Here is a 115,343-nt window from a genome sequence, read left to right on the forward strand (position 1 = left end):
AATGAAGTGCAGTACCTTTTTCTTTTACGCTTTTAATTGCACTTTGGAACGTTTCGTTCTTATCGAACTCACCTTCACGAATTGCAACGTTAACACGTGTTAAGCTTTGATATACAATGCGGCCAGCACCGATATTTAAGTGACCAACCTCAGAGTTACCCATTTGACCTTCTGGAAGACCTACTGCCTCGCCACAAGCTGTAAGCGTTGTGTGAGGGAATTTGTTCCAGTAACCATCAAAATTAGGTTTCTTAGCTTGTGCTACAGCATTCCCGTAAGTTTCTTCACGAAGTCCGAAACCGTCAAGAATGATTAAAGCTGTTGGCTTTCTCATTTTACCGCCCCCAGAAGACCTAAGAACGAAGCTGGCTCTAAGCTAGCACCGCCAACTAAAGCGCCGTCGATGTCAGATTGTGCCATATACTCTTTAATGTTTTCTGGTTTTACGCTACCGCCGTATTGGATACGAACAGCTTCTGCAGCTTCTGGAGAAACAGCTTCTGCAACAACTTTACGGATGTGCGCACATACTTCGTTTGCATCTGCAGAAGAAGAAGATTTACCTGTACCGATAGCCCAGATTGGCTCATAAGCGATAACAGTTGCTTTAACTTGCTCTTCTGTTAAACCTGCAAGTGCTTTTGTCACTTGACCTGCTACTAGATCAAATGTTTTTCCGCTTTCGCGCTCTTCTAAAGTCTCACCACAACATACGATTGGTGTTAAACCATGTTCAAATGCTGCGATAGTCTTTTTGTTTACTGACTCATCTGTTTCAGCAAACATTTCACGACGCTCAGAGTGGCCAAGTACTACATAGCCAACTTTTAAGTCGCTAAGTGCTACTGGGCTAATTTCGCCAGTGAATGCACCATTTTTTTCGAAGTGCATGTTTTGTGCACCTACTTGTAAGTCAGTTCCTTCAGTTGCTGCTACAAGGCGCTCTAAGAATAGAGCTGGAGAGCAAACTACTGCATCAACAGCTGAAGCTGCTGGGATTTGACCTTTAACTTCCTCTACGAAGCTAACTGCTTCTGATAGAGTTTTATTCATTTTCCAGTTACCTGCGATAATTGGTTTACGCATGCTTTGCACCGTCCTTTTTCTTTGGCTGCTACTTATTTGTCGTTAAGACAAACTACACCTGGAAGCTCTTTACCTTCCATGAATTCTAATGACGCACCGCCGCCAGTAGAAATGTGGCTCATTTTATCAGCCATACCGAATTTTTCAACAGCTGCTGCAGAGTCACCACCGCCGATAACAGAGTATGTATCTTCTGCATCTGCTAATGCTTGTCCTACTGCTTTTGTACCTTCTGCGAATGGAGTCATTTCGAATACACCCATTGGTCCATTCCATACAACAAGCTTAGAATTTTTAATTACATCTGCATAAATTTCACGTGTTTTAGGACCGATGTCCACGCCTTCCCAGTTAGAAGGGATAGAGTCGATACCAACGATTTTAGTTGTTGCAGTTTCAGAGAATTCCTCAGTGATTACAACATCAACTGGCATGTAGAAGTTTACGCCTTTTTCTTTTGCAAGTTGCATAAATTCTTTAGCTAGTTCGATCTTGTCGTCTTCACATAGAGATAGACCAATTTCATGACCTAAAGCTTTAACGAATGTGTAAGCAAGTCCACCACCGATGATTAAGTTATCTACTTTGTCTAATAGATGACGAATTACACCGATTTTATCTTTTACTTTCGCACCACCGATAATAGCTGTAAATGGACGTTCTGGGTTAGAAAGTGCTTTACCAAGTACATCTAACTCTTTTTCCATTAATAGACCAGATACTGCTGGTAGGTAGTCTGCGATACCTGCTGTAGAAGCGTGAGCACGGTGAGCTGCACCGAATGCATCGTTTACGAAGATGTCAGCAAGTGCTGCAAATTCTTTCGCAAGTTCTGCATCGTTCTTTTCTTCGCCCGCATAGAAACGTACGTTTTCAAGAACTAATACGTCGCCTTCGTTCATTGCTGCAACCATTTCTTGTGCAACTGGTCCGAATGCTTCGTCCGCTTTTTTAACGTCTTTACCAAGAAGCTCACCTAAACGTGCTGCTACTGGAGTTAAACGCATTTCTTCTACTACTTGACCTTTTGGACGGCCTAAGTGACTTGCTAAAATAACTTTCGCACCTTGCTCTACTAAATATTGAATTGTAGGAAGAGCTGCACGGATACGAGTTTCATCTGTAATTTTGCCTTCTTTCATAGGTACGTTGAAATCAACGCGGCAAAATACACGCTTACCTTTTAAATCTACGTCACGAATTGATTTTTTGTTCATTGGATTTCCCTCCGACTACTAGTTAGGATTGACAAAACCCACTCAAAAGCTTAACACATTTGCTTTTAAAACGAAAGAAGAGAGAGAGGGAACAAACCCTCTCCCTCGTTTTGTCATTGATAACTTATATAATTAAGAATTAAAGACCTTTTGAAGTCATGTAAGCTGCTAGGTCTACTACGCGGTTAGAGTAACCAGTTTCGTTATCGTACCAAGAAAGTACTTTAACCATGTTACCTTCCATTACCATTGTAGATAATGCATCGATTGTAGAAGAAGCTGTACATCCGTTATAGTCGATAGATACTAATGGCTCTTCGCTGTATCCAAGGATACCTTTTAATTCGCCTTCAGCTGCTGCTTTGAATGCTGCATTTACTTCTTCAACTGTTACTTCTTTGTCAAGTTCAACAACTAGGTCAACTAGAGAAACGTTAGCAGTTGGAACACGTACAGCGCCACCGTTTAATTTACCTTTAAGTTCTGGTAATACTAATGCTACAGCTTTAGCTGCACCAGTAGATGTTGGGATCATGTTTTCAGCTGCTGCACGAGCACGACGTAAATCTTTGTGTGGTAAGTCTAAGATTTGTTGGTCGTTAGTGTAAGAGTGAATTGTTGTCATCATTCCGCGTTTTACGCCGAATTTTTCGTTTAATACTTTAGCGAATGGAGCTAGACAGTTTGTAGTACAAGAAGCGTTAGATACTACGTTGTGGTTAGCTGCATCGTATTGTTCGTGGTTAACACCCATAACTACAGTGATATCTTCGTCAGAAGCTGGAGCTGAGATGATAACTTTCTTAACTGATCCACCTAAGTGTTTCTCAGCGTCTGATTTTTTAGTGAAACGGCCAGTAGATTCTACTACTACTTCTACTCCGTAGTCGCTCCATGGTAATTGAGCTGGGTCACGCTCAGCGATAACTTTAATTTCTTTACCGTTAACAACGATGCTGTTTTCGTTAGCAGATACTTCTGCATTTAAAGTTCCGTGAACTGTGTCATATTTTAAAAGGTGAGCTAATGTTTTAGCATCTGTTAAGTCGTTGATTGCTACTACTTCTACCTCAGAGTTGTTAAGAGCTGCGCGGAATACGTTACGTCCGATACGTCCAAATCCATTAATACCAATTTTAGTCATTTGAATTTCCTCCTTGGGGGATTATATTAAAGGGTAAAACCCTTTGTTAACTGTTTTGCTGCACCTTCATCTGTAATTAGAATTGAAGTGTGCCCTTGTTTAATTACAGCCTGTATTGCTTTTGCCTTTGAAGAACCTCCAGCGACTGCAACAACGTGAGATACATTTTGTAAATCCTCTAGTTGCATACCAACTGTTCTTACTTTATGAACAACATTTCCTTCTTCATTAAAGTAGTAACCGAAAGCTTCGCCAACTGCTTCGCTTGCCTGAATCTTTAACCAATCTGCTTCTGAAGTACTTCTGCGACGTGCCATTGTTAACGCATCACCTATTCCATGAATGACGATATTGGAAGATCGAATCAACTCAAGAACTTCTTTCACGGAAGGCTCTGTCACAATAGACGCATATGCTTCGCTACTAACATGGTCTGGAACATACAATAAGCGATAATTACTCATCGTATTTTGTGCCATCTTGGCACAAATGGTATTGGCTTCTAATTCGACGCCTTCTCCAATTCCACCACGTGCTGGGACAAATAGCATATGTAAATCTTTGCAATCAAGTTGCATCATGTCCGCAGCAGCAGCTAGCGTAGTTCCTCCAGCCACAGCAACGATATTATTCGCTGTCAGACGGTCTTTTATACAAGTCACACAAGCACGGCCCATCTCCAGTTTGACCCAAGGTGATTCATCACTATCACCAGGGACAACGAAAACTTCATCCAAGTCTAATGTTTCCTTAAGTTGCTTTTCTAAAACCTTTAACCCGGAAATTTCTTTCATAAAGTCTTCCAAAGCAAGAACTAAAGCTGTTCCTTCTTCTGTCAAAGTCATTCCAGAAGAAGCGACGTGAACTAAGTTTTGTTCTTTCAAAACTTGAACTTCACTTCGCAATACTCGTTCTGTCATACCGAGACTTGCTGATAAGTTTCTTCTTCCAATCGGCTGCATGAGCCTAATGTATTGAAGAATTTGCATTCTCGTTTGCATAACAGGTAGCAGATCAGGTAATAATTTTTTTGTGTTCTGAATCCATGAGCGCATATCTTTTCTCCTCACTACATCGGTTCATTTTTCCTTCGTGGTCACTTTACGTCCCGTAGTGACATTTTGTGTCCCACATAGGTTAAAAAAATAATCCCTGCTACGTGTATTATTGTAACAGGAGATAGAAACTTATTCAACTCTTAACTGCATTCTTTATATAGTTTATTATGACACCTTTGTGAATGTTACCATATTCTACTTGTTTTCCGTCCATTTCTACAACCGGAATCATTAAGTGATATTTTTCTAAAAGGTCATTATCTTCATATATATCTATTTCCTCGATTTGAAAAGAATATTCACATTGTACTTCCTGTAAAACTTGTTTCGCCTTCACGCAAAGGCCACAATCTTTTTTAGTATACAGTACAACTTTCATCTTCTTCACCTATCCGATCGTTTTTCGTAATGACGAAGCTGGGATATGCATTTGTTCTCTATACTTCGCCACTGTTCTTCGAGAAATAACAATTTCATGCTCTTCTTCTAATAATTTTGAAATCTTTTGATCTGAAAGTGGCTTTTTCTTATCCTCTGCCCCAATTAGCGTTTGAATAAATTGTTTTACACGTTTTGTAGAAACTGCTTCATCTTCAGTCGTCGAAACGGCATTGCTAAAGAACGATTTCATCTCAAATAAACCGTGTGGTGTTTGAACATATTTATTTCGCGTCGCACGACTAATTGTCGATTCATGCACACTTAACTCTTCCGCTACCTCTTTTAAAGCGAGAGGTCTTAAATACTCTGGACCTTTCCAGAAGAAATCACGTTGTTTTTCCATAATAATAGTCATTACTTGCAGCAGCGTCTGTTTTCTCTGCTTCAAACTGCGCATAATCCACTGCACATGCTGATACTTTTCTGATATGTAAGATGCTACTTCACTTTCACTATTATTAAGAAGCGCACTATATTCAGAATGAATTTCAATTCTCGGCATATTTCTCTCATTCATTTGTAAAACGAGGCGATCGCCATCTTTTTTCACCGCCATATCAGGCACAATATAAAGTGGTTTATCTGAAGAAAACGCAAGACCTGGTTTTGGTTGTAATGACGTTATACAATTTACCGCACTCTGTAATTCCTCATTACTACATTTCAACACTTGAACGAGCTTTCGCCAATCTTTCTTCACAAAATAAGCGAAATGATCTTCTACAACCTCTTCTGCTAATCCATTCTGTCTTTGTAAGCGCTTCAATTGCAAGGTTAAACATTCCTGAATATTACGCGCCCCTACCCCTGCTGGTTCCAGTGATTGGACAAGCTCTACAGAGCGGTCGACTACATGAATATGCGCAGAAAGGAGCTCTGCTAACTCTTCATTCGTTTCTTGTAAATATCCATTTCCATCCATGTTCATAATAATGAAAGAAGCTACTTTTCGCTCTTCTTCATCTATTTTATAATACTGTATTTGATTTAATAAATGTTGCTGAATCGTTGTAGAATCCACACTGTAGATCTCCATCTGATTCTCGACTTGTTTGCTGGTACTTTTACTGTTGTTAGAGCTCTTTTTCTTCTCCCTCTCAAAACCACCTAACTCAATAAGGGGATTCTCTAACGATTGCTCATACAAAAACTCCGATAATTCTTGTACATTATACTGGAGCATTGTAATCGCTTGCCTTAACTCTTGTGTCATTGCCAAACGTAAGCTTTGTTCTTGTAAAAGACTTGCCTTCAAACTAATCTCCCCCTTGTTTCTATTGTACAATAAGTTTGGTAAAAGGAGAATCCTCACGCAGACACCCATTCCAAAATATTATTAATTTATATGTATTAATGAGATTTACAACTTACAACCTAAATTTGAATAATATTGAAAGAAAATAATAAACTCAATTATTTGTTACCACATACTAATAGTAACCCTTAATTTTATATATAACAACATTAAATTTATCTCTGTTCAATTCCAAAATAAAAAGAGCAGTTTAGGTATAGTGACACTTCACTATGCCTAACTACTCTTTTACGATACTTAATTAAGAAAGAAACCTCTTATTTAAAGCTAAGGAACTTTGATTCCTAATTACATAGGAATCATAGAGATAATCGTTCGATTCACTAGACGCTCCTTGAATTCCTCTCATCTCTTCCACAGACAACTCAACTATTTTTTTCACGCTTCTCTCGTTATTACTATCCATCATTTTTTGTTTTCTTTTCGAAAAAAATCCCATAATTTATTCCCCCCTGCAATTAATTATTTTTTAACAATTGAATGAATTTAAGGCTCTTACCACTTCTTAATACACCTTTCGGATAGACCTTCGCTGCAAACATAGCAATTAAGCTGATGCTAGCCAGTAATACAACCATAGATGTAATAATTTCTAAACTCCCAACGGATCCATTAATAATCCTAACTACCATACTAATTGGGGCTGTAAACGGAACATATGATGTCACCCTTGATACTAGCCCTTCAGGGTTATCAAGTACTACTAATAACTCCACCACTAAGCTTCCCATCAATATAAGAGTAATCGGCATCGTTGTTCCGGATAATTCTTCTGGCCTGCTTACCATAGAACCAAACACTGCGAAAAGTGCCGCATAAACGAAGTAACCGAGAACAAAATATAACAAGAAATATGCAGCATGCTCACCTGTAATCATATTTACATCAATATTCACTCCAAAAAACGAATCCGATACCTTAAAAATTCCAGATTTAATATATAGCGCCATACTAAGGAAGAAAATAAATAACTGTGTCAAACTAGCAAGACCGACTCCTAATATCTTCCCAAAGACCATGTGAACAGGCGACACCTTCGTTACCATCACTTCCATAACACGCGACGCCTTCTCTGACGCTACCGCTGTAGCAATCGCATTTCCATACGAAGTAATTGCTAAGTACATAATCGCCACTAATAAATACACCAGTAAGAATGAGCTTGTTTCTTCGTTATTTAAGTTTTGTTTTTTCGCTTGCACGTTCATCGTCAGTGATTTCACAGCCTCTTCTGATAACTGTTGTTTAACTACCGCACTTTGAAAATACTGATTTTGTACAAATACCTGTGCACTTTGAATCAACTTAGGATTATCCAGCTTCATAAAGTAATCTAATACTGGTTCAGCACCCACGCCCTCTTTTAATATAAAGAGCGCTTCGATTTTCTTATCTAACAATTCTTGCTTATATTGATTTAATTTTGTTTTATCTCCTAAAGACCAATCCCATTCCGGAAGAGCTTTACTAAGATTAGATTGATCCACCGTAACATTAGGTGCTTCAGAAATAAATACAACCTTTGCTTTTTCTTTCTCTCCAGAAAACTTTTGTACTAAAGTTGGAAAAGAGAATAAGAATATCCCTCCTCCTATTAATAACAATGTCATCCCAATAAATATTTTCGTCCTCACACGATCCCAGTACGTTTGCCCTAAAACAATCCAGAAATTCCTCATTACTTATGCACCCGCCTTTTCAACAAAGATTTGATGTAAAGAAGGTTCTTTAATAGAAACGTCTCGGATATATTGTTTAGTTTTAATATCTTCAAGCAGCGAAAATGCATCCTCTCCATCATTAACTTTAATCATGAACGTACGATTAACTTTTTCAAAATTGAAATTTTTCTTCTTAAGAATTGGTTCAATATCCCCTTCCGTTTGCAACGTCATATATTTGTATTGATAACTTTTCTTAATATCTGACAAGGCACCCGATAATACAATTTGACCGTTTTTCATAATACAAATTTCCTCACAGAACGTTTCTACACTGTCCATTTGATGACTACAAAAGATAATCGTTTTTCTTTGCGCGATTAACTCAAGTACAACATTTTTTAACATCTCTGCATTTACAGGATCCAATCCACTAAATGGCTCATCTAGTATGATGAATTCCGGATTATGCAATATCGCTGAAATCAATTGGATTTTTTGTTGATTTCCCTTTGACAATTCCTCTGTTTTCTTCTTTAAATGTGGTGTCATTTCTAATTTTTCTAGCCACTGTAACGCATGCCTTTTTGCAAGATTTGCTGGCATTCCTTCTAACTTGCCGAAATACACTAATTGCTCCACTACATTCATTTTCGGGTATAATCCACGCTCTTCTGGTAAATAGCCGATAGACAAGTCTTTCTTTGAAAAAGGGCGATTATTCCATAGAATTTGGCCGCTATCCGGTTTGATTAAATCTAAGATCATACGAATTGTTGTCGTCTTACCAGCACCATTCCGGCCCAGCATCCCTAAAATTCCACCTTCTTCTACACGTATATTTAAATCATCAACAGCTTTATATTCACCAAATGTTTTATTTAAACCTTGAATTTCAAATGCCATCCATAACAGCTCCTTTTAGCTTTTTACGAAATAAATAACCGCCATTCCTAATACCATCCCGCCTACCATCAACAAAAACTTTTTCATAACTATTTCCTCCTTCATTGACTTGTTAAGTTGTATCTTTATCATAGACTTCTTTCTGATGCTATTGTCCGCAATCCGTACTGTATTTACCGTAAAAAAAGCGAACCACTCTTATGTGGTTCACCGCAATTTCAACAGATGAAGTTGATTGTATGAAAACTTCTTAAATGTTATTATAAAAATATTCAGAAATTAAACGATATACCTACAAAGAGAGGTGTCCAAACCGTTGCAGATACAACGTAACTTCGTTTTCATTTTATGTGTAACTATCCTGTATTTTTGTTTACAAGGCTATATCTTATATAAAATAAACCAACCATATAGTGGCGTTCTTATTTCTAAAACAGACTCAGCTACATACACAATAGCAAAAATTAAATCCTCCGGTTGGGCTTTTCATACGGACTTAAAAGAAGGCGATATAATCTATTCGATAAATAAAGAAAAGCCTCATTTAGGAATACTTCCTGGATATCAAAACCAATCACTAAATGCATCTGAAATACAAGTTAAAAAAGGCGATATCATCCAAACTTATAAAGGAACACAACATTTTATTGATTCTCGTGACAAAATTATTTCTATATACTTTCCCTTCCTACTCGTTTTTATTTGTTTAGGGTTATCTATTTTTCTTTATACAAAGAAGCCTTTGAGCCGGGAAACATTCTTTTTGATTACGTTTCTATTCATGACTTCCTCAAGTCTTCTAATCGCAGTTGAATCTGGTAAAGGTGATTTTATCGCCCTCATTATTTTAAGTATTGTATTTCAAGGTACACCTATGTCTCTCATTTTATTATTGAATGAGTTATTCAAGAAAAAGCAACTATACGTCATTTCTATGAGATTTCTAAAAATCGATATTGCAATTGGCATTATTTTACTATCACTCTCTATTTTAACGATGTTCATTCCATTTCCCGTAGTTAATACCGATGGATTAGAACTAATTTACCTTTCAATAAATATTATCTTTTGCATATATTTTTTAATCCGTGCCTATATCAAATATCACAATACAGTACATAAACCATTTTTAAAATTAATGCTCACGATTCATTCCATTGCCTTCTTTCCGTTCGTTACACTCTATGCCCTTCCAGATGCAATATTCAGTACACCGATTCTCTCAGCAGATATTGGAGCTATGTTCCTAATCGCTCTTCCAATCGGTTATTTTTATTTAGTAGCGACGAAGCAGATTTTTGATGTAGATTTTGTATTTGATCGTTTACGGTATTACGCATTTCTGTCATTAATCCCAACTCTATTAATTGCAATCATTACGAGCTGGAGCATTTATTACAAAGACAATTTTCTCTCTCGACTGCTGCAAAGTTTTATTATTATTTTTCCGTTAAATATTCTATTTCTCATATTAAAAGAAAGATTAGATTTTACATTTCGTAATCACCTCTTTCGGACTAAAACAAACTTATACGTAAATATTGAACAGTTTACCGCACAGCTATCATCTATTATGAAAACAGAAGAGTTAGAGAAAAAATTCACTAATGAAATCGTTTCGATGTTGAAACCTTCTTTTATTCAATTTGTTCAATATGATATGAAAGAAAACACATATACACGATGCAACGGATATGGACAAACGAAAGATTTCACACTTTCTAAAAAGAAAAAATGGAGTATGGCAGCATTACTAATTAATGATTTATTAGAGGATGATGGATGCATCGGTATTTACTTATACTCTACTAAACATATAAAACACTACATCTGGATTGGAACAAAAGTGAATAATATTAAATATAATACGCATGAAAAATCATGGTTCATCACTGTCACGACATACGTCCGTCTTATTTACGAAAACTTGTATACCATTAATGAAATTATTCATTCTCTAGAGCAGGAGAGTTTAGAATCCAAAACAAATTCTGCAAGCTTATCACGCCTACTCTTTCAAATTTCTGAACAAGAAAGGCGCCGACTTGCTTCAGATTTACACGACTCTGCATTACAAGATCAAATTGTATGGTACCGCAAACTAGACTCTTTACTAAAAAACAAATCCGTTCCACTAGAATTAAAAAATGAACTAAAAAAAATCCACTTCGGTATGCACGATGTAATACAACAAATTCGCGACACATGTAATGAATTGCGTCCATCACTTTTATCAGATGCTGGTTTAATTGGTGCATTAAGAGAATTGCTAGCCCAAACACAATTACGTGTGCAGTTTCAAATTCAATTTGATCATGAATCAATTCAAGAACATCATTACGATTTTGACAAAATTTTATCTTTATATCGCATCATTCAAGAACTACTAACAAACGCAGATAAACATTCCGAGGCAACCATCGTATCGATTTTTTTATGGGAAGAGAATAACTGTATTTTCCTAGACTACCGAGACAACGGCAAAGGTTTTAATATAGACACTCCCCACTCTCCTAAGCAGCATATGGGGCTTTCCGGTATAAAAGGAAGGCTTCAATCAATTGGTGGAGAAATACATATAGTATCCGAAGCAAAAAAAGGACTTCAAATAAACATTACAGTTCCGAGGTGGTAAATAATGATTCGAGTATTAATTGTAGATGATCATCAAATTGTAGGCGAAGGAACAAAGAGCATGATTGAATTAGAAGAAGATATGCAAGCAGAATATATTTTAAATGAACAGGAAGCACTTATAAAAAGTGATGCTACACCTTTTGACGTATACCTCTTGGATATGAATATGCCCAATTGCAGTGGTATTGAACTCGCCCAGAAAATATTACATATTCAAACAGATGCAAAAATCATTTTATATACAGGTTTTGAATACGTATCCCAATTCAATTTATTAATAAACTCTGGTATCAGCGGCATTATTAGTAAATCAGCTTCTCAGCAAGAGCTATTAATGGCAATTCGTGCAGCTGTAAACGGATATACTTTACTTCCTATTTCGTTATTACGTCAACTACGTACAGACGATATAACGACTCAACAACTTGAAAATAAAACCGCTCTTCTTACACAAAAAGAATTAGAAATCTTAGAATCCGTCTCTAAAGGAAGTAGCAATAAACAAATTGCTGATGAACTGTACATGAGTTCAAGAGCTGTAGAATACAACCTAACAAAAATCTTCAAAAAATTAAAAGTAGGATCACGCTCCGAAGCTTTAACAGAAGCAATGAGACAAGGCATTTTGAAAGTACACATATAAAATGAGACTTCCATCAGTTTGTTTTGTTTAACCCTCAAATAATGAGATAAACAAAAAAGTCCTAACCTACAAAACGTAAGTTAGGACTTTTTGACGCGCCCAGAGGGATTCGAACCCCCGGCAGACGTGGTACCGGAAACCACCGCTCTATCCGACTGAGCTATGGGCGCATGATTATAGAAAACACTTCATTTTCTTCTCATAATAATAGCAATAAAATCCATCTAAATCAATAAAAATATCCCCGTAATACCTTATGCATCTTAGCTAAAGGCATATAAAATCTATTTCACCCCTAAATTTTCCAATCATAAATTCACCCCAACTCACAAATTATAATCTTTGAATTGATATTCCAAAGGGGGCTTCATTCAATGACTGTAATTACGAAACTAAAGCAAACTGTTTCTGGATTAAAAAGTGCACAAGCTAGCTTAGAGGGATTCGCTCTTGATACGGATAACCAACAAGCGAAGCAACTTTTCCAAACAGCTGCGCAGCAAACACAAACGATTATCGATTCTTTAAACCCACGCGTTGAAGAAGTCCAACAAGAAGAACCACAATACTCACAGCAATAACGAATCAGTCTTGCTGTGAAATAGAAAAAGGATGATATGCAGTCATCCTTTTTCTATCACATTACATATTGCAATAGAAATGGAATGATAATTATGCGAAAACTCGGCCTCATAACCGCATTATTTGCACTTCTATTTAGCTCTTTTACCGGATGTGATAATAGTCCTTTAGATAAAAAAGTGAAAGAAGAAGCAAAACGAACGGAGAAAGAAAAAGGTCCAAAGTTAACAAAGACGAGTACGGAATCCTTTAATCAATCTATATCACAAGGAGCGAAAAAAAGAGCTCTCGCTATGGATGAAATTATAAAAAGCACAGCAGTGAATTCAAATTTAGATCTCTACATAGCAATTACACCTGAGCATCACGAAAGGTTTGGATTAAAACCTCTTCGTAAAAAGCTTCAAAAGCAGCTAAGTGATGAGCACCCTACTTTCGATGTTCGTGTCAGTACAGATAAAAAAATCTTTATGTTACTCGAAAAACTCGAAAGAAAAATTAAGGAAAAAGAAGTATCTAAAGATGAAATTAATAAACAATTAAAATTCATTGGTAAAAAAATGGAGTCTAACACTTAACGCTTTTTAAAAGAAAAGGAAGGATTGCAATGGCTAGTAAAGATAAAAACTTAACCCCTGTACAACAGGAGTATAAAAAATTCGAACAAGAACGCGAACCGAAACGACCTGTCTTAAAAAATTGTATAAAAGCCTTTTTCGTCGGTGGTTTTATTTGCTTCATCGGACAACTCATTTCTACTTTTTATATCACATATTTTGATTTCACTGAACGCTCAGCAGGCAATCCAACAGTCGCAACTCTCATTTTCATCTCCATGTTACTAACTGGATTTGGTATATACGATCGTTTTGGACAGTTTGCCGGAGCAGGTACAGCTGTACCTGTTACTGGATTTGGTAACTCTGTTATTGCCGCATGTATTGAGCATCGAACGGAAGGATTTGTCCTTGGCGTTGGCGGCAATATGTTTAAACTAGCTGGTTCTGTTATTTTATTTGGTGTATTTTCCGCTTTCGTCATCGCACTTATTAAAACTATTCTCGTTCAATGGGGAGGGCTATAAATGTTACAAGGACACCGAACGTGGGTATTTGAAAACAAACCAGTCATTATCTCAACAGGGGTTGTCGGTGGACCATTTGAAGCAAAGGGGAACATCCCAGAAGACTTCGATATCCTTCATGAAGATTTATGGCTTGGACAAGATTCCTATGAAAAAGCACATAAAATTTTATTCGAAGAAGCTTGTAGCCGCGCTACTGAAAAAGCAGAACTTCGTAAAGACGATATTCAATTCGTACTCGCAGGAGATTTAATTAATCAAATCACTCCAACAAGCTTTGCTTGCCGCACACTTGGCACTCCTTATCTCGGACTATTCGGGGCTTGCTCTACTTCTATGGAAGGTTTAGCACTTGGGGCAAGTATCGTAAATGCAAAAGGTGCAAAATATTTATTAACTGGAGCTTCAAGCCATAATACTGCTGTAGAAAAACAATTCCGCTACCCTACCGAATACGGCGGACAAAAGCCGCCTACTGCACAGTGGACAGTAACCGGAGCAGGAGCCGCTATTTTAAGCGATACTGGACACGGTCCAAGAGTAACCTCTGCAACAATCGGACGAGTGATTGATATGGGATTAACAGATCCGTTTAATATGGGAGGCGCAATGGCTCCAGCTGCAGTTGATACAATTGAAGCCCATTTACGTGAACGCCAAATTGATGCCTCTTACTACGATTTAATCGTAACAGGCGATCTCGGACATGTAGGACGCGAAATTGCTTATGACTTACTACATAAACACGGAACGAAAGTAACGAGCGAACAATTTCAAGATTGCGGAATTATCATTTACAGAGAAGGACAACCTGTCATAGCTGGTGCTAGCGGGCCTGGATGTTCCGCAACAGTCGTGTATGGTCATTTATTAAACCGAATGAAAAGAGGAGAGTTCAAAAAAATACTTGTCGTTGCGACAGGCGCTTTACTATCTCCACTTACATTCCAACAAGAAGAAACAATTCCATGTATCGCTCATGCCGTTTCGATTGAATTTGGAGGTGCAACGCAATGATTTTTTTCTGGGCTTTCGTCATTGGCGGACTCATATGTGTAATCGGCCAACTTATGTTTGATGTCGGCAAACTAACACCCGCTCATACAATGGCAACACTCGTTGTTGCTGGAGCTATATTAGATGGATTTAATTTGTATGAGCCATTAATTGATTTCGCTGGAGCCGGGGCAACTGTACCTATTACAAGCTTTGGTAATGCCCTCGTTCATGGCGCAATGGAAGAAGCTGCAAAACATGGCATCGTTGGCGTTATTACCGGCATGTTTAAAGTAACGAGCGCCGGTGTATCAGCAGCTATTATTTTCGGCTTCATTGGAGCATTATTATTCAAACCGAAAGGATAAGAGGTGTTTATATGACTGTTATCGCTAGCGTAAAAACTTGCCTTGCTAGTGTAAGAGGCGCTCAAGCAAGTTTAAGCTCCCTTTCATTAAATTCACAAGACGAAGAATCAAAACGCGTATTTCATGAATGTATGTTAGAAATGGACAGCGTCATCGCTGATTTAAAGGATAGAATTTCAGTATTAGAACGTGAAGAACCTCAATATAAAGGGTTTTAAGTAGACTGGAGGAAACGACTATGTCTCACCTGCCGGAATGGACACTTGTCATTCTTCGCTCTGTATTCATATTAATTATTTTATTCGCTATTACGAAATGGTTAGGGAAAAGACAAATCTCTCAGCTTTCCTTTTTTGAATACATAGCCGGAATGACGATTGGTGACATCGCTGCCCAAGTATCTACAGGGCTCGATTCAAAATTTTTTCACGGTGTCTTTGCAATACTCATTTTCGCTGTGGTACCTTTTTTAACAGGAATCCTCTCTTTAAAGAACAAAACAGCTCGGGACTTCTTTGAAGGAAAATCTACCGTATTAATAAAAGACGGAAAGATACTCGAAGATAATTTAAAGAAAGAAAAATATACGAGTGACGAATTACTGGAACTTCTCCGTGGAAAAAGTGCGTTCAGCGTAGCTGAAGTCGAATTTGCTGTCTTAGAACCGAGCGGAGAATTAAATGTACTATTAAAGAAAGATTCTCAGCCACTTACAGCAAAAGACATCGGTTTAAAAGTACCAAACGAGAAAGAACCACAAACTGTTATTATGGATGGAAATGTACTAGATGAACCTCTTTCAGCAAGCGGACATAACCGCGCTTGGCTACATTCAGAATTAGAAAAAATCGGTGTTGTTATTGAAAATGTCTTCCTCGGTCAAGTGGATTCATACGGACAACTTACTATCGACATTTACAATGACAAACTCCAAATGCCTTCTCCTCAAAACAAACCTTTATTATTAGCATCTTTAAAAAAATGTCATGCTGATCTTGAACTATTTTCCCTAGAAACAAAGTCGAAGTCAGCAAGCGAAATGTATAGTAAAAACGCGAAACAAATCGAAAAGATTTTAAATAAAGTAACCTATCTTTTAAAAGACTAATTATCGAAAGAACGCTTCAGTTAAAAGGCGTTCTTTTCTTTTTTCTCCAGTTTTCGTAACGTTTAAATTTATGTAATTCGGTTATGATGTTGAAGATACATAAGCAGGGAATTTCGAAAACATAGCGAATATTTCATGGTACAACTACATATTTTTTTGATTTAAAGTGGTTTCGTTTGACCTTTATTGACCATAATTGTATTATAAGACTAAGAAAGCTTTATAAGGAGGAAATAACAGATGAATTTAATTCCTACAGTAATTGAACAAACAAATCGTGGAGAACGCGCTTACGATATTTACTCTCGACTATTAAAAGACCGCATCATTATGCTTGGTAGTGCAATTGATGACAACGTAGCTAACTCAATCGTTTCCCAGCTTTTATTCTTGGAATCTCAAGATCCAGAAAAAGATATTCACATCTACATCAACAGCCCTGGTGGTTCTATCACAGCGGGTATGGCAATCTATGATACAATGCAGTTTATTAAACCACAAGTATCAACAATCTGTATCGGTATGGCTGCATCTATGGGTGCATTCTTACTTGCAGCAGGTGAAAAAGGAAAACGTTATGCACTTCCAAACAGTGAAGTAATGATTCACCAACCACTTGGTGGAGCACAAGGTCAAGCGACTGAAATCGAAATCGCTGCAAAACGTATCCTATTCTTACGTGAAAAACTAAACCAAATTCTTGCTGACCGCACTGGTCAACCACTTGAAGTACTACAACGCGACACAGACCGCGACAACTTCATGACAGCAGAAAAAGCTTTAGAATACGGTTTAATCGATAAGATCTTTACAAATCGTTAATAACTAAAAGCGAAAGCGGCTCGTTTAGAATCGCAGGGCGATGGAGCACCTGATTCCGAGGCGCTTTTTGCCTCGAATGAAGGGGCGAAGCGACCGGAGATTCTAGCCGCTGGAGCTGGATACATAAAAAAAGCGCCCTATTACAGGGTGCTTTTTTATTATCATGCACCTCCTTCTGGATACCCACCCTGGTATTCACCTAAATATATCAACGATTTTTCAATTATATCGAACAAAACTTAAATTATATCAACGATTTTTTTAATATATCAACGGTTCGACACAACATATCGATTTACCGACAATCTCCGACAAGGACAAACCAGCTAAATACCCCTCCCCGCTAATCCGCACAAACAACAAAACAAAAAGCTATCGCATATACGCGATAGCTTCTTATTGTACATATGCAGCTAATGCTTCTAAAGCCTCTTCTGCATCTGAACCTTCTGTTGTAATTGTTATCATGCTTCCAGTTCCAATTGCTAAGCTCATAATCCCCATTATGCTCTTTGCATTTACTGTCTTTCCATCTTTCTCGATGAAGATATCTGCATGAAAGCGATTTGCCTCTTGTACAAACAACGCAGCCGGACGTGCTTGTAAACCGTTTTTTAATGAAACCTGAACTCGTTTTTGAACCACAGCTTCATTTCCCCTTTAACCTCTTATTTTTTTACTAACGTTTCCCCCGCGCGTAATTTCTCTGCGATTTCATCGATTTTACGCAAACGATGATTAATACCCGACTTACTAATCTTCCCCCCGGATACCATCTCACCTAACTCTTTCAATGTTACATCTTGATAATCTCTTCGTAATTGTGCAATCTCTTGTAATTTATCCGGCAAAATATCAAGACCAACTGTCTCATCAATATAACGAATATTTTCAATCTGTCTTAGTGCTGCACCAATTGTTTTATTTAAATTAGCTGTTTCGCAGTTCACTAAACGATTTACAGAATTACGCATATCACGTACGATTCGAATATCTTCAAATCTTAAAAGTGCATTATGAGCACCTATAATATTTAAAAACTCTGTAATTTTTTCTGCTTCTTTCAAATACGTAATGTACCCTTTTCTTCTTTCCAACGTCTTACTATTTAAATCAAATCCGTTCATCAGTTCACATATAGCATCATTATGTTCCTTATATAACGAAAAGATTTCTAAATGATAAGATGATGTTTCTGGGTTATTTACTGAACCACCTGCTAAAAATGCGCCACGTAAGTACGATCGTTTACAACATTTCTTCTCAATCAATTCTTGTGATATATTTCGAATAAATGAAAAGTCATCTCGAACGATATGAAGATCAGCTAATATTTCGCGAGACTTCTCAACAAGCCGCACAATATATACATTATTTTTCTTCAAGCGCATTTTTTTACGGACAAGCAATTCTACCGTCACGTCATATCCTTTTTTCAAAAGCGTATAAATCCTTCTTGCAATTGCCGCATTTTCCGTTTGAATATCGATAGATAGACGACGGTTTGAAAAAGAAAGCGACCCGTTCATTCGAAGTAACGCTGATAATTCTGCTTTCTCACAGCATTCCTTCATCTCAAGATTCGTCAACTCTTTCTTTGTTTCTGATGCAAATGACACAGTCAACACCTCCTTATACGATTATTATGGAACAAAATTCTTGTCCTATATGAATGAGGAGCGCTACCTCAAACGAGGCAACGCATATTTATAACAATGAATATAAAATGGACGCTAACTTTAACGTATCATGCCTTACAACATGATCATCATACTTCGCTAATCCCTCTTGAATAACATCAATATTATTTTCAACAAAACGTTCTTCATCCACTACAACTGGTGTAGACATTTCTTCCTCATATGACTTGCGTAATTCACAAGGAATCTCACGGTTATTTACAATTGCAGTATTGATAAATGGTTGCCCTAAATGATCGTGTAACGCCTGCACATGATCAAAAGCAGTATATCCCATCGTTTCACCCGCTTGTGTCATAACGTTACATACATATACCTTCTTCGCCTTTGCAGCAAGAACAGCGTCTCCAATTTTGTTAACAACTAAATTGGGCAATATACTCGTATACAAACTTCCAGGACCGAAAACAAGTAAATCAGCTCGTTTAATCTCAGCCAACGTTTCATGCAATGGCTCTACATCTTCTGGAGTTAAAAAGACACGATTAATCTTCTTTCCGTAATAAGGAATCTTTGATTCACCTGTTACAATTTCCCCATCTTCAAGTTCCGCATGAAGTACCGCACTTTGATTCGCTGCTGGTAATACACGTCCTCTGACATTTAATACTTTACTTGTTTCTGTAATTGCATGGAAAAAGTCTCCTGTAATCGAGGTCATACCTGCCAACAATAGATTTCCTAACGCATGACCTTTCAGTCCGTCTCCTGTTGTGAAACGGTGCTGAAATAAAGCTTCCACCAGTGGCTCTACATCCGATAACGCAACAAGTACGTTACGGATGTCACCTGGAGGTGGAATTTCTAGCTCATCACGTAATCTACCCGAACTGCCACCATCATCAGCAATTGTAACAACTGCTGTAATATCAACAGGATATTGCTTTAATCCCCTTAATAAAACAGAGAGTCCAGTTCCGCCTCCCATGATGACAATTTTAGGCTTTCTCTCTTTTTTCATCCCTTAATGGCCCTTTCTCTTCTCCACATCACGATGAGATACATGAACACTATACTCTGGTTTCAAATGTTTCCCAAGGTATTCTGTAAGCGTAACAGAACGATGCTGTCCACCTGTACATCCAATTGCAATTACAAGTTGACTTTTGCCTTCTCTTTTATAATGAGGCAGCATGAAAGTAATCAGATCCGTCAACTTCTCTAAAAACTTATGTGTCTCATTAAATTTCAGTACATACGAAGAAACTTCTTCATCTAGTCCTGTTAATGGCTTCATATGTGGAATGTAATATGGATTTGGTAAAAAACGAACATCAAATACTAAATCTGCATCAATTGGAATACCGTACTTAAATCCAAATGACATAACATTTACACGAAATGCTTGCTCAGTTTCTGTTGAGAACAAGTGAACAATTTTTTCACGTAATTCTTTCGGTTTTAAATCCGATGTATCAAGCACAATATTCGCTCGTGCCTTCATATCTGTTAATAAATTACGCTCTGCTTCGATTCCCTTTAACGGCAAACCAGTTGGTGCAAGTGGATGCGAACGTCTCGTTTCTTTATAACGAGTTACAAGCGTACTATCTTTCGCATCTAAAAATAAAATATGAGGAATAATCCATGTACGTTCTGATAAATCATCAAGTGCTCCCCATAAATGTTCAAAAAACTCGCGGCCACGTAAATCAATACCAAGTGCCACTTTATTCATTTTCCCTTTTGAATCCGCCATAAGCTCAATAAACTTCGGCAATAACATCGGTGGTAAATTATCCACACAAAAATATCCTAAATCTTCAAAACTTTGTAAAGCTACTGTTTTTCCGGCTCCAGACATCCCTGTAATAATTACCATTTTTATATCATTATTCTCTGTCATTGTATCCTCTCCTTGACGGTTTAACTCGGATCTAATCGATATGAAAGCAACTCAAAATCTGGGGTATATACAAATGTACCGTAGATTATGCCATTTCCTTTAATTAAATAATCAATAATGTGATAATCTCCTGGCGCCATTGCTAAATCATCAATTTTATCAAATGTATGCCAACCAATGATGCCTTCTTCGCTCTCTAGTTTGTTTTCTCCTGCAAAATCTGTCGCTAAAAAGGAGAACATCATCCATTCAGAAACAACTTTATCACCTTCTTGGATGACAAAGGTGAAGACCCCCTTTAACGCTGGGTTTTTCAAATAAATACCTGTTTCTTCACGATACTCGCGAACAACGGAATCTCTTACAGTCTCACCACGCTCCATTTTCCCGCCTGGTGCAACCCACCAATTTCGGCGAGGTTTTTGGAGTAAGAGTACTTCATTATCTCTAATTAACACACAGTTTGTCACTCTTTGCATGTTTCTTCACCTCAGCTACTTGCAGTAAAATTTCTCACTGCATACTTCTTTCATTATACTATCAAAAACAGTTTGCTACAACGAAGGAGCCAGTCCTCTTTCGCTAAGCATATGCTACTCAGCAATTTTAAAAAAGCTTTCTATAACAAGCAATGTAAATGCTTATACTTTGAATGAATAGCATGAAAAATCCCCTTAACGATTTTTATCGCCAAGGGGATTAAAGCCCTTATTTCTTACCGAAATAAGTAACAATCGCAAATCCTAAAATAAAGGTAATGATTGAACTTATAATTGAAAATCCACCAGTCGGAATCCCAGGGAATACAATTACAATCGAACCGATTACAAGTCCAATAATTGCCGCAAATGTCATACTTTTATAACGATCTAATAAAAAACTAATGCCTTTACTACTTACAACAAATCCAACCATAACACCAGCACCGATAACCACGATTAAAGGTAAGTTAAGTGTAGTTAAAGCGTTAATTGCTGTTGGATACACACCAATAATTAATAAAATAAACGATCCACTAATTCCAGGAAGCAGCATGGCCATACTAGCCATCCATCCTGCGAAAAATAAACCAATTGCATTTAAAATTGTTAACGTCGTAATTGGATCTGCTGCCTTATCTGGTTTAAAGAAAGCTGTAATCGCAACAAGAATTGCTGCAACTATTAATAAAACGATGTGCTTACCTTTAAACGACGACTTTGCATCAGCTTCCCTCATTAACATCGGTAATATACTAATAATTAAACCGAGGAAGAAAAATTGAGTCGGTTCATAATGATTTGCAAGTAAATATTTAATAACGTGACTTAACGTTAAAAATGCCGCTGCCACACCAGCTGCAAGTGGAATTAAAAATCCTAAATGTTTTTTCCATTCACGACTAAAGAATCCACTAATTGCCGCAAGCAATTGTTCATAAATCCCTAACACAACAGCGATTGTACCGCCGCTCACACCAGGAATTAAATCACTAACGCCCATACAAAATCCACGATATATATTACGCCATTCCATACTGAATAAATTCCTCATTTCTTATAGTGATTTTTTCCGTAAAGTCCAGTATATCAATAAGAAAGCTTATAATCCTTATATTTTTTGACAAAACTTTGACATTTTCACACAAAAAAAGAAGAAAGCTCCTGTCGGTAGCTTTCTTCTCACAAGGTATATTATCCCTTATTTTTCTGATACAGTTTTTAATTCCTCTAATAATTCTTCTACGTAATGTTGTGCACTTTGCGCTGCAATACTACCGTCACCTGTTGCAGTTACAATTTGACGAAGCATTTTTTCACGAACATCACCAGCTGCGAAAATACCAGGAATTTTCGTTTCCATACGCTCGTTCGTTTCAAGGTAACCATTTTCATTTGTAATACCTAGTTCAACAAATGGTTTTGATAAAGGTAACATACCGATGTATACGAATACGCCGTCAGTTTTGACTTCTTTCTCTTCTCCACTATTTACGTCCACAAGTGTTACACTTCCTACTTTACCACTTGCTTCGTTGATTTCTTTTATCGTGTGGTTCCAAATGAAATCTACTTTTTCGTTTTGGAAAGCACGGTCTTGTAAAATTTTCTGTGCACGAAGCGTGTCACGACGGTGAACGATCGTTACTTTTGATGCGAAGCGCGTTAAGAACACACCCTCTTCAACAGCAGAATCTCCGCCGCCAATTACGATAAGTTCTTTTCCTTTAAAGAATGCTCCGTCACATACTGCACAATATGATACACCGCGGCCGCCAAGTTCTGTTTCACCCGGTACACCAATTTTTTTATACTCTGCACCGCTTGCAACGATAATTGCACGTGCTTTATATTCTTTTTTACCAGCAATAATTGTTTTGTATTCCTTACCATCGATGACTTCTTTCACATCACCGTATGCATATTCAGCACCAAATTTCTTCGCATGCTCGAACATTTTATTTGATAAATCTGGTCCTAAAATAGACTCATAACCTGGGTAGTTTTCTACATCTTCCGTGTTTGCCATTTGGCCACCTGGAATACCACGCTCAAGCATTAATGTGCTTAAATTTGCACGAGATGTATATACTGCAGCTGTCATACCAGCTGGTCCTGCACCAATAATAACGACATCATAAATTTTTTCTTCTGACACACTATTCACTCCTATCCATTCCTACACAATTAAGTTACCCTCATTATACTGTTAGCATCATTTTTTTCCCAATGATTTGCTTATCTTATGTGTGCGTACGCTTAACAGCTTGCACATACTTTCGGACAGTCGCTACAGATACATTATATACATCTCCAAGCTCCGACTGTGTCATTTTATTTCCTTGTTCGCCGCGTACAATGTATTCAATCGCAGCTGACCAGCCGTACACATTTGTAAATATGTCTCCAGATGTATATAAACGTATGAACGTACAAAACCAAAAGTGTAAACACTCTTCAATTAATTCATCATCTTTTTTCGTATAATTGTATAATGCATCCGCGATTCTCGCGCACTGCTCGAATTGCTGTAAATCAGCTGGAATACTCTTATGACTATTAAGTAAAAAGAAGTACTTTGCAAGTTGTGATACGATGGGAACACCGTTCTTCGCTTGCGTTATATCAAAGAAGAATCCCACCTTCTCCGGCGTTGACAATTCATTCATTAAATATAAAGCTAGCATTTGTTCTTCTAGCGTCGCACTTTGCTGAAATGATTTTCGTAATTCTTCAAATAACACGTTTTGTCCTTCATCTGCTAAATTCAGCACATTCCACGGTTCTTTTCCCTTTTTATCAGGATGCAATTCCACGACATATTGCCACATTTTTTCAGCTAGTTGCTGATCTTTCACCATATAAGCAGAATATGCAAACCAATAATAAAAACTAACGTCTCCCTCATATCCTTGACGCTTTAATAGTTTGAACCATTTATATGCATGCTCGAAATAACCAATTGTTGCAAGTGTAGTTCCCAGTTTCAAACGATGTTCAAATGAAATTGGATATACTGAAACTAGCTGTCCCGCTAATGCTTCTACTTGTTTATGCTCTCCAATTGAATATAGAAAAATAAGTGTATTACAAAGCGCATGTATATTACCAGGATTTTTCTCTAAAATCATTTCTGTTAACTTCAGCGCTTTGTCTACATTACCCGATTGAAAATGTGCAATGGCTAAATTATTATAACCTGACCAAAATTCCGGATAATCTTTCGTAACAATTTCTAATGTAGCAATTGCTTCTTCTAATTGTCCATTACGAATATAACGATTCGCTTCTTCCTGCATAACAATTAAATCATCTTCATCTTCAATCTCTTCCGCACCCATTGCTTCTTCTTCCATAATCTCTAGAAGTTCTAATGTATCTTCTACGAATTCCTTCTCTTTTGCAACTTCTAAATAGCGATCCGCATATTTCTTCGCCTGTTGAAATAACCCCATATATGCATAATTATTTGCAATAAAATAATAGCACTGTTCAAGTTCAGGATTAGATCTAACTAACTTTAAGAAGGTTTGATTCGACTCTTGATATTCACCAGCCTCAGATAATACTGTTGCTAATTGACATAAAATAAACGGCTCCTTCTCACTTTGTGCCGCTCTTCGAAAATATTTAATTGCATCTTGCAATTTTTGTCCTTTGTAAGCTCTCATCCCTTTTTTATAAAAGAAGTCCGCTAATTGATTAAAAGAGATAACTTGTCCGTTCTCCTTATATATCCTTTGATTTTTCCCCATATATCCTCCAGTTTTTTGTTTTCTTCGTTCACACATTCTTCTATCTATAAGTATAAACGATTCCGTAAAAAACAAAACAGTATATTATACTCAATTATTTCCTTTTTATTCATAAAAAAAGAGGAGAAATGTTACATTTTCACCATGAACCTTCTCTGGCGGTCATTTGCTCTTTCGTATAAATAATACGCATTGGATTTCCACCTACGAAAGCACCGCTCGGTACATCTCTATGAACAAGTGTGCCAGCTGAGACAGTCGCACCGTCTCCAATTTTCACACCTGGTAATATTGTTACATTCGCTCCAATCATCACTTCATTTCCAATGACGATTTCCCCAAGTCGATATTCACGAATTAAATATTCATGTGCTAAAAGCGTTGTGTTATAGCCAATAATCGAATTCTCTCCCACAGTTATCTTTTCTGGGAACATAATATCCGGCATTACCATAAGCGCAAATGATGTTTTCTTTCCTACTTTCATCCGTAAAAAAGTGCGGTACAACCAATTCTTCACAGATAAAAATGGCGTGTAACGTGCAATTTGGATAATAATAAAGTTTTTCATTACCTTCCAAAAAGACACTGTTTTATACACATTCCATAATGAATTTTCTCCTGAAACAGGATAGCGCGTTGTCCGTCGCACTTAGCTCGCTCCTCTACTAACTTACTTGGACCTTTATGAACGGTTCATATTAGACAAAATCGGTAGCAAATCACTCATTTTATCTAGCATAAAGTCCGGCTTGTAAGCCTCTAAATACGCTCTACCTTTCAACGTCCATGAAACCGCAGCTGTTTTCGTCCCCGCATTTTGACCACCGACAATATCATGATGATTATCCCCAACCATCAATGCTTCTTCTGGTTTTGCATCTAATAATTCAAGCGCTTTTTGAAGTGGCTCTGGATGTGGTTTCACATGCTCTACATCATCAATTGTCACGACAACATCAAAAAATTCATCAAGCTTTGACAACTGTAATCCCATCTCAACGGTTTGTCTCGCTTTCGTTGTAACAATACCAACTTTATAACCTTGCTTCTTCAACTCTCGAACTGTTTCATATACAGTTTCATATTCTTCTACTAATTCATCATGATGATCATGGTTAAATTCGCGATAACTTGTAATCATCTCTTCAACCTTACTTTCATCAATTTTACTGAAAGTATCATGCAAAGATGGACCGATAAATGGCAACACATCTTCACGCTTATATTGATTTGGATAATATGTATTTAAAGTATGTAAAAAAGAAGAAATAATAAGTTCGTTTGTATTAATTAAAGTTCCATCTAAATCAAATAAAACTGTATTTATTCTCATCGCCTTAGTCCTTTCGCCTTCCTGAATATGAAAGAAGCAGCATCTTATAATAAGATGCTACTTGTCTCTAATTTTCTAAATATCTTTTATCAGCTTGCCCCATTTTTCGTCTCACAATAATGAAAATAATAGAAATAACAACAAGTCCAATTGACATTACTTGTGCAATACGAAGTGGTCCTAGCATTAAACTATCTGTACGTAAGCCTTCTACGAAGAAGCGTCCTACTGAATACCAAATTAAATATGTGAAGAATAATTCCCCGCGACGTAAATTCACTTTTCTTAATGCAAGTAGTAAAATTACGCCTGCAAAATTCCATAATGATTCATATAAAAACGTCGGATGATAGTACACACCCTCAATATACATTTGATTAATAATAAAATCCGGTAAATGAAGACCTTCTAAAAACTGTCTCGTTACTTCATCACCATGCGCCTCTTGGTTCATAAAGTTTCCCCATCGGCCAATTGCTTGTCCTAGTAAAATACTTGGTGCAGCAATATCAGCCAACTTCCAGAAAGAAAGTCCGCGTCGTTTCGCAAAAAGAACGCCTGTAATAACAGCCCCGATTAAACCACCATGAATCGCCAAACCACCTTGACGAATATTAATAATTTGACTCGGATTTTGTGCGTAATATTCCCATTCAAAAATAACATAGTACATTCTCGCAAAAAGAATAGCGATCGGTACTGCAATTAATACAAGGTCAACAAATGTATCTTTTGGAATACCTAGCCTTTCTCCCTCGCGAGTTGCCAGCCAAAGACCTAATAGCACACCTGTACCGATAATAATCCCGTACCAATACACAGGAAATGGCCCAAGTTGGATAGCTACACGGTCAAGCTGTGGTACAGAAGCTAACAGCATATGTATATGACCTCCCTCTCCAAAGTTTACTCCTGATTTCCTAACTCAATTGCACTCATTAATCGTTCAGAGAACTGCTGTGCTGCATTGACTCCCATACGTTTTAAACGGAAGTTCATCGCTGCTACTTCAATAATAACAGCCAAGTTTCGACCAGGACGAACTGGAAGTGTAATCTTCGTAAGCTCTGTATCAATAATTTTCATCTTCTCTTCATCAAGACCTAAGCGATCGTAATTTTTCTTTTGATCCCAAATTTCAAGATTAATAACAAGTGTAATACGCTTATAATTTCGTACTGCCCCTGCACCGAATAACGTCATAACGTTAATAATACCTAGACCACGAATTTCTAATAAATGCTCGATTAAATCTGGTGAGCTTCCGACTAACATGTCTTCATCTTCTTGACGAATTTCTACACTATCATCCGCAACAAGACGGTGACCACGCTTTACAAGCTCAAGAGCTGTCTCACTTTTACCAACACCACTTTGACCTGTAATTAAAACACCAACACCGTAAATATCTACTAACACACCATGAACAGCAGTTGTTGGTGCTAACTTACCTTCTAAATAGTTTGTTAAACGACTTGATAATCTAGTTGTCGTTTGAGAAGAACGTAATAAAGGCATACCTGATTCACGTGATGCTTGTAATAACTCATCTGGTACATCTTGATTACGAGTTACAATAATACATGGCGTCTCCTCAGTACAAAGCGCTTTCATTCTCTCTTGTTTTTGCTCTGACGTTAACGTGTCAAAGAACGTAAGCTCCGTCTTTCCAAGAAGCTGCACACGATCTGCTGGATAATATGTAAAAAATCCTGCCATTTCAATTCCAGGTCGTGATAAATCACTTGTATCAATCGGACGATGAATGCCTTCTTCACCACTGATTAACTCCAATTGAAATTGTTCAATTAAATCTTTTGTCCTTACTTTCGGCATATGTATAAACCTCCACTCCGCTGCGGGTTCAGTCTCGTTTGATGTAAAATTCCATTCTATCGGATATTGTACCATTTTTTTCTGGAAACAAGAAATACGGTTTCTAATAAATAGAAAAAAACATTTCATACGAATAATGAAATGTTTTTCTTTTTGTCACTTTCTCTTTTTTTCATATAGAGGTTCAACAATTGCCTTTTCAATTATCATATTAAAAATTGAAATACAAATTGCCGCAACAATCGCTACACCAAATCCTGATATATTAAAAGCATCTCCTAATAATGAATCTGCTATTTTTAACGTAATCGCATTAATAACAATTAAGAAGAAGCCGAAAGTTACAACAGTAATTGGTAGCGTAATTAAAATTAAAAATGGCTTTACGAACACATTTAAAACCGCCAATATAATACTCGCAATAATTGCAGTTTGTATATTTGCTACGTAAAATGCATCTGGTGCAATCCCTTTTAAAAGTCCCGATACAGCGATTAACACAACGCTATTTACAAGAAGTGATACAATCCATCTCATTTCGTCACACATCCTTTTAAACATATATATTTCATCATACGCTAATAGATAATAAACGCAAGTATGATACAAACACTTATATCAACTTATTCTATCTTTCATGCTTGTATACCTACTAACATGCTTACCAGTTTTTCCTCGTAAAATAAAAACCGAGCGTCATTTCCACTCGGTTTTCATCAATAAACTTATTGCGATAACTCTACTTCTTTTATTTTCTCTTTCATTCTTGCTTTATCACGATTTAAAATCTCTTTTAAATACTTACCTGTGTATGAGCGTTCTTCTTTCACTACTTGCTCTGGCGTTCCGGAAGCAACGATTTGTCCACCTTTATCTCCGCCCTCTGGTCCAAGGTCAACGATATAATCCGCTGTTTTAATTACATCTAAATTATGTTCAATTACAAGTACCGTCTCACCGCTCTCAACAAGACGTTGCAGCACTTCTAGAAGACGTGCAATATCATGCGCATGCAAACCAGTCGTTGGCTCATCTAAAATGTATAACGTACGACCTGTAGAACGACGGTGTAATTCAGAAGCTAATTTCACACGCTGTGCTTCCCCACCAGATAATGTTGTTGCTGGTTGACCTAATTTCATATAACCAAGCCCAACATCTACAAGCGTTTGAAGTTTACGCTTAATTTTAGGAATATTGGCGAAGAATTCTACTCCATCTTCAATTGTCATCCCTAACACTTCAGAAATATTCTTATCTTTATATTTCACTTCTAACGTTTCACGATTATATCGTTTACCATGACAAACTTCACACGGAACATACACATCTGGTAGGAAATGCATTTCGATTTTAATAATTCCATCACCACGGCACGCTTCACAACGGCCACCTTTTACGTTAAAGCTGAAACGTCCTTTTTGATATCCGCGCACTTTCGCTTCATTCGTTTGTGCAAACACATCACGAATATCATCGAATACACCTGTGTACGTCGCTGGATTAGAACGTGGTGTACGACCAATTGGTGATTGATCAATATCAATTACCTTATCTAAATGTTCAAGACCTTTAATCTCTTTATGAGTACCTGGCTTCGCTTTCGCTTTATATAACTTTTGAGCTAACGATTTATATAATACTTCATTAATCATCGTACTTTTACCAGAACCAGATACCCCTGTTACCGCTACAAACGTACCGAGTGGGAATGACATTTTCGCATTCTTTAAGTTATTCTCTTTTGCGCCGACAATCTCTACTTTACGTCCATCACCTTTACGTCTTTCAAGTGGAACTGGAATAAACTCTTTACCACTTAAATACTTCCCTGTTAATGAATTCTCATCTTGCATAACTTCAGCCGGCGTCCCCGCTGAAACGACCTGTCCACCGTGAATACCTGCACCAGGCCCTATATCAAGTAAATAGTCAGCAGCCATCATCGTATCTTCATCATGTTCAACAACGATTAACGTATTACCTAAATCGCGCATTTCTTGCAATGTACGAATAAGACGATCGTTATCACGCTGGTGTAAACCAATTGAAGGCTCATCAAGAATATAAAGTACGCCAGTTAGACGAGAACCAATTTGCGTCGCTAAACGAATACGCTGCGCCTCACCACCTGATAAAGTTCCTGCAGCACGACTTAACGTTAAATAATCTAAACCAACGTTCACTAAGAATCCAACGCGCTCCTGAATTTCTCTTAAAATTAAATGAGCTATTTTTTGTTGCTTCTCCGTTAGCTCTACATTCGAGAAGAATTCTTGTACTTCTTGAACTGAATACTTCGTTACGTCAGCAATCGTTTTATTGCCAACAAATACAGCTAAACTCTCAGGCTTTAAGCGTCCACCTTTACACTTTGGACAAGCTTGTTCTGCCATATACTTTTCCATTTGCTCACGAATGTAATCGGAACTCGTTTCACGATAACGACGTTCAATGTTTGGAATAACACCTTCAAATAAAATCTCATTTTCCTTTACTTGACCAAATTCATTTACATAGCGGAAATAAACCTTCTCTTCCCCGCTTCCGTACAACACTTTATCAAATAAATCTTTCGGTATATCTTTCACAGGAATATCCATATCAACGCCGTAGTGATTACATACAGATTGTAAAAGTTGTGGATAGTATTGTGAACTTGTCGGTTCCCAAGGTGCAATCGCATGTTCATTTAATGATAAATCCCAGTTCGGGATAACAAGCTCTAAATCTACCTCTAGCTTTGAACCAAGTCCATCACAAGAAGGACATGCTCCGAACGGACTATTGAATGAGAACATACGCGGCTCTAATTCTCCAATTGAAAAACCACAATGCGGACAAGCGTGATGTTCACTAAACAGAAGTTCCTCTTCTCCCATAACATCGATTAACACTCGTCCCCCGCCAAGCTTTAATGCACTTTCAAGTGAATCAGCAAGACGGCTTGCGATCCCTTCTTTTACAACAATACGGTCAATTACAACTTCAATGGAATGCTTCTTGTTTTTATCTAACGCAATATCTTCAGATACATCAAGCATTTCACCGTCAACGCGAACACGAACATAACCTTGCTTCTTAATATCTTCAAGTACTTTTACATGCGCACCTTTTCGCCCAGAAACGATAGGCGCTAACACTTGTAATTTCGTACGTTCAGGATATTCAAGAACACGGTCTACCATCTGCTCTACTGTTTGTGACGTAATTTCAATGCCATGATTCGGACAAATTGGCGTACCAATTCGTGCAAATAATAAACGTAAGTAATCATAAATCTCCGTTACCGTTCCGACAGTTGAACGTGGATTACGACTCGTCGTTTTTTGATCGATTGAAATTGCTGGTGACAATCCTTCAATCGTGTCCACATCTGGCTTATCCATTTGTCCTAAAAACTGGCGCGCATACGCAGATAATGATTCTACGTATCTGCGCTGCCCTTCTGCATAAATCGTATCAAATGCTAATGATGATTTCCCCGAACCAGACAATCCCGTTACAACGACAAGCTGATTTCTCGGAATGGTTACATCAATATTTTTTAAGTTATGTGCTCTAGCACCTTTTACAACGATAAAATCCTTGCTCTTACTCACTTTTTTCACCCTTCCGCTTTTAATTCTAATAGTAAATCTCTTAGTTCAGCTGCACGCTCGAAGTCTAACGCTTTTGCTGCTTCTTTCATCTCTGCTTCCATCTTCGCAATTGTCTTTTCGCGCTCTTTTTTCGTCATTTTCTTAGCAGGAGTTGCTTCGTATGTTTCTGTCTCTTCAGCAGCTGTCGTTGCACGGATAACATCACGAACGCCTTTTTGAATCGTTTTCGGCGTAATACCATGCTCTTCATTGTAAGCTTCTTGTATACTACGACGACGCTTCGTTTCTTCAATCGCAATTCCCATAGATTTCGTTATACGATCTGCATACATAATAACGCGGCCGTTTTCATTACGCGCGGCACGACCGATTGTTTGAATTAATGAACGTTCTGAACGCAAGAACCCTTCCTTATCAGCATCTAAAATAGCTACAAGTGATACTTCCGGAATATCTAATCCTTCTCGCAATAAGTTAATGCCGACAAGTACATCAAATTTACCGAGGCGAAGATCGCGGATAATTTCAATACGTTCTAACGTTTTAATTTCAGAGTGAAGATAGTTAACTTTAATTCCTACATCTTTTAAGTAATCCGTTAAATCCTCTGACATTTTCTTCGTTAAAGTCGTAATTAATACACGTTCATTTTTTGCAATACGATCTTGAATCTCTCCTAATAAATCGTCAATTTGCCCTTCAATTGGTCGTATATCAATTGGTGGATCTAAAAGCCCTGTTGGACGAATAATTTGTTCTATTACTTCTGGCGACTGCTCTAACTCATACGGTCCTGGCGTTGCTGAAACATAAATAACTTGATTCGTTTTCTCTTCAAACTCATCGAATGTGAGCGGTCTATTATCTAAAGCTGACGGCAGACGGAATCCATGATCCACAAGCACTTGCTTACGCGCTTGGTCCCCGTTATACATCGCTCTTACTTGTGGTACTGATACGTGCGATTCATCCATAACGATTAAGAAATCTTTCGGGAAATAGTCTAATAGCGTATACGGCGTTGCCCCCGCTGGACGAAGTGTTAAATGACGGGAGTAGTTTTCAATACCTGAACAAAATCCCATCTCGCGCATCATTTCTAAATCATAACGTGTACGCTGTTCTATACGCTGCGCTTCTAACAACTTGCCGTTATCATTTAATTCCTTTAAACGCTCTTCTAATTCTTTTTCGATATTTTCAATAGCGACCTTCATCTTTTCTTCACGTGTAACGAAGTGAGATGCTGGGAAGATTGCTACATGATCACGTTCTGCTAATACTTCACCTGTTAACGCATTTACTTCACGAATACGATCGATTTCATCACCGAAAAATTCGATTCGAATACAATGCTCATCAAGTGATGCCGGGAAGATTTCAACTACATCTCCTCGCACACGGAATGTACCACGCTTGAAATCAATATCATTACGTCCATACTGTACATCAACAAGTTCACGAAGCAATTGATTACGGTCTTTTTCCATACCAACTCGAAGCGAAACAACTAGCTCGCGGTATTCTTCTGGAGAACCTAAGCCATATATACAAGAAACACTCGCAACAATAATTACATCGTCCCGTTCAAATAATGCAGACGTTGCCGAGTGACGCAATTTATCAATTTCATCATTAATCTGCGCATCTTTTTCAATAAACGTATCTGTTTGTGGTACATACGCTTCTGGCTGATAATAATCGTAGTAACTAACAAAATATTCAACTGCATTATTCGGGAAAAAGTCTTTCAACTCACTATATAACTGCCCTGCTAACGTTTTATTATGAGCCATAACAAGTGTTGGCTTTTGCACTTCTTTAATGACATTTGAAATCGTAAATGTCTTACCCGTTCCTGTTGCTCCAAGCAACACTTGCTTTTTCTTTCCACTATTAATTCCCTCTACAAGCTTCTCTATAGCTACCGGCTGATCACCTTGCGGGGAATACGCTGAGACAATTTCAAATTGACGTTCCAAGAAAATCCGACCTCCTCATAAAAATCTGTATTATTATTTTACCACGAATACCTATAAAAAACCTAAAAAAACGAACAGATATTCGGTAAAGTTTTCGACAATATACACATAGAAAAAGGAAGGAGTAAATACTTCCTTCCTCTACTAACTCTATTTTTTTGATACATATAATAAGTCATATCCATTGCGTCCATCTTCATTCGTACAATCTGTTAACCGATAAGTACTTTCTGATTCGCGCTGCTCTTTAACAATACTTTTACAACTATCTTTATGTAATCCTTTATGGTCACCAGCAAACTTGTCTTGTCTACTATCTAACACATAAAGGATATCTTTCCCACTATGCTCTAACGTTTGAAAAACCGGGTCACCTTCATCGGTATACTGTACAATTCTTATTTTATCAACTTTCCCTTGATCAACGTTCATAACGAACTGTTCGAATTTATCTAGATTGGAAGTTCCTGCTCCCTTTACAATGACATCATTCTTCTTATCAATTGTAGTGCTAGATGGTGAACATGCTACTAAACTAAAGAGAAATAGACATATACAGCTGATTCTTTTTTCTATTGTCATCCTCTCCTATAAAAATTATTTGTATACCAGAAAAGCTACTGTCAACTATGAAAGTAGCTTTTCTTTTCCTTTCTCCTTCTTCGGAAAAATCACATATGAAAATGAAATTGCTGTATCAACTAAAAATACAATCGCCCACACTTGGCTCACGCGACTTGCAGCTTTATTTAAAACGATTCCCGATTCTAACCAATTACCCCATTGTTCAAATGGAATAAATCCATACGCGAAGAAAAAGAAAATGTGCACACCAACGAATAAAACAAGATGTAATACCCAATTTTTTATTTCCTGCTTTGCATAGGCCATGCCTGTTAATTCTACCTGTTCTTCAATAATAGGCGCCGGTTCATTACGCCATTTCGCAACTGATTTTTGTGCAAATATATCAAGCTTCTTCAAATCCTTTTTCCCGTAGAAAACTGCATACAATAAAATAATTACAGTAATAATTTGAAAGTTAGAGAACTTTCCTGTTTGATAATAGTCCACTATTCCTAAAGTTAAAATAAACACTTCATTTACGAGGAGTACAATTCCCATAATAAAACTCGCCTTTTTCAAACGGAATCCGTAGCGAAGTAAAAAGAAACCGATAGCTGATAACCAAAATACAATTTCTGCCCCAATTAAAAAATACCAACGATATTCTGCGAGTATGCTCATTTATCCTTCTCCCTTTCATCATAAATACGAAAAGCCTCATCCATATACACTAAAAGTTCTTCTTCAATTGGATACATGCTCATTTTCTGTGAATCTTCCTTCGATTTTCTAACTTCCCATAACTTATCTAAAAACGCTTCGTCACCATTAGCCATTTCTAAACACTTCTGCATTAATCTCTTCATTGCCCCTTGTACCTCATCACTAGCAGCTTCTTTACCGTCTTTCATAAAAGTGCGTAATTGCTTTAATAAATCTACCCATTCTAAAACATTCGGATCTTCCTTACTCATGTTTGGTAAATTATGAAGCAATTTTTGTTCTTCCTTTGAAAATACTTCATTTTGAAATATTTCACGTATACGAGGAGACTGCTTCGAAAGCTGAATCAGTTCAAACATAACTTTCCAATCGAGTTCTCCCTCCACATCTACCGAATAAACAACTGCTTGTAAAACACTCTCCATTCGATTAAATTTCTTTTGTTCTTCCTGTACAAACCGAAGTTGTTTTTCAAGCGAATTTTTTAAATCCAGCTCACCTTTTACTAACATATTCGCAGTTTCTTTTAATGAAAATCCCATTTCTTTTAAAAATAAAATTTGTTGCAAACGAATAACGTCATTTTCACTATATAACCGATGTCCACCCTCTGTTTTTCCGCTCGGCTTTAATAAATCTATTTGATCATAATAACGTAGTGTACGTACTGTAACCCCTGTTTCTCTCGTCAATTCTTGTATTGAAATCACTACCATCACCTCTTCCCTTTCATTATAAAAGATGACGTTACGTAACTTTCAAGCTTTTTGTAAAAAAATACAAAAAGCTGTTTATACAAAATGTATAAACAGCTTTTATGGAAATAACCCCTTTTGTATGGCGCGCCCACAAAATAAAATAAGTGCTCCAACAACAACACTCGTTGCCGTTTTATGATAATGGGCTAATAATAATAAATAATACGATAAACCTACAGTACCAATCATAATACAAATACTCGGCACTGGATTACGAGAAAAGTTTTGCATTCCCCAAAGAAGCGAAAATATAGCTGTAGCGACACATAACACCGGTAATCCCATCCCAGTTCCCCTTTTTCTATCTATTATTCCTTGTTGCTAACACACTCGTTGATGCGATACTAATTAATACACCAAAAATAGCAATATATAATAGCTCAGTTACATGTACTGCTTGCCTATCTAAATACTTATTTACACAAAGATACATAATAAACAAGAAAACGAAGCTTGTAATACAAATCATAAAATATAACTTCATCTTGTTCACAACTCGCTCATCAATTGATGGTACTCCCTCTTCTTTCAAACGCTTCTGCTCTTTATATTCCGAAATTCCATATAAAATGACTAGCGCTACATTCGATATAAAAATAGTTCCCCACGAAATACTTAAAATCATTAAACTCGTATTTAAAAGAATTCCTGCTACAAGCAAACTCCCTACGAATCTCATGACCTCTCTCTTACTCATACATGATTAGCCTCTTTTCGATTTCTATATTTCCACTTCGGCCAATAGTTCACAAGAAAATACACCCACTGCCCTAGTACAAATAAAACAAACGGCATACCAGCATTTCCATCAACAATTAAATTATATAAACTCCATATCGCTAAACTAATCGTAAAAAATAACCCTACATATTTAAACGCTTTATCTGACTGAAATCTCTCAAACTCATCCTGCATTTTTTATTCCCCCTATCGCTATGCTCGTTTTCCTACCATTTCTCTCCCCTTACTCCAGCGTAAAGATTTCCTCCACCTTCACTCCAAAATATTTGGCAATTTTTAAAGATAACTCTAGACTTGGATTGTAATGATGATTTTCAATCGCCACTATCGTCTGCCGCGTCACCTGCATCGCCTTTGCCATTTCAACTTGTGTTATATGATTTTGCTTTCTTAACTCTTTTATTTTATTTTTCACACCCATAGGATCCACCTTCAAAAGTAAAGATATCTTTACTTAAATTATAAATATTTTCCAGTTATAAGTAAAGATATCTTTACAAATTTTAGAAAAATGTTTCATTGAACATCTACTCTAACAAAGTACAAGAGTAATTCAATTTATATCAGCGATTTTCTAAATATATCAGCGCAACTTGAAATATATCGGCGATTTCCCAAATATATCAGCGCAACTCCATTTATATCGGCGATTTTCCAAATATATCGACATCCGTAGCGCTACTATAATCATAAGAAAAAGCTGTCCCCAAACACCTTCGGGAACAGCTTTCTCCTCTACTACATAAATCCTAACGCATATACAAGAACGTATCCAAGAACCGATAAGCAAACCGAGCCAATCAGCCCCGCCACAAATGCTTTACTTCCTAATTTACGGAACGTTTTAAACTCTACATTTAAACCGAGCCCTGCCATCGCCATTGCGATAAGCATGTAAGCAAGAACAACAATGTATCCCGCAACAACTTCTGGAATAATCCCGAGCGAATGCACTGCACTCATCGCTAAGAACCCGAAAATGAACCATGGTATTGGAAGTTCGCGCCACGATTTCTTTTCTTTGCTACCTTCACTCTTACCAAACCATAGACCAATTAAAATCGCTACTGGCACAAGCATTGCTACGCGCGTTAACTTCACAATAACTGCGATGTCTACAGCAGTACTTCCTCCTGGCGCCGCAGCTGCGATGACATGAGCGATTTCATGAAGCGTCGCACCTGAGAATACACCATAACCGTACGGAGATAAACCAAGCACTGGATATAATAACGTATAAATAAGCGTAAATATGGTACCTAAAATCGCGATGATTGCTGCCCCAACTGCTGTTTCATCGTCCTTCGCTTTGACTTGCGGTGCAATTGCCACGACCGCGGCTGCGCCGCAAATTGCCGTACCGCATGCTGTTAAAATCCCAAGTTTCTTTTCTACTTTAAATACTTTCGTTAGTCCGTATACAACAAAAATAGTAAATGTAATAACAACCGCCGCGATGACCAATACTTTCGGTCCCGCCTTCGCAATATCAACAAGATTTAATCGCATTCCAAGTAAGATGATCCCAAAGCGCAGCAACTTCTTACTCGCAAAGTTCGTTCCTGCTATCGCATCGTGAGGAACTCCAATTGCAGCGCGCCAAACCATCCCAATTAGAATAGCAATTACTAATTGTCCCATAATATTTAAAAATGGAAGCTCTGCTAAATATTTCGCGGCAATTGCGATTAATAATGTAATCCCAATTCCTTGCGAAAATCCAAAACGCTTCTTCTTTTGTATAACAAGTGTTTGTTCCATTTTGAACCACTCCAATAATCGTATTGGAACATGCATGTTCTTTCTACTTACATTATAAGAAAGTTTCTATAATAAGTTTAATACCAATACCAAATCTCTATCATCAGAAATACTTATGATAAGATGATAGAAAAAGAAAGGAGCCCATTATATGAACGTAGACATTTTAAAAATTTTTGTTACTGTCGTTGAACAGAAACACTTCTCCCGTGCAGCAGAATTATTAAACCTTTCACAGCCTGGAGTAAGTATGCATATACGCAACTTAGAAAACGAATTTGACACTACACTTATTCAACGCTCCCCGAAGCACGTCCAAGTTACGGAAGCTGGAAACATATTATATATACATGCAAAGCAAATGCTCTCTCTTTACGAAGATGCTAAACAAGAAATTAATGAACTACATAACGTTGTAACAGGAACACTTCGCATTGGTGCTAGTTTTACAATTGGCGAATACTTACTTCCAAAAATACTGGCTAACTATGCGAATGAAAATCCACACGTCGAAGTTCATACTTTCATCTCAAATACAGAAGACGTTTTGCAAAGCCTTCGCTCTAATCAAATTGATATCGGCCTAGTGGAAGGACAAGTCGTATACGCCGACGTAGATGTTGAAACATTTATGCAAGATGAAATGAAGCTCGTCGTCCCGCCAAATCATCCATTACTCCGCACAAATGAAATAAATGAAAGTACACTCCAAGATCAAGTATGGGTATTAAGAGAAAGTGGTTCTGGTACACGCGCTTATAGTGACCGCTTTATTCATCAACACCATTTAAAAATGAAACGATTCTTTACATTCAGTAGTATCCAAAGCGTAAAGGAAGCTGTTAGTGCCGGGCTTGGCATCGCTATCCTTTCTGATTGGACTGTACGGAAAGAGCTATTAGCAAAAGAACTATTCCACGTCGAAGTTCCAAATGAACAACTAATCCGTCCGTTTTCCATCGTACGCGGTAAATATTTCATTCCATCTAAAGCCATTCAAGTGTTCTTAAATCATGTAGATTCTTTTGCGAAAAAACAGAGTTGACCCTCACATTAGTGTGAAGGTTTACAATACATGTAGAAGGAGTGAAACGCATTGCGAATTGGAGAATTATCAAAAAAAACTGGCGTTAGTGAAAGATCACTAAGACATTACGAAGAAAAGGGCTTACTCCCTTCTAAGCGCCTTGCAAATGGTTACCGTGATTTTGATGAAAGTGCCATCGAAAAAGTGGAGCTTATTCAAATGTACTTACAAATTGGCTTAAATTTAGAAGAGACGGCAAGGATGCTGCGCTGCCTTGAAATTGAACCGCACCTGTACGACAATCCGTGTAGCAGTATCCTTACGCTTTACGAAGATAAACTCAATGAAGTAACAAAGCAAATCACATTACTTTCCAACATCCAAGCGAATTTGCAAAAACACGTTTCACTCCTAAAACAAGCAAAAGAAAAGGAATGATTACATGTTTGTTATACATGGCAGTTCAAGACAAAACGGAAATACAGAAGCTTTAACACATATGATGATAGAGGACATTGAAACAGAACAAATTTATTTGCGTGATCATACCGTCTATCCTATTACAGACCAACGTCATGATGCAGAAGGATTCCAATCCGTAAATGATGACTATGAGCAGTTAACCAAACGCATGCTAGAGCACGACACGATTATCTTTGCTACACCATTATATTGGTACGGAATGAGTGGACATATGAAAAACTTTGTTGATCGCTGGTCACAAAGCTTGCGCGATACATCTCTTCATTTCAAAGAAAAAATGAAAGGCAAAAAAATGTATGTTGTCATCGTTGGCGGGGATAATCCAAAGCTAAAAGCATTACCGCTTATTGCTCAATTCCAATATATCTTTGATTTTGTTGGTTCTTCATTTGAAGGTTATGTTATTGGAGATGCGAATGGACTGGATGAAATTAAAAACGATGCTGAGGCGCTAGCTAAGGCACAAGTTTATAATAACGAATTCAAAAATCACAAGCTGAAATAAGTTTGACAAACTATTTAGACTTAGCGACGCAAGAAGAATTAGAAATCATGTTACAAGAATACCCTGGTACAATACTTTTCATTAGCCATGATCGTGCCTTTATTCGCTCTGTTGCAGACCATATTCTACAAGTAGACGAGAGTGAACCAAGGGTATTCCACGGTAATTACGAACAATACACAAAAAGAACAACGGGGGATTCTGTAAACGTTACTGAACAAGAACTATTACGATTACAAACAAAACTAACAGAAATCATTGGCCGAGTTTCCATACAAAATCATCACGATGACATCACATCTCTCAACCAAGAATACGAAACATTATTAGCTCAAATCCGGAAATGTAAGGAAGCGCTCTAATGTCTTCCCTATATATCGACAAGGCCTTCCGCATTTCCCAAGAAATATTGAAACTTCGACATAGAATATAAAAAGCCGTGCATTAGCACGGCTTTTTACTTTAAATACGAACAGCAGTCCCGCTCACTGCAACCATTAGCATCCCTTCGCGAACTACTTCATAATCCACGTCGATACCGACAATTGCATTTGCATTTTTTTGTCTTGCGAAAGTTTTCATCTCTTCCATTGCGATGTCACGCGCTTCTTTTAATTTACTTTCATAAGCGCCAGCACGACCGCCGACAACGTCACGGACAGAGGCAAAAAGGTCACGAACGATATTCGCGCCCATAATCGCTTCTCCATTGACGATATCGATATACTCAATAATTTCTTTTCCTTGAATTGTAGACGTTGTTGTTACAATCATACTTTATAGCCTCCCATATGAGATTTTTACCTACTTATGGTGCACTAATTCTGTACAAATTATATTTACGAACTAAACTGAGCTTCGTATAACCTACTGTATCCTCCACCTTGCTCAATTAATTCATTATGTGAACCTTGTTCTGCAATACCATCTTTATTTACAACGACGATGCGATCTGCATTTTTAATCGTTGCAAGTCTGTGAGCGATAACTAATGTTGTACGGCCAACAGATAGCTCCGCAAGCGATTTTTGAATCGCAAGTTCTGTCTCTGTATCTAATGCAGAAGTTGCTTCATCCAATATTAAAATTGGAGGGTTTTTCAAGAACATACGAGCAATAGCTAGACGCTGCTTTTGTCCACCTGAAAGTTTCACGCCGCGCTCACCGATAACAGTATCTAAACCGTCCGGCTGTGAGTAAATTAAATCTTCTAATTGCGCACGTTTTACTGCCTGCCAAATTTCAGCTTCTGATGCTTTTAAATTTCCGTAAGCGATATTTTCACGAATTGTTCCTGAAAATAAGAACACGTCTTGCTGCACAATTCCAATTTGCTTACGAAGTGAAGATAATGTCATATCTTTCGTATCAATTCCATCAATTTGAATCGATCCAGATGATTGCTCATAAAAACGTGGTAATAGGCTACATAACGTCGTTTTCCCAGCTCCTGATGGTCCAACGAACGCAACTGTTTCACCTGCATGTATTTTCAAACTAATGTCATTTAAAATCGGTTCTTTGTTTTCATATCCAAACGTAATGTTGTTATATTGAATATCACCGTGTACATGCTTCACTTCCATTGCATCTTTAGAATCTACAATGTCAGGCTCTGTTTCAAGAAGCTCTACATATCTTTTAAAACCGGCGATTCCTTTCGGATAGCTTTCGATTACCGCGTTAATTTTTTCAATTGGGCGGAAGAAAATATTCGTTAATAGAACGAATCCGATAAATCCACCGTACGTTAATTCTCCTTGCAGAACAAACCATGTACCGCATATTAAGACGAAGAGCGTTACGAGACGCATGAGCATATAACTAATCGATGAATTTAAAGCCATAATTTTATACGCCATTAATTTCGTTGTACGGAAACGAGCGTTGTTCACAGCGAATTGCTCTTTCTCAAACTTTTCATTTCCGAATGCTTGTACAACACGAATGCCCCCTACATTGTTCTCAATGCATGCATTAAAATCAGCAACATCTGAGAATAAACGTCTAAATGTACCTGTCATTTTTTTATTGAAGTACAGCGCTAACCATAATAGGAATGGAATGACGAAGAACGTTAATAACGCTAACTTCCAGTTGATCATCATCATAAATGAGAATGCCCCAACTAAAGTCATTACGGCGATAAATAAATCTTCTGGTCCATGGTGAGCAATTTCCCCAATTTCCATTAAATCGTTTGTAAGGCGTGAAATTAAATGACCTGTTTTATTATTATCAAAAAATCTGAATGATAGCTTTTGAATATGATCAAATAATTTCTGCCTCATATCTGTTTCAATGTTAACACCAAGCATATGTCCCCAATATGTAACGACATATTGTAAGCCTGCGTTTAACATATAAACTGCGAGTAAACCGAAACAAGCCCATAAAATAAGCGTCCAGTTTTGCCCTGGCAATAACTTATCAATAAATTGATTTACGATAAGCGGGAAGCCGAGTTCTAATAATCCTGCGACAACCGCACAAGAAAAGTCGAGTATAAATAAACCTTTATACGGTTTATAGTACGAGAAAAATTTACGCAGCATATTTTACCTCCATTTTCCAAAATTAAAAAGACTCTCTAAATGATAACCATTATCAAATAATTATTCAAGTTATCCGTCTATGAAACTACAAAAATGAACAAATCTGAAAAAGCCTAACTCCCCATTTATACCAATGAGAAATTAGGCTTTTTTCTATATGTTACGTATCTTATTAAAACAAAGGTGCTCTACTAGTAGAGATGCCCTTCTATTTCCCCACAAATACACTCTTTAAATAATTTGAAACTTGTAATCGTGCTTGGAGACCTTTATCCATAATGCCCGCCATCCAGAAGAAACCATGGACCATCCCTTCGTAGCACTTATATTCTACAGGAATCCCAGCTGCCTCTAAACGTTTTGCGTATGCAGCGCCATCATCTCGTAGTGGATCATATTCCGCTGTAATAATAAGCGCTGGTGGCAAATTCTCTAACTCATTATTCACTGAAGGGGATGCAAAGACATTGTACCTATCAATTTCGTCACGTAAATACATTTGTGTTGCCCAAAAAACTCCTTCAGTTGTAAGTAAATAACCTTCAGCATTGTCTCGATATGATTGTGCTTTGAAAGTTAAAGTAAGATCAACTACAGGATAAACTAATACTTGAGCCACCAATGAAAGATTGTTGAATTTTTGAGCCATAATAACAACTGCTGCTGCAATATTTCCACCAGCACTATCTCCACCAATTGCGATTTTTGTTTTATCTGCATTAAGCATAGAACTATTTTCAGCTACCCATTTAGTAGCTTCATAACAATCTTCTAACGGAACCGGGAATTTATGCGTAGGAGCTAAGCGATACTCTACCGCAACAACTATACACTCCGCGTCATGCGCTATATTTTGGCATAAAGTATCTACAGCCTGAATATCTCCTGCTACCCATCCACCACCATGTAAATATACAAAAACAGGTAATGATTCCTTTTCATTCGGTGTATAAACTCGAAGTTTAATTTCACCGTCCTTCACAGGGATATAGAAATCTTCCACCTTAAATACAGCTTTTGCTTCTCCGTGCTCTTCTCCTGTAAGTGTATTCAAATTTCCACCTTGCGCAAGAAACGATTGAACTTGTAAATCTAAAGTCATACATAAACCCTCCCTAAAATTTTCTCATTATATTTGGATTTGAAAATAACGACGAACCGTTTCTTCAATCTCATGTTTTTTTAGTTTTTCTTTTATTCTCTCTTTTCCGTTAACGATAATCAGCATATCTCCTAGCAAAGTAATACGCCCATTTTCTGTCACTCTTGAAAGGAAATACATTTTGTTGAACATCGAATCTGGAGCTGTTTCAGTTAAAACACAAATTGGATGAATGTTCTCTAGGTTCCATTTATGAGAAGGCTGCTCAAAACGATATAGAATTTCCCACTTATCATCAGTCTTTTTTTGCAAATAATAAAATGATGTTGTCTCGTCTTTATTTACTCGGTAAAGACCATCACTATCCACAACTTCCTCTCCATTCAGCGGGACAGGAATTCGTGGTGAATTACCGCCCATACCTACATCCACCAAATACTCTTTATTATCAATTGATACGATTATGAATAAATGAGCATTTTCAAGAGCCCACATTCCTTCTCTTACATATACAGTCCCTGCCATAAGATAGGGATCAAATCCTAATTCTTTTAGCAGAAAATAAAATATTCCGTTTAACTCGTAGCACACGCCACCCTGCTTCGCATGAACAATTTTTTGATATAAATCTTCTTTACGCAAAGATAGAGGTTTTCTTGCAAGAATATCAAGATTCTCAAAGTGAACGTTGAGTACATGTTGCTTTTGAAGATGAGATAAGTAAGAGAAACTCACCTCTCTTTTTTCAGATTGAATATGCTCTAAATATTTTTGAATATCCAAAATTATCCATCTCATTTTTTATCTATATATAAATTTTTACAGTATTTCTTTTCACACTCATATTATAAAATTGATTATTGATAAACAAAAATATAAAATAATTATCATATTAATAACTTCAAGTATATAAGAGAAGGTGAACATATTTTATGGAATTACTGCAGCTCAAGTATTTTAAAACAGTCGCTCGGACGGAACATATAACAAAAGCGGCACAAGAACTGCATATCTCTCAACCAGCTTTAAGCGTTACTATCGCTCGATTAGAAGAGGAAGTAGGAGTTCCCTTATTTGACCGAATTGGGCGTCAAATTCGCCTAAATGCTTTCGGAAAAACTTTTCTCAAACAAGTGGATACGGCCCTTGAGGCTCTGGAAACTGGTAAACGACAAGTTACAGATATGGCTGGATTAGAACGAGGAAGTGTTTTAGTAGCTACTACAACTTTAAATCGTGTCTCTGAATTGCTAGCGCCTTTTCTAGCCTTATATCCACACATTAATTTCCGTATAACACAAGCATCTACAGAGGAATTAAAAATTCAGCTTCTTGAAAAAGGCGAAATCGACTTTTGTCTCACACCTTCACCTATTGATCGACTAGGAGTCTATAGTCTTCCATTAATGACTGAAGAGATCGTACTAGCTGTACCAAGTACACATCGACTCAAAGATCGCGACCGTATCAAGCTAAGTGAAGTAGCAAACGATCCTTTTATCTCCCTAAAACCAGGGTATAGCTTCCGTGAGATTACAGACAATTTCTGCAGACAAGCCGGGTTTACGCCTAACATTGTATGTGAAGGAGATGAACCTGCAGCAATAAGCGGCTTAGTACGCACTGGACTTGGCGTTGCTTTTTTACCAATCGCAGCAAAAAAGGAATTACCACCGCTAACGCTTCTCCAGCTTGAAGAACCCGTTTGCCAATGGACACCTCATTTAGTATGGAATGAAAAACACTACTTATCACTTGCTGCACAAACGTTTCGTGAATTTGTTGTGCAACATTACGCTCAAGTAAAACCGTAAATCAAAAAAGAAGAGGCTATATAACTACAATGTTATACAACCTCTTCTTTTATTTGTTACATCGCTTCCGAATCCCACTCATGCTCCTGTTCAACGAATACAATACCTAATTCGTGATGTCCACCAGCATATAATGCAGTTTGTGCAAGACGAAGCTCACCATTTGTATCTAATACTTCTAATTTACAAAATGCTCCTGTCGTCTTCGTTTGAAGCGCATCATAAAATTCCTCGGCGCTTTTTGGAATGACTCCATTTACTTTCGTAATAATTTCTCCAGGCAGTAATTTCAGCTCTGCTCCAATTGTATTTGGAATTGTATCTAGTACAACGAGCCCATCATTGCGTGCAGCAAAATACGCTGGTCTTGTTTCATCGGCAATTTTTTCTTGCATCGAAATTGTGAAACGCCCAAGCATAGCGACTCCCATCGCGATAATTGCAAGTACGTGCCACCAGTAACTTGCGATTCCTAAAACGAGCACAAGTCCTGCTAACCCATAAACCCGTCTTCCTGTAAATAATAAAGCTTCCGTCGGCTCATAACTTTTAATATTTCTCATAAATCCAATTAAAAATGGAACGAGGAATAGAGAATATGTATTTGAACCTATTGAAACGACAGGCCACCATGAAATAAACTGCGTTACCGCATCACCCGGTACAAGAATAAAAATAGGAACGATCCATAAACGCTTTGATTCGTGTAAACCAATCTTTAATCCACGCTTCCCCTGCCTAATCCTCGGCGTCGAATATCCTACTGCGTTTTTAGAAATCAATAAGCCTTCTACAATAAGCATAACGCCTAGTAAAATAACAAGGGATACAATGGTACTCTCTTCACCTTCTCGAAGCTGTAAAAAGGAAACTGGTAGCTTAGAAGATAATAGAACACATACAATCGCAATGCTAAATGTATAAGCCGCCGATAAATATCGATACATAGCCGTTAATCCAAATAGTAACGTCCAAATTAAAATGGCCCATAAGCTTGCTTTAGAAACAACAAGTCCAAGCCCAATCGTAATAATAGATACTACTAATCCGTATCCAATCCCTGCAAATAGAGAGGTTCGCAGTTCAAACCAAATATCATAAACTTTAAAAGAAAAATCTTTTCGTTCTCTTAACATACGTAAGTATCCAACGAAGATACTACTTATTACAAATATATAGACAGCAGGGTGTAAGAAAAAACGTCCAACTGCCCGCATTATTTCAAAAATCCACGCCTCCACGAACTCATTCACCACCATTTATATCATTCTTTCTTTTTATATTATCATAACTAAACAAACGTTTGTTTAACACAAAAAAATACAGGCAGCAAACTGCCTGTATTTCTTCTTATTTTGCCATTAATTTTAATGCTGACTGTAATTGTAGATCATTTTCTCCAGAACGGATTTTTTCGATAATTTTAGTTTGAATCGCTTCAGCTGTCTTTTTATCAAGCTGTCCTGTCACTTCCATTTCATTTGCATTTTGGAATGCTTTCAGAGCCGATTCTGTCTCTTTACTAAAGTATCCATCTTCACGACCTGGTACATAACCTAAGCTCTTAAGCATTTCCTGAGCATGTTTTACTTGTACATCATTTGAATTGTATGAAAGTGTTTTTTCAATTTGAATTGGTGTCGCATGATAATAATTTGGTTGCTTCACTTCTACTGTTGGCGCGATTCCTTTTTTATGAATCCAGTTCCCATCCGGCGTTAACCATTTAAACATCGTTAATTTAATGTTGCTGCCGTCTTTAAATGGAACAGCTTGCTGGACAGTACCTTTACCAAATGTCTTTTCACCAATTAAATCGTATCCTTCTCCTTCTTTTAGCGCACCCGCTAAAATCTCTGAAGCAGAAGCACTTCCATTATCAATTAATACTGAAATTGGATATGGTTTTCTCTCTTTCAGTTCCGTAGAGAATTTCTTCTTCTCACCATTTCGCTGCTCTACTTGTAGCATCGGCTTTTTATTCGTCATAATTTCCCCTAGTATATCTTCTACACTATTTAAGTAGCCACCAGGATTACCACGCACGTCAATAACTAAGCCTTTTATATTTTTCTTCTCTAACTCTTTTAACTGATCCTTAAATTCTTTCGCTGTATTTTCAGCAAAAGAAGTGATTTGCATATAACCGATATCTTTTCCGCTCTCTTGCTTCACAGAACTAAACACTGTAAAGATCGGAATCTTTTCACGCTTAATTTTAAATACAATCGGATCAGTTACTCCCGCACGTTTAATTTCAATTGCGACAGTCGTTCCCTTTTTACCACGAATTTTTAATACTGCTTCTTCACGTGATAAGTCTTTCACACTGTTTCCATCTACAGATAAAATTTGGTCATTCGGTTTAATTCCTATCTTTTCTGCTGGTGAACCTTTAATTGGCGATACGATAATAAGCTTACCGTCCGTCTTGTTCACCTCAGCCCCAATCCCCTCTAATTCGGGATCAAGCGATTCACTAAACTGTTTGGCTGTTTCTTTATCCATATACGTGGAATAAGGGTCCTTCAGCGTAGACAACATACCTTGTATTGCACCTTCAACTAACTTTTCATCTTTCACGTCTTCCACATAACGTGAATCAATTAGTGCATACGCCTCATTAATTTTTGCCAAATTCCCTTGCGCAGTGCTAGCATTCCCACTCGAAATTGTTTGCGTTACTTCTGATGGGTTAACCCCAAATACAGACATGCCTGCAAACATTCCGCCAGCACCAATTAAAAATGCAACAACCATTCCAATAATTGCAACTCTACGTTTCAATGCGGAATTCCCCTTTCCAAAACACACAGGTGGTGTAGCAAAAGGCATCACACATTGTGTGATGCCTTTACCTATTTCTACTATATGATAAGCTTGTACGAATTATGTTTGCAACTTTTTATACTTTTAAGAAGCGACGAATTGACATTACACTTCCCCACATACCGATTAAAGCACCGATTAACACTAGTAAACCAGCTAATTGGAATACGAATGGACTGTATGGTAGAAGCTCGAAAATTGTTCCGCCAAGTTTTTCATTAAACACACCTTGCAACGAATTATACGTAATTAGAATTAGGCCAATTGGAATAATTGATCCTAATACTCCTAAGAATAACCCCTCTAGCAAGAATGGCCAACGAATAAACCAGTTTGTTGCACCAACAAGTTTCATAATTTCAATTTCTGTACTACGAGCATAAATTGTAATTTTAATTGTATTAGAGATTAAGAACATCGCTGTGAATAAAAGACCAGCAATTAACGCAATCCCAATGTTACGACCAGTTTTTACAGTATCAAATAATCGTTCAACTTGCCCTTTTCCGTACTGAACATTACTAACAAACTGCATTTTTTCAACCTTCTTCGCGATTGTCGCTGTATCGGTTGGTTCTTTCGCTTTTACAACGAATACGTTTTTAAGTGGGTTATCTTGTTCAAATAACTCAAACGTTTTTCCACTATCACCTAAGCTTTTAATTAAACGTTTTAACTCTTCTTCTTTAGAAGAATATTTAATAGAATCTACTTTTGCAATCTTACTCATATCTTCTTCTAATTTCTTTTGATCCGCTTCTTTTGCAGCTGGATCAATGTGTACACGAATCTCTACATCTTGCTCTACTTTCGTCGCAAAATGGTTCATATTCATAATCGCTGTTAAAAAGACACCTACAAGTAATAATGTAACTGTTACTGCACTAACAGAAGCAAATGTCATCCATCCGTTACGTGATAGATTCTTTACACCTTCTCGCAAATGTCGACTAAGGGTCTTAGCCTTCATATCCGTATCCTCCCTCAATCTCATCTCGAACAATTTTTCCGCCTTCAATCGCGATTACACGATGACGGATTGTATTTACGATATCTGCATTATGCGTCGCCATAACAATCGTTGTGCCGCGCTCATTAATGCGAGTAAAAATATTCATAATATCAAGAGCTGTTTCAATATCTAAGTTACCTGTTGGCTCATCGGCAATTACAACCTTTGGTCTATTTACAATTGCTCTTGCAATAGCCACACGTTGTTGCTCCCCGCCCGAAAGCTCACTTGGAAGTGCGTCTGCACGATCTTCAAGGCCTACAAGACCTAGAACTTCTGTTACACGCTCACGAATTGCATCCGGTTCTTCTTCAATTACTTCTAAAGCAAACGAAACATTCTCATATACCGTTAATTTAGGTAGCAATTTGAAATCTTGGAAAATCACGCCTAATTGACGACGGAAATACGGAACATCTCTTTCTGCCAATGTTTCGATAGTAAGTCCATTTACATTAATAGATCCTGTAGATGGTTTCTCTTCACGATACATCATTTTAATAAATGTAGATTTTCCGGCTCCACTCGGTCCAACTACGTATACGAATTCACCTTGTTTAATGTTAACTGTAAGACCAGCAATGGCTTTCATACCATTCGGGTACTCCTTATAAACATTCGTCATTTTTATCATTATTTATCACCCAATACTTAATGATTTTTTTCGAAATACTTTTCTGTACATCTGAAAACAAAAGACATCCTTCATTTTCATTTAGTCATCCTTGTTGAAGATAGTTTACTTATGCTTTCTCATAAGCAATACCACTCTATGTAATATATTTCAGCAAAATTCTACAAACCCCATTGTAACATCAAACGGTTTCCAATTTGGATACATTTTTGTTACAGTTATGTTACATACCAGAAAAAAGGAAAACGAGTTGACTATATTATCAACTCGTCCATTTCACCTTTTTTATTTATGTTCAGCTAACCATTCAGACACTTTTTTCGCATCTTCACCTTGAATAAGTCCTGGTGACATTGAACCGCGGCCTTTTTTAATAATCTCTTCGATATCTGCAGCGTCGTACTTACCGCCTACTTTTCTTAAATCAGGTCCAGTTGCCCCTGATAAATCTGTTGCGTGACATCCCGCACAACTTCTTTGGAAAATTTGTTCTGCGCTGTCTGTGCTTGCAGACTGTTTCGAAGACTTACTCTCTTCTTTATTTCCGCATGCTCCTAAAGCAAAAACAACCGATGTCCCTAGCGCAATAGCCAACAATTTCTTTTTCACTTCTATCGCTCCCCATTGTTGATATTCTTTTTATTCCTAACACACTCATTTTCATTATAAGCATTATCTTTATATAGAAAAACTAAGGTGTATTTCATATTCCTCAAAAATACAGTGAGAACCTTGATAAAATAATGCTTTCATAAGTTGTTTCAATTCTGTGAACAACTTAAAAAACTCCTATAAAGCATCCTTTTTAAAAGGAAAATTAGAAAGTTCTATATAAATCTTTACCATATTACCGCTCTATTTTACTATTCTCTACTTTTTACAAAACAATATACAGCATTGTAATCTACATATAATCCCATCAAAAAGAGAAGTTGTCGTTTCCAACTTCTCTTCCTCTTTACTTCATCTATAAAAATAAAATCAAATTCTTTATATCCTCTATTGTCCTCAGCATGCGCCAACAATTTCGTTGGCTTTTTTTCGCTTATTAGATGCGAGAACGTAAGTAAGCATCAATAAATGGATCAATCTCTCCATCCATAACAGCTTGTACGTTACCAACCTCCGTATTTGTACGATGGTCTTTTACAAGAGAATACGGGTGGAATACGTAAGAACGGATTTGGCTACCCCATCCGATTTCTTTTTGCTCTCCGCGAATTTCATCTAATTCTGCTTGTTGCTCTTCTAGTTTCTTTTGATATAATTTCGCTTTTAACATTTTCATCGCATGCTCACGGTTTTTAATTTGAGAACGCTCCGACTGACATGTTACAACCGTATTTGTCGGTGTATGTGTAATACGAACTGCTGAATCTGTCGTATTTACGTGCTGTCCACCAGCTCCACTTGCTCGGTACGTATCAATTTTTAAATCTTCTGTACGTACTTCGATTTCAACTTCATCATTGAACTCTGGTACAACTTCACAAGATACGAATGATGTATGACGACGCCCTGAAGAATCGAATGGTGAAATACGTACAAGACGATGTACACCTTTCTCTGCTTTTAAGTAACCGTAAGCGTTATGACCTTTAATTAATAAAGTTACACTCTTAATACCAGCTTCATCACCTGGTAAATAGTCAACCGTTTCTACTTTGAATCCGCGTTTTTCAGCCCAGCGTGTGTACATACGTAATAGCATAGAACCCCAGTCTTGTGACTCAGTTCCACCTGCACCTGGATGTAATTCTAAAATCGCATTATTTTTATCATAAGGATCACTTAATAGTAACTGAAGCTCATACTCATTCATTTCTTGAATTAAGCCTTTTACTTCTGATTCTAATTCCTCATGTAAATCTTCATCATACTCTTCTTTTAAAAGCTCATGCGTGATTTCTAAATTTTCGAACGTCTCATCTAACTGACGGAACTTTCCAACCATATCTTTTAACGCATTCGCTTCATTAATTACAGCTTGTGCGCCTTGTTGGTCATCCCAAAATCCTGCGCCCATCATTTTCTCTTCTAATTCTGCAATTTGTTTCTCCTTAGTAGGGAGGTCAAAGAGACCCCCTAAAAGCCGCTAATCGCTTAGCCATTTTCTCTAATTCCTGTCTAATTTCTACTAATTCCATTTCCTTCACCTCTATGTAATTGCTGTTACTTTCGTATGAAAACAAGGGAAACTCTCTCCACTTATTACGGAGAGAGTTTAATCCTTCTTAATTATACATTTTTGATATAAAAGTTTGCAAAACAGCCAAAGCTATCGTCCTATATTACTGAACGATACCACAGCAGTTTTTATATTTTTTACCACTACCACATTTACATAAATCATTGCGGCCCACTTGGTCACCTTTTACAACTGGCTTTTTCTTTGCTTCTTCGCCATCGCTAGAAGGATGAACAGCTTCACCTTGAACAACTTCTTGACGTTCTAAGTTTTGTTCAATTTCAGCTTTCATAATGTAACGAGAAATTTCCTCTTCAATAGAAGCAACCATTGACTCGAACATCGCGAACCCTTCCATTTGGTACTCACGAAGTGGATCGATTTGACCGTAAGCACGTAAATGAATACCTTCACGAAGGTGATCCATCGCATCAATATGCTCTGTCCATTTCGTATCTACAACGCGGAATACAACAACCTTCTCAAACTCACGCATTTGCTCTTCTGGCATAAGCTTTTCTTTTTCATTGTATCGCTCAATTAATTTCGCAATAATTGGCTCGCTCATTTCCTCAGGAGCAAGGCGACGTAATTCTTCTTCTTTTACATCTCCGTCTTGAAGAAGGTTTGTATTTAAGTAGTCAACAAGACCTTTAATGTTCCAATCTTCTTCAATTTCCTCTTGTGTATGAAGAGCAACAGCACGTTCTACTGTAGATTTCATCATACCTTCAATAATGCCGCGTAAGTTGTCAGACTCCATTACCTCTTGACGCTGTTTGTAAATAACTTCACGTTGCTGACGAAGTACATCATCATATTGCAGTAACTGCTTACGTGCATCATAGTTATTTCCTTCAACACGTTTTTGTGCAGATTCTACCGCACGAGAAACCATTTTACTTTCAATCGGCTGAGAATCATCCATACCAAGGCGGTCCATCATTGCTTTCATATTATCTGAACCAAATCGGCGCATTAATTCATCTTCCATCGATAAGTAGAACTGCGTAACACCAGGGTCCCCTTGACGACCAGCACGACCACGTAACTGATTATCAATACGACGACTTTCGTGACGCTCTGTACCGATAACTGCTAAACCAACGTTTTTCACATCGTCTCCAAGCTTAATATCTGTACCACGACCTGCCATGTTCGTCGCGATTGTTACAGCACCTTTAATACCAGCCTCTGCAATGATATCTGCTTCACGAGCATGGTTTTTCGCATTTAAGATGTTATGACGTACACCTTTACGCGTTAACATTTTTGAAATAAGCTCTGAAGTTTCAATTGCAACTGTACCTACAAGAACAGGTTGTCCTTTTTTATGACGATTTACAATATCCTCAACAACAGCATTGAACTTACCTTCCATTGATTTAAAGATTAAATCGGCGCGATCATCACGAATAATCGGTTTGTTTGTCGGAATTACAATAACGTTCATATTGTAAATGTTACGGAATTCCTCTTCCTCTGTTTTCGCTGTACCAGTCATACCAGATAATTTTTCATACATACGGAAGTAGTTCTGGAATGTAATTGTTGCAAGCGTCATGCTTTCATTTTGAATTTCTACACCTTCTTTTGCTTCAATCGCTTGGTGTAATCCTTCGCTATAACGACGACCTTTCATAAGACGACCAGTGAATTGGTCTACAATTACGATTTCGCCTTCTTGTACAACATAATCTGTATCACGATGCATAACAACGTGTGCACGAAGCCCCTGATTAATATGGTGAAGAAGTGCTACATGTTTTAAATCGAATAAGTTTTCAATATGGAAAGCTTTCTCTGCTTTCGTAATACCATCTTCTGTTAGCATTACATTTTTCGTTTTCACATCAAATGAATAATCTTTTTCATTTTCTAACGTACGAACAAATGCATTTGCAAACATGTATAGCTCTGTTGATTTTTGAGCTTGTCCTGAAATAATAAGCGGCGTACGTGCTTCATCGACTAAAATAGAATCGACTTCATCGATAATAGCAAAGTGAAGTGGACGTTGAACGCACTGCTCTTTATATAAAACCATGTTATCACGTAAGTAATCGAATCCAAGCTCATTATTTGTGCTATACGTAATATCAGCAGCATAAGCCTCTTGTTTCTCTTCGCGTGACATACTATTTAAGTTAATTCCTACCGTTAAGCCAAGGAACTCATGAAGTTGTCCCATTTCGCTCGCATCACGTTGTGCTAAATATTCATTGACTGTAACAACGTGAACACCTTTTCCTGTTAAAGCATTTAAATATACAGGTAATGTAGATGTTAACGTTTTACCTTCACCCGTTTTCATCTCAGAAATATTCCCTTCATGTAAGGCAATACCACCCATTAACTGTACGCCATATGGACGCATTCCAAGAACACGAGTTGCCGCTTCGCGAACAACTGCAAAAGCTTCAGGTAGTAAATCATCTACTGTTTCACCTTTTGTTAGACGTTCTTTAAATTCAAGCGTCTTTCCTTTTAATTGTTCATCAGTTAGTGGCTTAATAGATGACTCTAATGCATCAATTTGCTCAACTGTCTTTTGCATACGTTTAATTTGGCGTTGATTTACATCAAACACCTTTTTTAAAATACCGATCATAGGAAATACGCTCCTCTTTTTATTAAAATAAAACTTCCGATTGTTTTTCTTTTTCTCTATTACAATCAGTCGTTATAAAAATCAAATGTATGTTATGCCAATTTTTCTCCTAATTAAAAAAACTAAAATGTATATACCTAATGATAATTGTAACACTTGTCTTATAACTATGACAACAATCGGCCGATTGTCTCGTTCTAAATTAAGAAAAGTTTTTTAAAAATCTATTTTCAGCAAAAAAAGCGCAGCCTCATTCAGCTGCGCTTTCGAATTATTATTTAGTTTCGATTAAACCGTATTTCCCATCTTTACGGCCATATACAACATTAGTTTCATTTGTATCAGCATTTGTGAAGACGAAGAAATTATGTCCTAGCATATCCATTTGTAGGATTGCCTCTTCAACGTCCATCGGTTTTAAATCGAATCGTTTTGTACGTACAAGTTCTAATTCATCTTCTTCTACCTCATCCAAAACAGCTACTGCTTCCGGAAGGATAAAGTTCGTTTTTATAGAACCTTTCTCACGTAACTTACGATTTACTTTTGTTTTATGTTTACGAATTTGTCGCTCAATTTTATCAACTACTAAATCGATAGCAGCGTACATATCGCTATTAGTTTCTTCTGCACGAAGTAATAAATCAGTAAATGGAATTGTTACCTCGACACGTTGCTTGTCAGAGTATACTTTTAAATTAACTTTAATCTCTGGGAATGTATCAAAATAACGCTCTAACTTACTTAGTTTTTTCTCTACATATTCCTTTAATGCTGGAGTTACTTCAATATTTTCACCACGAATGTTGAATTTCATAGATGAATTCCTCCTTTCAAGCCTATGTACTATAATTTCGACATTGGCTTAAAAACTCCTTCTAACTTTTTTAAAAAAATTAGTGGAATTGCGATTTTTTTATCGTTTTTTGTTGAAATGAAAAGATGCATCGTTTCTATCTTTATTTTATCCTATTAACATCGTGAATAACGAATATTTCTGTGGACAATTCGTTACAGAAAAGAAACAACTTTTTGACAACTTACCCTATAACAAAAACCCCTTGCGAAAAACAAGAGGTTCTACTACATATATATAACGTTGCCACAAACGCAGCTTTCTCTTCCCAAAACAATATACCCTACAGTTTCACAACATTAGCTGCTTGTGGTCCACGTGCTCCATCTACAATGTCAAACTCTACTTGTTGCCCTTCTTCCAATGACTTATACCCATCTTGTTGAATAGCAGAAAAATGGACAAATACATCGTCACCATCTTCACGCTCAATAAACCCAAATCCCTTTTCTGCATTGAACCATTTCACTCTTCCTTGCATGTTCATTCCATTCCCTTCACTCTAAAAATCAGGGCATTCGCCCCATATTTTGACTATAACGAATGACAACATATGAAGTCAAAGAAGACTTATCGCCTTTTTATTATCCCTTTCGACACTGTCATATTAACTTCTACAAAGTGTCAAACTAGATACTTCCCTTGCCCCTCTTTCATATAACAAACTTCCGATTTGCCTAACTGTAATCCCTGTCGTATACACGTCATCAACGAGTAAAATATGTTGCCCAGAAAACATCTCTTCTCCCTGAAAATAAAAAGGATTGCTTCCTGACACCCTTTCTTTACGTGTCTTCTTACTTTGCTTTTCTGTTTCCCTTCTTCTTAATGATGGATAAGAAATTTTGACAGGCAAACAAGTTGCTAATAACTCAGCTTGATTAAAACCACGTTCAACTTCCCTTTCCTTACTAAGCGGAACAGCGATAACAGTTGAGACATTGGCAAAACACTTTTGAAATAAACTTCGAAAAGGACGATAAAAAATGTGCACTAACTCTGCATCCCCCCGAAACTTAAACTGCGCTACTATTTCTTTCATCTCATCATCATACATATATAACGAACGGTTTTTAAAAGAACGATACTTCTCCTCTTTCATCCACCTTATACAATCTATACAAATACCGTCTTCTTGAAATGAGGCAGGAACAAATTCTAAAGGTCGCCCGCACTCCATGCAAATTTCTCCTATAATATAGGAAAGTTTCTGCTCACATCTATCACATATATATTTTCTATGACACTTTACAAAAAAAGTGTACCAACTAACCTTTTCTACAAAACACTCATCACAAAGTAAACAATGCATTAATCGATCAATCCTTGTTCTTTCGCATTTTTATTCATACCTTGAATATGTTTTTTCGCGCGCACCATCGCCTCTGTCTTGCCATAGTGAAAATAAATGACCTCTCCATACGGTGCTTCAAAGCTCCGCCCTGCTCGGCCCGCAATTTGTACGAGCGCACTTTCTGAAAATATTTCTTCTTCCGCCCCTAAAACTGCAACTTGCAAATTTTTCACCGTTACGCCTCGCTCTAAAATTGTCGTTGTAACTAATAATGGGATTTCTCCCTTTCTGAACGCTGCGACTTTCTCTTTTCTCATCGGATCTTCTGCATGTACCCCTTCAACTTTATTATGCAATGATTTCAATAACGAGCTTATTTCTTCTATATATCGTACATGGGGAACGAATAAAAAAACAGGATACTTTTTGTTTATGTACATCTTTAACCATTGTATTAAAACTCGAGGAATTCTTTCACGGTTGAGGCTTTTCTTCCAATTTCCGCACCAGCAAAATAGAGGAACTGGCAACGGATGACGGTGATATCGTCCAGAAACAATAACACCTTTTTGTTTACCTTGTTTAAGTTTTCGCTTCCACGTTTCATCTGGAGTCGCAGTTAAATAAATACGCGCCGCTTTTTCTTTCATCGCTTGTTTTACCGCGTACTGTAACATTTGATCTGCACAATATGGAAAAGCATCTATCTCATCTACAACTATGACATGAAACGCCCTATAATAACGTAATAATTGATGCGTGGTCGCAACGACTAGTACTGCATCTTTTTCTTTATCTACACTCCCTCCATATAAAGCCGCTACCTTTATATATGGAAATACTTCTTGTAATCTCGGTGCTAATTCCAAAACAACATCCGTTCTTGGCGTTGCGATACAAACTCTTTCTCCTTTTTGAAGCGCTTCGTTAATACCGTAAAACAACATCTCTGTTTTCCCAGCCCCGCATACAGCCCAAATAAAAAATGATTCTTTTTGCTTAATAGCCTCTATAACTCCTTGCGCCGCCAAATTCTGGCCAGTAGACAACGTCCCGTTCCACTGTAACAAATTTGAATTCTTTTCTCTCTTTCTTTCAGCAATCCCGCGAACAAGTACAGCACATTCACTTACTCTCCCCATCGCTATACACTTCCGGCAATATGTGCACACTTTACTGCACCTTTTACATAAAAACGACGCAAATAGCCACCGATCTACGTTTCCACAGCGTTGGCACATATATTTAGAATTCTTCTTTTTTACACCTTGTACACATACGATCTCTCCCTTCTTTTTCAAATCGTTTAATTCCCTCTGTAAATCTGAAGAAAGTTCTTCTAATAGCAACTGTTTCCCCGCTAGCATCAACAATCACCTCCAGCACTACTATAAACCTTTCTCATCATTTCGTAAAAACTCAAAAAAGCCGATAACCTACTTAGAAAATAGTAAGCTATCGACTTTATACACGTTTTTCATTGAATTATAATTCTATAATCTTCCGTAACCTAAGAAATGTTTTTGGTTGTAAGAGCTATTTACGCTACCATAAGTAACACCTGTTGACTCATCAGCAGCATGAATCATTTGACCGCCACCAATGTAAATTCCAACGTGAGATACGCCCGCTCTATATGTGCCTTGTAAGAAGATAAGGTCTCCTGGTTTCGCTTCAGATGGGCTAATTTTTTGTACAGAACTCCATAGACTTCTAGTATCTTGACGACCTAAACCGTAAACGTAAGAGATTAAACCACTGCAGTCAAAACCACCGTTTGAAATTGACGCACTACCCCATACGTATTTTAGACCTACTAAACCTTTAGCTTTTTCAACAACATCTTGTCTTCCGCCACCATCATTTGTTACTACTGGTGTTGGTTTTTTCGCTTCTTCTTTTTTAGGTTCTTCTTTTTTAGACTCTTCTTTTGGAGCTTGTACAGCATTATTTGCTGGAGCTGCTGGTTGAGCTTGCGTTTGTGCTGGTTGAGCCGCCGCTGGTTGCTGTGCTGGCTGAGCTTGCGCGTCTTTAGCGGCTTGCTCTGCTTGCTTTTGAGCAGCAGCTTCTTGTGCAGCTTTTTCTTGCGCTTCTTTTTCAGCAATTTGTTGTAATTTTAATGCCTGTTGTTCAAGCTCTTTTAATTGGCTTTCCGTACTTGTCATTGTAGTTACAACTGTTTCCATTTTACCGCTTAAATCATTTACTGCAGTTTCTTTTTTCGCTTTTTCAGCGTCAAGATCTTTCTTAGCAGTTTCAATTTGAGCTTGTGCTTCTTTTAATTCTTTTTGTTTCTCTTTTACCGTTGCAACATCTTTTTTCACACTAGCTTGATCTTCTTGTTGTGTTTTCATGATATCTTCATCAGACTCAAGAATTTTAGAAACAGAAGTTAAACGATCAACTAAATCTGCAATGTTTTTAGAGTTTACAAGAACTTCTGTTACAACGTTCGTATTTGGTTGTTCTTGGAGTGCCACTAAACGCTTTCTTAATAGCTCTTCACGTTTTGCAATCTTTGTTTGTAATTCTGCAATATCTTTATTTTTCTTTTCAATTAATTGCTCAGTATCAGCAACTTTTTTCGTTGTTTCATCAAGCTTTGCAGCATTCTCTTGAACAGATTTATCTAAACCTTGAATTGTTTTGTTTAAGTCATTCATTTGTTTTTGTAATTCATCACGTTCTTGTTGTTGTTTATGTAAAGTGTCATTTTGTGTGTTAATTTGTGATTTCACGTCAGAAATTTTATCTTCTGCAAATACATTTGGTGTTAGCCCAGAAAACATTAATCCTGCAACTAATGCACAAGATGCCATTTTTAGCTTTTTCATTTTATTTTTTACACCGCTTTCTTTTTTCTTTTTCCGTATATAACCTATAAAATTTATACCATAATTCGGGATTTTTTTTGCTAATGTTACGTTTTTGTAAAACAAATGTAATATTATATGTAGCTCTAGCGCAAAATGCGTATATTTTTGTATGTATGTGTAGAAATTTATATACTTTTCTCACTTCTATAAACAAAGAAAAAACGTAAGGAATCCCTTACGTTTTATTAAATATACGAATACGAATACAAATGAAATACTACTTCATCCATTTCTCAGCCCAATTTTGGACCTCATCCATAACACTTTCTAACGCTTTTCCCTTGTCAGTTAAGCCATACTCGATTCGAACTGGTACTTCTGGATAGACATTACGAACTACAATGCCCTCGCTTTCCAATTCCTTTAAACGCTCTGACAACATACGATCGCTCATATTTGGGATAATATCTGCGATTTCTCTAAAACGTTTCGACTCTTCAAGCAAAGATTTAATAATTAAGCCAGTCCACTTCTTACTAAGCAGAGTAAAAGCTGACTCAAACTTTGGACATAAACAAGAATTATGCTCCATATGTTTCACCTCTCTTCTATTATAATATAGTTTCTTGTAAAAAGTAAGTTATAAAACTTTCCTCATTATTTTATTTTACGTACATTTTACCATTTCCAAATATTAACTTGTCAACTAAACGTAACATACCCGTAAAAAAACCCTCTTAAAAAGAGAGCTTTTTATATCTTTATTACTTCGTATACCATCCAAGACCTAATGCACCTTCACCTAAGTGTGTACCAATTACAGCTCCAAAATAACCTGTACGAATTGTGACGTGAGGATATTTTGCTTCTAATTCTTTCTTCCATTCATTCGCTTCCTCTTCACGTTGCGCATGAATGATAACTGCTTCCATAGGTACACCTTTACTTGCTTGCTCATCAAAAATTTCAATGATACGTTTTAATGCTTTTTTACGTGTACGAATCTTTTCAAACGGAATAATGATTTTATCTCTAAAATATAAAACTGGCTTCACTTGTAACAGACTGCCGATGAAAGCTTGCGCGCTATTCAATCGACCACCACGCTGTAAATGATGTAAATCATCAACTACAAAATAGGCGTCCATCGTTTTCTTCATTTCATCAAAACGAGCGATAATTTCTTTTGGGTTCTTTCCTTCACTTGCTAACTTTGCACCTTCACGCACATAAAATCCTTGTACTTCACAACTAATTTCAGAGTCATACGTGTATACATCAATACCCTCTACCATTTGTCCAGCTGTCGTTGATGTTTGATATGTACCACTAATTCCACTTGATAGGTGAATACTAATAACTGCATCATAATCTTTAGCTAGTTCTTCATATAGCTCAACAAACTTTCCGATTGCTGGTTGAGAAGTTTTTGGAAGTTCCTCTTGTTCACGTACTTTCACATAAAAATCATCTGCTGAAATTTCAGCTTCTTCTTGATAAGATTCTGTTCCAAACACAACGTTTAATGGAATCATATATATATTGAGTTCATCACGAATTTGCTTCGGTATATATGCCGTACTATCAGTAACAATAGCTATTTTCATTTTCGTACCTGCCTTATAAAAAGTTTTATTTCCTAATTTTACACGAAAACTACAAATGGTGCATCCATACATGAAAATGCCGGTTGAAATTATACCTACCATCTCGACAAATTACAACAAAAAGATAAAATACTCACCAAAAACTTCAGCATATTTAGAAAAAATGTTTGAATATAAAAAGGCTCGCTTTTAAAATGGAAAGTACTAGTCATTTTGATAGATAGGGGCGTACACAAGTGCTATTACAATATTTAACAATCAAAGACTACGGCGAACACGAAATCGTCATTCAAAAATCAAGATTTATTTGTTATATTAGCCGAGCAACGACTGAGGAAGAGGCTCAAGAATTTATACAAAAAATAAAAAAACAACATTGGAATGCAACACATAATTGTTCCGCTTATTTAATTGGCGAACAAGATCATATTCAAAAAGCAAATGATGACGGCGAGCCTAGCGGTACAGCTGGCGTACCAATGCTGGAAGTACTAAAAAAACGTGGACTAAAAGATACCGTTGTTGTCGTAACACGCTATTTTGGTGGCATTAAACTTGGTGCAGGTGGATTAATTCGTGCATATGGAAAGTGTACAAGCGAAGGCATTAATCATGTCGGTGTTGTCCAGCGAAAACTAATGCGTGTGATGCAAACCGAGATTGATTACACATTACTTGGCAAAGTGGAAAATGAATTACGCAATTCAAAATATGCCATTAAAGATATTCATTATCTAGAAAATGTCACATTTGATACGTATGTAGAAGAAGACGGCAAACAAGCATTTACAGATTGGATGATTGAATTAACAAACGGGAAATGTACAATTACAGAAGGAGATATGTTGTACTTAGAACAAGATGTTATCTAAGCATAACCCATTTATCACCTTCAAAGATTAATGTAGTGAATTACTTCCCTACAAATGAACTAACGAACTAAGGAGATTATATATGGAAGAACGTTATTATCATCTCCAAAATAGCAGAATAAAAAAGAAGCGAAGAAGGAAACTTTTCTTCTTCCTTATTTTCGCATTTTTATTTGGCAGCATAGGAGTTTATGTGTTAAATTCTTACTCTTCTCTTATGGGGATGTATAGTGGTTTTACTCGTGAAAAATCAGATTTAAGAAACAAAGATGTAGAAATTACAAAAGAACCTTTTACAATTCTCATTATGGGTATAGAAGATTATGCGACAGATGGTCAAAATGGTCGTACAGACTCATTAATGTTTGCAACAGTCAATCCAAAAACGCAAAAGATTTCACTTATGAGTATTCCTCGTGATTCTCGAGTTAAAATTGTTGGCAAAAATAAGGAAGACAAAATTAACGCTGCCCATGCTTACGGTGGAGAAGAAATGGCAATCAAAACTGTCGAAGGCTTTCTAAAAGTTCCTGTAGACCATTATCTGAAAATTGATTTCCAAGGCTTTAAAGGTATCGTTGATGCTGTTGGCGGCGTTACCGTTGACGTACCCTTCGATTTCTGGGAGCGCTCTGACGTGGATTACTACAAAAAAATTCAATTTAAGCAAGGACAGCAAAACTTAAACGGTGAAGAAGCACTTGCTTACGTCCGTATGCGAAAGCAAGATCCAAATGGCGATTATGGTCGAGCTGCTAGACAAAGACAATTACTGGCCGCTGTTGCTCATAAACTAAACTCCACCTCTACTGTATTTAAAATTAAAGATTTAACAGCTGTCGTTGGAAAATATATAAAAACCGACATTCCTATTTCAGACGGACTTGCTCTTTACAATAAACTTTCTGGATTTGATCCTTCTACAATGCAAACGTTAAAGCTTGAAGGCGAAGACAAAAAGATAGGCGGTATTTATTACTTCCTTCCAGATCCAATCAGTGTAGAAACGGTGCGTAACGAAATTGAAAAAGAATTAGGAGAAAAAGCAAAAAATCCAACTACAAAAAACAACTCAAATCCTGATTCAAGTTCTAACTCTAACGAACAAACAAAAAAAGAGACAAACCAAAATAAAACACCAACTGATCCGCCACCTTCTACAAATGCTCATGCAGAGTGGATTATGCGCAATCAGCCGTAAAAAAAAAGGCCCAATCTATCCGATTGGGCCCTTTTTATTTACTTATTAAAGTGTTGTAAAATCGCTTCTACAATACGCTCTGATGCACGACCATCACCGTAAGGGTTAGATGCTTTCGCCATCTTATCATGAGCTTCTTTATCTGATAACAACTCATCAGCAAGACCAAAGATTGTCTCTTCGTCTGTTCCTGCTAATTTCAGCGTACCTGCTTCAATACCTTCAGGGCGCTCTGTTGTATCACGAAGAACAAGAACTGGTACCCCAAGTGATGGAGCTTCTTCTTGTACACCACCAGAATCCGTTAACATTAAGTATGAACGAGCTGCAACATTGTGGAAATCAATTACATCTAGCGGCTCAATTAAATGAATACGGTTATGTTCACCTAAAATTTCATTTGCTATTTCACGAACAACAGGGTTCATATGAACAGGGTACACAACTTGTACATCTTCATGCTTATCAACAAGACGCTTAATTGCACGGAACATATTACGCATCGGTTCACCTAAGTTTTCACGACGGTGAGCTGTCATAAGTACAAGACGATCATTCCCAAGTTTCTCTAGTACAGGATGACTATATGTTTCTTTTACAGTCGTTTGTAGCGCGTCAATCGCTGTATTTCCTGTAATGAAAATACGTGACTCATCTTTATTTTCCTTCTGTAAGTTCGTTGCTGATTTTGCTGTTGGTGAGAAATGAAGATCCGCCATTACACCTGTTAATTGACGATTCATCTCTTCTGGGTATGGAGAATACTTATCCCACGTACGAAGGCCCGCCTCAACATGACCTACTGGAATTTGATTATAAAAAGCAGCTAAGCTTGCAATAAATGTTGTTGTTGTATCACCATGTACAAGTATAATATCCGGCTTCGCTTCTTTCATTACTTTATCCAAACCTTCTAAACCACGCGTTGTAACATCAATTAAAGTTTGGCGGTCTTTCATGATATTTAAATCGAAATCTGGCGTAATTCCAAAGATACTTAATACTTGATCTAACATTTGGCGATGCTGTGCTGTTACAGTCACAATCGATTCAATTTTTTCTGGGTGTTTTTGCAACTCTAATACAAGAGGTGCCATTTTAATTGCTTCTGGACGTGTCCCGAAAATTGTCATTACTTTTAAACGTTCAGTCATGTGATTGCCTCTTTTCTTTCACTAATTACAGCTTCTATTATGACATATAAAAATATGCATGAGTACATCCCTTTTTAACGCATAACAGAAACTTTTCTATTACAAATACTTTTTCTTCCTACCGAGTAATAATCTATCTTTTGTTTCTTAACATCTTCATCAGTATAACAATTTCTCCCATCAAATAAAATAGGCTCCCTCATAAGTTGTACGTACTTTTCTAACGGATAAGTTTGAATATCTTCCCATTCTGTTACGATAAAAACCGCACTCGCATCTCTAATTGATTCATCTATACATCTACTATATTGTATAGCATCTCCAAATATATTTTTTACATATTGAATTGCTTTTGGGTCGTAAAGAACAATTTCTGCACCTATATTAAGTAATGCTTCTATTATAATAAGAGATGATGCCTCTCTAATATCATCCGTATTCGGTTTAAAGGATGCGCCAAGAACTGCAATCCGCTTTTTACTCATGTTCATAACTTTTTTCGCTTTTTCAATCAATAGCAGCTGTTGCTTATTATTTACTTCAATAACCGCTTTTAACAAACGAAAATCATGAGCAACATTTCCCGCAATTTGCACCAACGCTTTCGTATCTTTCGGAAAACACGACCCTCCGTAGCCAATGCCCGCATTTAAAAAAGATGCACCAATTCTCTTATCCATTCCCATCCCTTTGGCAACATCCAATACATTCGCGCCTACCTTCTCACATATATTTGAAATTTCATTAATGAAACTAATCTTTGTAGCTAAAAAGGCATTCGACGCGTATTTAATCATCTCTGCACTTTTAATATCTGTAACATACATTTCTAAACATAATTCACTATACAAACTCTCTACTCTTCTTGCTACTTCCTCACTATCCGCTCCAATTACAATACGATCTCCATGAAAGAAATCATAAATACCTGAACCTTCACGCAAAAACTCTGGATTCGATACGATATGTACTGTATGCCTCCCTTTTAATTTCTCCTCAATCCATCCCTTCATTACATCATTTGTACCTACTGGAACTGTACTTTTCGTAACAACAATAATATCGTTCGTCACATATAATCCAATATCGTTACAAGCACTCTGAATATACGTTAAGTCTGCCGTCCCATCTAATAAAGGTGGTGTTCCAACTGCAATAAATATAAACTCTACATCATCAAATGCCTCTTCTTTATTTGATGTAAAAGTTAAAGCATTATTCTCATATGCATAATTTATTAATTCATGTAATCTAACCTCATAAATAGGTAAATCCCCTTGTTTTATCCGTTCAATTTTTTCATTATCTATATCAAAACATATAACTGAATGCCCCAATTTTGCCAATCCTACTCCTGTAATCAACCCAACATACCCAGTACCTACTATCGTAATTTTCATTTCTTTTTCGCACAGGAATTTACAATAGAAAAGATATGAAAATTAGAATTCTCCCTGCGCTTCCCCCTCTCACGTTAAAAATGAGAAAACCCTTTTCCTTTTTCATTATATGAATTACTTCTCTTATTTTTTTTAAAGTTTTTGTAAAATTAAATGCACTATAAAGTAAAACTTAATCAGTAAGAATGAGGCTGCCAGTTTACGCGTAATAAATTCCCACATTTTAACACGAGACTTACTCATTTCTACGTGCAACACTTATAATACTGAAATAAAAGTATTCACTATCGAAGAAAAAGAGAAAATGTCACATTCCGAAGTCCAGTACGATTAACCTTCTTATATGATTCAACATTCTATATACAATTGTCATATATTCTATTCGCTTCCATTAACCGTAAAAAGAAAAAAAGATTGAATTCTAATCTTTTTGTGATACCATATGTTATGAGCCTGTAAATAAACATCATAATTTTCAGATAAATATATTTTCAAAAAAAAAAAATTACGTTAGACTATAAAGGGTGGGGTATTAATGGACTCACAAGTGATTTATGCCATTTTGGCATCTTTCATCACTGTACTCGTCGTTACTCCTTTAGTTATTAAATTAGCTTTTAAAATAGGAGCGACAGATAAGCCAAACGCACGTAAAGTGCACCAAAAGATTATGCCACGTCTTGGCGGGTTAGCAATATTTATTGGTGTAGCTGTAGGATTTGTTGTCGGCGGCTTATATGAGCAAAGAATGTTATCGATAACGCTAGGTGCGATTATCATTGTAATCATCGGAATTTTAGATGATATGTACGAGTTATCTGCGAGAGTAAAATTCGGTGGACAACTGTTAGTTGCCATTATGATTGTAAAAAGTGGATTATTAGTGCAAGTATTATATATCCCATTCCTTGGGGATACTGAACTTGGATGGCTTGCTTATCCAATTACAGTATTTTGGCTTGTAGGTATTACAAATGCAATCAACTTAATTGACGGCTTAGATGGATTATCTGCTGGGATTTCATCTATCGTACTTGCAACGCTAGCATATATGGCCTTCACTAGCCCATGGGGTACTGGAACAGCTATTATATTGCCACTCGCATTAATTATATTAGCAAGTACAATTGGATTTTTATTCTACAACTTCCATCCAGCAAAAATTTTCATGGGAGATACAGGAGCACTATTTTTAGGATACTGTATTTCTGTTATATCGTTACTTGGATTATACAAAAGTGTAACGTTATTCAGTTTTATCGTTCCAATTATCATTTTAGGTGTACCTATATTTGATACGATCTTTGCAATCATCCGTCGTATCGTAAATAAAAAACCTATTTCAGCACCAGATAAATCTCATTTACATCACCGCTTACTTGCAATGGGATTCTCTCATCGCAAAACGGTACTAATTATATACGCATTCGGTATTTTCTTTAGTGTAAATGCCATTATTTTCACTAGTGCAACGTTATGGCTATCCATTATTCTTCTTTTCGCTTTGATTTTCTTCACAGAAATCATCGCTGAAATAATCGGGCTTGTACATGAACGCTACAAACCAATCATTTCCTTTTATAAAAAAGTGAAAAAACGAGAAGACTAATTGTAGTATAGCCTTTTCAATTATGAAATATTCAAATAGCATCCTCTTTCTTATAAGAGGGTGCTATTTTTTATTCTCATTTTATATTTCCAAAATATAGATTGTTTGAGAGTTCCTCTATTGGAGAAAGATATACATAATAAGAAAAGTATCAAGTTTTCTTTTTTACATCTTGATTGTCAAACTGAGGGTGAATGTTATGATCAAGCGAGTATTTCAATGTATTATTTTATTTTTAACGATTACTATGTACGTATCATCTAATACTGAAGCAACAACTGTTATTCCTGCTGAATATCATCCAAATACTGAAACAACTTCTCCTACACAAAAAATTGCGTACTTAACATTTGATGACGGGCCAAACAAATATACTACACAAATTTTAAACATCTTAAAAGAAAAGAACGGAAAAGCAACTTTCTTTGTTATTGGTGGAAAAGTACCACATTATAAAAAGACAATGCAACGATTAATTAAAGACGGACATTATATCGGACTTCACAGTATGTCACACGATGTAAAACGCCTTTACACTGGTGACCCTTCCACTTTAATTGCAGAAATGGAGCAAACACAAAGCATTGTCCAGCAAGTTACGAAATTAAATACACATCTCGTTCGCGTTCCATATGGTAGTATGCCTTACTTAAAAAAGAATTACCGTGACGCACTTGTATCGGCCCAGTATAAAATGTGGGATTGGACGATCGATACATACGACTGGAAAAGCTATGACAATCCTTCTGCCATACTCGAAAGAGTACGTAATCAAAGTGATGAACAAGTCGAAGTCATTTTAATGCATGATTCGAGTGTAACCGTACAAATACTGCCAAAAGTAATTGATTATTTACAGTCACAAGGATACAAACTTCTTCCCTATAATCCTTCTTCTCATCTCAAGGTAAATTTTTGGAAAGACACAAGATTGTAACAGCTTTAGTGCCTATGTGCTAAAGCTGTTTTATTTTTCTCTTCCCACCCTTCCCATTTTTGTGTAAAATTTTAAATAGTGATGAAGTTTCGAGGTGAATAGAAATGAAACGAATAGATCTCATTTTTAACGCAATACAAAAAGGTAATTATACAGAAGGTGTAACCGCATCAGAACTCGCTACATTTCTGCAACTAGATCGCGCCAATGTAAGTAGCGATTTAAACAAACTTGTAAAAGATAAACGTTTATTAAAAACAAATACGCGACCTGTTCGTTTTTACATAGAAACGAACACTTCGTTGGAAACGCATTCAAAAGACATAACTTCATTGGATACATTTGCAATTGAAAATACGAGCCTTAAAATTGCAATTGAAAAAGCGAAAGCTTCTATTCTCTATCCTCCAAACGGTATGCATACTTTACTACTGGGAGAAACAGGGGTCGGAAAGTCTATGTTTGCTTCTTTAATGCACGAATATGCAATTGAAGTTGAACAGCTTCCCAAAGATGCACCATTTATCGTCTTTAACTGTGCTGATTATGCAAATAATCCACAGTTACTACTCGGGCAATTATTTGGGATTAAAAAAGGAGCTTATACAGGAGCAAGTGATCAAAAAGGGTTAATTGAAAAAGCACATGAAGGAATTCTTTTCTTAGATGAAGTACATCGCCTGCCTCCAGAGGGACAAGAAATGCTTTTCACCTTTATTGACCGCGGAGTATACCGCCGCCTTGGAGAAACAGAGAACGAACGTAAAGCACAAGTATTAATCATTACTGCAACAACAGAAGAACCAAATTCATTTTTATTAAAAACATTTACAAGACGTATACCGATGACTGTTACGCTGCCACCACTTCGTGAGCGTACACATAAAGAGCGCTTTGCTTTACTACAGCTATTTTTCACAAATGAAGCAATTCGTCTGCGAAAAGACATTCACGTTAGCCCAAATGCAATGCGTGCTTTCGTCTTTTACAATTGTCCCAATAACATCGGTCAATTAAAAACAGATGTTCAAATTGCCTGTGCGAAAGCCTATTCTGATTTGGTCACAAAGAAACGTGATTCTGTCTATGTTTCAAGTACAGATTTACCTTGGTATATGAAAGAAGGGTTGTTCATTGAAAGGAAGAGCCGTCACTTATACCAAATACCAAATGAAACATTTGTATTTACAGGTGAGGAAGGTTGGAGTAATCATAAAACAGAAGATGAAAAACGCTCTTCTATTTACGATTATATTGACTATAAATACGAAGAACTTCAAGCACGTGGTATTGAAGAGGAAGAATTAGAATTACTAATAGAAAATGATGTTCAAAGCTTTTTCGTACAATATTTTAACCAAATATCCAAAAAAACAAGCCATGAAAATGTTTTTAAAATTGTGGATCGTAATATCGTTTCCGTATGTGAAAAAATAGCGGAACTTGCTGAAAAGCATTTATCTAAGACGTTTGATGAAAAAGTATTTCTTGCTTTAAGTTTACATGTACAGACAACTCTACAACGTTTACAAAGCGGAAAACAAATACATCACCCACAATTAAATCAAATTCGTACGAAATATAAAGAAGCTTTTTCCGTAGCTATGCAATGCATTCAACTACTGGAGGAAGAATTACAAATAACAATGCCTATTGATGAAGCTGGCTTTTTAACAATGTTCTTCGTTGTTGATCCAATTCCTGCCTCACAAACAGAAGTAAAAGTATTAATATTAGCACACGGTAATGGCATCGCAACTGAAATGGCAAACGTTGCAAACGAACTTCTCGGTATTGAGGAAGTAACCGGTATTGATATGCCGTTACACGAATCACCGAAAGATTTCTTGGAACGTGTGAAAGTGTATATGAAAACACTACAAAATGTAAATGGGCTTCTCTTACTTGTCGATATGGGGTCACTTGCTTATATCGGTGACATATTAGAAACGGAGTTCAAAATCCCTGTACGTGTTCTCTCGATGACGAGCACACCACATGCACTAGAAGCAGCTCGAAAAGCTCAGCTCGGTTATTCATTAGATGCGCTGTATGAAACAGTAAAAAATTTAACACCGTTTTACTTAAACGTACAAGAAGAAAAGAAAAAACCTCTCTCTCCAATGAAATCTGTTATTTTAACAGCTTGTTTAACTGGTGAAGGAAGTGCTTTAGCTATTCAAAAAATGTTAGAGAACTATTTACGATTTGATAAAGACTTAATTGAAATTATTCCGATTAGTATCGTCCATGAAAAAGATTTAACGAAAATGATCGAGAACATAAAAAAAGAGCGTAATATCATTTGTATCGTCACGAATTTCGATGTGCAAGTGCCGTGCTTAACATATCATTTCCAAGACATCGTAAACTACACAGCGATTCAGCCCATTCAAGAATTAATTACGTATGAAGAAACATATGCAAAAATGGCGGATATTCTTGAACAACAAATGCAGCGTAACGATGGGGCATTACTTATTAAAACAATTCGTTACGCATTAAATACAATTCAAGAATTAATTTCCTTACAGCTAACTCCTGATAGCTTAATGGGGGTTATTCTGCATATGAGCTGTATGGTTGACCGTCTTCAAAAAGGAGAAAGCCTTCTTCCTCACCCTGATAAAGAGAAAAGAAGACAAGATGAATACTGGATGTATATGAAAGTAAAAAAAGCATTGCAACCGATTGAAAATACATTTGAAATACAAATACCTGATGACGAAGTATTTTACGTTATGGACTTCTTTATTAAAAATCAGCCTGTTAAAAATTAATTGAGGCCGTTTTTAAAAATATCGACCGTAACGTGAGTTATATCGGCGCAACTCAGATTATATCAGCGATTTTCAAAACATATCGATTTACCGACAATAATCGCTAAAACTAGCACCTTATATAATGAGAAAAGGCTGTTCCAACATATGGACAGCCTTTTCATCTACTTCTTTACTTTTCTAACTCGCCCTCTTATTTCTCCTCTTTTTTGTGATTTCGTATGGACATTAACATATACATTTGCTTGAATAATTTCTTGAAGTAAATGTACAAATGATTTCCCTTGTAAAGGTCCCTCAAAATCCTCTACATTCACTACACCAGTAATACTTCCCTCGTTCAAACTAATCCCTTGCTCCAGTGGACCATACAAATATAAAACAACAGGACCAATTTGAGTAGACTTCCCTAAATGAATTTGACACGATGTAACCTTTTCTATATTTTTTAGTATTACTCTGTAATGCAATTTCGTTAAATCATCACTAAAAATAAACTCTGCTACCCCAAAAGCTTCTGTATTTACAGGAGGCACTTCCCTCTTACCTGTTAACCTGGCAAAGAAATGTGTTGTCATAAGGCATTCTCCTTATATAAATTTCCCAGCACTACTTCTACTACTTTATGGTTTAGACATAATCATTTATGACTTTTTCAATTTTAATTACAAAGAAAAGATTCACAAAATCTTTACATTAAAATCGTTCCTGTAGATTGAAAGTCTCTTGTATAATGCACATAGAAAAACATTATAGGAGGTTATTTTGAAAAAAAACAAACACATCTTTCACACATTATTAGAGATTTTTCTCGTCTCATTTAAATTAGGACTTACTTCATTCGGCGGTCCTGTCGCTCATCTCGGCTATTTTCACCACGAATACGTGCAAAAAAGAAAATGGATGGATGAACGAAGCTATGGAGATTTAGTAGCGCTATGTCAATTCCTTCCTGGTCCTGCCAGCAGTCAAGTCGGTATGGGGGTTGGATTATTAAGAGGCGGACTATTAGGGGCTATTATTTCATGGATTGGATTCACTTTACCGTCTGTACTTGTTTTGGTTTTCTTCGCCTCATTCCTTAATCAGTTCGATCTTGGAAGTGCTGGCTGGATTCATGGACTAAAACTTGTAGCAGTAGCTATTGTCGCTCATGCCATATGGGGAATGGCGCGAAAGTTAACTCCAGATCGCAACCGTGCGACGATTGCGATTGTAACTGCCGCAATTGCCTTATTATGGCCAAGTAGTTGGACACAAGTCATCCTTATTATAATATGTGGCTTTATCGGCTGGTTTTTATATCGCAACCAACCAATTAGCCAATCACAAAATATAAAAGTACCTATTTCAAAAAAGATAGCAGTTTCTTGTCTCGTCTTATTCTTTGGACTATTACTGCTGCTACCGATATTAAGACCGTTTTCTTATTACATCGCTTTATTTGATAGTTTCTATCGTTCTGGCGCACTTGTATTTGGAGGAGGACACGTCGTGCTGCCCCTTCTTGAAGGTGAGTTCGTACAAAACGGAATGATGACGAAAGAACAGTTCCTAGCTGGATACGGATTAACACAAGCAGTACCAGGACCACTATTTACATTCGCCTCTTATATAGGAGCAGTATTAAACGGGACGCTTGGGGCAACACTCGCAACAATTGCGATTTTCCTCCCTGCTTTCTTACTCGTTATTGGTGTTTTACCATTTTGGAACAGTGTGAGAAAAATATCATTCATACAAGGCGCACTACTTGGTGTTAACGCCGCAGTTGTTGGTATTTTAATTGCCGCTTTTTACGATCCTATTTGGACGAGTACAGTTATAAATGCTTCAGATTTCGTTTTCGCTTCGCTTCTTTTTTGCTTACTAGCTTTTTGGAAAACACCACCTTGGGTTATCGTTATACTGGGAGCCTTTGGCGGATATATTCTGTCCATTTTATAAATAAAAAACGACGGCATGATGTAGCCGTCGTTTTTTCTATTAAAACTTCACAAGCTCTATGCCTTCTGGCAACTCACTCTCTGTTAAAATACGCAATTCCTTCACACGATCCATTACGTAAGAAGAACGCTTCACAAGCTCTGGATCAATATATGCTGGATGAACCATAATTTCTACCGTTTGTTCACCTTGTACTCTTTCTTTTAACTTCACAAAGTAATCTTCCGTCACACCATCCGCATAAAAGTCACTGTAAAACACATCAGAAAATGGATGCACCGCTCTATCTTCCTCACAACGACGAATCGGAACATTATATTTAGCCGCTAATCTCTCAAGAACATCATGTAAGATCGGTAAACCATGCACATGATGATGACTATCTAAATGAGTTGGTGTTAATCCGTAAGATAAAAACTTCTCAATTTGAGCAGTCCATTCTCTCTCAACTTCTTCTGGATTTATATTCCCTTCCCTTACAACACTTTGTTTATGAAACGATCCGTTTTCCCCTACGAGTGACGGTACATCCTTTAACAGTGGTTCTCCTGCCGTTAATACGAGATGTACGCCTACTCCGAGTAGGTTGTACTCTTTCGCTAAGCGTACCGCATGCTCTGTTCCTGGCATATTCATCATCATCGTCGTTGAATTTACAAGTCCATTTATATGCCCATCAATAATGCCGTAATTTGTACCTTCTGTAAGACCGAAATCATCTGCATTTACAATTAACTTAATCATCATAATACCTCCTAATAGAATAAAAAAAGCGGGCTAAATAGCGCCGCTTTTACTTCTCTACCTTTTTGAAGAACTGCGGAAGATACTCTTTATGTGCTTCCAACATTTCATCTAAAATTTGTTTTGCAACTTTATCTGATGGTACAAGTGGATTGATTGTCATAGCAAGCAGCGCCTTATGATAATCCCCTGTAACAGCAGCTTCAATTGTTGTGCGCTCAAATGATTTAATTTGTTGTACTAAACCGCGAACTGGTACTGGAAGATCTCCCACTGCAATTGGTTTTGGGCCTTCTTTCGTAATAATACAGTTCACTTCAACAGCTGAATCATGTGGTAAGCTTGCAATTGTTCCGTTGTTTCGTGTATTAACAGGCTGGATATCACCTTTATTATTGTAAATAGACGTAATTAAGCTACATGCTGCATCACTATAATAAGCTCCGCCACGTTTTTCTAATTGTGGTGGTTTAATATCTAAGTTCGGGTCTTTATATAACTCAAATAAATCATTTTCTAATTGTTTTACTACTTCTGCACGTGTACCTTTTTCAACAGAAGCTTCTTTCTCTTCTTCTAACATTTCACGTGTTTTGTAGTAGTAACGGTGGTATGGACATGGAATTGCACGAAGTCCTCGAATAAAGTCTGGTTCCCAGTTAAGCGCTGCGATATTTTCCATCGTAATTTGCTTTTCTGGATCTGTCACAAGCTCTAACACACGGTCCATTACACTCACGCCATCTAAATATACGTCTAATCCATATACCATATGATTTAAACCTGCGAAATCAACGTGAACACGACTCGCATCTACTTCAAGTAATTTTGCAAGACCCATACGAATTCCGATTGGAACGTTACATAGACCAACTACTCTTTGAATATTTGTATAACGAAGAACAGCTTCTGTTACCATACCAGCTGGATTTGCAAAGTTAATTAACCATGCATTCGGACAGAGCTCCTCCATATCTTTACAAATATCTAAAATAACAGGAATCGTTCTCAACGCTTTGAATAAACCACCAGGACCATTCGTTTCCTGACCGATTACATCATATTTTAATGGGATTGCTTCATCTTTTGCACGTGCTTCTAATAAACCAACGCGAAGTTGTGTTGTTACGAAGTCAGCATCTTTTAATGCCTCGCGACGATCAAGTGTTAAATGTACCTCGATTGGTAAACCTGATTTTTTCACCATACGTTTCGCTAAGTTACCAACGATTTCTAACTTTTCTTTTCCTGCCTCAATATCTACTAACCAAATTTCACGAACAGGCAGTTCATCATAACGCTTAATAAATCCTTCAATTAACTCTGGTGTATAACTAGATCCACCGCCGATTGTAGCAATTTTAATTCCAGTCATGTTTTATTCCCCTTTCGCTTCAAGCTTTTTATAAAGATCGATAAACTCTGCTGCTAATTCTTTCACTGTAATCGCATTCATTAAATGATCTTGTGCGTGAATTAAAAGAACACTAACCTCTGTTTTTTCTCCTCTTGCTTCTGATTGTATGAGCTCTGTTTGGAAATGATGCGCTTCATTAATCGCTTCTTTTGCCTTTACCATCGCTTCATCTGCTTCTACCATTTTCCCCTGTTTGGCAAATTGAAGTGCCTCCATCGCAAAGCTTCGTGCGTTACCACTATTTAAAATCAATTGGAATGGAATTTGTTCTGCTGTAGTCATCATAATTACCGCCCTCTCTATAAGGTTCAACCGATTTAAATACCCCTTCAGTTTGAACATGTCTATTAAAGTATGAATTTATTAATGATAGTTTAGTGTTCATATAGATGTTTTTCATCTTTTTGAACATGATATAAAGGTAATTGTTCTCACAGATTATGTTGTCTGTGAGAACAATTACTATGTTACATAGGTACAGAATTATTATTTCCTTGTGCTGCTGCTTTTTCAGTACGAACAACAGAACGGTCGCATAATACAACGAATGGATAGTAGATTACCATCGCAATTACAAAGTTGAATAACTGTAGAATTGCACCTGAAAGATGTCCACCTGTTACAAGATAACCACTAATAATTGGTGGTGTTGCCCATGGAATCATTGCAACTGTTTTTGGTACCCAACCAATAGATATAGCTGTATAAGAAGTAATTACTAATACAATTGGTGTTATGATAAACGGCAAGAATAAAACTGGATTTAAAATAATTGGTGTACCAAAGATTACTGGTTCGTTAATGTTGAATGCACCTGGACCAATTGATAAGCGAGATACACCGCGTAATTGTGCACTTTTTGCTACAAGTAATACAACTACTAAGAACGCTAATGTTGCACCAGAACCACCAAGATATACGAAAGTATCAAAGAATGGTTTTGTAACAACATTTGGAACATCAAATGCAGATGTGCCACCTTGGAATAACTTCATATTTTTCTCTAATGCTGGTAAGTATAACGGCTCAATAATACCACCAACGATATTTGGACCATGTAAACCGAAGAACCAAAGAAGATGAACAAGGAGTACAATGACAATTGCACTTGGTAATGTCCCTGCTAAACTTTGCAGTGGTGATTGAATCGTATTAAAGATAAATTCATGAACACTTGTACCAGCTAACTTCACTGCTAATTGAATACCTGCAACTACTGTTAAGATAACAAATGCTGGAACTATAGCTGCGAAAGATCTTAAAACTGCTGGTGGTACTCCATCAGGCATTTTAAAAGTAATGTTTCTTTGTACGAAGAAACGGAATACTTCAGTAACAAGGAGTGCTACAATAATTGCTACGAATAACCCTTGTGCACCTGTCCAAGCTAAGTTCAATCCGCCTTCTTTCGGTGTTGTTGGCGTAAGAATAATTAACGCACCAAATGAAATAATACCTGCTGACAAACCATCAACGCCGTAAGATTTTGCTAAGTTATAACTTGTTGTAAATGCTATGATTAGTGCTAGAATCGCGAAAGAACCAGTCCACATTCCACCGCCAACTTGTTTCCACGTTTCACCAAACAAACCTTTCATGAAATCTTGGAAAGCCTCAGATGGAAAACCATTAATTAGTGATGCCAGTGCACCAACTAAAATAAGTGGCATAACTGCGATAAATCCGTCACGGATCGCAGCTAAATGACGTTGCGATCCGATTTTACCAGCGACAGGAACAATATATTTCTCCATGAATGCAATAAACTTTTGCATTTCGCTTCCCCCCTAATTATTTTTTAAGTGTTAATGCGTGATCTAAAACTGCTTCTCCATTCATCATGCCGTAGTGCATTGGATTGATAACGTCGATTCCAACGTTTCTCTCATCAGCAAGCGTTTTCATTGAAGAAAGCATGTAACGAACTTGTGGTCCTAGTAATAATACATCTGCTTGATTGATATTCGTTTTTACTGCATCCCCAGATACAGCCCAAATCTTGCCTTCTAAACCGCGAGCTTTTGCAGCCGCTTCCATTTTTGTAACTAGTAAACTTGTAGACATCCCTGCTGAGCAACATAATAAAATATTCATTTGAAAATCCCCCTTGTGTAGTATAAAAAATTTATGTTTTATTTATTTTTCTTTACGCTATTTATTAATGCAATTAGCGTGCCAACTTTTTAAAACCACTAAAATCAGTGCTTTTTCGACTGTTTTCTTTGTGTGTTAACGCTTTCAATTAGTGTGTCGTCCAAAAAACACACAGTGTGTTATAAAACAACACGCTTTTAACACATAACTGTATGAAAATAGATTAGTGTTTAGTTGTCTAGTTGTGTTTAAAATAAAAAAACACTAAAAAAATTTTTTAGCGTGAAAATCTAGTGAAAAATAAACCTCTCTTAAACACACTCTTCTATCCATTGTCCAAGCACACTCTACTAAATTACATAAAATAGAATAAAATAACACAATTCGAAAGGGGATTCCTATGCCAAAACATAGAAAACAAAGCAAAATAAAGATTTATAGAATAACAAGCTATAAAAAAGACAAGCGTTCTGAATTAGACTCTGACAAATTTGAACTAGAACAGCAGGACAAGCATGATATACAAGAAAAACAAGATAAACAGGACAAACAGGATGAGCAGAATAAGCAAGATAAGCAAGTACAATCGGAAAATGTAATTATAGTACCTACAGATTCACACAGCTTAGATGTGTGGGATGAAATTTCTCTAAAGGAAATACAAGCTGGTGAACATACGAACCTATTTGAAGAAAAAAGTAATTATCAAAATATTAATTTAGTCCAAGTAAACGATGTTCGCTTATACTTGGACAAGCAACTACAATTTAGTTCCGTTGATGAGCAAATTTATCATGAAGCACTTGTACATCCAATTATGTCAAAAGTAATCGATCCAAAACGTGTTCTCATATTAGGTGGTGGCGATGGTCTTGCCTTACGAGAAGTTTTGAAATATGAAACTGTGCTACATGTAGACCTTGTTGATTTAGACGAGGCGATGATTAATATGGCACGTAATGTTCCAGAAATAGTATCTTTAAACAAAAATGCTTTTTTTGATAATCGAGTGAACGTGCACGTATGCGATGCAAAAGAATTTCTAAATTCACCTTCATCTTTATACGATGTAATCATTATTGATTTTCCAGACCCAGCGACAGAGTTGTTAAGTACTTTATATACAAGCGAACTATTTGCTCGTATAGCTACATTCTTAACAGAAGATGGTGCTTTCGTCTGTCAATCTAATTCACCTGCTGATGCACCTCTAGTATATTGGAGTATCGGTAATACAATTGAACACGCTGGATTAACTGTAAAAAGCTATCATACAATCGTTCCTTCTTTCGGAACTGACTGGGGATTTCATCTTGCTACTAATTCTGCACATGTACTCGATCAAATTGAACAATTATATGTAGTACCAACTCCTCGAACATTGCCTGCTCTTCTTTTTCCTTTATTTCAATTTAAAGAAGAACATCTAGAACAACGTAACCTCGCTCTTTTAAATTCAGAATCAAATCTTATCTTACATCAATGCTACAAACAGGAAATGAAGTTTTGACGAAATTATAGTAAGGAGTGCTGCCCTATGGAATATTCTACTTTTGGCAAGCATATAATAGTAGATTTGTGGGGAGTGGACTTTTCCCTATTAGATGATATGCACTTTTTAGAATATCATCTAGTTACAGCTGCAGATTACTCTGGTGCCCATGTTTTAAACGTAAGTAAAAAAGAGTTCCAGCCATATGGTGTTACTGTATTAGTGTTATTATCAGAAAGCCATCTTTCCATTCACACTTACCCGGAACAAAATTTTGCAGCTATTGACTGTTATACTTGCGGTACAACCGTTGAACCACAAATAGCGATTGATTATATCGTAAATATATTAAAACCGGAACGGATGCATATAAAAAGATTAATTCGTGGTATAGGAGAAATTGTTACTGCCGATTAATTATAACTCTTACTCATCCGAAAAAAGGAGGATTGTAAAATACCATCAGTGGGATGAACATTCCACTGATGGTACAGGCACATACATAAAATGAAATTTTAATTAGTGGGAGTTTTACTGCCCGTTAATTCGAGATAAAAAAACCTTGCATAAGCAAGGTTCATTCATCCACCGACATCTTCCTATATAACTCTACAAACTCACTCGCTAATTCTTTCACCGTAATTGCATTCATTAAATGGTCTTGTGCGTGTACCATTAAAAGAGTAACTTCGGTCTTTTCACCACCAGCTTCTCTCTGGATAAGCTCCGTTTGTACACGGTGCGCCTCTTTTAATTCCTCTAGTGCTTCTTGTAATTTAGCTTCAGCTTCTGTAAACTCCCCACGCTTCGCACAATCAATTGCTTCCATTGAACAACTTCTCGCGTTTCCCCCATGCAAGATTAAATGAAAAGCTTTCGTCTCTATCGTATCCATTTTAGTTCTTTACTCCCCCTTTTCTTCCGCCAGTTTTTGTTTATCCCATATTTTTAAGAACGGTAAATAAATGAAGAATGCTAGCGCAAAGTTAACAAGTTGTAAAATAACACCTGAAATTTTCCCGCCCGATCCTAAATATCCACTAAAAAGAATAGGTGTCGTCCAAGGTACAGCGGCCCCACTCGGACGTGCGACCCATCCCCATTCCATTGCAAAGTACGAAACAATTGTTAACACAACTGGAACTAATATAAATGGAATTAGTAAAAGTGGGTTCATCACAATCGGCATACCAAAAGTTACCATCTCATTAATATTAAATATACCAGGTGCAATTGACAATCTCCCTAAACTTTTTAATTGTTGACTTCGTGCAAATAGTAACATTCCAACAACTAGAGCAAGCGTTGCACCAGAACCGCCCATATAAATCCATAAGTCAAAAAACTGTGCCGTAATCGTATTTGGTACATCTTGCCCAGCTTGAAAAGCAACTCGGTTTTGATCCATTAACGACAACCAAACGGGGCTCATTACACCACCAACAATAGTAGCACCATGAATTCCACACGACCAAAGAACATGAACGAGAATAACTGCTATTATTGCGCCCCAAAGACTAGCACCAAGTACACTAAGTGGTTCCTGTAAAATTTGTCCTACAATATTATGGATACTGCCAAAAGAAGTATTTTCTATAATTAAGCGTAAAATCCAAATAACTGTTACAACAATAAATCCTGGAACAAGTGCCGCAAATGAACGCGTGACAGCTGGTGGAACTGTCTCTGGCATCTTTATGATTATCTTTTTTTGTACAATAAATCGATAAAGTTCAGTAGATATAAGTGCAATAATCATTGCTACAAATAACCCTTGGCTTCCCATTAATGCAGCTGGGATAGCGCCTTCTACAAGTACACTTTCTTTTGTACTTGGTATAATATATGCAACTTGAAATGGCGTCGCAAGTAAAAACGTCACAAGCGACAATGCCCCGGATGCTAAAGCATCCACTTTATAATACTCTCCAAGCCTGTAAGCGATTCCAAAAACAGCTATTAAAGCCATTATATTAAAAGTTGCACTAACTGGATACCCTAAAGCTCTCTGCCAATTCTCACCAAACAAACCTGCCATAAACTCGTTATATCCGGGTATTGGCAGTGCACTAATAATGAGGAAAAACGATCCAATAATTAAGAAAGGCATCGTTAAAATAATTCCATCTCGAATTGCTTGTAAATGCCTCTGCTCTGCAACCTTCCCTGCTACTGGCATCACGTACTTCTCTAAAAACCGTATCATCTATCCCACTCTCCTCATGGTTTCATTGACAAAGCTGCTTGCAAGATAGCTTCTCCATTACAAAGTCCGTAATGAACAGATTGAATGACATCAACAGGTATCCCTTTATCCTTACATAATTCTTTCATTTTCGGTAATAAATAACGTACTTGCGGTCCAAGTAAAAGGACATCAGCTTTATCAATATGACTATTCACTTCAGAACCTGATACTGCCCAGATTTTCACTTCTATCCCTCTTGCCTCTGCTGCTTTCTCCATCTTTGTAACAATCAAACTGGAAGACATTCCCGCTGCACAGCAAAGTAAAATATTCATCCCGCTTCCCTCCCCTTTTTTCTCTACCTAAATTATGGTGCACTCCTTGCCACCACTAGGTTACAAATATATATGTCTAGATTTCCTGCTGTATGCCGAGCTTAAAAACAAAAATTTCTTGGTTTTCGCGCTATTCCATCTATCCGTATTCTCCTAGTAAAGAGAACTCTAACTCGCTATAATGATTCAGTATGACTTTTTTTAATTGATAGGAGGATATATTTATGAAGGCATATCGCTTTCCACTTATTTTATTATCTTCTATCCTAATTGGTGGTTTCATTGGTTATTTCATGGGTGCCGATGCAGTTGCTTTAAAGCCGCTTGGTGACATTTTCTTAAACTTAATGTTTACGATTGTTGTACCTCTAGTGTTCTTTAGCATCGCATCGTCTATTGCTAATATGGATGGATTAAAACGTTTCGGTAAAATTATGTCTAGTATGGCTGGGACTTTCTTATTTACAAGTATTTTAGCTGCTATTTTTATGATTATTGTTGTGAAAATATTCCCGCCAGCACAAGGTGTTGTACTAGAATTAACACAACCTGACAAAGCCGGCAAAGCTGTTAGTGTTGCAGATCAAATCGTCGGTATTTTAACAGTATCTGACTTCTCGAAGTTACTATCTCGTGAAAATATGTTAGCTCTTATTTTCTTCTCTATCTTAATGGGGATTGCAACTTCAGCAGTTGGCGAAAAAGGAAAGCCATTCGCTACATTCCTACAGGCTGGTGCAGAGATTTCAATGAAGGTTGTATCTTTCATTATGTACTACGCCCCAATCGGACTTGCTGCTTACTTTGCAGCATTAGTTGGCGAATTCGGACCACAACTTCTTGGAACTTACTTCCGAGCAGCAATGGTATACTATCCTGCTTCTCTAATTTATTTCTTTGTATTCTTCACATTCTATGCATACCTTGCAGGTCGCAAACAAGGTGTACAAGTATTTTGGAAGAACATGGTCTCTCCTACAGTTACATCACTTGCAACTTGTAGTAGTGCCGCAAGTATTCCAGCGAACTTAGAAGCAACGAAGAAAATGGGTATTTCTTCAGACGTTCGTGAAACAGTTGTCCTTCTTGGTTCTACACTTCATAAAGACGGCTCTGTTTTAGGTGGCGTATTAAAAATTGCTTTCTTATTCGGTATTTTCAACATGGAATTCGAAGGACCGAAAACATTAGCAATCGCACTTGTTGTTTCTCTATTAGTAGGAACAGTAATGGGTGCTATTCCAGGCGGCGGTATGATCGGTGAAATGTTAATCGTATCTCTATACGGTTTCCCGCCAGAAGCACTGCCAATTATCGCAGCAATTAGTACAATCATTGATCCACCTGCAACGATGTTAAACGTAACAGCAGATAACGCTTGTGCGGTAATGACAGCTCGCCTTGTAGAAGGTAAGAATTGGATCAAAAACAAATTTGCTTAATAGAAAGAGGATGCTCGTTTAGAGCATCCTCTTTCTTTATTTGTTGATAAGTTGATATTTCCTCTCGCCACAAATTTGTTACAATCTTCACAAATATTCCACATCCATTATCCATTCTCCGTACTATAATCATGTATGGAAAAGGAGATGGAAATAATGACACAAAGCGCACCTGAATTTAAAGTTTTGCAAAGCATTGCATTTCTCGCTGTCGTTTTGCAAAGTTCGTTATTATATACAATGAATCAAGGAAATGTCTCACTTGAGCAATCCCTCATTATGGGTATGCTATTTAATCTTGCAAAATTCTCAGCACCAGCATTCATATTTATCGTTGGATTTCACTTAATTCGTCACTATACGAAGCAATTAGTATATAAAGAATATATTTCTGAAAAAGCGACACACTTACTCATTCCTTATTTCTTTTGGTCTATTCTTTACTTATTAACAACAAATGATCTTATTACATTACAAGGCGGAATAAAAAGTTTATTACTCGGAACAGCCGCGCCCCATCTTTGGTACGTTATTATGATGTTCCAAATTCACTTATTGTTCCCTTTACTATGCACACTTTTTTATTGGTTTCAAAAACGAACAGAAAATAAAAAAGACATATATAAATATATGACCTTTTTCGCTTGCCTATATTTTCTATTAATGTGGTTCTCTTCTCACTATATTTTTAATGGAGAAAAATTAACAAGTTCAACAATTTTACATTATACAGATCGATCATTTCTATTCTACTCATTCTATTTCGTTATGGGTGGCATTGCCGCTGTAGCACTAAAAACTTGGCGTCTATTCGTCATGAAACATATCCCGCTTATAACAATATTATTTTTCATCTTATTTTTATTCATCAATTATGAGTTGTTTAGTTTTTACGGAGCAAACTCTATTCATTTAACTGTTTCTACCTATTTAAAGCCATCTATGTTTTTATATATCGTATGCGAAATTATCATACTGTATGTGTTATCTATTATGATAGTACAGCGTCGTGGTTTCTTATATAAAACGTTACGTTTCATTGGAAATTACACGTATGGTGCTTATTTAGCTCATTTATTCTTCTTGCAACTATGCACAAAACTTCTTTCCTTATTCACGCTGCAAGAAAATACTATATTATATACCCTATTACTATTTGTGTTAACGGCCATTATCTCTATTTCAACAATGGTCATTTGTAGCACAATACCATTTCATACTTGGATTACAGGACCTTCTCCTACAACAAAGATGAAATGGACGAAGGTTGTATTCCGAAAAAATCATAAAAAACTATTCAAGCCATATATTTGATATAATAATACGCATATAAAAAGAAAGCGAGAGACACCTATGATTAATCAAGTTGGACAAATTATGCTATATGTAAATAACCAAGACGAAACAGTACAATTTTGGACAGAAAAAGTAGGGTTCCAAATCATTGCGGAAGAAAATAACGGAAACGGATTCCGCTGGATTGAAATTGCACCGGCGAAAGAAGCAGGAACAAGCATCGTCCTTCACGATAAAGCGTTAATCGCGAAGATGCAACCTGAACTAAACCTAAATACACCTTCACTTATGTTCTTCTCAGATGACTTAGACCGTCTATATAAAGATCTTTCTGAGAAAAATGTCACAGTTGGACAGGTTGTAGATTTACCTACTGGTAGAGCATTCAACTTTGCTGATAATGAAAATAATTACTTTGCAGTAATGGAACGTAAATAAAAAATAAGCTATCCGAAAAAATCGGATAGCTTATTTCATCTTAAGAAACTTGTTCTACATTCGTTTCTCTATGCTGTATATGACTCGTGATCCAAGCAATTCCACCGGCAACAACGAGATAACATAACAATATTAAAATTTGCATTTGTAATTGCGACCAATCTCCTAAAGAGATAACATCTTGTAATCCTCTAAGAGAATGAGACATTGGGAGAAACTGTCCAATTTTGCTAAGAACAGCTATGTTTAATTCTCCTGGGAAAGTACCTCCGCTCGTCGCTAATTGCAGGACAAGAAGGGTTACCGCTAAGAACTTTCCAACAAGACCAAATACTGTTACTAACATAAGAATAAATGTCATGAACGTAAAGGAAATAACAATACTTGATAAAACAAAGAGTGGCACACTTGCGACTTCTAATTTCATAACACCTAGCACAACTACATCTACGAGTAGCGCTTGAATAAGTCCAATTAAATATACCAATCCTAGTTTATTAATAAAATGTACCGTTCCGCTTACCTTCATATTTTGTCTGCGGCCAAGAGGTAAAATATTCGATGCCATAATTCCGCCAACATAAAATGCAAGTGATAAGAAATATGGCGCAATGCCTGAACCGTAGTTAGGCACGTCAGAAACTGTTGACTTCACTAACTGAACTGGCTCTGAGAACATCGTATTACGTGCATCATCATTACGAACATCCGCTATCTTCTCTGCGCCCTCTCCCAATTTCGTAGAAAGTTCTTTCGCACCATCATCAAGTTTAACAAGTCCATTTGTTAATTTACCAGCACCGTTATTCAGCTCCGTTCCACCACTCGCAAGCTGATTTACACCTTCTTGCAATGATGTAAACCCATTTCCCCACTTCGTAAATCCATCAGCCAAATTCGATGCACCATCTGCTACCTTTTTCGTTCCAGCAGTAGCTTCATTTAACTTAACTCCGAATGTATTCATGCCTTCTTCAATCTTATGTTGACCGTCAGCAATCTTCTTCGCACCTTGTGTCAATTGTTGTTGGCTATTATTTAAAGTATTTGTTGCTTTAGCTAGTCCATCAGACGTAGCAACAATTTTTTGAAAAGCGGGATCTTGCTGCACTTCTGGATGATTTTTCACGTACTCTTCTAATTGTTGTTTTATACTATTAGCTGCACCATCCGCTTTTACTTGGCCTTCAGCAAGCTTCTCACTTCCGCTCACCCATTCATTTGTACCAGCACTTAATTCACTAACCCCTGATTGTAACGTTTTTTCACCTTGTGCTAATAACTCCATACCGCTATGAAGTGAAGTTGCTCCTTGACTTAGCTCATTCGCTCCGTCAGTTAAGGCTGATTTGCTAGAAGCAAGTTTTTCACTTCCCTCTTTCACTTTTGATGTCCCGTCACTTAAACGATGAATACCATCTGCAAGCTGATTTGCCCCATTTCTTGCATCTGTCGTTCCTTCATGTAACTTCCCAGCACCATTACTTGCATCACTCAACCCTTGTGCTAAGTCTTGAAACTTTGAAAACACACCTTCTGTATAAGATTTCGTAATACTATTTGAAATTTTTGTTTTCATATTTTCAACAGCTGTCGTTCCAATTTGCGCTGCTACAAAGTTTTTACCCGGATTTACTTTGTACTGCAATTGTGCTGGTTCTGGTTTCTCATCCATAAGTGTACTTACCTTTTTAGAGAAATCAGCTGGAATCGTAACAACCATATAATATTTATCTTCTTTTAACCCTTCATCAGCATTTTTTTCTGATACGAAATGAAAAGCCAGTTCTTTATTCTCCTTTAAATTTTTTACAAAATCGTCTCCTGCATGAATTGTTTTCTCATCCATCGCAGCACCTTTATCTAAATTCACAACCGCAACAGGTAATTTATCTAATTTTCCGTACGGATCCCAATATCCGGCTAAAAAGAATCCTGAATAAATTAACGGAACGATTAATAAAAAAATTAAAGCGATACGTCCATGTTTATGGTGCCACATCGCTTTCCAATCTTTAAATACAAGTTGAATTCCCTTCATGAAACATACTCCTTCTCCGAATTTAACACCATTAGAATGGTTTAACAGATTTACTATACACGTCACTTTCCATACTGTATAATACATCTTTAATTATTAATTCATTCCTTTTGGTCTATAGAAAGGAGACTCGAAATGGAACTGCTCCAGTTAAAATACTTTCAGACAGTGGCACGACTAGAACATATGACAAAGGCAGCTGAAGAATTGCATATCGCACAACCTTCACTCAGCAAAACAATCGCTAGACTCGAAAAGGATTTAGGCGTCCCTTTATTTGATCGCCAAGGTCGACAGATTACTTTAAATTCTTTCGGAAAAGTATTTTTGAAACGAGTAGAGCGTATTTTTCATGAATTAAGCGAAGGGGAACGAGAAATTAAAGATTTAGCCGAATTACAACAAAGCTCTATTACACTAGCCGTTTCTATTCCGAGAATATTGCCAGAACTACTTGGCTCTTTTTTACTAGAACATCCTAACGTTCGGTTCCAACAATTTCTGGCATCCACTCCTTCTATGAAACGACAACTAGATAATATAGAAATTGACTTTTGTATCTCCTCTGTGCCAATTGAAGGAGAAGAAATTGTTTGGGAACCACTTATTACAGAAGAAATTTTCTTAGTCGTCCCTTCAGGCCATCGTTTATCAGGCCGAGAAAATATCCACCTCCATGAAGTAAAGGACGAACCGTTCATTAGTATGAACACTGGCTATGGATTTCGGCACTTAACAGATGAATTTTGTAAAGAAGCTGGTTTCACTCCGCATATTGCTTTTGAAGTCGATGAACCGACCGTAATTAGCGACCTCATTAAGCAAGGTCTCGGCATCGCTTTTGTTCCAAGTTTAACTTTATTAAAAAACTCTACTTTAGCATCAAGCAAGTTGCGTATTATTGAACCCACTTGTCAGCGAACCATCGGATTAAGTTGGTCAAAAAAACGCTACTTATCAAAAACAGCTCGGCAATTCCGTGAATTCGTGATTGACTACTTCTCTAATATTAGGACGTAAAATTATATGAACAAATAAAAGGTGCCACCCTCATATGGTGGCACCTTTTATTGTTCACTCTTTTTTAATTCTATTTCAGCTAAAAGTGGTAGTACGTTATCAAAAATATGCGTATTATTATTTTCACCTGTTACATATCCACCGTAATATCTACTAAATACGTTGTCATTTCGGAATGTGGCCATATGATCATACAATTCCTTCGCAAACTTTGTATCACCTGTTTGTAGTACGTACAAAATCGTTAGTCCGTACGCGGCCGGCGATTCATAATTCACAGTTTGTTTTCCCGTTTCTAAATTGTAACGACCGTATAGCTTTCCATCCTCCTGGAACTTCTTCTTTATAAATTCCAAATAAGCGGCTGATGAAAGACCACCTAAACTTCGATGATATGCAACGTATGATTGGTCAATAAGATTCACTTCTTTATCGTACGTAAATGTACCATCTTCTTTATACTCTTTTGGGAATGCCCAGCCATGCCTTGGATAATCTGCTAAAAATTGAACGACTTCCTGATATTGCTGAGCAGAAACTTTGCCGTACTTCTTCATATAGGAGAATGCACGCGGATTTATGTATGATGTTGTTACAAAATTATTTTGTTTTCCTGCATCTGCATCATAATAATCAACATAATAATTATCTTTTTTATTATAACGAAGTACAGCATCACTTAATTGATCGGCAAGGTTTTTATAACGCTCTTCCTTATACATTTCATAAGCACGATATAATTGTTCTATAATACGAAGATCATCTATAAGTGCATTTGTAGCTGACTGCCTCTCTCCCTTTTCAGAGAGTTTCCATAAAACGATATGATTCTTATATATGAAATTATCTTGAATAACCTTTACTTGCTCATCAAATAACGCCTGATCATCTTTATCAAGTGTATACTGTAACCATAATCCCGCCGATTCTGATAAAGCTTCACGTCCCTTAGCTTCACCCGTACCTGCCTTAGTATCTACTAAACGATACGTGGCAAGTGTTCCATTGTCATTCACCATATGTCTTAAAATAAAATTTTCTGTACGGTTTCCTTGTAAAGCTGACCAAAATACAATTCCACCTAAAGCGATTAAGAAGATAACTCCAATCCCTATATATAAACGTTTCCGCAATCTTTTCACCTCCCTAGTAAGGCTAACCTTAATTTTATCAGAACATACATAAATTTAAAAAAGACAATCTATTAGATTGTCTCCCGCATTTCTATCCCCCGCAAACCTCTTTAGAAGGTTTATATAGCGATTGTACAAGTCGATCATATTCACGACGTGTAATTTCTTTATTATATAGCTTCAATAATAAATCTCTATGCTCTTTTGAAAATGCCATCTTTTTAATGACTTCAGGATACATAAAACACCCTCTCCATTTCACATAAACTTCTTGATTCTGAAAAACAGAACTTATGTTCGCATAAAAGATTATAAAAGATTCCTGAGCAAAAAACAAACAAAACATGACCAACTATTTATTTCTTTCTATTCAAAATATTACAACATTATATTATCATATTCACTTTTTAAATACATATATATTTTTGGTAGTTTTTTTGAATAAATCTTCCAATTCAATCAGAAAATAATGGCAAAAAAGAAGAGGAGTTTACATATGGATACGGTAACATTAGCAAGAGCATTTTTTGGTTCTTCATTAGCATTCCACATTATCTTTGCAACACTTGGGGTCGGTCTTTCATTGATGATTTTTATAAGCGAAATACTCTATCACTGGAAGAAAGACTCCGACTATGCCATTATGGCAAAAAGATGGACAAAGGCGTTTGCTATTCTTCTCGGTGTAGCAATTCCAACTGGAACAATTGTTGGTGTGCAAATCTCACTTCTTTGGCCTGGTTTCGCCAAAATTGTTGGGCAAGTTATTTCTGTTCCCTTCCAAATTGAGATTTTTGCCTTCTTTTTGGAGGCTTTATTCATGTCGATTTACGTATATGCAGCTGATAAACTTCCTCCATTTATGAGATTAATCTCGCTATTTTTCGTCATGCTTGGTGCCACGGCATCCGCCGTGCTCATTACATCAGCAAATACATGGATGAATACACCAGCAGGCTTTTCAATGAATCCAGATGGATCTGTTTTTAACGTTGATCCTTGGAAAGCTTTCTTTAATCCGAGTTTTGGCACAAGTGCATTCCATGTCGTTATTACGGCTTATGCAACTGGTGCGGCTGTCATTGCTTCTATCGCTGGATTTAAATTATTGAAGAAAAATTTAAGTACACGTGAAATTGCTTATCATAAAAAGGGGCTACTATTAGGGCTTGTCGTGACATTTATTACAGGCGCTACGATGTGGCTTTCAGGGCACGAATCGGCAATCGCCCTACATAAACACTCACCTGAAAAACTTGCATCTGCTGAAGCTTTATTTGAAACGACATCACACGCACCGCTATCCATTGGCGGGGTTGTGGATCCTAATACACTTGAACTAAACTATGCACTTGAAATCCCAAACATGCTTAGCTTATTAGTGGGACTAGACCCTAGCACTGTCGTAAAAGGTCTAAATGAATTCCCACAAGAAACATGGCCACCATTTTATACACATACACTGTTCAACTTAATGGTCGGCACTGCTGCGTTTACCTTTGCAGTTGCAGCAATTGCTCTCTTATATTGGTACTTCGTTTACCGAAAAAAGGGGACAGAACTACCGAAGTGGTTACTTTGGGGGGCTGCCGCATGCGGACCAATTATGATGCTCGGTATTGAATTCGGATGGATTTTCAGTTGTAGCGGTCGTCAGCCATGGACAATTTATGGTATGCAACGTACAGTCGATGCTTCTACTCGCGCTGATTTCGTCGGTCCTTTATTTGTTTTATTCATCATTTTATATATTGGACTCGCTATTTTAACAGTCTTTGTTCTACGGACATTCTTTAGAAGACATCCATTAAAGAATGATTTACAACACCAAGGAGGCGATTCTCGTGCATGAGGAAAGTATTGCAATCATCATCTTATGGGCCCTTATTTTCGTATACAGTATATTAGGGTCCATCGATTTTGGAGCTGGTTTTTGGGGCATGGTATACGCAAAACATCCAACGCTCGCTGCCAAACTTGCGAATCGGTACTTATCACCAACGTGGGAAGTAACAAATACGTTTCTTGTTTTCGTCGTTGTCGCATTTCTCGGCTTCTTTCCGAAAGCGGCCTTTACTCTTGCGACAGTAATGTTCGTACCAGTTATGTTAATTTTAGTGCTCGTTGCAGTACGTAGTACGTTTATGGTATTTGCTTACTCCTTGCCAAAATATCAGTACCTTCTTCGGGTTATTTCAGGTATTACTGGTCTCTTAATTCCAGCACTATTAATTACCGTTTTACCCGTTACAGAGGGAGCCTATATTACAATGTCTGAAGGAAAAGAAGTACTCCTGTATGGAAAACTTCTTTCTAGCCCGGTTATCTACTGTTATATGCTTTTCGGACTAACGTCTGAACTATTTCTCTCCTCTCTCTTTCTTGCTGATTTTGCGAGAGAACAAAGTTCAGAAGATACGTATAGAATTTATAGAAGAAATGCTATCATTCTTGGTCCTGCAACGCTCGTTACAGCAATCATCGCCCTCGTTGTAATGGACCCAGAAACACATTGGCTTATGCAAGGATTAATAAAGCAATTCCCGTGGTTTACAGTTTCTATTGTTTTATTCGTTATCGGATACTCGTCCCTTTGGTGGACAAACAAAAAATACAATACACTAGGATACCCTCGCATTGCCGTTTTAGCTGTCGTCGCTCAATATGCATTTGCAAGCTACGCTTACGGCGTCGCGCATTTACCGTATATTATTTATCCTGACGTAACTGTATTTACAAGCTTCACAACGACAGAAACGTTCTATGCACTGCTCATTCTATACGCAATTGGGATTGCAATTTTATTACCAGGATTTATTTTCTTCTGGAATTTATTCTTGAAGGATCGTACTTTTTTGAAGGAAAAATAATATAGTCTTGGAGTCTGTCCCAAAAGGCATTTTGGAATAGACTCCTTTTGTCATGTTTTGTTGATAAGTCGATATATTTTAAAAATCGCCAATATATTTCAATAATCGCTGATATATTTTAAGTTGCGCCAATATATCTCCATAATTGCCCATATAAATTTCATTTACTATTTTACTGCCCCAATAATTTATAGACTCCTCTCATAATAGTTATTTCACTATTCGTGACACTTGTCCTTTAGCATGAAAAACACATATTCGGTTCATCTCGTTATACGTCTAGTTCTTCTTATTTTTTGCTGAATATACTACCAATATAAACTTGAGACAAGCTACATCTGTTCAAGGGAAAATAGAAAGGTAGGCAAAATATGAGCATTGAAATATGGATTACTATTATTGTATTCTTCTTAACGATGATTGTTATCTTTTGGCGGCCTCGCGGTTTAAATGAGGCGTGGCCAGCAGCAATTGGTGCTGGCATTATCCTAATCACTGGACTTGTGTCAAAACCAGACGTCATAGATATTGTTAGTAAAATAGGAGGGGCCTCCATAACAATATTAGCAACTATTGTTATGGCAGTTATATTAGAAAGCTTCGGCTTCTTCCATTGGTCCGCAGCGAAACTGGCAAATCTAGCGAAAGGTTCTGGACGCCGTCTATACTGGTATATTCAATTATTATGTTTTCTTATGACTCTTTTATTTAATAACGACGGTAGTATTTTAATTACAACTCCCATTTTAATTCTTCTTCTAAAAAACCTTCAATTAAAACCACATCAACAAATTCCTTATTTATTAAGCGGAGCTTTAATCGCTACCGCATCTAGTGCACCAATTGGTGTAAGTAATATCGTAAACTTAATTGCATTAAATATCGTTAATATGACTCTTTATATGCATACTGCTATGATGTTTGTACCTGCAACATTAGGCTTATTATTTATGTCATGGCTCATGTATACAGTTTTGAAGAAAAAACTTCCGAAAAAATTACCTGTTTCTTCATATGATATTGAAGAAATTTTCTTCACGAAAAACTTCCATCCACTAAAAGGAAATAATTCTGTTGATACGAAACAAAAACGGACAAGATTCATGTTAAAAGTATTAGGTTTCGTCTTCCTGATGCGCTGTCTTCTATTCGTTGCATCCTTCTTATCCATCCCAATTGAAATCGTTGCAGTACTTGGTTCACTCGTTCTTCTCATTTGGAGATGGTACTACTTACGAACAAATCCTGTCGACATTTTGAAAAAGACACCGTGGCACATTTTAATTTTCGCCTTCTCTATGTACGTCATTATTTACGGACTCCACAACGCAGGATTAACAGCTGCACTTGTACAATGGCTCGAGCCAATTGTGAATCAGCATCTACTCTATGCTAGCTTTGCAATGGGCGGACTTGTATCCATCCTCTCTAACGTCTTCAATAACCATCCTGCCCTTATGATTGGTACAATCACATTAACAGAAATGGGACTAGATCCAGTCACATTAAAAACAATCTATCTTGCAAACATCATTGGTAGTGACATCGGTTCACTATTACTACCAATTGGTACACTAGCTTCACTCATTTGGATGTATATTCTGAAACAAAACAAAATTAAAGTAAAATGGAAAGACTATTTAAGTGTATCCCTTATCGTTATCCCGCTCACAACAGTCGTCACACTATTCCTCTTATTCTACTGGGTACATCTCTTCTTTGCCTTATAAACAACAGAAGCCCCATTTGCTACCGTCTTAGCAAATGGGGCTTCTTCTATAATAAAGTTAGGTACTACAGTGTGATCAATCAAGTAAAGAGGTGTAACATATTATTGATATAAATGACTACCAGCTTCTTTAAATTCTTCTGCTTTCTCTTTCATTCCTTTTTCAATTGCTTCTGTCGTTTCTAAATCATTTTCTTTTGCATACTCACGAATATCATGCGAAATTCTCATACTACAAAACTTCGGTCCACACATTGAACAGAAGTGAGCTGTCTTTGCCCCTTCTGCAGGCAACGTTTCATCATGATATTCCATCGCACGTTCAGGATCTAAAGATAAATTAAATTGATCGCGCCAACGGAATTCGAAGCGTGCTTTTGAAAGTGCATCATCACGCTGATGAGCCGTTTTATGTCCTTTAGCAAGATCAGCCGCATGCGCTGCAATTTTATACGTAATAACACCCGTGCGTACATCATCTTTGTTTGGCAAACCTAAATGTTCTTTCGGCGTTACATAACACAGCATCGCCGTTCCAAACCAACCGATCATCGCAGCTCCAATTGCCGATGTAATATGGTCATAACCTGGTGCAATATCTGTCGTTAGTGGCCCAAGTGTATAAAACGGCGCGCCCTGACAAATATCAAGCTCTTTCTCCATATTCTCTTTAATTAAGTGCATCGGTACGTGTCCAGGTCCTTCGATCATAACTTGCACATCATGTTTCCAAGCAATTTTGGTTAATTCACCAAGTGTTTCAAGCTCAGAGAATTGTGCTTCGTCATTTGCATCTGCAATCGATCCTGGACGTAATCCATCTCCAAGAGAGAACGAAACATCGTACTGCTTCATAATTTCACAAATCTCTTCAAAGTGAGTATATAGGAAGTTTTCTTTATGATGGAATAAACACCACTGCGCCATAATCGAACCACCGCGCGAAACGATACCTGTCGTACGCTTTGCCGTGATTGGAATGTAACGAAGCAATACACCAGCGTGAATTGTAAAGTAATCAACGCCTTGCTCCGCCTGCTCAATTAACGTATCACGATATACTTCCCACGTTAAATCTTCTGCAATTCCGTTTACTTTTTCCAGCGCTTGATAAATCGGTACAGTTCCAACTGGTACAGGCGCGTTACGAATAATCCACTCACGCGTCGTATGAATATTTTTACCTGTAGATAAATCCATAATCGTATCTGCACCCCAGCGCGTTGCCCATGTCATCTTCTCTACTTCTTCTGCAATCGAAGAAGATACAGCTGAGTTTCCGATATTCGCGTTTACCTTCACATGGAAATTACGCCCGATGATCATCGGTTCAGCTTCTGGATGATTAATATTCGCTGGTAAAATAGCGCGGCCTTCTGCGATTTCCTTACGAACAAACTCCGGCTCTACCCCTTCACGAATCGCAACATACTCCATCTCAGACGTAATAATGCCATTACGTGCATAGTGCATTTGCGTAACGTTTGCACCTTGCTTTGCTCTAAGTGGCTTGCGATCCATCTGCGGGAAAACAGGTGTATGTTTCGAAGCCACTTTCACACCGTCATCCTCTGGTTTCACTTCACGCCCTTCGTATGCTTCTACATCACCACGCCCCATAATCCAAGAATGGCGCGGCGTTGGAATCCCCTTTTCTAACTCCACTTTATACTCAGGATCCGTATAAGGGCCGCTCGTATCATACACACGAATTGGCGGATTTGGAACGCCATTCGTTTCGCTTTGTTCAATCTCACGCATCGGTACTTTCATGCCTTCTCGTGGCCCATCCACATATACTTTCTTACTCCCTGGTAAACTCGATTTCAATTCAATTTGCTCAGCTGAAACAGATTGTTTCATAATTTTTGTTGCCCCCCTGTACGTGACAAGGACGAGATATGGCCAGCGTATGCCAAAATAAAAAGAGCCAGGTCCATAAAAAAATAAGGACCTGGCTCATAAAGACATCATTATGTAAAGCCGTTAACTTCCCTACGCTGGTACGAGCCAGATCAGGTCCAAAGGGTTAAGAAGTTCACGCGCTTCTCTCTCAGCCTACGCATACGTTAGGCACCCCTAGTTTATCACTGATTTAATTTTCAATACTTTCCCATCATACACCATAATCTGAAAAATTCAAAGTTTATTTCTTTTTCTCTTTACGGAATCATCCACGTTAAATAATACGCCTGCACATACGTCATAATACCAACAATAATTACGAAGAATAAGCTATGCTTCACTGTAAAACGGAACAAATCCGATTCTTTTCCAGCAAGACCAACCGCTGCACAAGCGATCGCAATCGACTGCGGGGAAATCATTTTACCTGTTACACCGCCTGTTGTATTTGCTGCAACGAGAAGCACTTCAGATACGCCGACTTGCTGCGCTGTAATGGCTTGTAAATTTGAGAACAGTGCATTTGCAGACGTATCAGACCCTGTTAGGAATACGCCAATCCAGCCTAAGAATGGTGAGAAGAACGGGAATAGTCCGCCAGTTCCGGCTAATGCTAACGCTAACGTAGAAGATAGACCAGAATAGTTTGCGATAAATGCAAACCCTAGTACGAATCCGATAGATAGAATTGGCATTTTTAATTCGCTTAACGTTTCTTTAAATGTCACTACTGCATCTTTTACATTCATTTTCAAAATAAACATGGAAATGATACAAGCAATTAAAATCGCCGTTCCGGTTGCTGATAATACATCAAACTTCAGAATTGCCTCGTAAGGCGTTGATTTATTTACAATCGGCTCTGCTTTCATTACTAGATTATGCAGACCTGGAATTTCAAACTTAAATACAAGACTTGCTAAAGCCCCTCCTGGAGCGAATAATGCCTTAAAGAAACTTTGGCTCCAAATGACTACCATAACCGTTAATACGATAAATGGGGACCATGCCTTCACTACTTTGCCAAACGTTAATTTCGGCATCGATGCTACTGTCGTTGTTGCTGCTACTTCACTATTTGCTTGCCCGGATTGATAAGTTTCTTTCGGCTGCCAAACTTTTAAGAACAGCGCTAAACTAATTAAACTTACAAGTGCCGATGTAATATCCGGAAGTTCTGGTCCTAAAAATGTCGCTGTAATGAACTGCGTAATCGCAAATGAACTACCCGCTACAAATAACGCAGGCCACGTTTGTCGTATCCCCTTAAATCCATCCATTAAAAATACGATAAAGAATGGCACAAATAATGATAGGAACGGTAATTGATGCCCAGCCATTTGTCCAATTTTATGTGGATCAATACCTGTTACTTGTCCAGCAACTGTAATCGGAATTCCCATCGCTCCGAACGCCACTGGTGCAGTATTTGCAATCAAACAAAGACCTGCTGCGTATAAAGGATTTAACCCAAGCCCCGCAAGAAGTGCTGCTGTAATCGCTACTGGTGCCCCAAATCCTGCCGCTCCTTCTAAAAATGCTCCAAATGAAAATCCAATTAAAATAACGAGTAGACGATGATCGCTCGTAATCGATAATACCGATGCACGAATCACATCGAATTGACCTGTTTTCACAGAAATTTTATATAAAAATACCGACATAATGATAATCCAAGCAATTGGCCATAATCCGTATAAGAAACCATATCCGGTCGCTGCCATTGCCATCGTGAACGGCATTTTATAAGCGAATAACGCTACTAAAACTGTAAGTACAACTGTAATAAATCCTGCCACATACCCTTTCATGCGGAAAACTGCTAAAGCTAAGAAAAAAAAGATAATCGGAATAAGTGCTACCGCTGCCGAAATCCAAATGTTTCCGAATGGATCATAAACTTGTGTCCATGTGTTCATTGTTCTCTCCCCCTAAAGAATCCCCTTTTAAATAGAATAACCTCATCAATAGACTATCAGGTCATCATACCTTTAAGTCTAAAATAAAAAAACGTTTAAGAAAACGTTTTCAACAACTTTCATTTATACTGTACCATAACAATTTCCATTAAAAAAGATTTTTTTGAAAATTTTATCATTTAACGAAAAAATCTTACAAAATCGTCATGTTCCTGTAATGTTCATCGATAGAAAGCTTGCAAAATTTATTGCATAATAATAGTATAACAACGGACATTATTTATGAGGTGATATATATGAATGGAAACAAAATATTAGCTGCTTTATCGTACTTTAGTGTACTATTTGCCCCTATCTTATTCCCAATTATCGTTTGGATTGTGGGGGACGCTGAAACAAAGCCACATGCAAAACGTGCTCTATGGACACACATCATTCCAAGTATTGCTACATTTATCGGCGTAGCCATTTTAGGAATTATGGGCATGGGATCTGACCAAGCAGATGTAACACTTGGAATTGGATCAATGATTGTCTTAGCTATTTGCGGAATCATCAGCTTATACTACTTCATCTGGAACATTGTAAAAGGAATTAAAGTGCTGAAAGCTTAATTTTAAACAAACGTTTGTTTAAAAAAGGACCCTTGCAAATTGCAAGGGTCCTTTTCCTAATTCGTTCACTTTATCTTCTGCGTTTCTTCTTTTTTCTCATCATTTTCTTTCGGCGCGTATTCACTTTATCCGCTATAATGTGAAGCGTACTTGCCACAACAATTCCCATTAAGAACGTTACAATTTCAACCTCATGTTTCTTCGCAATTTCTATTAAATTACCATCCAGTGCGATTACATTTAATAGAAATAAAAATGGAGAAAAGACGATTAACATGTACGCAATACGAATCACATCACCAAGTATAATCGTATGCGTAAAGAAAGATCGATGCGGCATTACTTTTTTATAAGGATACCAAAATATACGTAAGAAACCCCATTTGTTATAAGCATTACTGTACGTATCTAAATCTGGTGTTAAAAATGAAGTACCTACTAAAAAACCAATTGCAAAAGTTAATAAAAAATCAAAATTTGTTAATCCATACGAAAAGAGAAAAAACAAAACAACCGGAAGGGATATTAAGTTTATTTTCGTATGCGTTCTTCCTGATGGCATAATGCACTTCCTCGCTTACGTTCGTCCTGTCACCTTATGACAGGTTTCACCTATTGACCTAATTTCTGATCGATAAATGTTGTGTCTATATCCGAACCAAACCATTCTGCCAACTTCACTCGTGCCTTATCTTTCACATCTTCATTGACGTATAACGACACCTGTATTAGTGCGGCCGTTAACGCCCCTAAATCATCCGTATAGCCAATTCCAGCAATGAAATCTGGAATCGCATCAATCGGTGCAATAAAATAAGCAAGTGCTCCAATTACAATAATTTTCACTCGTTTTGGAACATCGGGTCTTTGCAAAACGTAAAACAGTAATAAACTTGCATAAATGACCGACTGCCCAGCTTGCTTTGCAACATGTTTTACTTTCTTCCAAAACGCTTCAACTGAAAATTTTTGTTTCATGTAAAAAGCCTCCCTATTTTTAAAAAGAAATAAGCTACAATATGTTATCAGTAAAAGTTCATGGAAATTACACAAAACCTATCAATGAACTTTTATTGTAACAAACAAACCAAAAAAGAACAAGTGTTCGTTAATTTTCACACGATTTCCTTCATATAATAGATTTCTAGATAACCCTTACCCATCTTCGTTTCTTATTTCTCAACAAAGAAAATTTTCACTTCTACTTAACATTCTGCTCTACCTTTGTTATATTTTCTAGTTGACGGACATATAAACGAATGTTAAAGTTTTCTCTGGTAGTGACAAATCTTATACAAAAAATGTAAAATGTTATAGTGTTTCTCAGAAATGAATTTTGTTGTATAATACAGAAATGACGTTATGCTTATGAGCAACAAAAGAAACCAAAAGGGTATGCATAGTTATAGTCGTATATGGGTGAATATAGAACCTTTAATTATGGCCAAGAAAACTATGTATTTTTTATTTTAGCATTTTTCGCTCCAAAATCGACCAAGCCTGATAGAGAAAGGGTGGAAATGAATGAAAGAAACCTTGAAATCACAATTTCAAAATGTGCGTTTCACTGTATTCGTAGCTTTAGCCTTATGGCTAAAAACTTACCTTATTACACGCACAAGCTTTGACTTAAAACTTGAATCTTTCATGCAAGAATTCATTTTATTCCTTAGCCCATTAGCAGCATCATTACTGCTTGTTGGTCTTGCATTATTTGCAAAAGGGAAAAAACGTAACTATATAGCACTTGGAATTAATTTTGTCTTAACAATCGTTCTTGTTGGTAACGTAATGTTCTACGGATTCTACAATGACTTCGTTACATTACCGGTGCTAGGACAAACATCTAACTTCGGAAGTTTAGGTTCTAGTGTGAAAGAATTATTTAACTACAAAATTATCCTTGCATTTGCAGACATTATCGTTTTCTTCGTTCTATTAAAGAAAATGAAGAACTTTGCACCTACAGAGCGTGTAGCACGCCCGATGCGTTCTCTATACTTCGTATCAACAGTTGCTATTTTCTTCGCAAACTTAGGACTTGCAGAAGCTGAACGCCCAGAACTATTAACACGTTCATTCGACCGCGTTATGCTTGTTAAAAACTTAGGATTATATGTACACCAAGTATACGATCTTGGCTTACAAGCAAAATCAAGTTCACAAAAAGCGTTCGCTGACGGTAGTAAATTACAAGAAACAGAAAACTACGTAAAAACAACACAAAGTAAACCAGATCCAAATATGTTCGGTACTGCAAAAGGGAAAAACGTAATTGTTGTCTCTCTTGAGTCATTACAAACATTCTTAATTGGTGCAACAGTTAACGGACAAGAAGTTACACCATTCTTAAACCAATTTACGAAAGAAAGTTATTACTTTGATAACTTCTTCCATCAAACTGGTCAAGGTAAAACATCTGATGCTGAATTCCTAGTAGATACTTCGTTATATCCACTAGACCGCGGTGCTGTATTCTTCACACACGGTAACAATGAATATACAGCAACTCCAGAAATTTTACGTCAGCAAGGGTATCACACGTCGGTATTCCACGCAAACAACGCAACATTCTGGAACCGTAACATTATGTATCCAGCACTTGGTTATGATCGTTACTACAACGAACTTGACTACAAGATTACACCAGAAACAAAATTAAACTGGGGATTAAAAGATATCGAGTACTTCGATCAATCTATTGATATGTTAAAACAAGTGAAGCAACCATTCTATACTCGCTTCCTTACTTTAACGAATCATTACCCATTCACTTACGATGACAGTACAAAATTAATCGACGAATACAATTCTGGTGATGGAGTATTTGACCGTTACATGGTAACTGCTCGTTACTTAGACGAAGCAATGAAACACTTTATTGAGCGTCTAAAAGCAGAAGGTATTTACGACAACTCAGTAATCGTATTCTACGGTGACCACTACGGTATTTCTGAAAACCATAACCGTGCAATGGCACAGTTCTTAGGAAAAGAAGAAATCACTGCATTTGACCATATGAACTTACAAAAAACACCGATGTTTATTCACGTTCCAGGTCAAAAAGAAGGTAAAACAATTTCGAAACCAACTGGTGAAATTGACATTAAACCAACTATTCTAAACTTACTTGGTGTAGATTCTACAAATGACGTTCGATTCGGTCATGATGTATTCTCACCTGATAATAAAGGATTCGTTGTTCTTCGTGACGGTAGCTTCGTTACAGATAAATACATGTACACAAACAGTACATTCTATGACCGTGCTACTGGCGAAGTTGTACAATTACCGAAAGAAGAATCTCAACCACTAATTGATCGCGCCCAAAATGAATTGAACATGTCTGATAAAATCATTGAAGGTGACTTACTTCGCTTCTCTGAAAGTAATAAGATCAAAACTGGTGAAGTAAAAACAGTTATTAAAGAAGAAAAGAAGAGTGCTGAGTAATCTCAGCCTCTTTTTTATTTTCTTCCATACAACTACTTATATTCATTAACTTTAAAATTACATAACCTTTACCAAATATTCACATAGTGTTAATGAAGAATCTCTATAATAAAATATGTAAACGAGGTTCTACATATTTCTTATCTCTCATCTTTCGTAAGATCCCTTAAAGAAGTGTGTAAATCTTTTGTTTCTACTTTCTTATAATTGTCTTTCAACATGTTTTGTTTCCATACACAAAACATTCAACGAGACAATGTCCCTATGAAAGATAGCTACCCTCCTTGTGCAGCATTCCATAAGAATGTTGCTTTTTTTTATTTAAAAGCAGGATTCTCATTCTTATTTTCGAATTTGTATATACAAAATGCTGTAAAGTGAAACTTTAATCAGCCCTCACCAATCGGGCAGCTACGGGCAGTTATTCGCCCAATTCACTTCTTTGCTCCACCCGAATTTTTAAGTAGGAGTTTTACTGCCCGTTAATGCGGGGTAAACCATCCTTACTTCTCTATGATTTACAAATACATATACGGTCATATGTAGAGAATTGCTTACATAAAAATTACTATAGTGATTTTTATCTCGCATGAATGAAAGTTTCACATTACTTACGTACTTACGAAAGGATGGGACGGAAATTGGCATACGAAAAATTTGTACTTTGGAATGATGAAGTTATTGATACAACAAAACAACAAACGTACATAGAACTTGAAGAGAGAGGTTCGCAGTTCGGAGATGGTGTCTACGAGGTTATTCGCCTATATAAAGGGAACTTTCACTTATTAGATCCGCACATAACGAGATTATATCGATCCATGGAAGAAGTAGAATTATCGCTCCCTTTCTCAAAAGCTGAGCTCATCACTTTACTTTACAAATTAATTGAACGAAACCATTTCCACGAAGATGGCACAATTTATTTGCAAGTATCTCGTGGTGTACAAGCTCGCACACATGTATTTTCATATGACACCCCTCCGACAATTTATGCCTATATTACAAAAAAAGAAAGACCAGCGTTATGGATTGAATATGGTATACGCGCTATATCAGAACCCGATACTCGATGGCTACGCTGTGACATTAAATCATTAAATTTATTACCAAACGTACTAGCTGCTACGAAAGCTGAACGAAAAGGCTGTAAAGAGGCACTTCTCGTAAGGAATGGTATTATAACGGAAGGAAGCCATTCCAACTTCTTTTTAATTAAAAACGGAACTCTTTACACACATCCAGCCAATCACCTTATTTTAAATGGCATTATTCGTCAATATGTCCTTTCTTTAGCGAATACTCTTCACATACCTGTACAGGAAGAACTTTTCAGCGTTCGTGACGTTTATCAAGCAGATGAATGCTTTTTTACAGGCACAACGATTGAAATTTTACCAATGACCCACCTTGATGGAACCGCGATTCAAGATGGGCAAGTTGGGCCTATCACCAAAAAACTGCAAAAATCATTTAATCAAATCTTGTTACAATCCAATATGGCATCTTCTTAAACCCGAATAATTTCTGTCCTTTCACATTCAATATATGCATTTAAATGGAAATCAAGGTGTAAATTTATGCCTTGATTTTTTCTTGTAATCTTTTTGTCATATTCAGATTCCCACATAAGCCTTGACAGTAATCGACATGCTCTTTAGAATTTTTAACAGTTGGTAAATATTTCTTCACTACATTACAGACAGAAAGGAATCGACAAATTATGAAAAAGTATCTTGCCGGTCTTGCGGCAGTGTCTGTAGCAGGAGGAGCAGCACCTACACTTGATAGTGTTCAAGCTGCACCTGAACAAAATACACAAAAGGCTGCTACAACTGTCCAAGCTTCTGCGTCAAACAACTCATCTTATACGGTAAACGCGAGCGTCTTACATGTTCGTGCGGGATCAAGCACTTCTCACGACATCATCTCACGCGTTTATAACGGTCAATCACTAAACGTGATTGGCGAAGAAAATGGTTGGTTCAAAATTAACATTAACGGAAAAACAGGCTTTGTTAGTGGCGAATTTGTATCAAAAAGTGGAGCAGCAAACAACAATGTAAGCACAGGTGGAAATAATAAAGTTACCGCTGATGTATTACGTGTACGTACAGCTCCTAACACTTCTAGTTCTGTTTCTGGACGTGTATATGAAGGACAAACATTAAACGTAATTGGACAAGAAAATGGTTGGGTGAAAATTAACCATAATGGACAAGTAGGTTATGTAAGTGGCGAATTCGTATCTGGCGTTTCTTCTAATGCAGGTTCTTCAAACAACAATACGAATAATAACAACCAAGAAGTAAAACCAGCAAGCGGAAACTATACAGTAAATGTATCTTCCCTTCGCGTTCGTACAGGTCCTAGCACTTCTCACACAACTGTAGGTTCTGTCAAAAAAGGACAAGTAGTACAAGTTGTTGGCGAAGTTCAAGATTGGTTCAAAATCAATTACGCAGGACAAACTGCTTATATAAGCAAAGACTACGTAACAAAAGGCGGTTCTAACGAAAACGTTACAGAAGGCAACAAACAAGAGCAAAACAACAATGGAACTATTCAAACTGGCGGTTCTTATGTAGTTAACGCTACATCTTTACGTGTTCGTACAGGCCCTGCTGCTTATCATAGTGTAATTGGTGGCGTTTTAAACGGTACAACATTAAACGTAGTTGGATCTGAAAACGGTTGGTTTAAAGTAAATTACCAAGGAAAAACAGGCTTTGTTAGCAGCGAATTTGTAAAATTCGTTAAAGGTGGCACTACTACTCCTGAGCAACCAAAACAACCTGAAAAACCTAACCAAGGTACAATTGGTGACTACTACATTAATGCTTCTGCACTAAATGTACGTAGCGGCGAAGGTACAAATTATAGAATCATAGGCGCACTTCCACAAGGTCAGAAGGTTCAAGTAATCTCTGAAAACTCTGGATGGAGCAAAATTAACTACAACGGTCAAACTGGTTATATCGGAACACGTTACCTATCTAAAACACCAGTTGGAGGCGCAGTAGATAATAAGCCTAACAATAACCAAAATAACAATCAAAACAATAACAACAACAACAATAATAATACAGGTAATAATAGCGGCGACAGTTCTTCCGTACTTGCATACGCAAAATCAATGCAAGGTGTACCATACGTTTGGGGCGGAACTTCTGCTAACGGTGTTGACTGCAGTGGCTACATCTACCACGTATTTAAGAAATTTGGTCATAACATTAGCCGCCAAAGTGTTGCAGGATATTGGAGTAGCCTACCACAAACTTCAAGTCCACAACCTGGTGACTTAATTTATTTCCAAAACACTTATAAATCTGGTCCTTCTCACATGGGTATTTACCTTGGGGGCGGATCATTTATCCAAGCTGGAGATAAAGGTGTAGCAATCGCTTCATTAAGTAACTCTTATTGGAAGAGCCACTTCTTAGGATACACGAAAGCACCTTAATTAATAGTTTCAAAGCCTTCTAGTTTACTAGAAGGCTTTTTTGCTATGAGTTCAACATATTACTCCCTTTCTCCTACCTTCTCTCTACAAAAATAATGTATCCATTCTTCCATTTCATACACTTTATTCTGCAAAAACAATGCATAACGTTATCATAATGTATATATTCCCATAAAAAACATAACCTATTTCATGTCTATTTATTTCATATGTGTTTTTTTGAAGAATTTTCTTTTTATTTAAACTTTTCATTAGACGTTTGACCTCCGATGTCCATTATGATAAGTTACTTAAGATGTTATATTCGTAAACGTATAGACAACTGGTTTATACACTGTTTTTACTATGAGGAAGGAGCATACACTGCATGAATCTTTTATGGGGAATTGGCGGCGTGATTGGAGTATTAGCAATTGCATTCTTACTATCTTCCAACCGCAAAGCTATTAATTGGCGCACAATTTTAATCGCGCTAGCATTACAAATGTCATTTTCATTTATCGTATTACGATGGGACGCTGGTAAAGCAGGTTTAAAACACGCTGCTGACGGTGTTCAAGGATTAATTAATTTTTCTTACGAGGGAATTAAGTTCGTTACTGGGGATTTAGTCAACGCAAAGGGACCTTGGGGATTTGTATTCTTTATTCAAGCACTACTTCCAATCGTATTTATTAGTTCATTAGTAGCAATCTTATATTATTTCGGTATTATGCAGAAATTTGTTAGCATCGTTGGTGGTGCATTAAGTAAACTTCTTGGAACTTCTAAAGCAGAAAGCCTAAACTCAGTAACGACTGTATTTTTAGGACAAACTGAAGCTCCAATTTTAATTAAACCTTACTTAGCACGCTTAACAAATAGTGAATTCTTCACTATTATGGTAAGCGGTATGACAGCTGTTGCTGGATCCGTTCTTGTCGGTTATGCAGCAATGGGTATTCCGTTAGAGCACTTATTAGCAGCTGCAATTATGGCGGCTCCATCGAGCTTATTAATTGCGAAACTAATCATGCCAGAGACAGAAAAAGTAGATAATAACGTTGAACTTTCTACAGAACGTGAAGACGCAAATGTTATTGATGCAGCTGCACGCGGCGCATCTGAAGGTATGCAACTTGTTATTAACGTAGCAGCAATGTTAATGGCTTTCATCGCATTAATCGCTTTATTAAATGGATTATTAGGATGGGTTGGTTCTCTGTTCGATATTAAACTTAGTCTTGATTTAATCTTCGGTTACTTATTATCACCATTCGCAATCTTAATCGGGGTTTCTCCTGGTGAAGCGATACAAGCAGCAAGCTTTATCGGTCAAAAACTTGCAATCAACGAATTCGTTGCATACGCAAACTTAGGACCACACATGGCAGAGTTCTCTGACAAAACAAATCTAATTTTAACATTTGCAATCTGTGGATTTGCAAACTTCTCTTCTATCGCAATTCAATTAGGTGTAACAGGAACGTTAGCTCCTACTCGCCGTAAACAAATTGCACAATTAGGGATTAAAGCAGTTATCGCTGGTACATTAGCGAACTTCTTAAACGCAGCAGTTGCAGGTATGATGTTCCTATAAACTTATATAGAGTCTTCTCTTTCTACAAGAGGAGACTTTTTTCATGCAATCCAAATGTCTTTTGTGCATCTATTAATCACTTTATACCGAATATAAGAACATTATGATACAATAATGTTTAAGTCTTTTTATTTTTCTAATGAAAATAGAGATACTACTTGTTGTTGCCCTTCAAAAGAATGTAACGACATGGTCAATTTCTTAATAATTGCGCATACTACAAGTATCTATTGATGAAATAGCTTTAAGGAGGAAAGTTTTGTGAAAGATAAGTTCTATAAAATCCTCTCTATGTGGATTTTACAAATTGTATTTTATTTTACTACTGTACATGTGACGAAATATGAGCATGCTCTTATTTTTACAATAATATACGTAATCGTAAATGTACTATTCTTATTTTTAGCTGACAAAACAGCATTTGTTTTCTTCATACTAGGAACCATTATTTCCGTATTTTATTTGTTCTATCAAGCATGGCTTCATTTATGGAGTACATCAGATCAATGGCAATATATGATTATCCACTTCCTGATGGCAGCTAACTTCTTTATTGTATATATAACAACTCACCTATTGAAAAAAGTAATTCATGAAAATAAAACTTTAACTGAGCGTGTGAGAACATTAGAACAATATATTGGAGAATCAAAATTACTAACAAGACAAGAATTCGAGAGACGCCAAGCATTATTAACAACTGCAATGAATCGTCGTAATGAAACAGGCGTTATCATTTACTTTGATTTCACTTCCTTTAGTAAATATACGAAGGAAAGTGTTATGGACCGTGTAGCTTCCTTATTAGTTGAAACGGTAAGGAATGATTTTGACCTTGCTGCTGAATATGATAATAATACGCTAGTTATTTTATTACAAAACACAAATGAAGCTGGTGCTGACATTGTAATGAACCGCCTAAAGCCAAAAATGGAGCAATGGCTTGCTGCTGAAGCAATCCGAGATATAAAAATTTCACGCGAGCACATTGGAAACAAAGGACAGACACTGTTATGATGACTCTCGTTATACTTCTTTTATTCCTTCTGTTTTGCGTACTCGTTTTTTGGATTAGTATCACATTTTCAATTAAATATGTACTGATTTTTACGGCCTTTCTATTCTCTGGTTTACTCGTTTACTACTCTTTCTTAACAATTGCGGGCTTAATTCATCGAAATAGCAAACGAAAAGATCGTACGCTAGAACATTATCCGAGCGTCGATATTTTCATACCTGCCCATAATGAAGGCGTCGTTATTAAAGATACTTTAGAGGCGATGGCGAAGATTGAATATCCTGGAAAGCTAACTATTTATTTATTAAATGATAACTCTCAAGATGAAACACCTGAAATCGGCGATGATTTCGATAAAGCTTATGCTCATATTCGTCATATTCGTGTTCCCCCCGGTGAACCGAAGGGTAAATCACGTGTACTAAACTATGGGCTTAGTATTTCAGATGGTGAATACTTCTGTGTGTACGATGCAGATAACCAACCTGAACCACACGCACTGCGAATGCTTGTAGAGCACGCTGAAACAACTGAAGATGCTGTTGGAGCTGTTGGACATGTTCGTACAGTAAACGAAAAGCGAAACTGGCTGACGCGAATGATTTCACTGGAATTTCAAATCTTCCAGCTCCTTATGCAATCTGGACGCTGGTTACTATTCCAAACAGGCTCACTGACAGGAACAAATATGCTTCTTCGTCGCTCCGCACTAGAAGAGCTTGGTGGCTATGACCCTTATGCAATTGCAGAAGATGCTGAATTAACATTACGAATTACACAAAAAGGTTATCTCTTACCAATCGTCCCAGAATCAGTTACTTGGGAACAAGAACCAGAGCATTTAAAAATTCTTATTAAACAACGTACACGTTGGCTCCAAGGGAATTTATACATTTTAGAAAAAATGTTCTCGTCATTAAGTTTCTTTAAAGGAAAACTTCTCGTCCATTCCTTACAACAAGTTCTAGTGTATGTTGTATTTTGGCTATTCCTAATCATTTCAAACGTTTGGTTTGTAATTGGGCTACTCGGGATATTCCAAATTCAATATAGCATTCCGCTACTATTTATGTGGTATGTCGCATATATTACATATGTTTCTCAATTATTTAGTGCCCAGAGTGTCGAACGAACCTTTACACCGACTAATATTTTTATTAGCGTTATTATGTACTTTACGTACGCACAGCTCTTTACGTACTTATTTATTCGTAGCTTAATCTTATACTTACGTGCAAAGAGCAAGAAACAAGTCATTGGCTGGGATAAGACAGTTCGATTCAAAAAAGATAAATAATAACAATAAGCACAGAGCGCCGTATGCTCTGTGCTTATTTATTGCCGTATAAATTATATATCAGACAATACCCCTTAGCTGAAAGTAATTTCACGTCCATCCCCCAACGAACGATCGACCTTCATTTATATACGAAAAAGTGATTGCTATTTTTGTAGAACCAATTGCTTCTCTTGCTGTTCTTTGCGCGTTTCAGTCTTAGGTTCCGTGCTTTCTTGGACACTACGATGTGCCACACGTTTCAAACAAATATGCTTCCACTTTCTTTCGTAACGTTTCATTATTCTAGATGTCCCCCTTGAATGCGCTTTAAAACTATTTGAAATCGCTTACAGGAAATAATATAGCACATATATATAAACGTGACAACACATTTCCGACATATTTTTGACAAAAATACGAATAGAATTCGTAAGGTATCGAATATTGTCGAAACCTATCGTTTTTTCTTCGTATAAAAGGCATACTACTTATATGGTAAAGTATTTTATTTCCCCTACCCGCATTTCAAATTCCTTCTATATAAAGTGAAACTTTCATTAGCCATCATCAATCGGGCTTTTACAAGCAGCTCGACTTATTTGCTTTTGCTGAATTTTGAGATGGGGTTCTTACTGCTCGGCAAATAGAGGGATAAAAAAAGAGCTGATATGAAATCAGCTCTTTTCCTTTTATTATTAATGACGCTTCATACGCCCTTCTTTTTGTAACTCTTTAAATAATGCTGCCATCATAAAGAAAATAACGAAGACGAACGGGAATGCTGCAATGATAGCTGCCGTTTGTAAGGCTTCTAATCCGCCAATATATAATAGCGTAGAAGCTATCGCGGCTAGAACGATACCCCAAATCATTTTAATACGATTTGGTGGGTTTAAACTACCATGTGTCGTTAACATTCCTAAAACAAATGTTGCAGAGTCTGCAGATGTAATAAAGAATGTTGCAATAAGTAAAATACCTAAAACTGATAAAGCTGATCCAAAGCTGCCCATCTGATCGAACATAGCGAATAATCCTACTTCTGTTCCCATTTCTTTCACTTTGTCGAAGATATGTGCATCACCAAACAGCTCCATATGAATACCAGTACCGCCGAACACAGAGAACCAAAGTGCACCAATTACGGTCGGCACAAGTAACACACCGATAACAAACTCACGAATCGTACGACCTCGTGAAACACGAGCAATAAACGTACCTACGAACGGTGACCACGCAATCCACCATGCCCAATAGAAAATTGTCCATGACTGAATCCATTGATTCCCACCTTCGTCTAATGGACTTAAACGGAAACTCATACTTGGCAATTCCTGAATATAAGAACCGATTGTTGAAGTGAAGTAATTCATAATAAAGTTTGTTGGACCTGCAAATAATACAATGATCATAAGTGCAAATGCAAAAATAATATTCGTATTACTTAAATATTTAATTCCTTTATCAAGACCTGTTTGCGCAGATAACATAAATAATACTGTTACGATTGCAATAATAACTAACTGAGTCGTTAATGAGTTCGGGATAGATGTTAAATAACTAACACCACCTGCAATTTGTTTCGCACCAAGACCTAATGACGTTGCAACACCAAATACAGTTGCGAAAACAGCTAACACATCAAATGAATGAGCAATACGCCCGTGTTCCCCGCCCTTAAATAACGGACCTACTGTCGCACTAATCGTACTTGCTTTTCCTTTTCTAAAGGTAAAGTAAGCAATACATAACGCTACAAACGCATATAGTCCCCAAGGATGTAATCCCCAATGGAAAAACGAAAAACGCAGTGCAAGGCGCGCACTTTCCTCAGTTGCACTATCTCCAAACGGAGGTGCGTATAAATGGTTTAATGGTTCGGCAACGCCCCAGAAAACTAAGCCAATACCCATACCAGCACTAAATAACATAGCAAACCATGTCATATAACTATAATCAGGTTCATCATCATCTTTACCTAAACGAATAGAACCGTATTTCGAAACAATTAAAAAGATAGACACACCTAAAATAATAGACACGGAAATAATATAAAACCACCCGAACTTACTAACTAATGCAGTTTGAATTGCGGTTGTTACATTTCCTAAGCTACCTTTTCCAATAATAGATTCGGGAATAATCCCCCAAATTGTAAATGCAATACATAATGTTAATGAAACGATGAATGTTTTTGTCAGTTTCCTCATCAAATCCCCCTTCGTAGGTTTCGCTTTTGTAAATAACATAAATTCCGATATGTAAAATCGGATAGAAAACTATAATTTTGCGGTGATTTTCTTACTTTCACCTTCACCAATTCGAATTCTTATGGACAGCCTTACCTTTCGTATAACCTTTTCACTCTGCAAGAGCTACAAGTTAGAAATACTGCTGTCAAATTGTGTGAGAAAAACGCGGATAGGAATGTATTTTCCTAAAAAAGGATGTGTTACATATGTAAAAAAGGGCAAAGTTCTTCCTTGCAACCCTTTCGTTTTGTAACAATTATGCGGTTTTTTTGCTAGTATGTAGCACGTGTTTATAGCTTCACAAACAAAATGTTTATGTTTATATAACTATATTACCCATAAAACGGTAAAATACTCAAGGAATGTAATCGTTTAGTAAACATCATGTAACATTCCTGTAATATTTTTATTTACGTCGAAAAAAACATGTTGTATTAAATATTTTGAATATAACTAGAAACCTATGAGTCATATAGAATGAAAAACGCTTTCCTATATTTTTTGTTATATTACAGGATGTTAACGACTTATTACGAATGGTTTGTAATTGTGTGTTTTCCCCAAATCCGAAAAAATCTGTTGCTATAATGAGGACACGAAAACAAACGCAATGGAGGCTATCATGAAAAAATTAATTGGTATAGCAACAGCAGCAGTTTTTGGTCTTGGGATTTTCACATCATCTGCTAATGCAGAAACTGTTGTAACAACAGACGTACTAAACGTACGCGAAAACCCTACTACTGAATCAAAAGTTGTCGGTAAATTACTAAACGGTAATAAAATAGATGTTCAAAATACAGAGAACGGATGGTCAAAAATTACTTTAGACGGTAAAGACGCATTCGTAAGTGCAGAGTTCACAAAAAGCATCTACTACGTAACAGCTAACGTATTAAACGTACGTGCTGAAGCGAACACAAACTCAGAGGTTCTTGGAAAGTTGAAGAAAGACGATGTAATCGAAACAACGAACCAAGTACAAAATGAGTGGTTACAATTTGAATATAACGGGAAAACAGCTTATGTTCATGTTCCTTTCTTAACAGGTACAGCACCTGTAATTGAGAAACAAGAAACAACTGCTCCTGCTAAAGCTGCAGCACCAGCTAAGGCTCAAGCACCTGTAGCACAAGCAAAACCAGCTGCTAAGCCTGCTGTGAAAGCTGCTGAAACTAGCACACCATCTGGTGGTCGTGAGTTAACAGTTGTAGCTACAGCATATACAGCTCACCCGAGCGAAAACGGTGGCACATATGGCGGCCGTGTATTAACTGCAATGGGTCATGATTTAACTGCGAATCCAAACATGAAAATGATCGCTGTTGACCCGAAAGTAATCCCATTAGGATCTAAAGTATGGGTAGAAGGTTACGGAGAAGCTATCGCTGGAGATACTGGTGGTGCAATTAAAGGTAACCGTATTGATATCTTACTTGGATCGGATAGCGCTGCTCAAAAATGGGGACGCAAAACTGTTAAAGTGAAAATTTTAAAATAACCAATGACTGCTAAATTACAAGCCGGTTCTCTTTATTGAGAGCTGGCTTTTATTTATTTATAATACATATAAGGAGGCTACGCCCATGAATGTACAAGCAAAAGTAGACTGGATTGGTACGCCAAAACCGTACATATATAAAGATGAAGTGACATATAACGCTACTTCTATTGATTTTTCACTCGCTGGCGATGATAACCGCTATAAGTTAATTGTGCTCAAGTCTGAAAACAATACACATTACAAAATTGTGCAATATGGAATAAAACCAGGCTCTCAAAAGCCATTTCCTATCGACATTCCATTTGAACAAAACATGTTACCAATTATAGAGCAAATATTACATGATCCATATGTACAAGCGATACTAAAGGAAACACACTCATAATTGTAAAAAAATATATCAACGATTTTTCAATTATATCTATCATAAATCGCAATATATCAACGATTTTTCGATTATATCTATCATAACTTACGATATATCAACGGTTCGACACGAAATATCGATTTAGCTACAAAAAAGAAGCTGTTCAAATATTGAACAGCTTCTCTCATATTAACGAGTTGGACCAGATACATCTTCTGATTTCAACGTATTATTTGCACCAAGAGAATGATACAACATCTTTCCATTTCCATTCACAGTTACAATATGTTCGTTATTAAAACTTTTGAACTTCACAGATCCATCACCGTAACGAATATGATACTCTTCATATGTCGTTACTTTATATTTCGTAGCACTTTGACGCTCTACATTACGAACTTCCATCGTTAATAAGTCTTCTGTAATTCCTTTTTTGTGTAAATACTGTATATAATCACGGTCTTCCTTATACGATTTCCCGCTCTTATCATAATTATTTTCAATTAAACTAAAATCATTTAATGAAATTGCACGTACGTTATCATAAATATGATTTCTTACAAATTCGCCCACTGCTGAACTTGATGTTTCTTTCGGGAATTTTAAGTAATATGTGCTTTGGTCTCCAATTTTAACACTTTCAGATTTCATCACACCAAGATCAGTAGTTTTCTCTAAATGTACTTCTACTGTTTCATCTGTGGATACAGGGCCAAGCTTATAACTTCCATAATTTAATTTTCCACGTTTTTTCCCATTCACAAATACAGTTGCATCACTTTCATCAGAAGAAATGCTTACATACTTGCCTTCAAGCGATAAATCCACTTTCACCTTCTCGCTCTGTTCATCCGCTAAATCTACTTCTTTCTCTGTTTCTAATTCAGTAAGTTCTGTCTTGGCCGTTGCCTTTACAACATATGTACCTGGGAAGTATGGCCCCAACTCTTTCGAAGTTTTATCACTAGAAAGCTCTGCTTCTTTTTTGTCATTCACATATATTTCTGCATTTTTTGCAGTTGTACTAACGCTCATATAATAAGATTTCATGCTGAACTTATACTTTGGATATAAGAACCACTCTTTTCCCTCTTCTACTATTTCCCCGTCCTTAAATGAAGATTTATCTTTTGTTAACTTTTGATCTACTGTCTCTTTCTGTAAATAAGACAGTAATTGTTTGTTGTAAGAAGGATTCTCTTGTAAATAACGCATGTACGCTTTAAGATCCTCTGTCTTAATCTTTAAGCTTGAATCATTTGCTTTTACAAACTCATCAATTGCATTAATATCTTTCTTTTGGAATGCTTCAATCATTACATTTACTTGCTTTTCTTTTGAAAACTTATATGCTCCAAATTTATATGCCCCAAATAATAATGCAGCAATAATGGCAAAACCAATGATTAAAAATAAATTTTTCTTACTTTTCACTGGTTTTGTCTCACTTTGTAATTCTGTATATGAAGCAGCAGTGTTATCAACGATTACTTCTACTTTACTCCCACACTCAGGACAAAAGTTCAAATGGTCTGCAACGTTCTTTTTACATGTTCCACAAAACTTCAACGTGCTCTCCTCCTATTTTTTAGCTAATTTCATTCCAGCAAATGCTGCTACATATGTCACAATAAAACTAAACAAAATTAAATATGTAAATGAATTTTGCATAGATAGTACTGTTCCGCTTGTTCCAAATAAACTTGTTACAGTTCCTGAAGCATTAATTTGGAACTTAGAAATCATATTCATTACAATCATCATAATTGTGTAAGAACCACTGCATACCGCTAATGTAATATATATATTGGCAGTCGGTAATTTAGCTAACTTTCTTCCCGCTCTAAACATAAAGAACAATGGAATAATAAGCAGTAATAAACCGTAATGGAATACGTTATTCACTTTATCAAATTCTGCAAGGCTTCCCTCATTTGCTCCTTTTGAAATCAATATCTCTCTAAGCTCTACGCCATTTACAGAGACGCCTGATATAAATGAAAACGATAGTGTGCTCTCATATGCATTTGATTTCTTACCAATTCTAGTAAATTCCTTACTAAGTGCTGGACTTGATACTTCTAATGGCGCAAAATGAGCCATACTCCATAATTGAGGTGTTAACTCTAATGCTAATAATGTACTTTCAGATTTTAAAGTTGTTATTTCTTTTAATGGTTCAATACCGTCTTCCTTACTTACTAACGCCATAATACAAACCGCTACTGCTGTTACTAAAAGTCCTTTTATCATAGCCGAAACACCGTAATAAACAGACGCTCCATATGGCATTAACTCTTGAAATGCTGCTGCCATATTGTTTTTGCTTGTATGAGCAATAAATCCTAATAAGGTAAATAATGT

At 36.9% G+C, this 115,343-nt stretch carries 111 protein-coding genes, 1 tRNA gene and 1 riboswitch (2 of these 113 running past the window's edge); of the genes, 39 read left to right on the top strand and 73 right to left on the bottom strand.

The features are described from left to right. The 10 genes from gpmI to ACTFR3_RS17670 all read right to left on the bottom strand — a co-directional run. Nucleotides 1–334, bottom strand: the 5' portion of a protein-coding gene (gpmI, locus tag ACTFR3_RS17625) for a 2,3-bisphosphoglycerate-independent phosphoglycerate mutase (RefSeq protein WP_001231152.1). It extends 1,196 nt beyond the left edge of the window; 334 of the gene's 1,530 nt are visible here — the first part of the coding sequence; its start codon is at nucleotides 332–334; its stop codon lies beyond the left edge, outside the window. Next, a complete protein-coding gene (gene tpiA / locus ACTFR3_RS17630) occupies nucleotides 331–1,086 on the bottom strand; it encodes a triose-phosphate isomerase (protein ID WP_001231038.1) in 756 nt (251 codons plus the stop codon). Before tpiA ends, gpmI begins: the two co-directional genes overlap by 4 nt. 32 nt (nucleotides 1,087–1,118) lie before the next feature. Further along, nucleotides 1,119–2,303 carry a phosphoglycerate kinase gene (locus ACTFR3_RS17635; protein ID WP_001036350.1) on the bottom strand — a complete coding sequence of 395 codons (1,185 nt, stop codon included), beginning with the start codon at nucleotides 2,301–2,303 and terminating at the stop codon, nucleotides 1,119–1,121. Nucleotides 2,304–2,442: 139 nt separating this feature from the next. Then, the gene (gene gap / locus ACTFR3_RS17640; protein ID WP_000161236.1) at nucleotides 2,443–3,447 is read right to left on the bottom strand and encodes a type I glyceraldehyde-3-phosphate dehydrogenase; all 1,005 of its coding nucleotides are present in this window, start codon (nucleotides 3,445–3,447) and stop codon (nucleotides 2,443–2,445) included. Nucleotides 3,448–3,473: 26 nt separating this feature from the next. Then, on the bottom strand, nucleotides 3,474–4,502 hold the full coding sequence (gene cggR, locus ACTFR3_RS17645) for a gapA transcriptional regulator CggR (protein WP_001258185.1): 1,029 nt from the start codon (nucleotides 4,500–4,502) through the stop codon (nucleotides 3,474–3,476). Nucleotides 4,503–4,638: 136 nt separating this feature from the next. After that, nucleotides 4,639–4,884, bottom strand: coding sequence for a glutaredoxin family protein (locus tag ACTFR3_RS17650; protein WP_000869730.1), 246 nt, complete (start codon nucleotides 4,882–4,884; stop codon nucleotides 4,639–4,641). 9 nt (nucleotides 4,885–4,893) lie between these two features. Further along, nucleotides 4,894–6,201, bottom strand: coding sequence for an RNA polymerase factor sigma-54 (gene rpoN, locus ACTFR3_RS17655; protein ID WP_440044628.1), 1,308 nt, complete (start codon nucleotides 6,199–6,201; stop codon nucleotides 4,894–4,896). A 301-nt stretch (nucleotides 6,202–6,502) separates the two neighbouring features. After that, nucleotides 6,503–6,700: a hypothetical protein gene (locus ACTFR3_RS17660; RefSeq protein WP_000505575.1), complete on the bottom strand. Its 198-nt coding sequence runs from the start codon at nucleotides 6,698–6,700 to the stop codon at nucleotides 6,503–6,505. A 19-nt stretch (nucleotides 6,701–6,719) separates the two neighbouring features. Beyond that, nucleotides 6,720–7,940 (bottom strand): ABC transporter permease, encoded by a 1,221-nt coding sequence (locus ACTFR3_RS17665; RefSeq protein WP_079004206.1) that lies wholly within the window; start codon nucleotides 7,938–7,940, stop codon nucleotides 6,720–6,722. 3 nt (nucleotides 7,941–7,943) lie between these two features. Beyond that, nucleotides 7,944–8,828: an ABC transporter ATP-binding protein gene (locus ACTFR3_RS17670; RefSeq protein ID WP_000863488.1), complete on the bottom strand. Its 885-nt coding sequence runs from the start codon at nucleotides 8,826–8,828 to the stop codon at nucleotides 7,944–7,946. 316 nt (nucleotides 8,829–9,144) lie between these two features. Between ACTFR3_RS17670 and ACTFR3_RS17675 the strand changes: the two genes are divergently transcribed. After that, nucleotides 9,145–11,463 carry a sensor histidine kinase gene (locus ACTFR3_RS17675; RefSeq protein WP_074047616.1) on the top strand — a complete coding sequence of 773 codons (2,319 nt, stop codon included), beginning with the start codon at nucleotides 9,145–9,147 and terminating at the stop codon, nucleotides 11,461–11,463. A 3-nt stretch (nucleotides 11,464–11,466) separates the two neighbouring features. Then, nucleotides 11,467–12,108 carry a response regulator gene (locus tag ACTFR3_RS17680; RefSeq protein ID WP_000621765.1) on the top strand — a complete coding sequence of 214 codons (642 nt, stop codon included), beginning with the start codon at nucleotides 11,467–11,469 and terminating at the stop codon, nucleotides 12,106–12,108. Between the two features lie 94 nt (nucleotides 12,109–12,202). On the opposite strand, the gene ACTFR3_RS17685 is transcribed toward ACTFR3_RS17680, so the two are convergent. Then, nucleotides 12,203–12,278, bottom strand: a tRNA-Arg gene (locus ACTFR3_RS17685). A gap of 204 nt (nucleotides 12,279–12,482) precedes the next feature. Here ACTFR3_RS17685 and ACTFR3_RS17690 point away from each other — a divergent pair. The 8 genes from ACTFR3_RS17690 (at nucleotide 12,483) to clpP (ending at nucleotide 17,068) form a co-directional block, all read left to right on the top strand. Further along, nucleotides 12,483–12,689, top strand: a complete 207-nt coding sequence (locus ACTFR3_RS17690; RefSeq protein WP_000216166.1) for a DUF1657 domain-containing protein — start codon at nucleotides 12,483–12,485, stop codon at nucleotides 12,687–12,689. Between the two features lie 93 nt (nucleotides 12,690–12,782). Continuing rightward, on the top strand, nucleotides 12,783–13,268 hold the full coding sequence (locus tag ACTFR3_RS17695) for a YhcN/YlaJ family sporulation lipoprotein (protein WP_001228542.1): 486 nt from the start codon (nucleotides 12,783–12,785) through the stop codon (nucleotides 13,266–13,268). A 29-nt stretch (nucleotides 13,269–13,297) separates the two neighbouring features. After that, nucleotides 13,298–13,774, top strand: a complete 477-nt coding sequence (gene spoVAC / locus ACTFR3_RS17700; RefSeq protein ID WP_000146953.1) for a stage V sporulation protein AC — start codon at nucleotides 13,298–13,300, stop codon at nucleotides 13,772–13,774. Further along, nucleotides 13,775–14,791: a stage V sporulation protein AD gene (gene spoVAD / locus ACTFR3_RS17705; RefSeq protein WP_000938970.1), complete on the top strand. Its 1,017-nt coding sequence runs from the start codon at nucleotides 13,775–13,777 to the stop codon at nucleotides 14,789–14,791. Continuing rightward, entirely contained in the window at nucleotides 14,788–15,138 is a 351-nt protein-coding gene (spoVAE, locus tag ACTFR3_RS17710; protein WP_000575919.1) for a stage V sporulation protein AE, read from the top strand. Before spoVAD ends, spoVAE begins: the two co-directional genes overlap by 4 nt. Nucleotides 15,139–15,149: 11 nt before the next feature. Continuing rightward, entirely contained in the window at nucleotides 15,150–15,356 is a 207-nt protein-coding gene (locus ACTFR3_RS17715; protein ID WP_000215909.1) for a DUF1657 domain-containing protein, read from the top strand. Nucleotides 15,357–15,376: 20 nt separating this feature from the next. Continuing rightward, nucleotides 15,377–16,246 (top strand): DUF421 domain-containing protein, encoded by an 870-nt coding sequence (locus ACTFR3_RS17720; RefSeq protein WP_000018922.1) that lies wholly within the window; start codon nucleotides 15,377–15,379, stop codon nucleotides 16,244–16,246. A gap of 240 nt (nucleotides 16,247–16,486) precedes the next feature. Next, entirely contained in the window at nucleotides 16,487–17,068 is a 582-nt protein-coding gene (gene clpP, locus ACTFR3_RS17725) for an ATP-dependent Clp endopeptidase proteolytic subunit ClpP (protein ID WP_001049162.1), read from the top strand. Between the two features lie 396 nt (nucleotides 17,069–17,464). Here clpP and ACTFR3_RS17730 read toward each other — a convergent pair whose 3' ends face one another. From ACTFR3_RS17730 to ACTFR3_RS17840, 23 genes are all read right to left on the bottom strand, one after another. After that, nucleotides 17,465–17,713, bottom strand: a complete 249-nt coding sequence (locus ACTFR3_RS17730; RefSeq protein ID WP_000250307.1) for an HPr family phosphocarrier protein — start codon at nucleotides 17,711–17,713, stop codon at nucleotides 17,465–17,467. Nucleotides 17,714–17,736: 23 nt separating this feature from the next. Further along, nucleotides 17,737–18,687 carry a DNA-binding protein WhiA gene (gene whiA / locus ACTFR3_RS17735; protein WP_000006558.1) on the bottom strand — a complete coding sequence of 317 codons (951 nt, stop codon included), beginning with the start codon at nucleotides 18,685–18,687 and terminating at the stop codon, nucleotides 17,737–17,739. A gap of 88 nt (nucleotides 18,688–18,775) precedes the next feature. Next, on the bottom strand, nucleotides 18,776–19,729 hold the full coding sequence (locus tag ACTFR3_RS17740) for a gluconeogenesis factor YvcK family protein (RefSeq protein WP_000712188.1): 954 nt from the start codon (nucleotides 19,727–19,729) through the stop codon (nucleotides 18,776–18,778). Between the two features lie 3 nt (nucleotides 19,730–19,732). Continuing rightward, nucleotides 19,733–20,614, bottom strand: a complete 882-nt coding sequence (gene rapZ, locus ACTFR3_RS17745) for an RNase adapter RapZ (protein WP_000138459.1) — start codon at nucleotides 20,612–20,614, stop codon at nucleotides 19,733–19,735. Nucleotides 20,615–20,634: 20 nt separating this feature from the next. Further along, nucleotides 20,635–21,093 (bottom strand): NUDIX hydrolase, encoded by a 459-nt coding sequence (locus ACTFR3_RS17750; protein WP_001190080.1) that lies wholly within the window; start codon nucleotides 21,091–21,093, stop codon nucleotides 20,635–20,637. Between the two features lie 229 nt (nucleotides 21,094–21,322). Continuing rightward, nucleotides 21,323–22,129: a DUF368 domain-containing protein gene (locus ACTFR3_RS17755; RefSeq protein ID WP_000455196.1), complete on the bottom strand. Its 807-nt coding sequence runs from the start codon at nucleotides 22,127–22,129 to the stop codon at nucleotides 21,323–21,325. A gap of 165 nt (nucleotides 22,130–22,294) precedes the next feature. After that, complete coding sequence (trxB, locus tag ACTFR3_RS17760) at nucleotides 22,295–23,251, bottom strand: thioredoxin-disulfide reductase (RefSeq protein WP_001288078.1); 957 nt, start codon at nucleotides 23,249–23,251, stop codon at nucleotides 22,295–22,297. Nucleotides 23,252–23,336: 85 nt separating this feature from the next. Beyond that, entirely contained in the window at nucleotides 23,337–24,848 is a 1,512-nt protein-coding gene (locus ACTFR3_RS17765; protein ID WP_440044630.1) for a tetratricopeptide repeat protein, read from the bottom strand. A 139-nt stretch (nucleotides 24,849–24,987) separates the two neighbouring features. Continuing rightward, nucleotides 24,988–25,500, bottom strand: coding sequence for an acyltransferase (locus tag ACTFR3_RS17770; RefSeq protein ID WP_001255070.1), 513 nt, complete (start codon nucleotides 25,498–25,500; stop codon nucleotides 24,988–24,990). A gap of 33 nt (nucleotides 25,501–25,533) precedes the next feature. Continuing rightward, nucleotides 25,534–26,184 carry a pyrophosphatase PpaX gene (gene ppaX / locus ACTFR3_RS17775; RefSeq protein ID WP_001222403.1) on the bottom strand — a complete coding sequence of 217 codons (651 nt, stop codon included), beginning with the start codon at nucleotides 26,182–26,184 and terminating at the stop codon, nucleotides 25,534–25,536. A 67-nt stretch (nucleotides 26,185–26,251) separates the two neighbouring features. After that, nucleotides 26,252–27,064: a prolipoprotein diacylglyceryl transferase gene (gene lgt / locus ACTFR3_RS17780; protein ID WP_000922849.1), complete on the bottom strand. Its 813-nt coding sequence runs from the start codon at nucleotides 27,062–27,064 to the stop codon at nucleotides 26,252–26,254. 26 nt (nucleotides 27,065–27,090) lie between these two features. Then, nucleotides 27,091–28,020, bottom strand: coding sequence for an HPr(Ser) kinase/phosphatase (hprK, locus tag ACTFR3_RS17785; protein ID WP_001127250.1), 930 nt, complete (start codon nucleotides 28,018–28,020; stop codon nucleotides 27,091–27,093). A gap of 156 nt (nucleotides 28,021–28,176) precedes the next feature. After that, nucleotides 28,177–28,557 (bottom strand): phage holin family protein, encoded by a 381-nt coding sequence (locus ACTFR3_RS17790; RefSeq protein WP_001267308.1) that lies wholly within the window; start codon nucleotides 28,555–28,557, stop codon nucleotides 28,177–28,179. Nucleotides 28,558–28,745: 188 nt separating this feature from the next. Further along, nucleotides 28,746–31,622, bottom strand: coding sequence for an excinuclease ABC subunit UvrA (gene uvrA, locus ACTFR3_RS17795; protein ID WP_000045559.1), 2,877 nt, complete (start codon nucleotides 31,620–31,622; stop codon nucleotides 28,746–28,748). 5 nt (nucleotides 31,623–31,627) lie between these two features. Continuing rightward, nucleotides 31,628–33,604, bottom strand: a complete 1,977-nt coding sequence (gene uvrB / locus ACTFR3_RS17800) for an excinuclease ABC subunit B (protein ID WP_000441059.1) — start codon at nucleotides 33,602–33,604, stop codon at nucleotides 31,628–31,630. Between the two features lie 150 nt (nucleotides 33,605–33,754). Next, nucleotides 33,755–34,186: a DUF4362 domain-containing protein gene (locus ACTFR3_RS17805; protein WP_017674298.1), complete on the bottom strand. Its 432-nt coding sequence runs from the start codon at nucleotides 34,184–34,186 to the stop codon at nucleotides 33,755–33,757. 45 nt (nucleotides 34,187–34,231) lie between these two features. Next, nucleotides 34,232–34,852 carry a hypothetical protein gene (locus tag ACTFR3_RS17810; protein WP_078385770.1) on the bottom strand — a complete coding sequence of 207 codons (621 nt, stop codon included), beginning with the start codon at nucleotides 34,850–34,852 and terminating at the stop codon, nucleotides 34,232–34,234. Then, nucleotides 34,849–35,610 (bottom strand): MerR family transcriptional regulator, encoded by a 762-nt coding sequence (locus ACTFR3_RS17815; protein ID WP_000260344.1) that lies wholly within the window; start codon nucleotides 35,608–35,610, stop codon nucleotides 34,849–34,851. The genes ACTFR3_RS17810 and ACTFR3_RS17815 overlap by 4 nt, the downstream gene beginning before the upstream one ends. Nucleotides 35,611–35,709: 99 nt before the next feature. After that, nucleotides 35,710–35,937 carry a hypothetical protein gene (locus tag ACTFR3_RS17820; RefSeq protein WP_000524139.1) on the bottom strand — a complete coding sequence of 76 codons (228 nt, stop codon included), beginning with the start codon at nucleotides 35,935–35,937 and terminating at the stop codon, nucleotides 35,710–35,712. A gap of 16 nt (nucleotides 35,938–35,953) precedes the next feature. Then, entirely contained in the window at nucleotides 35,954–36,349 is a 396-nt protein-coding gene (locus ACTFR3_RS17825; protein WP_000043991.1) for a hypothetical protein, read from the bottom strand. Further along, nucleotides 36,346–36,567: a hypothetical protein gene (locus tag ACTFR3_RS17830; RefSeq protein ID WP_001150200.1), complete on the bottom strand. Its 222-nt coding sequence runs from the start codon at nucleotides 36,565–36,567 to the stop codon at nucleotides 36,346–36,348. Before ACTFR3_RS17830 ends, ACTFR3_RS17825 begins: the two co-directional genes overlap by 4 nt. Nucleotides 36,568–36,616: 49 nt before the next feature. Beyond that, nucleotides 36,617–36,814 (bottom strand): helix-turn-helix transcriptional regulator, encoded by a 198-nt coding sequence (locus ACTFR3_RS17835; RefSeq protein ID WP_000538364.1) that lies wholly within the window; start codon nucleotides 36,812–36,814, stop codon nucleotides 36,617–36,619. Between the two features lie 317 nt (nucleotides 36,815–37,131). After that, a complete protein-coding gene (locus ACTFR3_RS17840) occupies nucleotides 37,132–38,154 on the bottom strand; it encodes a YeiH family protein (RefSeq protein ID WP_000438432.1) in 1,023 nt (340 codons plus the stop codon). Between the two features lie 151 nt (nucleotides 38,155–38,305). Here ACTFR3_RS17840 and ACTFR3_RS17845 point away from each other — a divergent pair, with 151 nt between their 5' ends. From ACTFR3_RS17845 to ACTFR3_RS17860, 4 genes are read left to right on the top strand one after another with little or no spacing between them, the layout of a single operon-like run. Then, a complete protein-coding gene (locus ACTFR3_RS17845) occupies nucleotides 38,306–39,199 on the top strand; it encodes a LysR family transcriptional regulator (protein ID WP_017656402.1) in 894 nt (297 codons plus the stop codon). Nucleotides 39,200–39,250: 51 nt separating this feature from the next. Further along, nucleotides 39,251–39,619 carry a MerR family transcriptional regulator gene (locus ACTFR3_RS17850; RefSeq protein ID WP_048538376.1) on the top strand — a complete coding sequence of 123 codons (369 nt, stop codon included), beginning with the start codon at nucleotides 39,251–39,253 and terminating at the stop codon, nucleotides 39,617–39,619. Between the two features lie 4 nt (nucleotides 39,620–39,623). Beyond that, nucleotides 39,624–40,169: a flavodoxin family protein gene (locus tag ACTFR3_RS17855; protein ID WP_048538375.1), complete on the top strand. Its 546-nt coding sequence runs from the start codon at nucleotides 39,624–39,626 to the stop codon at nucleotides 40,167–40,169. Between the two features lie 2 nt (nucleotides 40,170–40,171). Then, the gene (locus tag ACTFR3_RS17860) at nucleotides 40,172–40,531 is read left to right on the top strand and encodes a macrolide transporter (protein ID WP_017656400.1); all 360 of its coding nucleotides are present in this window, start codon (nucleotides 40,172–40,174) and stop codon (nucleotides 40,529–40,531) included. A gap of 100 nt (nucleotides 40,532–40,631) precedes the next feature. On the opposite strand, the gene ACTFR3_RS17865 is transcribed toward ACTFR3_RS17860, so the two are convergent. The 4 genes from ACTFR3_RS17865 to ACTFR3_RS17880 form a co-directional block, all read right to left on the bottom strand. After that, on the bottom strand, nucleotides 40,632–40,943 hold the full coding sequence (locus ACTFR3_RS17865) for a heavy metal-binding domain-containing protein (protein WP_000637523.1): 312 nt from the start codon (nucleotides 40,941–40,943) through the stop codon (nucleotides 40,632–40,634). A 65-nt stretch (nucleotides 40,944–41,008) separates the two neighbouring features. Then, a complete protein-coding gene (locus ACTFR3_RS17870; protein WP_000944620.1) occupies nucleotides 41,009–42,724 on the bottom strand; it encodes an ABC transporter ATP-binding protein in 1,716 nt (571 codons plus the stop codon). A gap of 208 nt (nucleotides 42,725–42,932) precedes the next feature. After that, nucleotides 42,933–43,826 carry an alpha/beta hydrolase gene (locus ACTFR3_RS17875; protein WP_017656399.1) on the bottom strand — a complete coding sequence of 298 codons (894 nt, stop codon included), beginning with the start codon at nucleotides 43,824–43,826 and terminating at the stop codon, nucleotides 42,933–42,935. 27 nt (nucleotides 43,827–43,853) lie between these two features. Next, nucleotides 43,854–44,609: an arylamine N-acetyltransferase family protein gene (locus tag ACTFR3_RS17880; RefSeq protein ID WP_048538374.1), complete on the bottom strand. Its 756-nt coding sequence runs from the start codon at nucleotides 44,607–44,609 to the stop codon at nucleotides 43,854–43,856. Nucleotides 44,610–44,758: 149 nt separating this feature from the next. Between ACTFR3_RS17880 and ACTFR3_RS17885 the strand changes: the two genes are divergently transcribed. Continuing rightward, entirely contained in the window at nucleotides 44,759–45,640 is an 882-nt protein-coding gene (locus ACTFR3_RS17885) for a LysR family transcriptional regulator (RefSeq protein WP_048538373.1), read from the top strand. Nucleotides 45,641–45,696: 56 nt separating this feature from the next. On the opposite strand, the gene ACTFR3_RS17890 is transcribed toward ACTFR3_RS17885, so the two are convergent. The 14 genes from ACTFR3_RS17890 to ACTFR3_RS17955 all read right to left on the bottom strand — a co-directional run bounded on the left by ACTFR3_RS17890 (nucleotide 45,697) and on the right by ACTFR3_RS17955 (nucleotide 61,487). Further along, nucleotides 45,697–46,899 carry a PDZ domain-containing protein gene (locus tag ACTFR3_RS17890; RefSeq protein ID WP_033687181.1) on the bottom strand — a complete coding sequence of 401 codons (1,203 nt, stop codon included), beginning with the start codon at nucleotides 46,897–46,899 and terminating at the stop codon, nucleotides 45,697–45,699. A gap of 91 nt (nucleotides 46,900–46,990) precedes the next feature. Then, entirely contained in the window at nucleotides 46,991–48,427 is a 1,437-nt protein-coding gene (locus tag ACTFR3_RS17895) for a S41 family peptidase (protein WP_078385768.1), read from the bottom strand. A 118-nt stretch (nucleotides 48,428–48,545) separates the two neighbouring features. Further along, entirely contained in the window at nucleotides 48,546–49,439 is an 894-nt protein-coding gene (gene ftsX, locus ACTFR3_RS17900) for a permease-like cell division protein FtsX (RefSeq protein WP_000645027.1), read from the bottom strand. Next, nucleotides 49,429–50,115 (bottom strand): cell division ATP-binding protein FtsE, encoded by a 687-nt coding sequence (ftsE, locus tag ACTFR3_RS17905; RefSeq protein ID WP_000594321.1) that lies wholly within the window; start codon nucleotides 50,113–50,115, stop codon nucleotides 49,429–49,431. Before ftsE ends, ftsX begins: the two co-directional genes overlap by 11 nt. 285 nt (nucleotides 50,116–50,400) lie before the next feature. Further along, nucleotides 50,401–50,724: a cytochrome c551 gene (cccB, locus tag ACTFR3_RS17910; protein ID WP_000727971.1), complete on the bottom strand. Its 324-nt coding sequence runs from the start codon at nucleotides 50,722–50,724 to the stop codon at nucleotides 50,401–50,403. 439 nt (nucleotides 50,725–51,163) lie between these two features. Beyond that, nucleotides 51,164–52,262 (bottom strand): peptide chain release factor 2 gene (prfB, locus tag ACTFR3_RS17915; protein ID WP_096001716.1). Its coding sequence is split into 2 segments (ribosomal slippage): nucleotides 51,164–52,189 and nucleotides 52,191–52,262, totalling 1,098 coding nucleotides; the frame shifts between segments, so codons are not numbered across the junction. Nucleotides 52,263–52,406: 144 nt separating this feature from the next. Further along, nucleotides 52,407–54,914: a preprotein translocase subunit SecA gene (secA, locus tag ACTFR3_RS17920; protein WP_000579385.1), complete on the bottom strand. Its 2,508-nt coding sequence runs from the start codon at nucleotides 54,912–54,914 to the stop codon at nucleotides 52,407–52,409. 274 nt (nucleotides 54,915–55,188) lie between these two features. Next, nucleotides 55,189–55,731 (bottom strand): ribosome hibernation-promoting factor, HPF/YfiA family, encoded by a 543-nt coding sequence (hpf, locus tag ACTFR3_RS17925; RefSeq protein WP_000671185.1) that lies wholly within the window; start codon nucleotides 55,729–55,731, stop codon nucleotides 55,189–55,191. A gap of 322 nt (nucleotides 55,732–56,053) precedes the next feature. Continuing rightward, the gene (gene cspC / locus ACTFR3_RS17930; RefSeq protein ID WP_001990088.1) at nucleotides 56,054–56,251 is read right to left on the bottom strand and encodes a cold shock protein CspC; all 198 of its coding nucleotides are present in this window, start codon (nucleotides 56,249–56,251) and stop codon (nucleotides 56,054–56,056) included. A gap of 126 nt (nucleotides 56,252–56,377) precedes the next feature. After that, nucleotides 56,378–57,082: a ComF family protein gene (locus tag ACTFR3_RS17935; RefSeq protein WP_033666421.1), complete on the bottom strand. Its 705-nt coding sequence runs from the start codon at nucleotides 57,080–57,082 to the stop codon at nucleotides 56,378–56,380. Beyond that, nucleotides 57,082–58,431 (bottom strand): ATP-dependent helicase ComFA, encoded by a 1,350-nt coding sequence (gene comFA, locus ACTFR3_RS17940; protein WP_440044632.1) that lies wholly within the window; start codon nucleotides 58,429–58,431, stop codon nucleotides 57,082–57,084. Before comFA ends, ACTFR3_RS17935 begins: the two co-directional genes overlap by 1 nt. Nucleotides 58,432–58,557: 126 nt before the next feature. Next, complete coding sequence (locus ACTFR3_RS17945) at nucleotides 58,558–60,003, bottom strand: C40 family peptidase (RefSeq protein ID WP_000499477.1); 1,446 nt, start codon at nucleotides 60,001–60,003, stop codon at nucleotides 58,558–58,560. Between the two features lie 154 nt (nucleotides 60,004–60,157). Next, nucleotides 60,158–60,472 (bottom strand): winged helix-turn-helix transcriptional regulator, encoded by a 315-nt coding sequence (locus ACTFR3_RS17950; protein ID WP_000400857.1) that lies wholly within the window; start codon nucleotides 60,470–60,472, stop codon nucleotides 60,158–60,160. A 172-nt stretch (nucleotides 60,473–60,644) separates the two neighbouring features. Further along, complete coding sequence (locus tag ACTFR3_RS17955; protein WP_000684725.1) at nucleotides 60,645–61,487, bottom strand: DegV family protein; 843 nt, start codon at nucleotides 61,485–61,487, stop codon at nucleotides 60,645–60,647. Between the two features lie 236 nt (nucleotides 61,488–61,723). Here ACTFR3_RS17955 and ACTFR3_RS17960 point away from each other — a divergent pair, with 236 nt between their 5' ends. Beyond that, entirely contained in the window at nucleotides 61,724–62,359 is a 636-nt protein-coding gene (locus ACTFR3_RS17960; protein ID WP_000926669.1) for a YigZ family protein, read from the top strand. Between the two features lie 82 nt (nucleotides 62,360–62,441). Further along, on the top strand, nucleotides 62,442–63,560 hold the full coding sequence (locus tag ACTFR3_RS17965; RefSeq protein WP_000392799.1) for an LCP family protein: 1,119 nt from the start codon (nucleotides 62,442–62,444) through the stop codon (nucleotides 63,558–63,560). A gap of 38 nt (nucleotides 63,561–63,598) precedes the next feature. Here ACTFR3_RS17965 and wecB read toward each other — a convergent pair whose 3' ends face one another. Beyond that, a complete protein-coding gene (gene wecB / locus ACTFR3_RS17970) occupies nucleotides 63,599–64,714 on the bottom strand; it encodes a non-hydrolyzing UDP-N-acetylglucosamine 2-epimerase (RefSeq protein WP_440044633.1) in 1,116 nt (371 codons plus the stop codon). 74 nt (nucleotides 64,715–64,788) lie between these two features. Beyond that, entirely contained in the window at nucleotides 64,789–66,114 is a 1,326-nt protein-coding gene (locus ACTFR3_RS17975; protein WP_440044634.1) for a UDP-glucose dehydrogenase family protein, read from the bottom strand. Nucleotides 66,115–66,649: 535 nt separating this feature from the next. Here ACTFR3_RS17975 and ACTFR3_RS17980 point away from each other — a divergent pair. The 3 genes from ACTFR3_RS17980 (at nucleotide 66,650) to ACTFR3_RS17990 (ending at nucleotide 71,440) form a co-directional block, all read left to right on the top strand. Continuing rightward, entirely contained in the window at nucleotides 66,650–67,723 is a 1,074-nt protein-coding gene (locus ACTFR3_RS17980; RefSeq protein WP_000378319.1) for a glycosyltransferase family 4 protein, read from the top strand. A 199-nt stretch (nucleotides 67,724–67,922) separates the two neighbouring features. Further along, nucleotides 67,923–68,660, top strand: coding sequence for a polysaccharide deacetylase family protein (locus ACTFR3_RS17985; protein WP_000597149.1), 738 nt, complete (start codon nucleotides 67,923–67,925; stop codon nucleotides 68,658–68,660). 104 nt (nucleotides 68,661–68,764) lie between these two features. Beyond that, the gene (locus ACTFR3_RS17990) at nucleotides 68,765–71,440 is read left to right on the top strand and encodes a PRD domain-containing protein (protein WP_000820967.1); all 2,676 of its coding nucleotides are present in this window, start codon (nucleotides 68,765–68,767) and stop codon (nucleotides 71,438–71,440) included. A 164-nt stretch (nucleotides 71,441–71,604) separates the two neighbouring features. On the opposite strand, the gene exsM is transcribed toward ACTFR3_RS17990, so the two are convergent. After that, on the bottom strand, nucleotides 71,605–72,018 hold the full coding sequence (gene exsM / locus ACTFR3_RS17995; RefSeq protein WP_000207046.1) for an exosporium regulatory protein ExsM: 414 nt from the start codon (nucleotides 72,016–72,018) through the stop codon (nucleotides 71,605–71,607). A 187-nt stretch (nucleotides 72,019–72,205) separates the two neighbouring features. On the opposite strand from exsM, the gene ACTFR3_RS18000 reads away from it, so the two are divergent. Then, nucleotides 72,206–73,387, top strand: a complete 1,182-nt coding sequence (locus tag ACTFR3_RS18000) for a chromate transporter (protein WP_000739648.1) — start codon at nucleotides 72,206–72,208, stop codon at nucleotides 73,385–73,387. Between the two features lie 39 nt (nucleotides 73,388–73,426). On the opposite strand, the gene chbG is transcribed toward ACTFR3_RS18000, so the two are convergent. From chbG to ACTFR3_RS18025, 5 genes are all read right to left on the bottom strand, one after another. Then, nucleotides 73,427–74,131, bottom strand: a complete 705-nt coding sequence (gene chbG / locus ACTFR3_RS18005; RefSeq protein ID WP_000593496.1) for a chitin disaccharide deacetylase — start codon at nucleotides 74,129–74,131, stop codon at nucleotides 73,427–73,429. Between the two features lie 49 nt (nucleotides 74,132–74,180). Next, the gene (celF, locus tag ACTFR3_RS18010) at nucleotides 74,181–75,506 is read right to left on the bottom strand and encodes a 6-phospho-beta-glucosidase (RefSeq protein WP_000145750.1); all 1,326 of its coding nucleotides are present in this window, start codon (nucleotides 75,504–75,506) and stop codon (nucleotides 74,181–74,183) included. A gap of 3 nt (nucleotides 75,507–75,509) precedes the next feature. Then, nucleotides 75,510–75,833 carry a PTS lactose/cellobiose transporter subunit IIA gene (locus ACTFR3_RS18015; protein ID WP_000989059.1) on the bottom strand — a complete coding sequence of 108 codons (324 nt, stop codon included), beginning with the start codon at nucleotides 75,831–75,833 and terminating at the stop codon, nucleotides 75,510–75,512. A gap of 182 nt (nucleotides 75,834–76,015) precedes the next feature. Next, nucleotides 76,016–77,323: a PTS cellobiose transporter subunit IIC gene (gene celB, locus ACTFR3_RS18020; protein WP_440044635.1), complete on the bottom strand. Its 1,308-nt coding sequence runs from the start codon at nucleotides 77,321–77,323 to the stop codon at nucleotides 76,016–76,018. A gap of 16 nt (nucleotides 77,324–77,339) precedes the next feature. Beyond that, nucleotides 77,340–77,642, bottom strand: a complete 303-nt coding sequence (locus ACTFR3_RS18025; RefSeq protein ID WP_440044636.1) for a PTS sugar transporter subunit IIB — start codon at nucleotides 77,640–77,642, stop codon at nucleotides 77,340–77,342. A gap of 400 nt (nucleotides 77,643–78,042) precedes the next feature. Between ACTFR3_RS18025 and ACTFR3_RS18030 the strand changes: the two genes are divergently transcribed. Next, nucleotides 78,043–79,152 (top strand): polyamine aminopropyltransferase, encoded by a 1,110-nt coding sequence (locus ACTFR3_RS18030; protein WP_074553750.1) that lies wholly within the window; start codon nucleotides 78,043–78,045, stop codon nucleotides 79,150–79,152. A gap of 27 nt (nucleotides 79,153–79,179) precedes the next feature. Further along, a complete protein-coding gene (gene speD, locus ACTFR3_RS18035) occupies nucleotides 79,180–79,551 on the top strand; it encodes an adenosylmethionine decarboxylase (protein ID WP_000456821.1) in 372 nt (123 codons plus the stop codon). Nucleotides 79,552–79,711: 160 nt separating this feature from the next. On the opposite strand, the gene ACTFR3_RS18040 is transcribed toward speD, so the two are convergent. Genes ACTFR3_RS18040 through ACTFR3_RS18050 form a run of 3 tightly spaced genes read right to left on the bottom strand, consistent with a single transcriptional unit; the run spans nucleotide 79,712 to nucleotide 81,657 of the window. Then, entirely contained in the window at nucleotides 79,712–80,029 is a 318-nt protein-coding gene (locus ACTFR3_RS18040; protein WP_440044637.1) for a PTS lactose/cellobiose transporter subunit IIA, read from the bottom strand. A 9-nt stretch (nucleotides 80,030–80,038) separates the two neighbouring features. Beyond that, the gene (celB, locus tag ACTFR3_RS18045; RefSeq protein ID WP_000617789.1) at nucleotides 80,039–81,340 is read right to left on the bottom strand and encodes a PTS cellobiose transporter subunit IIC; all 1,302 of its coding nucleotides are present in this window, start codon (nucleotides 81,338–81,340) and stop codon (nucleotides 80,039–80,041) included. A 14-nt stretch (nucleotides 81,341–81,354) separates the two neighbouring features. Continuing rightward, nucleotides 81,355–81,657 carry a PTS sugar transporter subunit IIB gene (locus ACTFR3_RS18050; protein WP_001023543.1) on the bottom strand — a complete coding sequence of 101 codons (303 nt, stop codon included), beginning with the start codon at nucleotides 81,655–81,657 and terminating at the stop codon, nucleotides 81,355–81,357. Between the two features lie 224 nt (nucleotides 81,658–81,881). Here ACTFR3_RS18050 and ACTFR3_RS18055 point away from each other — a divergent pair, with 224 nt between their 5' ends. The 3 genes from ACTFR3_RS18055 (at nucleotide 81,882) to ACTFR3_RS18065 (ending at nucleotide 84,833) form a co-directional block, all read left to right on the top strand. Further along, on the top strand, nucleotides 81,882–83,099 hold the full coding sequence (locus ACTFR3_RS18055; protein WP_000649362.1) for a dicarboxylate/amino acid:cation symporter: 1,218 nt from the start codon (nucleotides 81,882–81,884) through the stop codon (nucleotides 83,097–83,099). Nucleotides 83,100–83,255: 156 nt separating this feature from the next. After that, the gene (locus ACTFR3_RS18060) at nucleotides 83,256–84,413 is read left to right on the top strand and encodes an acyltransferase (protein WP_440044638.1); all 1,158 of its coding nucleotides are present in this window, start codon (nucleotides 83,256–83,258) and stop codon (nucleotides 84,411–84,413) included. Between the two features lie 39 nt (nucleotides 84,414–84,452). Then, nucleotides 84,453–84,833 (top strand): VOC family protein, encoded by a 381-nt coding sequence (locus ACTFR3_RS18065; protein WP_000610160.1) that lies wholly within the window; start codon nucleotides 84,453–84,455, stop codon nucleotides 84,831–84,833. Between the two features lie 40 nt (nucleotides 84,834–84,873). Here the strand turns inward: ACTFR3_RS18065 and ACTFR3_RS18070 are convergent, their stop codons facing one another. Beyond that, nucleotides 84,874–86,874, bottom strand: coding sequence for a YhgE/Pip domain-containing protein (locus ACTFR3_RS18070; RefSeq protein WP_000676365.1), 2,001 nt, complete (start codon nucleotides 86,872–86,874; stop codon nucleotides 84,874–84,876). A 135-nt stretch (nucleotides 86,875–87,009) separates the two neighbouring features. Here ACTFR3_RS18070 and ACTFR3_RS18075 point away from each other — a divergent pair, with 135 nt between their 5' ends. Then, on the top strand, nucleotides 87,010–87,894 hold the full coding sequence (locus ACTFR3_RS18075) for a LysR family transcriptional regulator (RefSeq protein ID WP_078385761.1): 885 nt from the start codon (nucleotides 87,010–87,012) through the stop codon (nucleotides 87,892–87,894). Between the two features lie 47 nt (nucleotides 87,895–87,941). On the opposite strand, the gene ACTFR3_RS18080 is transcribed toward ACTFR3_RS18075, so the two are convergent. Further along, complete coding sequence (locus ACTFR3_RS18080; RefSeq protein WP_001231660.1) at nucleotides 87,942–89,027, bottom strand: hypothetical protein; 1,086 nt, start codon at nucleotides 89,025–89,027, stop codon at nucleotides 87,942–87,944. Nucleotides 89,028–89,118: 91 nt separating this feature from the next. Beyond that, nucleotides 89,119–89,268, bottom strand: a complete 150-nt coding sequence (locus ACTFR3_RS18085) for a hypothetical protein (protein WP_000283180.1) — start codon at nucleotides 89,266–89,268, stop codon at nucleotides 89,119–89,121. A gap of 255 nt (nucleotides 89,269–89,523) precedes the next feature. On the opposite strand from ACTFR3_RS18085, the gene cydA reads away from it, so the two are divergent. From cydA to ACTFR3_RS18100, 3 genes are all read left to right on the top strand, one after another. Next, the gene (cydA, locus tag ACTFR3_RS18090) at nucleotides 89,524–90,879 is read left to right on the top strand and encodes a cytochrome ubiquinol oxidase subunit I (protein ID WP_000381984.1); all 1,356 of its coding nucleotides are present in this window, start codon (nucleotides 89,524–89,526) and stop codon (nucleotides 90,877–90,879) included. Then, on the top strand, nucleotides 90,872–91,897 hold the full coding sequence (locus ACTFR3_RS18095; RefSeq protein ID WP_000544187.1) for a cytochrome d ubiquinol oxidase subunit II: 1,026 nt from the start codon (nucleotides 90,872–90,874) through the stop codon (nucleotides 91,895–91,897). The genes cydA and ACTFR3_RS18095 overlap by 8 nt, the downstream gene beginning before the upstream one ends. 371 nt (nucleotides 91,898–92,268) lie before the next feature. Further along, nucleotides 92,269–93,627: an arsenic transporter gene (locus ACTFR3_RS18100; RefSeq protein ID WP_000021127.1), complete on the top strand. Its 1,359-nt coding sequence runs from the start codon at nucleotides 92,269–92,271 to the stop codon at nucleotides 93,625–93,627. 101 nt (nucleotides 93,628–93,728) lie between these two features. Here the strand turns inward: ACTFR3_RS18100 and thiC are convergent, their stop codons facing one another. Together thiC and lldP are read right to left on the bottom strand one after the other, a co-directional pair. Beyond that, nucleotides 93,729–95,489: a phosphomethylpyrimidine synthase ThiC gene (thiC, locus tag ACTFR3_RS18105; protein WP_000814484.1), complete on the bottom strand. Its 1,761-nt coding sequence runs from the start codon at nucleotides 95,487–95,489 to the stop codon at nucleotides 93,729–93,731. 112 nt (nucleotides 95,490–95,601) lie between these two features. Then, nucleotides 95,602–95,717: riboswitch (TPP riboswitch) on the bottom strand. Between the two features lie 71 nt (nucleotides 95,718–95,788). Continuing rightward, nucleotides 95,789–97,450, bottom strand: a complete 1,662-nt coding sequence (lldP, locus tag ACTFR3_RS18110) for an L-lactate permease (RefSeq protein ID WP_440044639.1) — start codon at nucleotides 97,448–97,450, stop codon at nucleotides 95,789–95,791. 296 nt (nucleotides 97,451–97,746) lie between these two features. On the opposite strand from lldP, the gene ACTFR3_RS18115 reads away from it, so the two are divergent. Continuing rightward, nucleotides 97,747–98,064 carry a DUF4870 domain-containing protein gene (locus ACTFR3_RS18115; RefSeq protein WP_001014096.1) on the top strand — a complete coding sequence of 106 codons (318 nt, stop codon included), beginning with the start codon at nucleotides 97,747–97,749 and terminating at the stop codon, nucleotides 98,062–98,064. 70 nt (nucleotides 98,065–98,134) lie between these two features. Here ACTFR3_RS18115 and ACTFR3_RS18120 read toward each other — a convergent pair whose 3' ends face one another. Then, nucleotides 98,135–98,626 (bottom strand): metal-binding protein, encoded by a 492-nt coding sequence (locus ACTFR3_RS18120; protein ID WP_001139056.1) that lies wholly within the window; start codon nucleotides 98,624–98,626, stop codon nucleotides 98,135–98,137. 50 nt (nucleotides 98,627–98,676) lie between these two features. Beyond that, nucleotides 98,677–99,042: a YkvA family protein gene (locus ACTFR3_RS18125; RefSeq protein WP_000810369.1), complete on the bottom strand. Its 366-nt coding sequence runs from the start codon at nucleotides 99,040–99,042 to the stop codon at nucleotides 98,677–98,679. Between the two features lie 546 nt (nucleotides 99,043–99,588). On the opposite strand from ACTFR3_RS18125, the gene ACTFR3_RS18130 reads away from it, so the two are divergent. The 6 genes from ACTFR3_RS18130 to ACTFR3_RS18155 all read left to right on the top strand — a co-directional run bounded on the left by ACTFR3_RS18130 (nucleotide 99,589) and on the right by ACTFR3_RS18155 (nucleotide 108,874). Then, complete coding sequence (locus tag ACTFR3_RS18130) at nucleotides 99,589–101,517, top strand: LTA synthase family protein (protein WP_000665358.1); 1,929 nt, start codon at nucleotides 99,589–99,591, stop codon at nucleotides 101,515–101,517. 629 nt (nucleotides 101,518–102,146) lie between these two features. Then, nucleotides 102,147–103,031 (top strand): D-amino-acid transaminase, encoded by an 885-nt coding sequence (locus ACTFR3_RS18135; protein WP_440044640.1) that lies wholly within the window; start codon nucleotides 102,147–102,149, stop codon nucleotides 103,029–103,031. A gap of 209 nt (nucleotides 103,032–103,240) precedes the next feature. Beyond that, nucleotides 103,241–104,980, top strand: a complete 1,740-nt coding sequence (locus tag ACTFR3_RS18140; protein ID WP_440044641.1) for an SH3 domain-containing protein — start codon at nucleotides 103,241–103,243, stop codon at nucleotides 104,978–104,980. A gap of 367 nt (nucleotides 104,981–105,347) precedes the next feature. Further along, nucleotides 105,348–106,559: a NupC/NupG family nucleoside CNT transporter gene (locus ACTFR3_RS18145; RefSeq protein ID WP_001051029.1), complete on the top strand. Its 1,212-nt coding sequence runs from the start codon at nucleotides 105,348–105,350 to the stop codon at nucleotides 106,557–106,559. 261 nt (nucleotides 106,560–106,820) lie between these two features. Next, complete coding sequence (locus ACTFR3_RS18150) at nucleotides 106,821–107,576, top strand: diguanylate cyclase domain-containing protein (RefSeq protein WP_000653220.1); 756 nt, start codon at nucleotides 106,821–106,823, stop codon at nucleotides 107,574–107,576. After that, complete coding sequence (locus ACTFR3_RS18155) at nucleotides 107,573–108,874, top strand: glycosyltransferase family 2 protein (RefSeq protein WP_000988751.1); 1,302 nt, start codon at nucleotides 107,573–107,575, stop codon at nucleotides 108,872–108,874. The genes ACTFR3_RS18150 and ACTFR3_RS18155 overlap by 4 nt, the downstream gene beginning before the upstream one ends. Nucleotides 108,875–109,551: 677 nt before the next feature. On the opposite strand, the gene opuD is transcribed toward ACTFR3_RS18155, so the two are convergent. After that, nucleotides 109,552–111,066 (bottom strand): glycine betaine transporter OpuD, encoded by a 1,515-nt coding sequence (gene opuD, locus ACTFR3_RS18160; RefSeq protein WP_001229103.1) that lies wholly within the window; start codon nucleotides 111,064–111,066, stop codon nucleotides 109,552–109,554. Between the two features lie 664 nt (nucleotides 111,067–111,730). Here opuD and ACTFR3_RS18165 point away from each other — a divergent pair. Further along, a complete protein-coding gene (locus ACTFR3_RS18165) occupies nucleotides 111,731–112,609 on the top strand; it encodes a cell wall-binding protein EntA (protein WP_000733328.1) in 879 nt (292 codons plus the stop codon). A gap of 85 nt (nucleotides 112,610–112,694) precedes the next feature. Then, nucleotides 112,695–112,997, top strand: a complete 303-nt coding sequence (locus ACTFR3_RS18170; RefSeq protein WP_001102539.1) for a DUF3910 family protein — start codon at nucleotides 112,695–112,697, stop codon at nucleotides 112,995–112,997. A 171-nt stretch (nucleotides 112,998–113,168) separates the two neighbouring features. Here the strand turns inward: ACTFR3_RS18170 and ACTFR3_RS18175 are convergent, their stop codons facing one another. After that, on the bottom strand, nucleotides 113,169–114,548 hold the full coding sequence (locus ACTFR3_RS18175; protein WP_440044642.1) for a zinc ribbon domain-containing protein: 1,380 nt from the start codon (nucleotides 114,546–114,548) through the stop codon (nucleotides 113,169–113,171). Nucleotides 114,549–114,560: 12 nt separating this feature from the next. Continuing rightward, nucleotides 114,561–115,343 carry the 3' portion of a zinc ribbon domain-containing protein gene (locus ACTFR3_RS18180; RefSeq protein WP_440044643.1) on the bottom strand. The gene runs 768 nt beyond the window's last position, so the window shows 783 of its 1,551 coding nt (coding positions 769–1,551); its start codon lies beyond the right edge, outside the window; its stop codon occupies nucleotides 114,561–114,563.

The organism is Bacillus cereus group sp. MYBK14-1, assembly GCF_051916885.1.
Taxonomy (GTDB): domain Bacteria; phylum Bacillota; class Bacilli; order Bacillales; family Bacillaceae_G; genus Bacillus_A; species Bacillus_A cereus.

Coding starts and splice junctions, on each gene's coding strand:
- spoVAE (WP_000575919.1), top strand. CDS start 14,788: ATGATTTTTTTCTGGGCTTTCGTCATTGGCGGACTCATATGTGTAATC.
- ACTFR3_RS18030 (WP_074553750.1), top strand. CDS start 78,043: ATGCCAAAACATAGAAAACAAAGCAAAATAAAGATTTATAGAATAACA.
- celF (WP_000145750.1), bottom strand. CDS start 75,506: ATGACTGGAATTAAAATTGCTACAATCGGCGGTGGATCTAGTTATACA.
- ACTFR3_RS17680 (WP_000621765.1), top strand. CDS start 11,467: ATGATTCGAGTATTAATTGTAGATGATCATCAAATTGTAGGCGAAGGA.
- ACTFR3_RS17890 (WP_033687181.1), bottom strand. CDS start 46,899: ATGGTGGTGAATGAGTTCGTGGAGGCGTGGATTTTTGAAATAATGCGG.
- ACTFR3_RS18145 (WP_001051029.1), top strand. CDS start 105,348: ATGAATCTTTTATGGGGAATTGGCGGCGTGATTGGAGTATTAGCAATT.
- ACTFR3_RS17825 (WP_000043991.1), bottom strand. CDS start 36,349: ATGAGTAAGAGAGAGGTCATGAGATTCGTAGGGAGTTTGCTTGTAGCA.
- lldP (WP_440044639.1), bottom strand. CDS start 97,450: ATGAACACATGGACACAAGTTTATGATCCATTCGGAAACATTTGGATT.
- ACTFR3_RS17820 (WP_000524139.1), bottom strand. CDS start 35,937: ATGGGATTACCGGTGTTATGTGTCGCTACAGCTATATTTTCGCTTCTT.
- ACTFR3_RS18165 (WP_000733328.1), top strand. CDS start 111,731: ATGAAAAAATTAATTGGTATAGCAACAGCAGCAGTTTTTGGTCTTGGG.
- ACTFR3_RS17750 (WP_001190080.1), bottom strand. CDS start 21,093: ATGCAAAGAGTGACAAACTGTGTGTTAATTAGAGATAATGAAGTACTC.
- ACTFR3_RS18085 (WP_000283180.1), bottom strand. CDS start 89,268: ATGTATCCTGAAGTCATTAAAAAGATGGCATTTTCAAAAGAGCATAGA.
- ACTFR3_RS17720 (WP_000018922.1), top strand. CDS start 15,377: ATGTCTCACCTGCCGGAATGGACACTTGTCATTCTTCGCTCTGTATTC.
- ACTFR3_RS17980 (WP_000378319.1), top strand. CDS start 66,650: ATGGACTCACAAGTGATTTATGCCATTTTGGCATCTTTCATCACTGTA.
- spoVAC (WP_000146953.1), top strand. CDS start 13,298: ATGGCTAGTAAAGATAAAAACTTAACCCCTGTACAACAGGAGTATAAA.
- ACTFR3_RS17765 (WP_440044630.1), bottom strand. CDS start 24,848: ATGGGGAAAAATCAAAGGATATATAAGGAGAACGGACAAGTTATCTCT.
- ACTFR3_RS17870 (WP_000944620.1), bottom strand. CDS start 42,724: ATGCTGCGTAAATTTTTCTCGTACTATAAACCGTATAAAGGTTTATTT.
- ACTFR3_RS18100 (WP_000021127.1), top strand. CDS start 92,269: ATGAGCATTGAAATATGGATTACTATTATTGTATTCTTCTTAACGATG.
- ACTFR3_RS17815 (WP_000260344.1), bottom strand. CDS start 35,610: ATGGTAGTGATTTCAATACAAGAATTGACGAGAGAAACAGGGGTTACA.
- ACTFR3_RS17790 (WP_001267308.1), bottom strand. CDS start 28,557: ATGAGATGGATTGTATCACTTCTTGTAAATAGCGTTGTGTTAATCGCT.
- cspC (WP_001990088.1), bottom strand. CDS start 56,251: ATGCAAGGAAGAGTGAAATGGTTCAATGCAGAAAAGGGATTTGGGTTT.
- spoVAD (WP_000938970.1), top strand. CDS start 13,775: ATGTTACAAGGACACCGAACGTGGGTATTTGAAAACAAACCAGTCATT.
- exsM (WP_000207046.1), bottom strand. CDS start 72,018: ATGACAACACATTTCTTTGCCAGGTTAACAGGTAAGAGGGAAGTGCCT.
- wecB (WP_440044633.1), bottom strand. CDS start 64,714: ATGACTGAACGTTTAAAAGTAATGACAATTTTCGGGACACGTCCAGAA.
- ACTFR3_RS17845 (WP_017656402.1), top strand. CDS start 38,306: ATGAACGTAGACATTTTAAAAATTTTTGTTACTGTCGTTGAACAGAAA.
- opuD (WP_001229103.1), bottom strand. CDS start 111,066: ATGAGGAAACTGACAAAAACATTCATCGTTTCATTAACATTATGTATT.
- ppaX (WP_001222403.1), bottom strand. CDS start 26,184: ATGAGAATAAATACAGTTTTATTTGATTTAGATGGAACTTTAATTAAT.
- speD (WP_000456821.1), top strand. CDS start 79,180: ATGGAATATTCTACTTTTGGCAAGCATATAATAGTAGATTTGTGGGGA.
- ACTFR3_RS17885 (WP_048538373.1), top strand. CDS start 44,759: ATGGAATTACTGCAGCTCAAGTATTTTAAAACAGTCGCTCGGACGGAA.
- ftsE (WP_000594321.1), bottom strand. CDS start 50,115: ATGATAAAAATGACGAATGTTTATAAGGAGTACCCGAATGGTATGAAA.
- ACTFR3_RS18055 (WP_000649362.1), top strand. CDS start 81,882: ATGAAGGCATATCGCTTTCCACTTATTTTATTATCTTCTATCCTAATT.
- clpP (WP_001049162.1), top strand. CDS start 16,487: ATGAATTTAATTCCTACAGTAATTGAACAAACAAATCGTGGAGAACGC.
- ACTFR3_RS17865 (WP_000637523.1), bottom strand. CDS start 40,943: ATGATTGTAACAACAACGTCTACAATTCAAGGAAAAGAAATTATTGAG.
- lgt (WP_000922849.1), bottom strand. CDS start 27,064: ATGCTGTTAGCTTCTGTACCACAGCTTGACCGTGTAGCTATCCAACTT.
- ACTFR3_RS17690 (WP_000216166.1), top strand. CDS start 12,483: ATGACTGTAATTACGAAACTAAAGCAAACTGTTTCTGGATTAAAAAGT.
- ACTFR3_RS17955 (WP_000684725.1), bottom strand. CDS start 61,487: ATGAAAATAGCTATTGTTACTGATAGTACGGCATATATACCGAAGCAA.
- ACTFR3_RS18015 (WP_000989059.1), bottom strand. CDS start 75,833: ATGATGACTACAGCAGAACAAATTCCATTCCAATTGATTTTAAATAGT.
- ACTFR3_RS17990 (WP_000820967.1), top strand. CDS start 68,765: ATGAAACGAATAGATCTCATTTTTAACGCAATACAAAAAGGTAATTAT.
- tpiA (WP_001231038.1), bottom strand. CDS start 1,086: ATGCGTAAACCAATTATCGCAGGTAACTGGAAAATGAATAAAACTCTA.
- ACTFR3_RS18075 (WP_078385761.1), top strand. CDS start 87,010: ATGGAACTGCTCCAGTTAAAATACTTTCAGACAGTGGCACGACTAGAA.
- ACTFR3_RS17695 (WP_001228542.1), top strand. CDS start 12,783: ATGCGAAAACTCGGCCTCATAACCGCATTATTTGCACTTCTATTTAGC.
- ACTFR3_RS18060 (WP_440044638.1), top strand. CDS start 83,256: ATGACACAAAGCGCACCTGAATTTAAAGTTTTGCAAAGCATTGCATTT.
- ACTFR3_RS17975 (WP_440044634.1), bottom strand. CDS start 66,114: ATGAAAATTACGATAGTAGGTACTGGGTATGTTGGGTTGATTACAGGA.
- ACTFR3_RS18050 (WP_001023543.1), bottom strand. CDS start 81,657: ATGAATATTTTACTTTGCTGTGCAGCGGGAATGTCTTCCAGTTTGATT.
- cggR (WP_001258185.1), bottom strand. CDS start 4,502: ATGCGCTCATGGATTCAGAACACAAAAAAATTATTACCTGATCTGCTA.
- cydA (WP_000381984.1), top strand. CDS start 89,524: ATGGATACGGTAACATTAGCAAGAGCATTTTTTGGTTCTTCATTAGCA.
- ACTFR3_RS17965 (WP_000392799.1), top strand. CDS start 62,442: ATGGAAGAACGTTATTATCATCTCCAAAATAGCAGAATAAAAAAGAAG.
- thiC (WP_000814484.1), bottom strand. CDS start 95,489: ATGAAACAATCTGTTTCAGCTGAGCAAATTGAATTGAAATCGAGTTTA.
- ACTFR3_RS18155 (WP_000988751.1), top strand. CDS start 107,573: ATGATGACTCTCGTTATACTTCTTTTATTCCTTCTGTTTTGCGTACTC.
- ACTFR3_RS17840 (WP_000438432.1), bottom strand. CDS start 38,154: ATGGAACAAACACTTGTTATACAAAAGAAGAAGCGTTTTGGATTTTCG.
- ACTFR3_RS18065 (WP_000610160.1), top strand. CDS start 84,453: ATGATTAATCAAGTTGGACAAATTATGCTATATGTAAATAACCAAGAC.
- ACTFR3_RS17810 (WP_078385770.1), bottom strand. CDS start 34,852: ATGAGCATACTCGCAGAATATCGTTGGTATTTTTTAATTGGGGCAGAA.
- ACTFR3_RS17715 (WP_000215909.1), top strand. CDS start 15,150: ATGACTGTTATCGCTAGCGTAAAAACTTGCCTTGCTAGTGTAAGAGGC.
- ACTFR3_RS17935 (WP_033666421.1), bottom strand. CDS start 57,082: ATGCATTGTTTACTTTGTGATGAGTGTTTTGTAGAAAAGGTTAGTTGG.
- ACTFR3_RS18135 (WP_440044640.1), top strand. CDS start 102,147: ATGGGACGGAAATTGGCATACGAAAAATTTGTACTTTGGAATGATGAA.
- ACTFR3_RS18040 (WP_440044637.1), bottom strand. CDS start 80,029: ATGGATACGATAGAGACGAAAGCTTTTCATTTAATCTTGCATGGGGGA.
- ACTFR3_RS18025 (WP_440044636.1), bottom strand. CDS start 77,642: ATGAATATTTTATTATGTTGCTCAGCAGGGATGTCTACAAGTTTACTA.
- ftsX (WP_000645027.1), bottom strand. CDS start 49,439: ATGAAGGCTAAGACCCTTAGTCGACATTTGCGAGAAGGTGTAAAGAAT.
- ACTFR3_RS17805 (WP_017674298.1), bottom strand. CDS start 34,186: ATGACAATAGAAAAAAGAATCAGCTGTATATGTCTATTTCTCTTTAGT.
- ACTFR3_RS18130 (WP_000665358.1), top strand. CDS start 99,589: ATGAAAGAAACCTTGAAATCACAATTTCAAAATGTGCGTTTCACTGTA.
- ACTFR3_RS18140 (WP_440044641.1), top strand. CDS start 103,241: ATGAAAAAGTATCTTGCCGGTCTTGCGGCAGTGTCTGTAGCAGGAGGA.
- ACTFR3_RS18115 (WP_001014096.1), top strand. CDS start 97,747: ATGAATGGAAACAAAATATTAGCTGCTTTATCGTACTTTAGTGTACTA.
- ACTFR3_RS17835 (WP_000538364.1), bottom strand. CDS start 36,814: ATGGGTGTGAAAAATAAAATAAAAGAGTTAAGAAAGCAAAATCATATA.
- ACTFR3_RS17755 (WP_000455196.1), bottom strand. CDS start 22,129: ATGGAATGGCGTAATATATATCGTGGATTTTGTATGGGCGTTAGTGAT.
- ACTFR3_RS18170 (WP_001102539.1), top strand. CDS start 112,695: ATGAATGTACAAGCAAAAGTAGACTGGATTGGTACGCCAAAACCGTAC.
- rapZ (WP_000138459.1), bottom strand. CDS start 20,614: ATGACAGAGAATAATGATATAAAAATGGTAATTATTACAGGGATGTCT.
- ACTFR3_RS17660 (WP_000505575.1), bottom strand. CDS start 6,700: ATGGGATTTTTTTCGAAAAGAAAACAAAAAATGATGGATAGTAATAAC.
- ACTFR3_RS17740 (WP_000712188.1), bottom strand. CDS start 19,729: ATGAAAAAAGAGAGAAAGCCTAAAATTGTCATCATGGGAGGCGGAACT.
- ACTFR3_RS17830 (WP_001150200.1), bottom strand. CDS start 36,567: ATGCAGGATGAGTTTGAGAGATTTCAGTCAGATAAAGCGTTTAAATAT.
- ACTFR3_RS17985 (WP_000597149.1), top strand. CDS start 67,923: ATGATCAAGCGAGTATTTCAATGTATTATTTTATTTTTAACGATTACT.
- comFA (WP_440044632.1), bottom strand. CDS start 58,431: ATGCTAGCGGGGAAACAGTTGCTATTAGAAGAACTTTCTTCAGATTTA.
- ACTFR3_RS17670 (WP_000863488.1), bottom strand. CDS start 8,828: ATGGCATTTGAAATTCAAGGTTTAAATAAAACATTTGGTGAATATAAA.
- ACTFR3_RS17635 (WP_001036350.1), bottom strand. CDS start 2,303: ATGAACAAAAAATCAATTCGTGACGTAGATTTAAAAGGTAAGCGTGTA.
- chbG (WP_000593496.1), bottom strand. CDS start 74,131: ATGATTAAGTTAATTGTAAATGCAGATGATTTCGGTCTTACAGAAGGT.
- ACTFR3_RS18120 (WP_001139056.1), bottom strand. CDS start 98,626: ATGCCATCAGGAAGAACGCATACGAAAATAAACTTAATATCCCTTCCG.
- ACTFR3_RS17875 (WP_017656399.1), bottom strand. CDS start 43,826: ATGACTTTAGATTTACAAGTTCAATCGTTTCTTGCGCAAGGTGGAAAT.
- ACTFR3_RS17665 (WP_079004206.1), bottom strand. CDS start 7,940: ATGAGGAATTTCTGGATTGTTTTAGGGCAAACGTACTGGGATCGTGTG.
- ACTFR3_RS17950 (WP_000400857.1), bottom strand. CDS start 60,472: ATGGAGCATAATTCTTGTTTATGTCCAAAGTTTGAGTCAGCTTTTACT.
- ACTFR3_RS17855 (WP_048538375.1), top strand. CDS start 39,624: ATGTTTGTTATACATGGCAGTTCAAGACAAAACGGAAATACAGAAGCT.
- celB (WP_000617789.1), bottom strand. CDS start 81,340: ATGATACGGTTTTTAGAGAAGTACGTGATGCCAGTAGCAGGGAAGGTT.
- secA (WP_000579385.1), bottom strand. CDS start 54,914: ATGATCGGTATTTTAAAAAAGGTGTTTGATGTAAATCAACGCCAAATT.
- ACTFR3_RS18125 (WP_000810369.1), bottom strand. CDS start 99,042: ATGAAACAAAAATTTTCAGTTGAAGCGTTTTGGAAGAAAGTAAAACAT.
- hprK (WP_001127250.1), bottom strand. CDS start 28,020: ATGCCGAAAGTAAGGACAAAAGATTTAATTGAACAATTTCAATTGGAG.
- hpf (WP_000671185.1), bottom strand. CDS start 55,731: ATGAAATTCAACATTCGTGGTGAAAATATTGAAGTAACTCCAGCATTA.
- ACTFR3_RS18070 (WP_000676365.1), bottom strand. CDS start 86,874: ATGAAGGGAATTCAACTTGTATTTAAAGATTGGAAAGCGATGTGGCAC.
- ACTFR3_RS17650 (WP_000869730.1), bottom strand. CDS start 4,884: ATGAAAGTTGTACTGTATACTAAAAAAGATTGTGGCCTTTGCGTGAAG.
- gap (WP_000161236.1), bottom strand. CDS start 3,447: ATGACTAAAATTGGTATTAATGGATTTGGACGTATCGGACGTAACGTA.
- celB (WP_440044635.1), bottom strand. CDS start 77,323: ATGCAAAAGTTTATTGCATTCATGGAGAAATATATTGTTCCTGTCGCT.